Origin of the sequence: Afipia sp. OHSU_II-C1, assembly GCF_000497575.1 — a bacterium.
Lineage (GTDB): Bacteria > Pseudomonadota > Alphaproteobacteria > Rhizobiales > Xanthobacteraceae > Afipia.
Genome location: NZ_APJI01000011.1, coordinates 55745 through 165160, shown reverse-complemented (window position 1 = coordinate 165160; position 109416 = coordinate 55745). Strand labels below are relative to the sequence as shown.

Sequence of the window (109416 nt, the reverse complement as noted above, 5' to 3'; positions counted from 1 at the left end):
GCAGCAGCGCGGCGCGGATCATGGCGTGCTTTATGGCCGCGAGCCGTTCAAGGATGCGGTGAAACGCATCACCGAAGGACGCGGCGTGGACGTGGTGTTCGATCCGGTGGGCGGTGCGATTTTCGAAGACAGCCTGCGCTGCATTGCGTGGGGCGCGCGGCTGCTGGTGATCGGCTTCACCGGCGGCGTCGGCGTCGCGAAAACCAATCTGGTGCTGATCAAGGGTGCGAGCGTGCTCGGCGTGCGCGCGGGCGAGGCGGTGCGCAAGAACCCCGCGCTGAATGTCGCGCGAATGGCAGATCTCACGCGTCTTGCGAACGAGCTCCGCATCAGTCCCAACATTTCGCATCGCCTGCCGCTGGAAGATTACGCGGCGGCGATGCGCTTGCTGATAGACCGCCGCGCGATAGGGCGCGTGGTGCTGACGATGCGGTAGGCTACTTACTTATACTCCCGCTCGGTCCACCACGGGAAATACGACGGCATGTCCTTCGACACCGTCTGCGCGAATTTCGCGGGCCGCTTTTCCAGGAACGACATCACGCCTTCGCGCACGTCCGCGGACTGGCCGCGCGAATAGATGCCGCGGCTGTCGACCTTGTGCGCTTCCATCGGATCGTCCGCGCCCAGCATGCGCCACATCTGCTGGCGGATCAGCGCGATTGACACCGGAGCGGTGTTCTCCACGATCTCGCGCGCGATGGCGCGTGCCGTGGTGATGAGTTCGTCGGCGGGCACGACCTTGCTGACGAGGCGGCCGGCGAGGGCTTCGTCGGCAGGAAACACGCGGCCGGAATAACACCATTCCAGCGCCTGGGAGATGCCGACGATGCGCGGCAGGAACCAGCTCGAGGCCGCTTCCGGCACGATGCCGCGCCGGGCGAACACGAAGCCGAACCGCGCATCGACCGAGGCGATGCGAATGTCCATCGGAAGCTGCATGGTGACACCGATGCCGACCGCCGCGCCGTTGATCGCGCCGATCACCGGCTTCAGGCACTTGAAGATGCGCAGCGTCACACGCCCGCCGCCGTCGCGCACCGCATCGTCGCTCCATTCCACTTCGCCGTTCGGGCGCAGCGGCGCAGTCTTGCGATCGGACCGTGCGGCCCGGTCGAATGTCGCGCCGCCTTCCGACAGATCAGCGCCCGCGCAGAACGCGCGTCCCGCGCCGGTCACGATGATGGCGCGGACGTTGTCGTTGGCGTCGGCGGCATCGAAGGCCGCGATCAGTTCGTCCATCATGACATGCGTAAACGCATTCATCTTGTCCGGACGGTTCAGCGTGATGGTCAGGATATGGTCCTGAACCTCGTATTTGATCTGCTGATAAGCCATCGACGCTTTCTCTCCCGCTGGTTTCTTTTTGTTAATGCCGTTTGAAGGGCCATCCTAGCGCGTCTCCTCAACTGCTGGCAATTTGCGCAGACGGAACGGCACTATGCGATGGACGTTTTAAACAGCGGGGCTTAGCTTTGCTCCGATCGGGATGGAGACCGGAATGCGCGCGGTTCTTGAACATTGCGTCGGAGGGCAGGAAACGTCGCTTCCTGCCGATGCGCTGCTGATCCGGGAAGGAGAGACCACCGGGCGGCTCTATGTTCTGCTGAGCGGCCGGCTCGATGTTCTGAAGGGCGAAACGGTGGTCGCTACCGTCACCCAGCCAGGCGCCATCCTCGGCGAAATGTCGGTGCTGCTGGGCCAGCCGCATACCGCGACGGTGCGCGCCACGGTGGCCTCGACGGTTTATCAGTTCGATGACGCCGCCGCGTTCCTGCGTGCACAACCTGCGGTCGCGCTTCTCGTCGCGCAGCTTCTCGCGCACCGTCTCAATGCGGCGACGACATATCTCGCCGACATCAAGCGCCAGTATGCCGATCACGGGAATCACCTGGCGATGGTCGGCGATGTGCTCGAAAGCCTCGTCAACCTGTCTCCGGGCGCGTCGTCGCCGGGCTCGGATCGCCAGCCTGAGCGGCTGCCGGACTCCCGGCTGTAAGCCAATCCGGAAATGCATTGAGATTCTCCGCAGGCCGCCGCAGCGGCTTGCCGAGATCGATCGATTGTTCGCCTGCCGCCGAAAACCAGTAGGCCCTGTCGTGATCCAGATCGAGCACGATATGCGCGGGCGTCGGCCCGAACTGTTGCCCCATGTTGAAGACCCAGGTGCCGCCGATCTGGTCGAACCATGAGCCGTCCTTGACGAACGGTGACTGGTGCACATGGCCCGACAGAACAATGTCGGGCTTGTAGCTTTCGATCCATTGCACCAGCTCCGCGTCGCCGAACGTGCGCGCGCCGCCCCAACTCGTCGGCGAGTTCGCGGCCGGCGCGTGATGAATCCAGATCCAGCGTCCGCGATGCGCCGCGGCGGCTTCCTCAAGCTGCATGCCGATCTGCTCCTTGACGCGGGGGCCGTCCCACCACGGGCAGATCGTGAAGAAGGTATCGCCGATGGTCAGGCTCTCGCCGTCATGGGCGATCCCGAGGCCGCCGAGATCGCCGATCCAGCGCGAGATTCGCTCGCCCGCTTCGTCGCGCTCGTCGAGATCGTGATTCCCCGAGCACAGGATCACGCGTGTCTTGCTGGCGAGCCGTTCGAGATATTTCCGCACCACGACGATCTGAGCGCGGAAATCGACAATCGATCCGATGTCGAGCGCGTCGCCTGCGATGATCACCACATCGAACCGCGGTGCGATGCCGAGCACCCAGTCGAACTGCGGCAGGGCGTAATGCAGGTCGGCGACCACGAGGCAGCGCATGACGAATCACACCCTTGATTCCAGTTCGCGACAGGCTCTTGAGGGCGCTGTTCGCGACGATCCGTCCGGCCAGCACTTGTACCGTCAAACGCGAGCGGTGCAAATCGGGGACGCACAACCCGGCCGGATTTATCGCCGCATGACATGCGATTGAGGCCTGCTATGCCTATGTTTTTTGCATTCACACGCGCCGGAGCGGCGTTGCGGCGAGCGTTTCGGAGCGCTCGATAACCGATTCCGGGTGCCCGGATTCCGGTGATATTGTCCCCGGCGCGCGCGTTTTACGTCACAAACCGGGCTTTCAGCCGCACCCCGCGCGATGTTACAACCCGCGCGCGCGGACGTGGCGGAATTGGTAGACGCAAGGGACTTAAAATCCCTCGATGGCAACGTCGTGCGGGTTCGATTCCCGCCGTCCGCACCAAGATGAGCGAATACTCGATCGGTCTTTTACTTGGGATGAAATCGTGAGTGGGGAGCTTCCCAATTTCCACCCTGATTATTGCGAGAAGGTCGCCAGGATCGCCGCCGTAGCAAACGTGTTCTTGTTAGTTGTTCAGGTGTTCATTTTGGTGGCAGTGTCGCCTACTCAATGTCTCGGATGGCAAATCCCCAACAAGCTAGGTTCATCCTCGTTGTGGGGGATTGTCGCCATCGCCGCGTTTGGAGTTTTGATCAGCGTTTATAGGGCTCTGACTTGGAAGAAATTCGTTCAAAAGAGTATCTACGGCGAGGGGGAGGAAGAGCCCAGCCGCTTTCCACCTATTGGGCCATGGGAAGCAATTAATAGACTCGTCGGCTTCGACGAAAGCCTTCGCAAGCAAGTCATCACGGACCAATTATTTTTAGCTGTTAATATTGGCTGGACACTGTTTTGTGGCTTTCCATTGTTTCTGATGCTTGGGGTCTGCGTAGGCTGGCCTAAGCCGTGACAGACGAAGTCATAAGCACGGAAGAACGGAAGCGATGGTTCATCGGTTTGTTCGCCGTTCGGGAGCGTTGTGATATTTGTCGGTGGCATTGCAGCCGGCATGCGTCGCTCCTCGTGATGCTCCGCAGGGTGAAGGAACAAGGTCGGGATACGAACGTGTTTTTCAGAACTGCCGTACGCGCATTGCTTGCCTCTGTAGTATTTGCCCCGACTCTTTTTATCCCAATGATCGCCCGCGGTCAGGGAAGTGAATGGCCGGCGGCGCTGGTCTGTCAGGCGAGCGTGCAATCCTATTTCAACCTGCCGCAACCGCCGCGCCAGATCGATGAAAGTTTCGGCTGGCTGATTTTCAGAAGTTCGCTGGGCGGCGTCTATGACTGCAAGGTGTGGGGCAGCTCCGTTTCGCTGAAATGGAAAAGTCACAACGGCACCATGAGCAACAGCAGGACTGAGGTCGATGCGAATGGTCCGGTGCTGACGGTTCGGCCCGGAGGAACGGGACAGTGGCGATTTCGCCGCATTGCTGACGGATATGGTTTGTTAAACGAGGGCAGGCACCGTTAAATGTGCCCGGGGGAATCTATCTGACCTCCTGACCGCCGATCGAAGGACTGACAATGGTGGACAAGCAAGCCCTGCGCGAAGAGACCGAACGGCTGGTGCGCGAGGCGATGGAACGCAAGGCCCTTGTGGTCAAGCAGGGCAACACGCGCTTCGAGGCCACCTGCGGCAAGTGCGGCAAGGCCAACCGCGTTCTGGCCGCGAAAGGCACCAAGCGCGCGGCGTTCGTCTGCAAGGAATGCGGCCACAAGCAGGAAACGCTTTGATTGCGTTGCCGCCGTTTACCGCTCACCACAAATTCAACACGAAGACCCGCAACACGACGCATATGAAAAACGAGTGGATGGTTGAAGGCCTGAACCGCGATTCTGTGCTGCGTCCCGCAGCGGGCGGATGGCGTCCTGTTCTGCGCATCGCGGGTCTTGCCGCGCTAGCAGTCAGCCTCGGTGCCTGCGCCAGCGGCGGGGCCGGCTCGCCTTTCGGGTCGAGTGTTTTCGTCGATCCCGCCAAGTACGAGCTCTACAACTGCGAGCAGCTCGTCTCCACCCGCAGGGATGTGAACAACCGCGTGGTCGAGCTGGAAGGGCTGATGGCGAAAGCGGAGTCCGGGGCAGGCGGAGCGCTGGTCTCGGGTCTGGCGTATCAGACCGACTATCGTGCCCAACGCGCGCAACGCGACGACCTCGATGCGAGAATCGCGCGCGACAATTGCACCACCGAGATTCCCAGGCCCGCAGCTCCGGCGGCGCCGCCCAAGCGCAAGCGCTGATCCAGCCAGCGGCGCATCACGGCATCCGCCAGTCGTAGATCCAGTCCTGCCGCGACAGCAGCCGCGATCCGCCCAGCACCCTGATGACCTGATCGCGCGCGAAGCCGACCGGCCCGCCGAGATGATAGGTCTGGCCGTTCTTGCGCGCCGTGCGCTGCGTCCGGGTCACGCGCGGCGCGCGCAGGCGGGCATATTCGGCGAATGCCGCCGTCGGATTGGCGGGTGAGCTTTCAAGACATTTCGCAATCACCGCAGCGTCCTCGATGGCCATGCCAGCGCCCTGCGCGGCGAATGGCAGCATGGCGTGGGAGGCATCGCCGAGCAGTGCGATCGGCCCCTTGTTCCAGACGCCGCCGTCGCGCACGGCGAACAGCGCCCATTTGCGCCAGCCGTCGACCGCGCCGATCATCATGCGCGCGGCGATCGGCCATCGCGGCGCCGAGAACTGGTTGGCGATCTCGACCACATCGCCGGGCTCGCTCCAGCCCGGCCTGTTCCATTTGCCCGAGATGATCGCCACCACGTTGATGCGCTTGCCGCCCGACATCGGATAGGCGACCAGATGCGCGTTCGTGCCCATCCAGAGCTGCACGCGCTGCGTATTGAATCCGCGCGGCAGTTGCGTGGCGTCCACCGTGCCGCGCCATGCGATGCTGCCCGTGAACTGCGGCTGCGCTTCGGGGAAGATCTGATGCCGCACGCTGGACCAGACGCCGTCGGCGCCGATCAGCGCCAGCGCCTGTTCCTGCTGCCGCGCCGTGATCCGCCGCTGAACCACGGTGACGCCCTTCGGATAGACGGCGACGTCCTCGAACTGTGCGCCGAGCCGCAGGTCGATGTCGGGATGGCCGGTGACGCGGGCCAGAAGCGCCGATTGCAGATCGGCCCGGCGGATGATCCAGTAGGGTGCGCCATAGCGCAGCGCTGCGGCCTCGCCGAGGGGGACCCGCCCGATTTCCTTGCCGGTGCGGGCGGTCATGATGCTGATCGAGTCGGGTACGATCACATGCGGCGCAAGAAGCGGCTCAAGGCCGAGATCGATCAGGATGCGGCTGGCGTTGGGGGACAGTTGCAGCCCGGCGCCGGCCTCTTCAAGTTTCGCGGCGCGCTCAAGAACGATGACGCGAAAACCGCGCTGCGCGAGTGCCAGCGCGGTTGTCAGTCCGCCAATACCCGCACCAGCGACAACGATGGTGCGTGAGTCAGCCACAGGTTTTTAGGCGACTTTGTCTTTCACGACGCATTCGGGAGGACGCGCCTGTCCGGCCTTCAGATCGGCGGCATAGCGGTACAGCGTCGAGCAGTAGGGGCAGATGATCTCGTTGTCATCGCCGAGATCGAGAAAGACATGCGGATGATCGAACGGGGGATTGGCGCCCACGCACATGAACTCCCGAGAGCCGATTTCGATGATGGCCACGCCCGCATCGTTATGAAAGTGAGGGACGACGTGATCCGCCATAACAATTCTACCCCAATCCTGGTCTTGTGCGTCTTTACCCATACCCCAGCACGCGCAGCGACGACGCAGCCGCTGCTTTGCAGCATACCGAGCGATACAGCTTATTCCTAGATTGCGGCATCGGATTCGTCCAATTCGCCGCATGACTTAGCGTGTGAATTCGACACAATCTTGCCGCCTTGGGAAAGCCCTTCTTTCGTTGGGGAGGTTGTGTCCGAAAAACGGCACACCATGTCATCGGCCAGTCATGGGTCTGCCGGACCCATAGGCATGGCAAGGGGTTATCAGTTCGCGATGAAGGCCACCTGAGATGAAAGCCACCTGGCGCATCGGTTTGACCCTCGCGGGTGCGGCTGCTTCGGCGGCGACATTTGCCGCGCTGTGGCCCCATGCGCGCGAGGCCTCGGCCTTGCTGCTGGCCCAGGACAACCCGGCGCGGCTGGCCGATATCCAGGTCAATTCCGCCTTGCGGACGCATGCCGATGCCCTCGGGCAGGGCGCAGCCCAGGCGCTCGATGACAACGACGCGGATCTGGCGAAAAGTTTTACCGATCTGGCACAGGACAGGGGTGTCCCGCTGCCGCCCGGACTGGCCGCGCGTGTCGATGCCGCGGTCGCCGATGAGAACTCCACCACGAGCGTGGCGAGACGCTTTGCCACAGGTCTGGTGATCGGCGAAGCGGATGATGTCGCGAGCCTCGCAGGCACCGTCGCGGGCGATCTGTTCGTGTTCGGCGACATCCGCGACGTGGTGCGCGAGGGCAAGCGGCTTGCGATGGGCGAGAACGCAGATCAGTTGGTGCTCGGGCTTGCGAGTGTCGGCCTTGTGGTGACGGCGGCGACTTACGTTTCGGTCGGCGGTGCGACGCCGGTTCGCGCCGGGCTGTCGATGGTGAAGGATGCGCGCAAGGTCGGCCGGCTCGGCGCGGGCCTCACCGAATGGGCGGGCCGCTCTGCGCGCGGCGTTGTCGATGCGCCGATGCTGCAGCAGGCGGTCGCAAGCGCATCCATCGCGCGCCCTGGCCAGACCATCAGCGCAGTGAAGGCGGCGTTCAAGGCGGAGAAGGCGGGCGCGCTGGTTCGTCTCGCCAAGGATGTCGGACGCGTCAGCGAAAAGGCGGGCACCAAAGGCGCGCTCGATGTGCTGCGCATTGCCGACGGCCCGAAGGACGTCGCGCGCGCCGCAAGGCTCGCGGAATCCAAAGGCAGCCAGACCCGCGCCATCGTGAAGATTCTCGGGCGCGGCGCGCTGCTGCTGACCGCTGGCGCATTCAATCTGGCGTGGTGGGTGTTCGCCGCATTGCTGGCACTGTTCGGGTTTATCACCTCGATCAAGGCAACGACCGAGCGGCTCACGCTGTCATGGATTCAACGTTCCAAACTCAAACGTGCGCGGCGCGCACTTGCCGCGGTCCAGGCGCGGCTCGCAACATGAAATGCGCTGCACCCTCATTGCGAACGAAGCGAAGCAATCCAGAGCAAAAGGTTGGATTGCTTCGTCGCTGTCGCTCATCGCAATGACGACGGGGCGCGCGCTAGTCTTGCGCGTCACATCGGGGTAAAGTGGACCTCCGCCATCCACAAATCGTCTTCAATCAAAGTTATGGACTGTCCGATGCCGAGTTTTCACAACGGCTCCGTCGAAATTGCGTATCTCGATGAAGGCGAGGGAGATCCGATCGTTCTCGTTCACGGGTTTGCATCCAGCAAAAACATGAACTGGATTTATCCGGGGTGGGTTTCGACCCTGACCAAGGCGGGACGGCGGGTCATTGCGCTCGACCATCGCGGCCATGGCGAGTCGACGAAACTTTACGATCCCGAGGATTATCACATCGGCACCATGGCCGGTGATGTGAGCGGGTTGATGGATCATCTGAACATCGAACGAGCGGACATGATGGGCTACTCGATGGGCGGGCGCATCACTGCTTACCTCGCCGAGCGCAGCCCGGAGCGTCTGGGCAAGGCGATCCTTGGCGGCATCGGCATGGGCCTGATCGAGGATATCGGCCGGCCCGGCGAGAATGTTGCAGAGGCCCTGGAAGCGGCCTCGCTCGATGACGTCACCGATCCCGTCGGCCGGACGTTTCGTACGTTTGCAGATCAGACCCGCTCGGATCGCAGGGCGCTCGCGGCCTGTATGCGCGGCTCCCGGCGGCTGATGACGCGCGAGGAAGCAGCCGCGATTACCGTTCCCACACTCATCGCGGTGGGCACGACCGACGACATCGCAGGCTCCGCATCCCGGCTTGCGGACGTCATTCCCGGGTCGCAAGTGCTTGATATTCCAAACCGCGATCACATGCGCGCGGTCGGTGATCGCGTTTACAAGGACGGCGTTCTGGAGTTCCTTGCAATGCGGCCATGACATACACCTGAGAAGCAGGGTTGTAGATAATTATTCTACGAACGCGGGAGATAATTATTCCAACGTCAACCTTGGCAACTGTTGCGGCCTTTCAACTTCCCATTATGTGGTAATATCTCCTCAGCGCTCATCAGCCGGATACTGCACCATGGCCAAGCCTCAACTTGATACAAAGTCGGCCCTCTCGACCGTCGATCCCGTCTGGACCCGCATCCGGGCCGAGGCTGAAGAGATTGTGCAGCGCGAGCCGGAACTCGCGACCTTCATCTATTCAACCGTGCTGCATCACGACCGGCTCGAGGATGCGGTGGTGCATCGTATCGCCGAGCGTCTCGATCATTCGGCGCTGTCCGGCGACCTGATCCGTCAGGCCTACAATGATGCGCTCGAGGCCGAGCCCGATCTCGGCAACGCATTCCGTGCGGATCTCGTTGCGGTGTTCGATCGCGATCCGGCGACATCGCGCTTCATCGATCCGCTGCTCTACTTCAAGGGCTTCCATGCCCTTCAGGCGCATCGTCTCGCGCACTGGCTCTACAACAACAGCCGCAAGGATTTCGCCTACTACATCCAGAGCCGCGCGTCGGCGGAATTCCAGACCGATATCAATCCCGCCGCGAAGATCGGCCGCGGAATCTTCCTTGATCACGCCACCGGTCTGGTGGTCGGCGAGACCGCAGTGATCGAGGACAACGTGTCGATCCTGCACGGTGTCACCCTCGGCGGCACCGGCAAGGAGAACGAGGATCGTCATCCGAAAATCCGCCACGGCGTGATGATCGGTGCGGGCGCGAAGATTCTCGGCAACATCGAGATCGGACATTGCGCGCGCATCGCGGCAGGTTCGGTGGTGGTGAAGCCGGTTCCGAACAACGTCACCGTTGCTGGCGTGCCGGCGAAGATCGTCGGCGAGGCCGGATGCGCCGAGCCGTCGCGCACCATGAACCAGATGCTCAACGCCTTCGGCAACTGACGAAATCCCTGCGCTGATCGTGCAATCCGTTCGCAGGACGGCGGCGCATTTTTAGAAAATGCACGCTGGCGGTCTGCGCCGGATCGTTTTAAAGCTATCGCCAACAATCACTGTTCAGTTGGAGAAGCGCCCGTGGACGTTACGGAAGTCAGAAAGCTCGACGCCTATCTCAAGCGTCTGTTCGGCAATCCCAAAATCCGCGTTGTGCCGCGCCCGAAGAAGGACGACTCGGCCGAGGTCTATATCGGCGAGGAGTTCATCGGCGTGCTGTTCGTCGATGACGAGGACGATGACCGGTCCTACCAGTTCCAGATGGCGATCCTCGAAACCGACATCGAGGAAGAGGTCTGATTCAGTCGCATCGTGAATTGGCTTGAATTAAAGATCATCATGCCCGGCCTTGTGCCGGGCATCCACGTCTTTGGAACAAGCAAGACGTGGATGGCCGGGACGAGCCCGGCCCTGACGGCGTCAAATTTGCTCAGCCGTGCGGCCTGCGCATTCTGATGATGATCTGATCCATCGCGCCCGCGACGTCGCGCCATTTCGACAGCCAGTCGCGCGGAAACCTGAACGTCAAATCCGCCCCCTCGATACGACGCTCGGCAAGGCACATGCCGGGCGTTTTCGCATCGCGCGTGCAGCGCGCGATAATCTGCGGCGTTGAAGCGTAAACCAGATCCTCGTTCGCGTAGGGCGTGTTGTCGCGGAACGGCCGGATGCTCAGGCCGTCCTGAATGCTTCCGGCATTCTGATCGAGATAGCGCGGATAGATCGTCCGCGTCCGATCGTCCGGCGACAGCGCATCGTGATGTGCCGCGATCGACAGGAAGATGCGGTCGATCTCGGGCAGATTGTCCTCGACCGTTTCCGCGCTCACAGGCTGCCGCGCCTCGGGCGCTTCAAGCGACGGATAGGCGAAGTTGAGATCGACGCGTTCCTGCGGGCCGGTCCGCTTCTGCACCTTCACGCGGATCGCCTGGGTCGGCACGTTGAACAGCGTGTTGCCGATGCTGATCGGCAGGCGCGACGGATCGCTGGCCTTCTCGATACCCCAGGTCGGCCACAGCAGATAGGCCACGATGCCGACGGCGCAGGCGCCGATCGCGCCCATGACCAGAAACGGCACAAAGTGTCCGCGCTGGGCGCGCCGCGCGGGAGCCGGTCGGGGCGTTGCCGAAGAATACAGAGCCATAAGCAGAAGACAGACGTTCCAGGAGGTGGCGCGCCATGCGAGCGCCGAATCGCGGCGATTATGCCATGCGCCGGGCGATTTCCTCCCGGGTTCCGTGCGGGCCGACCCTGTCCGAGCCATGCGTCCGGGGCCGAACGCCGCTGCGGTGTTAACCTTTTTTTAAGGATAAAGTGGCGGGCACGGCGGCATTTTGCGAAGCCTAGGGACGAGCCAGCCGGCACTGCGGATCGCATGACACCGGTGTGTGCATCGAATTGTTCTCGTGCGTTGTGAGTCCCGACGGATGTCGCCTGAAGCCCTCAATTCCTTCTTCGCCATTTTCATTGGATTTGCGCTTGCGGGGGCGCTGACCAGCGGCTTTCAGGCTTTCATGGAAAAACCTCCCGGTTTCGGATTGCTGATGCAGGAGGCGAGCGCGAAGGCCTTCGCCGCTGTGCCGTTTCTGGTGTTCGCAGCTCCCTTCATTATCATGCGCAATACCGTGCGCGGCCGCACGATCGAAGGTCGCCGCGTTCAGTTCGTCGCGATGGCCACCGTCATCGCCGGATTCTGGAGCATGATGTCCGGCACATTCGTGCTGATGCTGCTGGAAACCGCCGGCATCATCGCCTGATTTCCAGCCCTTCCCACACTCGCCAGACCCCGTTCGTTCGTGGCATGGTCGCTCCGGATTTTCCGCGCTCGATCTGAAGCGCGTTACTGGAGACGACAAGAGAATGGCGATCTACGAACTCGACGGGCGCGCGCCCGAACTTCCTGCCGACGGACAATACTTCATCGCTGAGACCGCGACGGTGATCGGCAACGTGCGCCTGAAGACCAATGCCAGCGTCTGGTTCGGTTCGGTGCTGCGCGGTGACAACGAGCTGATCGAGATCGGCGAGGGCTCCAACGTGCAGGACAACTGCACCTTCCACACCGATCCCGGATTTCCGCTGACCATCGGCAAGAACTGCACCGTCGGTCACAACGTGATCCTGCACGGCTGCACCATCGAAGACGGCGCGCTGATCGGCATGGGCGCGATCATCATGAACGGCGCGCGCATCGGCAAGGGCTGCATCGTGGGCGCGGGGTCTGTGATCACCGAAGGCAAGACATTCGAGGATCGTGCGCTCGTGATCGGCGCACCGGCACGTGCGATCAAGACGCTGACGCCGGAGCAGGTCACCGCCATGACCTACGGCGCCGCGCACTACGTGCACAACGGCAAGCGCTTCAAGGCAGGCCTGAAGAAGATCGGGTGAGCTGGCGCTGGGCTTTTGCCTTTACGGACGTTTCGTTTTCAGACGGGTGAGCACCGGAAGTGTCCTCGCGCATCAGACCTTTCGCGTCGGCGATCGCCTTGGCCGCCTCACGCCGGCTCGCGCATTTGAGGACGCTTTGCTCCCCCGACTGAACGATAAAATCTCGTCCGTCCTTGATGATCGCGTATCGCACCATGTGGCCGATCCCCGTGTTCACCGTCGCTTGTAGAGAAAAAAGCGCGCGCCGTCGGCAAACATGTGGCGTTATACCCGGCGCCGTGGCCGATGGTTTCCGGGTGATTAAGCCAATCGAACAGCGAGCCTATTCTTGCAATGTTCGGAGCGGTCCACGCCGCCCGGCTCGTTCTGGAACTCCACCCCAGAGGATTGGACTAAAAGCTGAGCAAGACTCGCTGCCTTTCGCGCGCGGAGCGATTATATTGAAGTTGTTGTCAACAACCGAAAGGAGGTGGTCCAGTGTCTATAACCAAGCGCTGTCACCTCGCTGAGGCCGCCCGCTAAGCCATCATGGCTTCGGACAGGGCGGTCTTTCCGCCTGGTTCAGCGAGATTAGGGAAGGGCGCGTCGGGAAAACCCGGCGCGCCCTTCTTGCTATGCGCCTTAGCCCACAAGCAAAAAGATCGCGCCGACCGCGAGCATCGCGAGACCGGGCCATGTCTCCTTCAGGCGGAATCCGGCAGCGGGCTCGGATGGCTCCAGGGTGGGTTCTGGCGTCGCCGCGGGCGTTCGTCTGACAGAACTGAGCCGCGCCCGAAACATCGGCTGCGCCGCCAGGAATATCAGGCCGCCGAACATCAACAGTGCGCCAAACAGAAGGGTCAGCATCCTCGCCTCCGAGGCTTGCCACGGGGAGTCAAACCCGCGCCGGCGACTTGGTTCCTGTGTGGCGCCGCCGCAGGTGGTCTGGAAAAAGTTGCGGCCAGCTCTTGGGGGAGAGCTGGCCGCGCACGGTCCGGTCTGGGACGGGGAGGGGTGGGGATACGACCGGAGCGTGTGTTCCTATGACTTCAAGTATTCAATTTTGAGCATGACGTTTCGGTCATGCTCGAATTCTCAGCGTGAACTTGCGGTAGCAACGGCGGGACGCGAGTCTCCGAGCGACACCCAGGCCAGCGCATCGGTCTGCGACTGACGCTTGACGAAGCGGTAGCCAGTCTCGGTCCACGACACGACGTCCTCGTTCTGGTTGTCGAGGATGAACTCGCCCTTGTCGGACTTCACGGTCAGCACCGCGTGACCTTCGCCCTTCTTGTCGCGCACCACCGTGATCAGCAGCGCTTCGCGCGGCCATCCGGCGTCGATCAGCATCTTGCGCTTGAGCAGGACATAGTCCTCGCAGTCGCCATATCCGTCGGTGGGATACGACCACTTCTCGATGACGCCCCAGTGATCCATGTCGGTCATCGGCTTGATGGTCTCGTTGACCCAGCGATTGACCCGCAGCAGATCCTTCCACGCAGCCTGCGTCATCACGATGTCGCGGGCCTGCGTCGCGCCGCCCCGGCAATCACCGGGATTCTCGGCGCAGAATTCGACCCAGCCGATCGGCGCACGCGTGGTGTCGCCAAGGCTCGCATAAAGCACTCGTTCGCCTGCGGCATGCGCCGCAACTGTCATCCCCAACAGGCTGGCGGCAATCGCCAGACCGACTCCCCGTCCACGAATTGAAAGCATTGTGGCCCCCGTTTTTCTTGTTGGGACCACTTTTCACACAAAGGATTTTCGCCGCGGCTAAGTCGTCAAAGTACAATTGAGACGAATACAAGTAAAAGCTGCGATTAATTCGATCTATACTTGAATAAAATGAGCATAAAATTTGAAATACCTGCGTTTGATTCAAATTTTATCTATTAACACCTAACCCAATGATGTGATTGCGGTTTTCAGGCGAGCGCGAATGCGCCCGGATCGGCCAGCCAGGCGTCCAAAACGCTTCAGGGCGACACCCGGATAAGGGTATCGCCCTGAAAAGCCTCAAAATCAGAGATTTGGTAACCGCAGCGCTTTACTGCGCGCTTACGTTGTCTTCGACAGTCTCCGGAAGCTGCGCGTGAACGAACTCGATCGCGAAGCCTTCTTCGAGGTGGCGGACGACGCGGGCCTGCACACGGCCGAGGGTCACGGGTTCGCCGACCAGCGGCTTGATTTCGGCGGCCAGCGCCGCGCCGGACAGCGAAAGGTCCATGATCCGGCAGGCCATGGCGCGGCCGTCGTCGAACCTGAGGATCGACATCGGATTGCGCGGCACGATGCGGTCGTGGCGGCGGTCTTCCGGCAGGTTGAGAATCTGGCGGTTGGCGAGCCAGGTGAGCTGGGCGGCGAGCTTGTCCCGCTTGCGGGGTGTCGCGCCGACCGTCATCGCGAAGCCGTTGTCGAGGAGGCGGGTGATTTTGCCTTCAACGCGGCCGATGTGGTCGAGATAGGCCACCACGCGCTCACCGACATTGCCGATGCCGGGCGCCAGCATGGCAAGGCCGCCGGGAGACATATTGATCACCTGACACGGAAATTCGCGCCGGTCCGACAGCATGTAGCGGCCGAGCAGGTGAACCTTCACGCGCTGAAAGCGTCGCCGCTCCTGAGCGGACGGACGGATCGATTGTCTTTGCACCAACGCCATCATCACACCGGTCGACCGGTTTTTCGGTATGATGAACCTTACGGTCCGTAGGGTTAATGATGTGTTAGTCCTAATGAACTGCGCTTCTCTCAGCGCATGCCTTCGTACACGGTGAGGCCGCGGATCAGTGACCACTTCCGGAGCGCACGCGGTCCGCGCCGGTCCTGCTTCAAATGACGCCATGAGGTGAGGCTGAAATCTTTCAGGCTGCCATAGGCCTGCAACTCCCCGACGGGACTGAGCGGCGCAAGCAATCCGGTCATGCTGATCGGCGCGTGGGAGCGGGCGCTGAACGGCAACAGCAGCAGTTCGAGATGAATCCGCGTTCCGTCCGGGGCCAGTGAGGTGGCGCCGGCGACGGTGGCCTGGGTTTCGTGGGCCACAATTCCGAGAATGTCCTGCATCTCTCCGCGATCGGCCTCGCGGAACAGGCTGAGGAGGCTTCGCCCCTTCAGATCGGCGCCGAACAGGGCGCACATCCGGGTTCCAGCCACCCGGAACGGGTAGCCAGCCGAGGCATCGCAGGACAGCACGAAGATGTCGCCGAGCAGATGCCGGACCTGGCCGGGTTCCAGATCGCCCCGCTCGGGAGCGGCCGCGCCGGCGCGCTTCCTGTCCCAATAGGCGTAGAATTCCCGGCTTGCTGGATGCTTCATGACCCGATTCCGCCCCGCGGACGACGATGGCGGGACAGATTTGTCCCGCTTTCAGGCGCCGCGAGGCCCCTTTCTGTTGTGCGGGACTTGAGGTGCAGCGTCCATGCCGGAGCGGGGATTTGGCTTTCTCCCAGCCGGATTTGCGTTGTTAAGATTAATTTAACTATGAGCTTCGTGGAAACGCGGAGGGCGGTTAGTGTCCAGTCACTCCAAGTTGCCGGTCTTCTCCAGGGATCGGCGGTTGTGAACTCAAGGTTGAATACAGGCGGCGGAAAACGATCCGGTCATTGTACGGGGAGGGGTGGGGATACCCGGAGCGTGAACAGCGCTCTTACTCGGACAGTCCGTGCAAAAGACCGGCGAGACCAGGGAGGGCCTTAAAGCCCTCCCTTTTCTTTTGCCTGCCGCTTGCACCCCACCGCGAAAGCCGCCTATCTCAGAAGGTAGCCCCTTCGGATGTTGTGTGCCTTGGATTCTCCTCAATCCCCCCGCGAACCGATCCTGACCATTCCGTTCGGGATAACGGCCATTCTTGTTGTCATGGCTGGCATCCACGGCGTGCGCGCGTTGTTGCCGCTCGCCACGGATCAGGAGGTGATCTGGACGTTCGGCTTCGTGCCCGCGCGCTACGACGCATCGGTGCTGGCCGGGCAATTTCCCGGCGGTTTCGGCGCTGAAGTCTGGACATTCCTGACCTACGCTTTCCTGCATGCGGATCTCACCCACATCGCCTTCAACATGCTGTGGATGCTCCCGTTCGGCAGCGCGGTCGCGCGCCGGTTCGGCACTGTGCGGTTCTTTGCATTCTTCGCCGTGACCGCGATTGCAGGCGCGTTTGCGCATCTGGTGACGCATCAGCACGAAGTTGCGCCGATGATCGGCGCATCCGCCGCGGTATCGGGCATGATGGCTGCCGCCATCCGCTTCGCCTTCCAGCATGGAAGCTTCCTGTCGTTCCGGCGCGGCGATGCCGAAGCCGCGGCGCGCGTCCCCGCGCTCTCGCTGGTGCGGTCGCTGCAGAACTCGAGCGTGCTGGGATTCCTCGCCGTCTGGTTCGGCCTCAACATCATCACCGGCCTCGGCGCGATCGCCATCGGCGCATCGGCGCAGAGCATCGCGTGGCAGGCGCATATCGGCGGCTTCATCGCCGGTCTGGTGTTGTTTTCATTGTTCGATCCGGTGCCGCGCGCGATTGTGCAGGACAACAATGCTGGCGTTTTGCCGCCTGCGTCAGACTGACCCGTGCCTGTTGCTTCTGGCTGACCTGCGCAATACCTGCAGTCTTGCGAGCAGGTGGTATTTGCTCCATCATCGCCACGGATGACGCTGGAGGCGCGAGAAACCAATCAGACGATACGTTGTTTGACTCGACAGCAGAATTGAAAGCCGCGCCGCGCACGACTTCAACGCGCAACCCCGCGGCCGGAGTTTCGGGAGGCTACAATGACGGTTCGGGCAATTCTGGGTACCAAAGGCCACCAGGTGATCAGCGTGTCGCCGGAAACCAAGCTTTCGGCGGCGATCAAGATTCTCTCCGAGCGCCGCATCGGCGCCGTGCTGGTGATGAGCGGCCAGAAAATCGACGGCATCCTCTCAGAGCGCGATGTGGTGCGCGTGCTTGGCGAGCGCGGCGCAGGGGCTCTCGAAGAGCCGGTTCGCAGCGTGATGACACCGAAAGTCATCACCTGCCGGGAAACCGACACCGTCGGCGCGATCATGGAAGTGATGACGTCCGGAAAATTCAGGCATCTGCCTGTCGTTGAGAACGACAGGATCGTCGGCCTGATTTCGATCGGCGACGTGGTGAAGTGGCGTGTCGCGGAATTCGAGCGCGAGCAGGAAGCGCTGCACGACTACATCAAGACGGCGTAGGTCATACGCGTTATCAGTCTGGCTGATGGAAGCACTTCGTCATTGCGAGGAGCGAAGCGAAGCAATCCAGCTTTCCTGAAGAATGGATTGCTTCGCTTCGCTTGCAATGACGTCAGGGCTGCGTCGGCTGCGCTGTGCCCGGCGTCTGGTTTGTTGTCGGCGAGAGCAGATTGATCGCTTCCTGAATCGATTCAATGTTGCGTTCGGCGGCGCGGGTGCCGTGAGCGATCACTTCTTCGGCGCGATGAAAGTCGAACCATCCGATCTTGCCGACGCGCGGCGAGATCAGAACATCCGGCGGGTCGCCCGCGAGGCGCGAGCGCGTGATGCGGTCCTGCATGATGTTGAAGGCTTCGACCATGACGGTCGAAATTCCGGGGCGCCCGGCGCTTCCGAAGAATTCGCGCTTCACCGCCTTTTCGGCCGAGAAGAATTTTCCGAAGCCGCGTTTTTCAACGACCGGCTCCGGCGGCTGTTCCGGTTCTGCGATGCGTCGCGGGGAGGAGATAAGGGTACCGTGTCCGAACACGTCGGTCGAGACGTTGCACGCGATGACGATTTCCGCGCCGAGCGCGCGGGCTGCCGAAACCGGCACCGGATTGACCAGCGCGCCATCCACCAGCCAGCGATCATCGACGAGCACGGGCTCGAAAATGCCGGGCAGGGCGTAAGATGCGCGCACGGCCTCGACCAGCTTTCCGTTGGTGATCCAGATTTCGTGTCCCGTGTTCACCTCGGTGGAGACGGCGGCGAACTTCAGTGGCAGTTCGTCGATGTAGATCCCGCCGAACGATGCCTCGAGCTGTGCGGCGAGCTTGCTGCCGCCGATGATTCCTGAGCCGTTGAGGCGGATGTCGAGATAGCTGAAGATATTGCGCGGCTGCAGGCCCCGGGCCCATGTCTCGAGCGTGTCGAGGTGTCCGGCCGCATACGAGCCGCCGACCACGGCTCCGATGGATGTCCCGACAATCACGTCGGGGACGATGCCGTGGGCGAGGAGCGTCCGCAGGATACCGATATGTGCGAAACCACGCGCCGCGCCGCCGCCGAGCGCAAGCCCGATCTTGGGCTTCTTTGTCTGTGCGGCCCCCAGCTCCATCTTGTTCCTTGCGCCGTTGTGACGAAATCCAATCAAACTCTCGAGCAACGCACGTCTCCTGAGGCCTGATGACAGCGAATCGGCCGCTCTGGACCGGTTTTGCTCATCAGAACGCGAAATGGGTGTGATTGTGCCGTGGACACGCGTCTCGCGTAATCAGGAAATGTGACTGTAGCGCGGCCTGTCCGCGCGCAGAAGGCGTTATTCTCCCCAGGTCGGCCCGGGAAGGGCCGTCAAGCACCTTGTCAGGCTTGAATTTGCCTCGTTTTCGGTGAAAAACCTCCGCCATGACAGCCCCCGGACACCGCCGCAGGATAGCCGTGCGTGACTCGCGCACCGGCATGCCTGATGCCTTGCGCCGTCACGCATTGGCATGGACGTGCGCGCTGGCGGGGCTGATTGCCGTCGCGGCGCCGCAGCCCGCGTCTGCCCAGTTCATCGGCGATGCACCGCCGCCAATTCCCCCGGCCAACGTCCCTGTGCCGCCGACGCCTTCTGGCCCGGCGATCAGCCTCGCGCCGCCGTCCGGTCCTGCCGCCACACCGGGTTTGCCTGCAACCCTCACTCAGCCGCCGGTCACCACGGCAACGCCGCCGCAACCGGCAGCGACGCCATCGCAAGGTGTGCTCGCGCTCAATGCCCGGTTCGGCAAGGATCTGCCAGCCGTCAGCAGCGGCGTGATCTGGCGGGTCTATTCAGACAAGCCCGACGCCAGCGGCGCGTTCCAGCTGGTGCGCGAAGACCGCAGCCCGACGCCGAACATCGTTCTGGCGCCCGGCGGCTATGTCGTTCACGCATCGCTCGGTCTTGTCAGCGCGGTTCGTCCGGTCACGCTGCGCAATGATACCGTGCGCGAGCAGTTCGATCTTCCCGCCGGCGGTCTGCGCATCGAAGGCCGCGTCGGCACCACCAAGATCCCGCAGGGACAGATCACGTTCTCGATCTACAAGGGCAGCCAATTCGAAGTCGGCGAGCGTGCTCCGCTCGCGCAGAACGTCGCCGCGGGCGACGTGATGCTGGTGCCGGAAGGCACCTACTACATCATCTCGAACTACGGCGACGCGAACTCGGTGGTGCGCTCCGACATTCGCGTGCAGGCGGGCAAGCTGACCGACGTCACCGTCACCCATCGCGCGGCGGTCATCACGCTGAAGCTCGTGAGCGACAAGGGCGGCGAAGCGCTCGCCAACACCGCGTGGTCGGTCATCACGCCCGCCGGTGACGTGATCAAGGAATACAACGGCGCGTTTCCGAAGGTTATCCTTTCGGAAGGCGAATATCGCGTGATCGCGAAGAACGAAGGCAAGGTGTTCGAGCGGCCCTTCAATGTCAGCAACGGCGTCGACGGCGAGATCGAAGTCGTCGCGCGATAACATCGCTGTAGCAAAAGCGTCATAGTCTCTAAAACGCACTAACCATCAGACGACTTAGAACTTTCACAAATCACACATCCGCTGCATCGGCCCGCATTGTTTACGCAGCATTAAGTGCGCCCGCATTGGATACCGGCCGCTGACACGACAGAAAGCCGTGTCGATGGGGTGGGGTGCGTTGTGGTTGCCATCGCGAAATCGAAGACTTCAAACTCGGAATTGTTCAGCGACGTTTCGGTCTTGCGCCGCAAGTGGCAGGCAGCTCTCAAGCCCGGAAAGGATTTGCCGTTCTTTGAAGACGTGATGCTGGGCAGCCTTGGGCGCCTGGCCGATCATGTCATGCTCATCAAGGACGAGACCGCGCAGTTCAAGGTTTCCCGCGCCGGACGCTATGTCGAGCAATGGCTTGAAACCGAAGTTTGGGATACGGCGCTCGATGCGTTTCCACCCGACTGCGCGATGGTCCTGAGCGAGGCGGTGGCGAATGCACGGCGCAGCCGCAAGCCGCATCTGGCGGCGGCCCATTGCGTCCGCGACGGCCTCGTCCAGATTTACGATATCCTCGCGCTTCCGGTCGCCTCGCGCTGGGGCGGCACCATGACCAGCATCTACGTCAATCAGCGCGGCGCGCAGTACAGTCTGCTCGACGCAGTCTTCTCCGCCGCCGACGACGGTATCCTGTCGCTGGCGACCATCCGCGATGCCGACGGCCAACCCGCGGATTTCCAGATCGTCCATCTCAATCAGGGTACGGCGCGCCTGCTCAAGCTGCCGCCGGACGAATTGCGCTGGCACCGGCTGAGCGCCGGGACGCACGCTTTGTGTTCGCCGCAGGTTTTCCAGCGGCTGTGCGCTGCCGTCAAAGGCGGGGTGAGTGAGCAGTTCGAAGTCAGCGATCACGACAGCACGCTGAAGATCAGCGCAGCGCCGGTCGGCGACTTGCTGTCGCTGTCGCTGACCGACGTCACCGATCTCAAGCGGCGTGAACGCTCATTCCGCCTGCTGTTCGACAGCAACCCGATGCCGATGTGGGTGTTCGATGTCGAAACCCGTCGATTCCGCAACGTGAACGACGCGGCTCTCAGTCACTATGGCTATGACCGCGCGACATTCCTGTCGATGTCATTGCAGGACCTCTGGCCGAGGGACGAATGGGAAGAGCATTCCCGCGCGCTGGTCGGCGTCGGCGAGGTTTACCATTCGGGCCGCAACTGGCGACACCTGAAGGCGGATGGCAGCGAGATCGAGGTGCTGACATTCGGCCGCCGCGTGTCGTTCGAGGGACGCGACAGCTTCCTCGTCTCCGCCGTCGACATTACCGAACGGCGCAAGGCGGAAGCCCGCATCGCCTACATGGCGCACCATGACGGACTGACGAACCTCGCCAACCGCGTCATGTTCCAGGAGCGCCTGCGGCAGGATCTCGAGCGCAACCGTCCGTCGAACAAGCGCGTCGCTGTGCTTTGTATCGATCTCGACCTGTTCAAGAACGTCAACGACTCGTTCGGTCATCACACCGGCGACAAGCTGCTGACGCTGGTGGCCGAACGTCTTGCGGCGGATGCGCGCCAGGACAATCTGGTCGCCAGACTTGGCGGCGACGAATTCGCCATGATCCTCGGCGGCGACCTGTCGCCGAACGACGTCAGCGCGCGTGCAATCGAGATTATCGAGACCCTGAGCGAACCATACGAGATCGACGGCCTTGAAGCCGTGATCGGGGCCAGCATCGGCATCGCGATCGCACCCGGCGACGGTGACACCGGCGAAGAGTTGCTCCGCAATGCCGACATGGCGCTCTACCGCGCGAAGTCGGAAGGCGGCGGCGTGCATCGCTTCTTCGAAAAGGAAATGGACCGTCACGCGCAAATGCGCCGCGACATGGAGATCGACCTGCGCCGCGCGCTGGCGACCGGCGAGTTCCAGCTTCACTATCAGCCGCTGGTCGATCTGGCGCAGGACCGCATCGTCGCGTTCGAGGCGCTGCTGCGCTGGCATCATCCGGTGAAAGGCATGGTCTCGCCCGCCGACTTCATCCCGGTCGCCGAGGATATCGGCCTGATCGTTCCGCTCGGCGAATGGGTGCTGCGCGAAGCCTGCATGCAGGCGGCGGCGTGGCCGTCGGATATCAAGGTCGCCGTCAACCTGTCGCCGGCGCAATTCCGCAGCCGCAGCCTCACCCAGACCGTGTTCAGCGCGCTTGCGCAGTCGGGCCTGTCGCCGCTGCGGCTGGAGCTCGAAATCACCGAGTCGATCTTCCTGGCGGACAGCGAGGCCAATCTCGCGACGCTGCACCAGTTGCGCGATTTCGGCGTCCGCATCTCGATGGACGATTTCGGCACCGGCTATTCCAGCCTGAGCTATCTGCGCAGCTTTCCATTCGACAAGATCAAGATCGATCGCTCCTTCGTGCGCGACCTTGCGGAGCGGCCGGATTGCGCCGCCATCGTCCGCGCGATCTCGAGCCTCGGCCGCAGCCTCAACATTTCGACGACCGCGGAGGGCGTCGAGACGATGGATCAGCTCGACAGATTGCGCGATGAAGGTTGCACGGAGGTGCAGGGCTTCCTGTTCAGCGCCGCGCGTCCGGCGTCGGAGATCGCGGCGCTGCTCGGGAAGTTCGGAGACCGCGCGACAAAGGCGGCGTGAATTAGAACCTCGTCACGATATCGCTGAGAGCTGGGCGGGGCCGGTCGTCGGTGGGCCGCTCGGACTTGCCGATGTGAATGAAGCCCGCGATCTTCTCGTCCTCGTTCAGGCCGAGTGCATTCAGCACATCGCGGTCGAATGCCATCCAGCCGGTGAGCCAGTTCGCGACATAGCCGAGCGCGTGTGCGGCGTGAACGATGTTCATGGCGCTGGCGCCCGCTGACAGTTCCTGCTCCCACGGCGGCACCTTGGGATGCTTCGATGTCTTGCTCACCACGGCGATGACGAGGGGCGCGTGGGTGAACCGCTTTTTTTCGGTCTCCACCTGATCCGGCGTTGCGGTGACATTCTTGGCGCGGAAGACTTTCGCGAAAATCTCGCCGGCCTTCGCGCGCGCGTCGCCTTCAAACACGATGAAGCGCCACGGGACGATCTTGCCGTGATCGGGCACCCGCGCGCCGATGGTGAGAATGGTTTCAAGTTCAACAGGCGAGGGGCCGGGACCGGTCATTTCGATCGGCTTGAGCGAACGGCGGGTTTTCAGAAGGTCGAGGGCATCGGGCATGTTGTATCCGGGCTATGGGTGCATCATGGCGATGCGCGCCGCTGATATCGGAAATCCGGGCCGCGATAACAAGGTTTGCAGTTTATGAGGCCTCTAAAGAAAGGAAGAGGCCTCATAAATGTTGTCAGCCCTGCGCCCGCTTCAGGTCCGGCGGCAGCGCTTCATAGGCCAGCGCCTTGAGCGCTTCGTCGAGCGGCAGCACGGTCTGGCCTTCGCTGCCGAGGCGGCGGATCGAGACCATGCGGCCTTCGGCCTCCTTCTTGCCGACCACGAGCAGGGCAGGAACCTTCGCCAGCGAATGCTCGCGAACCTTGTAGTTGATCTTCTCGTTGCGAAGATCGATCTCGGTGCGCAGTCCGGCCTTGCGGCATGCGGCGAGCACCTCGCGCGCATAGTCGTCGCCATCGGACGTGATCGTGGTGACGACCGCCTGCACCGGTGCGAGCCAGAGCGGGAAGTGACCGGCGAAGTGCTCGATCAGGATGCCGGTGAAGCGCTCCAGCGATCCGCAGATGGCGCGATGGACCATCACCGGCGTCACCTTGTTGGAGTGATCGTCGATATAGAACGCGCCGAACCGGCCCGGCAGGTTGAAGTCAACCTGCGTGGTGCCGCACTGCCATTCGCGGCCGATGGCGTCGCGCAGCACGTATTCGAACTTCGGTCCGTAGAACGCGCCTTCACCCGGATTGATCGAGGTCTTGATGCGGTTATGTCCCTGCGCCGCGATCTGTTCGAGCACTTTCGCCATCACCGCTTCGGCGTGATCCCACGCTTCATCGGAGCCGACGCGCTTTTCCGGCCGGGTCGAGAGTTTCACCGTGAGTTCACCGACGAAGCCGAAGTCTTCATAGGTCGACAGGATCAGGTCGTTGATCTTGAGGCACTCTTCCGCGAGCTGATCCTCGGTGCAGAACACGTGTGCGTCGTCCTGCGTGAAACCGCGCACGCGCATCAGCCCATGCATCGCGCCCGACGGCTCGTAGCGATGCACGGTGCCGAATTCGGCGAGGCGGATCGGCAACTCGCGGTAGCTCTTGAGGCCATGCTTGAAGATCAGCACATGGCCGGGGCAGTTCATCGGCTTGATCGCGAACCAGCGCTTGTCTTCCGCTTCGTCGCCGGCCGATTGCGCCGCGAACATGTTCTCGCGGTACCATTCCCAGTGACCCGAGGTTTCCCACAGCGACTTGTCGAGCATTTGCGGCGCGTTCACTTCCTGATAGTCGCCCGCAAGCCGCCGGCGCATATAGGCGATGATCGCCTGAAACAGCGTCCAGCCCTTCGCGTGCCAGAACACGACGCCCGGACCTTCTTCCTGGAAATGGAACAGGTCCATCTCGCGGCCGAGGCGGCGGTGGTCGCGCTTCTCGGCCTCCTCAAGCTGCTTGAGGTAGGCGTCGAGCTCTTCCTGCTTGGCGAACGCAGTGCCGTAGATGCGCGTCAGCATCGGATTGTTGCTGTCGCCGCGCCAGTACGCACCGGCGACCTTCATCAGCTTGAAGGCGTTGCCGACCTTGCCGGTCGACGTCATGTGCGGGCCGCGGCAGAGATCGAACCATTCGCCCTGCTTGTAGATCTTTAGCGACTGGTCTTCCGGAATGGCGTCGACCAGTTCGATCTTGAAGGTCTCGCCCTTGTCGGCGAACACCTTCTTGGCGCGATCGCGTGACCACTCTTCCTTGGTGAAGGGTGCATCCTTGGCGATGATCTCGCGCATCTTCTTCTCGATGGCAGCGAAGTCTTCAGGCGTGAACGGCTCGTTGCGGAAGAAGTCGTAATAGAAGCCGTTGTCGATCACAGGACCGATGGTCACCTGCGTGCCGGGCCACAGCGTCTGCACGGCTTCCGCCAGCACGTGCGCGGCATCGTGCCGGATCAGTTCCAGCGCACGCGGGTCGTCGCGGTTGATGAATTCGATTTTTGCATCGCGCGTGATCGGGTCGGCGAGATCGGACACACCACCGTCCAGCGCCATCGCGACGGTGCGCTTGGCGAGCGAGGGCGAGATGCCCTTGGCGATGTCGAGGCCGGTGGTGCCTTTGGGGAATTCGCGCTCTGCGCCGTCCGGGAAGGTGACCTTCACTTTGTTGGTCTCGACGGGCTTCAGGTTGGCGAGGCTGTACTTCAATGCAGGCGCGGAAGGGTCTTTGTCGGTCATGTCATTCTCCTGTGGCTCACTCCTGCGAACGGGCGCAGGTAAGCGGTGAGACACGGATATAGCAGGCGGCCGCCCGAGTGCAACAGCGGTTGACATGGCGCACGGGGATCGGACCGGCGTTTACGGTGCCTGACCGCCTTGCTAGGCTGACTGTATTCGCATCCGTTTTTAGTTCGGTCATCGAAATGAAAGCCCGCATCATCGCGCTCGCAATGGGGCTCCTGGTCGTGTCGCACGTCGCGGTCGCGGCGCCGCCGCCGGTTCCGGATATTCCGGGTCATGCGTCGAAGCTCAGTATTTACATTGCAAAGGGCGCGGCAAATTCCTGCGGGCAGGGATGCGATCGCTGGATTGCCGTTGAGGGCAAGGTCGACGTCGGAGCCGCGGCGCGGATTCGCCAGTTTCTGCGCAAGACGAAGAGTGCCGAGTCGCTGCCCTTCTATTTTCATTCGCCCGGCGGTGCGTTCAGGGATGGCCTTGCGATCGGACGGATGCTGCGCGCGCGCAATGCTGTTGCCAGGGTGGCCAAGACGATCGTCGGCGCATGCGCGGCCGGGACCCAGATCGACGAGGCCTGCCTCAAGCTGAAAAACGCGGGCGGGGAGCTTGAAGCCACGCTGATGACACGCGGGGCGATGTGCAATTCCGCCTGCAGCTATCTGTTCCTCGGGGCGACGACGCGCGAGGTCGCGCCCGATGCCGCGCTGGGCGTTCACAGCTCAAGGATCATCCTGCGGTTCACCGGGAATCCGACGCCGCGTCAACAGGCGGAAGTGATGGCAAACCGCCGCAGCCAGTCTAATCAGGAGGCGTCGTCGTTCGTCAAGGCGATGGGCATCAGCCATGAGCTTGTCGAACTGATCAGGACCATTGCCTTTGAGAGCGGACACGTCCTGACGCGGCAGGAGCTTTATCGCTTCGGCATCGACAAGCGGGAATTGGTGGAGACGGGTTGGGCGCTGGAGACGAAGGCGCGGCCTTTCGTGCAGAAGTTTGCATTGCTCAAGAAAGCCAACGACGAGTTTCGCACGCTTGAGTGGCGGCTGTATTGTGAGCCAAAAGACCGCGCGCGGCTGATGTTCATACGCCAGTTCGACAAGGGGGCGGGCGCCAGTTCGATCGCCATGGTTGCCGGTTCCGAAAAACCGTTGACGTTCGGAACGCATCCCGCGCGGGTCGGTGCACACGAGGCGTGGATTGCCGTCATCAAATCCGACGCAGTCAAGGATCTGTTTGCCGAGCCTCGTCTTCAGGTCGGGGAAAGCGCATCGATGCCGGATGGCAAGACCACGAAAGCTATGTTCGAGATCGACACCCAGGGTCTCGATAATGCTTGGACGCAGCTTTCGGCAACGTGCCTCACCAAGGCACCCGCCGCTACGCCGGCCGTGACCGCGCCGGCCGTTCCGGTGCCTGCGGCAAATCGCTGATCGAAGGTCCGTCGTTCGTCCCGTACGGCATGGCTTTCATGCAATTGCATTTAACCGTTCGTGTGCTAACAACGTGGCGTGAAACGTTTCGCCCCCACAGCCCTGATGCTCGGCAATTTCGTCACCGGCGTGAGTATTCTCGCGCCGGCGGGGATGCTGCCGGAGCTGGCGCAGGAATTCGGCGTCTCGATTCATGAAGTGGGATTGCTCATCACCTTCGGCGCGCTGGTGCTTTGCATCGGATCGCCAGTGTCCGCGTGGCTGACCTCTGCTCTCGACCGGCGGATTTTGCTGTCAGTGACCGTGGCGATTATCGCCGCGGCGCAGTTCGCATCCATGGTTGCACCGAACTACGCGACGCTCATGGCGGTGCGGCTGGTGATGCTGGCGGTCGCCGCACTGTTCACGCCGCAGGCCGCGGGCACGGCCGCAATGATGGTGCCGCCGGAGCGGCGCGGCAGCACGATGTCGTACGTGTTTCTCGGCTGGTCGCTGGCGCTCGCGGTGGGGCTGCCGCTGATTGCCTATGTCGCGAGCCATATCGGATGGCGCGTCGCCTATACCGGCATCGGCATTATCGCGTTGCTCAATCTGGCGATGCTGGTCTGGCGGATTCCGGCCGGACTTGTGGGTGCGCCGGTCGATCTCAAGACGTGGAGCGATATTGCGCGAAATCGGCTGATCGTGCTGTTGCTCGTCATCACGGTGCTACAGACATCCGGGCAATTCGTGGTGTTCACCTATCTCGGGCCGCTGTTCGCGAAGCTCGGCGGCAGCGCTCAACTTGCGATCATCGCGTTCAGCATCTACGGCGTGATGGGTTTCATCGGCAATGTGATCGCCAGCCGTGTTGTCGATAGCTGGGGGCCCTATCGCACGTCGCTGACCACGATCGCGCTGCTGCTGTTCGGAATTACAATGTGGGCGCTGGGCGCGGGCATCGTGCCGCTGATGCTGGCGTCGATGATCCCGTGGGGCACAGCGTTCTCATCGGCCAATTCGATGCAGCAGGTCCGGCTCGCCGCGGCGGCGCCGCTGTTCGCCAGCGCCACGGTGTCGCTGAACACCTCGGGGCTTTATATCGGCCAGGCTATCGGTTCGGGGATCGGCGGCTTCCTGTTCGCGCACGAAATGTATTATGCGATCGGCTATGTCGGCGTCGCTTTCCTCGTGCTGGCGCTGATCACGGTGATTATCTCACGGCGGTGAAGTGATTTATTTGTCAGTGCCGTCATTGACGCCGCGCCATCGCGCATAGCGCCACGGCAGATACCAGCGCGCATCGGTGCGGAGTGTGCCCGGCACGTTGTCGATCCCCGAAGTGCCCCATGGCTGACAGCGCAGCAGCCGCGCCAATGTCATCCAGCCGCCGGCCCACAAGCCGAACCGCCCGATGGCTTCGTCGCCGTAAACCGAACACGTCGGAAGATGGCGGCAGTTGAAGCCGACCAGCGGCGAGAGCGTGTGACGATAGATCCAGATCAGGCCGCGGCCTGCGTTGCGCGGCAGATTTTGAATCCCGCCTCCGCAATCGGGACATCGGGCCGAATGTTTCATGTCATTGCCTCGACGGCTAATGTGTCAGCGTTGCGCATGTCTGCCGGGTTCCGTGACGGTTTTCTGAGCGCTTGGCGGAATCGTCGTCACGCAAATGATGAGTTCCCGCGCAGGGAACCGCAACACATTGTCTTTCGCGCCACAGTTCCACAATTATCGCACGATTTTGACTGCGCCGCAGCAAAAGTGGAATAGACGCGAATCCTTTGCGCGGATACGTTTTTTCATAACGCCCGTGTGACAGGATTCGTCCTTGCGGGATGGGGCCGATGCCGTTGTCGATTGGGGCGGGGAAGGAACCACGTTGTTCGTCGTGAGGTCGCTAACATGGAGCGGCTGGGCGCGGCTTTGCGCCACCGCAATCTGTCTTGCCCTGCCTGGCTCCACCACGGTCAGCGGGACTGTTGGCGCGTCCACGACGCTCGAGGAACGCAAACTCCCGATGAGTTTCAGATGGCATGCGGCGCAGCCGGCATGTGCGCAGGATTGCGCCGGCTGGATCGGCGCTGTCGGCGTCATTACGTCGGACACGCCAGCGAAGTTCGAGGAATTTAAGAGCAGCCGCGATCTCAAGGGCAGCACGGTGGTGCTCGATTCCAGCGGCGGGTCGGTGCTGGACGCCATCTCGCTCGGGCGGCGCTGGCGCGATCTCGGTTTGCGCACCACGGTCGGCATCGTGATTGAAAAGGAAATCACCGGCGGCGTCGCACGCGGCATCGTGCCTGATGCTTACTGCGAGTCGATGTGCGTGTTCCTGTTGCTGTCGGGCAAGACCCGTTATGTGCCCGAGAGCGCGCATGTGCGTGTGCATCAGATCTGGATGGGCGATCGCGCCGACGATGCAAAGGCTGCGACCTATTCCGCGGACGATCTGATGATCGTCGAGCGCGATATCGGCCGTCTCGCGAAATACACCTTCGACATGGGCGGCACCGGTGACCTGCTGTCGCTGGCGCTCAGTGTCCCGCCGTGGGAGGCGTTGCATCGCCTGTCGGCGGATGAGTTACGCCTGACCAATCTCGTGACGACGGATGCTGTTGCCGACGTCAAGACGCTGTCCGACGATGTCGTGGGAAGCGTGAGCCCGAAGGCGCAGGACCGCGTTGTCAGCGCGCCGGTGATTGTGAGCGCACCTGCTGTTGTCCCGGTGATCCCCGATGTCTCCGACAAGGGCATGCGGCCGGTGCCCGCGGGGACCAAGACGGCCGAAGCGCATGCGCCGACCGGCGGCGCAGCTCTCGTTACTTCTGACCGGAAATAGCCCGTCAGCCTTGCGCCGGGGCGAGGGTGCCTGCGGCTTTGGCCTCGATCTGGCCAATGGCATCCACCACCGCATCGAACGTCAGCAGGGTCGAGGCGTGGCGCGCCTTGTAGTCGCGCACCGGCTCCAGCATGGCGACATCCGCCCATTTGCCTTGCGGCGGCGCGCCGTTTTCCTTGAGCATCCTGCGCACGGTTTCGCGCAACTCACGCAGCTCGGCGGCGTTGGAGCCGATCACATGGCGCGCCATGATCGAGGAGGAGGCCTGGCCCAATGCGCAGGCCTTCACGTCGTGGGCGAAATCGCTCACCACGCCGTCCTGCATTTTGAGGTCGACCTTCACAGTCGAGCCGCACAGCTTGGAATGGGCTGTCGCGGAGGCGTCCGGGTCGGCAAGCCGCCCGAGGCGCGGGATATTGCCCGCCAGTTCGATGATCTTCTTGTTGTAGATGTCGTTCAGCATGGCGGTCGAATTTCGCTCTTGCATGAGACCCCTGCCGCGCTCCGCCCTTGGCGGTCACGGCCCTGAGCCTATATAATGGCCATAATGCAGGAATAAACCGCCTGCATTTCAGCAATGCACGGAAATATAGACGGTTTTTCCTGCGATTTGCTGCAATCATGCAGGCTAGGCGTCCGGCGGCTGAGTATCGCTGCCGCGGCTGCGGTGACACTCCGGCCCCTCCGTCGAGGTTACAATGGACCCGGGCCGGTCGAACGGAGACGAAATGGACGCGATCATCAAGCCGATCCGCACCGGCAAGCCGGCGGAAAAATCCGAAATTCCTGCTTCCGACTACATGGCGTCTGCCATCGACCCCGGTCTGGTTCGTCCATCCCGCAGCGAGGCCGAGGCGGCTGCAAAGACGCTTCTGGCTTACATCGGCGAGAACACCAGCCGCGAGGGCCTGCTCGATACGCCCCGCCGCATGATCGAAGCCTATGACGAACTGTTTCAGGGGTATGCCCAGTGCCCGGCGGAAATCCTCGACCGCACGTTCGGCGAGACGGCCGGCTACGACGATTTCGTGCTGATGCGCGACATCAACTTCCATTCGCACTGCGAGCATCACGTGATGCCGTTCTACGGCAAGGCGCACATCGCCTACGCTCCGGTGGACCGCGTGGTCGGCCTGTCGAAGCTGGCGCGTCTGGTGGATGCTTTCGCCCATCGTCTTCAGACCCAGGAACATCTCACCGCGCAGGTCGCCGGTGCGATCAACGCCATCCTCAAGCCGCGCGGCGTGGCGGTGGTGATGGAAGCCGAGCACACCTGCATGTCGGTGCGCGGCATCGCCAAGGCGGGGACGAAGACCCTGACGTCGCGCTTCACCGGCGTGTTTCAGGACAATCCTGAAGAACAGGCCCGTTTTCTCAACATGGTCCGTGGCGTATAAGCCTTCGAACGAAGGCGTCCGCGCCTTCCTTTGACAAGGTAACGCCGTGACTTCATCACACACACACTCGCATGACGTCGAGGAAGGGCTGACGTTTCAGCCCAAATTCGACGCGTCCGGCCTCGTGACCTGCGTGGCAACCGACGCCGGCAACGGCGACGTGCTGATGGTCGCGCACATGAACGACGAGGCGCTGCGCAAGACCATCGCGACCGGCGAGGCCTGGTACTACAGCCGTTCGCGCAAGAAGCTCTGGAAGAAGGGCGAAAGCTCCGGCCATGTGCAGCGTGTTGTCGAGATGCGGATGGACTGCGATCAGGACGCCGTGTGGATCAAGGTCGAGCAGGCAGGGGCCGCGTGCCATACCGGCCGGCGCTCATGCTTCTACCGCGCCGTCACCGGTGAGGGTGGCGAGGCGAAGCTGACGTTCGTTGACGCCGACAAGGTGTTCGATCCCGCCAAGGTCTATCGCTAGACCTTAGTCTTTCCTGAGCCGGCGCTTGGCCCGTTGATCCTCGATGCTCCAGAACAGAGCGGTCGACGCGACCAGCAGGCTAGCGATCAGCCCCAGGAAAGCCCATGTCGCGTCGGCTATGCTGAGTGCGTTGATCATGCTCAGGACAATGCAAAGGATGGACCTTCGGTCATGCCGAACCCGCATGGCTGCTGCATGCCGGGCGAAGGACGGCGCGCGCTTCGGGAATTAACGCCCCGTTAACCATAAATGGGGCAGGTTACGGTTGGTTCCTGGGGAGCGGGCACCATCATGGCTGTCGATACTTCAAGCATAACGACCGGGCTTGATTCCGCGCGCGCGAAAATCGCGGGCACGATCAAGAATGCCGCCAGCGCGACCGGCGCCAGCTTCGAATATCTGATCTCGGCGGCGAAGATCGAATCCAATCTCAACCCCAGCGCGCAGGCTTCGACCTCGTCGGCGCGGGGGCTCTATCAGTTCATCGAACAGACCTGGCTCGGCACGGTAAAGGAGGCGGGAGCTACCTTCGGCTTCGGCAAATATGCCGACGCGATCACGAAATCCGACTCGGGCCGTTACTCGGTCGCCGATTCTGCCACGCGCGATGAGATCCTGAAGCTGCGCGACGATCCCGCCGCCAACGCCGCCATGGCGGGTGTGCTGACCCAGTCCAACAGCTTCAAGCTGACCGGCATGATCGGCCGCCGACCGACCGACGGCGAGCTGTACATGGCGCATTTCATGGGGGTGAGCGGCGCATCGCGGCTGATTTCGAGCGCGGAGGGCAATCCATACGCGTCCGGCCCGGCGATGTTTCCGAGCGCCGCCGCCGCCAACCGTTCGATCTTCTACAACCGCGACGGCAGCGCGCGCAGCGTCTCGCAGGTCTATTCGGTGCTGACTTCGCGCTACGATGCAGCGGCGAATTCCCCGACGGCGCGCACCGCCATGGCCGCGGCTGGCGTCACGCCCGGCTCGCGCATGGCGGCGGCGCCTGTCGACAATGCAGCGTATCTCTCGAGCTTTCCGCAAGTTCGCGCGCCTGCCGAGGCGCCGGCCCAGGTCGCGGCGCTGCAAACGCCCGCTCAGCCGGTTTTCCGTTCGCTGTATCAGACGGGCGATCGTCCCGAGCCGGTGTCCAATACGGTGCGCGAACTGTGGGGCAACAACACGTCGATCACGAACCCGCTGCCGGCGGGCGCGGCCACCCGGACGGAGGCCCCGCAGGGGCTTGGGTTGTTCAGCGATTCGACCGGCGTTTTCAGCGGCTAGGCTTCGCGCCAACTCTTCCGGGGAAGATCGCGGTAGGCGACTCGCCGCAGGTTGACATAGCTTCGGCGGTCTCATCGCCGGATCTGCACCTTGATCTATGCCTTCATCCTTATCGTCGGCCTGATTGCCGGTATTCTCGGCGGCATTGTCGGGACCGGCACGTCGATCATGCTGCTGCCGGTGCTGGCCTATTCGTTCGGGCCGAAGCAGGCGGTGCCGATCATGGCCATCGCCGCGATCATGGCGAACATAGCGCGCATCCTCGCATGGTGGCGCGACATCGATTGGCGCGCGGTCGTTGTTTACGCGGTTCCCGGCATACCGGCCGCCGCCCTTGGCGCGGGAACGCTGCTCGCGCTGCCTTCGGGCTTCGTCGACATCGCCATCGGTGCGTTTTTCATTTTGATGATACCGTTCCGCCGCTGGATGCATGCGCGCCAGTTCACGCTGCCGCTGTGGTCGCTTGCGATCATCGGTGCGGCGATGGGCTATCTCACCGGCATTGTGGCATCGACCGGACCGATGACCGTCCCGATCTTCGTATCCTACGGGCTCATCAGAGGGCCGTTGCTGGGAACCGAAGCGGCCGTCTCGCTCGCCGTCTACATCAGCAAGGCGATCACGTTTCAGCGGCTCGATGCTCTGCCGCCCGACATCATCTTCAAGGGACTGATTGCCGGATCATCGCTCTTCGTGGGCGCGTTCATCGCCAAGCGTGTGGTCATGCACATTAACGCGGCGAACTTCCACTATTTGATGGAGGGCCTGATGCTGGTTGCAGGCCTGTCGATGTTCTGGAGTGCGTTTCAGGGTTGAGACCTTGATTCAACTCTGAAACGCAGACCGTTGATGCGACTCACGTTGGCAGTGAATCCTTTGCATAAAGTTCCGCGAATTCCGCGCTGGGCGGGATCGGCTTGATCACATCGATCAGCACACCGTTCGGGTCCGATGTGATGAAGTGACGCTGCCCGAACGCCTCGTCGCGGAGAGGGATCAGGATGGGCAGACCTGCGGCCTTTGCCTTGGCGTACATCTCGTCGGGGTCTTCGACCTCGAAGTTCAGCAGCAGGCCCGACACCCGGCCGCGGCCGGTCTCCGGGATCGTCTCGTGGGTGCCGTCGAGGACCGCGAGGTTGACACTCGGGTCGGCTTTCGAGCGCAGGTGGACGTACCAGTCGCTGCCGAAGGCCTCCTCGAAGCCGAAGTGGGCCTTATAGAAATCGGCCGTGGCGGCCACGTCACCGGTCATGATGACGGGATAGTAGCTGGTGACTTTCATGGTGGTCATCCCTTGCAAATCAACATACAGTCTGTATGTTTCTTGGTAAATAACATACAGGCTGTATGTATGCAACATCGCAAACCGGACGAATTGCCGCGCTCCAATCGTGACCGCACGGAAAAGACCCGGGCCGCCCTGATGCGGGCGGCGAGGACGCTGTTCGTCGAGAAGGGGTATGCGGAAACCTCGACGCCGGAAATCGTCGCCGCGGCGGGCATTACGCGCGGCGCGCTCTACCATCACTTTGAGGACAAACGGGCGCTGTTCCGGGCGATCGTTACCGGGGAGGCGCTCGCGGTCGCGGCGGCCATCGAGCAAAGGGCGCTCGCGGGTTTGTCTCCGATCGATGCGCTGGTCGAAGGAAGTTCGGCCTATCTCGATGCGATGCGCGTGCCCGGCCGGACGCGGTTGCTTCTGATCGAAGGGCCGTCGGTTCTCGGGCAGGCCGAAATGAAAAAGCTGGACGAAGAGAATGCGGAGCGCACGCTGCGCAGCGGGCTCGAAGCAGCGATGGATACGCGAGGCCTGCCGCTTGCGGCGCTGGCCGATCTCCTGTCGGCAGCGTTCGATCGCGCGGCGCTGGCGATCGATGCCGGTGAAGATGCTGCGGACTACCGGGCTGCCATTGTCGCGTTGATCAGGCGCGTGGTGGGACGCTGAGTCCGCGCGTTCAGCGAGGTTAATGAAACCTCAACAAACACAGCCGTTTATGGTGAACGTTTTCTTAAGTGTCATGGTTTACGGTTCGTAACAGTGGCGTCGCGTCGCGGTGCCTTGGCATGTTGCGTAAGCCGGAACACCCATGATCGTTCGGCAGTTTATTAGTTGGGTTCGCACAGCTCCCGCGGGGGAGCGCGCAGAGGCGACGCGGTGTCTGGCCCGCGCCTGGCTCGTTTCCGATTTGTCGGAAGACGATCGCGCCGCCGCTGAAGGCGCGCTGCTGATGCTTCTCGATGATGGCTCGCCGCTGGTCCGGCAGGCGATGGCGGAAGTTTTCGCACACTCACTGGATGCGCCCGCCGCGATCGTGGCGGCGCTTGCTGTCGATCAGGCCTCGGTGGCGGTTCCGATCCTCGAACACTCTCCGTTGCTGCTCGACTCCGATCTCGTGGACATCGTTGCGACCGGAAACGCCAAGACGCAGTGCGCCATCGCGCGCCGTTTCGATCTGCCGCCGTCGGTCTGCGCGGCGATCGCCGAAGTCGGCTGCGCCTCGTCGGTGCTGGAACTGATCGAAAATCGCGCCGCGCAGTTTGCGGATTTCTCGCTGGCGCGCATCGCTGAGCGGTTTGGCCATCTCGCCGCGATCCGCGAGTCGCTGCTGACGATAGATGAATTGCCTGCCGCGATCCGGCTGACGCTGGCGCAGAAACTCTCCGACACGCTGACGCAGTTTGTCACCGCACGCGACTGGCTGAATCCCGATCGTGCCCGGCGCATGGCGGGTGAGGCGATGGAGCGCTCCACGGTCAACATCGCGGCGCAGGCGCGCGGCGCCGATATGACTGCGCTGATCGGCCATCTGCGATCCATCGGCCAGCTCAATACAGGGCTGATCCTGCGCGCGCTCTTGTCGGGCAACATCGAACTGTTCGAGGAATCGCTGGTCGAACTGTCCGGCATGCCGCGCAGCCGCGTGGCCGCGATTGTGCACGATCGCGGCGGCGCCAGCCTGAACGCGCTGCTTGCCAAGGCCGGTTTGCCGGAATCGACTTATCGCGCCTTCCGCTCGGCGCTCGAGGCTTCACATGAAGTCGGCTTCGTCGGCACGGTTGCCGGCGCGACGCGGCTTCGCCGCCGCATGGTCGAGCGTGTGCTCACCCAGTGCGAAACCGCCGAAACGGTCTCCGAACCGCTGCTGATCCTGCTTCGACGCTTTGCAATGGAATCGGCGCGGGAGGAAGCGCGTGTGTTCTGCGACGAACTGGCCGCCGACGATTTTGTCGGGGCGCTCAGCGCGCATGCAGCGGAAGAGGCGGGCGGCTACGATGCCTATCAGGCTGACGACGCCATGAATGCGTATGACGCCGACGATGCTTACGAGACGTCAGAGGACTACGAGATCTACGACGCGGAAGATACTTACGATGTTACTGCGGTCGACCCGCAGTATCGCGACAGTGTCGAGACCACGCGCTATATCGATGACTACGCCAAGGATGAATATATGGTGCAAGACGTCTATGCGGTCGCGAATTCCGATCCGCTGCATTATGACGATATGCGAACCGAAGATGACGCTCGACATAACGACGCGTCAGTCCATGCCTTTGTCGATACTGCCATGGATCGGTATGACGGGTACGATCGCTATGAGCGCGATTATGACTATGACCGGCGCATTGCGGCGTAGTATTTTGAAAATCGCCGAAATCTAGCTTGAGCCGTCATCCTTCGAGGCTCGCCGCAAGCGCGGCTCGCACCTCAGGATGACGCGCTATCGTGCAAGATGAATCCCGGCCTTCGCCGGGATGATGCAGAGGGTGTTGACAGGGCGGGTCGCTCTACGAAGCGGCGAGTTGCCAGAGCACTGATCGCGAGTCGCTCAGGCTTCCGGAACAATGCTCGGCGACATGATCGCTTCGAGATGCTCGGGGCGGTCGCGGTTGACGTGGATCAGGTATTCGTCCGCGACGCCGCGCAGCTTCTTGCTCAGCTCATCCGCCATGCCCACGGCATTGATCTTGGACTGTTCGCGATAGATCGCCTGAATCGCGTTGACATGGTGCTTGATCAATTCGCCCGGCACCTGAGCGAGATCCGGCGCGTGTTCGATAATTCGGCACAGGCTTTCCGCCGCGGCAGCGGCGGTGGGGAAGCCGAACGTCGCAGCGCCGCCCTTGATGTCGTGCGCCGCGCGGAACAGTTCCTCGCGATTTTCGCCGTTCAGTCCGTCGCGCACGATCGCTGCATGGGCATTGCTGAGCCGGTCGCACTCGATCCGCATCCAGTCGTTGAACTCGCCGGACAGGCTGGCGAGCGCCTGTTCGGCGCGAGCGACCGGATCGTCGAACTCCTTCTCTTCTGCGTAGCGAACCATCTTGCGCAGCGGATTGGGCTGCGAGATGACCTGATGGTCCGCGAAGGTATCGACCTTGATCTCGGCTGGCGGTTTGCGGGCCATGGGTGCTCCTAGTTTCCGGAACGCGCTTTGTCGAGCAGCGAGGGCTGCTGCATGACTTCGGCTTTGCCGCCGATGCGCCGTTCGACGCCGATGTAGGCCGCGTTGGGATTGCGCCGGCGGTCCGGACCGAAATAGTTCTTCGTCTTGATGAAGGGCCGGGGATTGGCCACCACATTGAGGATGCGCTGGTAAAGTCCCTTGGCGGAAATCGGCTTCGCCAGGAATTCAGTGACTCCGGCATCGCGCGCCACCATGACGCGGCGCTTCTCCGAATGGCCGGTCAGCATGATGATCGGCGCGTAGGGATTCCCCACGCCTTCGGGCTGGCGGATCATCTGCGCGAGTTCGAGTCCGTCGAAAATCGGCATCGACCAGTCGGTGATAACGATGTCGGGGACGTAGTGGGAATACATCTCGAGCGCGGTCGCGCCGTCTTCCGCTTCATAGACTTCGCGCGCGCCGAACGAATGCAGCAGCGTGCGCAAAATTCGGCGCATATGCGCATTGTCGTCGCATACAAGAAACCGCAGCTTGTTGAAGTCGATGATGAACATGCGCAGCCCGAGGTGGCGCACCCGGAAAACAGGGTACACCTCGCATTAACTATATGCGGCCGCCGTTAACGAATGGTTATCCAAGACGGCCGGGCAGGGGCAGAACGAGCTGGGGGTCAGAACCCGAACTGCTCGCTCAGAATGCGCTCTTCCAGGCTGTGGCCGGGGTCGAACAGCATGCGGATCGAGATGGTCTTGTCGGCGATAATTTCGACCCGCTGCACGTCGCGGGCCTCGTCATGGTCGGCGACGGCGGCGACCGGCCGCTTGTCGGATTCGAGAACCTCGAACACGACGAACGCGGTGTTGGGCAGCAGCGCTCCGCGCCAGCGGCGCGGGCGGAACGGGCTGATCGGGGTGAGCGCGAGCAGGGCGGCATTGATCGGCAGGATCGGCCCCTGCGCCGACAGATTGTAGGCGGTCGAGCCGGCAGGCGTCGCCACCATGATCCCGTCCGAAATAAGCTCGGCCATGCGCTCATGCTCATCGACCAGGATGCGCAGTCGCGCGGCCTGGTGGGTCTGACGGAACAGCGAGACCTCGTTGATGGCGTGATGGATATGCACCTTGCCGTGAACGTCGGTGGCGCGCATCAGCAGCGGATTGATCACGGTGAGCTTTGCGGCTTCCAGCCGTTCGACCAGCGAATGCTGGCTGAACTCGTTCATCAGGAAGCCGACGGTGCCGCGATGCATGCCGTAGATCGGGATGCCGGACCGCATGTGCCGGTGCAGCGTTTGCAGCATCAGGCCGTCACCGCCCAGCGCCACCACCACATCGGCCTTGTCAGAGGGCTGGTTGCCATAGGCCGCGGTGAGCTGGGCGAGGGCCTGCTGGGCCTCATTGCTCGGGCCTGCCACGAAGGCAATCCGCTCATATTTTCTCGGCTTCGTCATATCCGGATCAGCCCCTGGGCGCGCATGTCCTGACGCGCGGGCTTCGTCTATACGAGGTTTTCCGGTGTTGTCGAGGCGCGATCAAGTCGCGCAAAACAGCCCCGCGTGGCCGAAATCCGGCTCGCGGGGCTTGATCTCCCGGTTAACCAGGGCGGCTAACCATATGCCTGGTCAGTAGGACGTCCGGCCGGTGGTCAGCGCCGAGGCCAGCGATTGATATTCGGGGCTGTCGCGGCCTGCGAGGGTTTCGATCCGGGCGAGGTGATGCTTCGCCTGTTCGCGGTTGCCCTGTTCGACCTGCCACAGACCATAATACTGCCAGGTGCGGACGTGGCTCGGATCGGCCTTCAGCGCGCGCTCATACCAAACGCTGGCAAGTTCATAATTGCCGAGCTTGCGATACGAGTATCCGATCAGATTGGCGACATCGGCGCGGTCGTCCTGTCCGAGCGCCTTGAGCTGATCGATCGCGGATGCGTATTCGTTGCGCTCGTAGATCGTTGCATAGGCGGCACGATAGCCCTGGAGGAAGGCAGGATCCTCGATCGACGATTTCTTTTCGCTCTTTTTCTTGTTGTCCTTGGACTGCGACTTGGTGTCGGAGGCGGGAGGGGGCGCGGGCGTATCGGAACCGGCGGCTTGTGCCAGATTAACCGCGGGTGCCGCGACAAATGCCGAAAGAAGAAGCGCCAGAGATATTTGCCTGATGGTCAAGTTGCTCATGCGTAGCCTCCGTTGATCCACAAACACGATCCTATGCTTGTTTGTACGTCTTAAACACCTGCCGGGTTCAAACATTCCTCCGATGGCCCGTCATAATTCCGGCGATTTTCAGCCGATCTGCCGCGCCCGGCGCATAACGAAACTGTCATCCAGATGAACGAAAGCCCATGACGCGCTTCAGATTGAGTTCAGCGCGGCGGTCCTAGCGTTGTTGCGACGATCGGTTACCCGGCCATCCGACCGGCCACCCCCGATCGCATAACGACAGGAGAGACCCATGCTGAAGATCATTTCTGCCGCCCTTGTTGCGGGTTCGATGATTGCCGCCCCTGCAATGGCCGCCACCGTCATGAAGACCGAAACGGCGCCAGCCGCCAAGTCCGAAACCCTGAAACCGTCGGTTGCGAATGCCAACGCGAAGGTGAAGGCGAAGAAGATCAAGCATCAAAAGGCGCACAAGAAGACCGGCACCGTCGTGAGCAAGAAGCATATCTCGTCCGCGGCGCCTGTGAAGCACGTTGCCGTGCAGAAGAAGGGCTGATCCTTCTTCATTGATATTTCCGTGACCGCTATTGCATAGCCCCCGCATCGAAGCGGTTCATGGAAAGAAGAACGGCCTGCACTCATCGCGAGATGGGCGCAGGCCGTGCTGTTTTGCGGCGGTTCTGCTGGAGTCAGAACGTCATGCCGGCTTTCACCAGGAACATGCGGCCGGGAAGCGGGTAGATCGCGTAAGAGCCTGGCGTGAACGCGCTGGCGATGCCGTAGTCGTAATACTGGGCGTCGAACAGGTTGATAACAGCCGCCGACCAGAAGAAGCGGTCGATCTCGCCGCTCAGCTTCAGGTCGATGGTCGCGTTGGCGCCAATCAGACCCTGTGTGTTGGCCTGATCGTTGTCGAGACGGCGGCTGCTCCAGAAGCGTGCGCTGGCATCAAGCACGGCGTACTTCTGCCAGATGTTCCATGTGAATCCGGCGCTTCCTGAAAGCCGTGAAACAAGCGGCACGTCCTTTCCGGCAAACTGGCCTTCCTCGAACACGGCGCGCGTGTAGGCGAAACCACCCCTGAGCCTGAACGCCTCGTTGATCCGCAGCGATGCCTGAGTCTCGGAACCATAGCGATGCGTCGGATCGAGGTTGTAGTTGTAGAACGCGACCGGATTGTAGTGGATCTCGTTCTTCAGATGCATGTCGTAGTAGCTGGTCTGGATATCCAGCGGACCGCCGTGAATGCGAATGCCGCCTTCGACATCGTAGGACGTTTGCGTCTTCAGCTCGAAGTTTTGCGGAATCGGCGGAAATGGGAAGGCCCCTCCGAACGCCGGTCCGGTAACGACGCGCTCATCCACGTTGGGTGTGCGGAAAGCTCGCGCAGCACGGCCGAAGACGGCGAAATTTTCGTTGAAGCGATGTTCGAGCCCGACATGCAGGGCGTGGTTGGTCTCGTCCTTGTCGAGAGGCGTCGCCTGAGCCAGCAAGCTGCCTGCCGGCGCGGTGGGATCGTACTTGTCGCGTGCCTTCAGGCTGAGCTGCTGGATGCGTCCGCCGTAGGAGAAGTCGGTGCTCGGCAACAATCCCAGCGTTTGCTGCCAGTAGCCGGCAATGGTCTGCTGCGAGAGGTTGTAGACGTGATTGGGCGGATCGGAGATCGTGTACTGGCGGTTCGAGCTGTAGCGCGCATCGTAGTAGTCGAGGCCGGTCAGGATGCTCGACGTCACGCTGCCGAACGTGTTCTTCATGCTGAGGCGCGGCGTGATCGACCACGTCGTCAGATCGGAGTTCACATAGGCGTAAGGAAAACGATCGCCCGGAAACGACAGCACATAGTTGGGATCGCCGAAGAAACCCGCCTGCTGCTTCTTGTTGCGGACGCCGCCATCGACGATCAGCTCCGCGCCTGCCCACAAGGATTTTGTGAAACCCGCAGTGGCGTTGACGCCTTGCTTCTTGCCGTAATCGTTCGGCGTGGTCGTGCCGCGCAGATCGAGCAACTGGTTGGTGAAGTTGAAAAAATCGAGAGTGTACATGTTCGCGCGCGTGCCGGGAAAGCCGAGCTGCTGCCGGTCGCCGGACAGATTGAAAAATGCGCTGAACTCAGGCGTGGTGTAGCGGATCTCGCCGACCCCGTTCTGCTGGTCGAGCTTGTTGTTCTTCCGGTATCCGTCCGAATGAACGGCGTTGCCGAACACTGCGGACGACCATGGTCCCGAGTTGGTGCTGAACGAGCCATTGCCTTCGCGCTGCCCGTAAGAGCCCACACCACCCTCGATGCGCCCCGCGATCGGCTTGCCGATGCCCACGCCCGTTTTGGTGATGATGTTGATGACACCGCCGACGGCGTTGTCGCCGTAAAGCACAGCGCCGCTGTTGCCGCGCGTGACTTCGATGCGCGCGATCGATTGAACCGGGATAGTCGAGAGATCGACGCCCTGAAGGTCGGCCTCATTGAGACGGCGGCCGTTGATAAGGAACAATGTGTTGGACGACGCAAAGGCGCCGAACCCGCGAAGATCGACGACGGAGCCGGTACCGTTCACCGCGCCGTACAGATTCGTGAGTTGCACGCCCGGAATGGTCGCGAGCACATCCTGAATCGTCTGGTTGGGTGAACGTGCGATGTCTTCGGCGGTAATGGTTGCTGTCGATGTGCCGACGATGCCGCCATAGAGGCGGCTGGCGTCGACGTTGATCGGCGGCAACGGGCTGCCTGCGTCCTGCGCAAGCGTAGGGCTTACCAGCGCGGTGCCCGCGAGGCATGCCGCTGCGAATGCCGCTTTTGGAAAGAGAGATTTGGAAAATTGTGTCACGTTGAAGCCCCGCCGATGCATGTGATCGCGGAGGCGCGGTAACAACGCGCAGACATGACGGTGCGGCGGCAGGTTGCTGCCGCCATACGTTCCGTCCTGACTGAGGAAACAGGCCATCGGCCGAACCTCCGCAACAGTTACGTCACGTCACCGCTGCGGAAAGCCGCCCCTTCGCACGCCCCGTGCGACGGAAGGATGACCGGTACAGGCAGGTCTCCTGGCTCGCGGATCGTCGCCGTTGCCCGCCTTCCCAAGCCCGGCTGAAAAGCCTTCGCTCAGTGGCCTATTGGACAACGGCTCACCGCTGACAGTTGCGGGGGCAGCTTCGGACTGGCCGTGCAAACTTCACCTTGATGAGGCCGCACGGCGGCACCGAATTCCCTATTCGCCAGCTTGCGCTGGCACCTGTGCCGTGGTTGCAATCAACCGGCGAGGGGTTGCCTTGTCAATGACACAATGTGCAAGAAACCCAAGGGGATGCCTCAGGCCGTGGACTTCATCGGAATGCGTTGCAAATTGGTGACATATGCGAGGAGCACAGCGCTGGCGCTGGTTGCGCTCGGTCTCGCCGGTTGTGCATGGACCGGCGGAAGCGACGGCCTGTCCTACACCGCCGACCGCGGCATCGAGAACCAGCCGTATCCGGCGAACTACCGCCCCGAACTGCTGGCCCTGCTGCGCACCTATCTGAATGACCCGACCGGCATACGCGAGGCCGGGATTTCAGAACCGGCGCAAAAGGAAGTTGGGGGACGCCGCCGCTATGTGGTGTGCGTGCGTTTCAATGCGCGCAGTGCCGGGCGTTACGCCGGCGCGAAAGAGCGCGCGGGCGTATACATCGACGGACGGCTCGATCGCATCATTGAAGAGACCGAGGATCTTTGTAAGGGCGTCAGCTACGCCGCGTTTCCCGAGCTGGAAAAGCTGACGCGGTGAGCGTCTACGGAGGGGTGTCATGACGTCGAAATCAGCCGGGCGGTTAGCCCTCTGCCTGCTGCTGTGTCTCGGCGTCGGGATTCTCGAATCATATGTGACGCGGCCCGAAATCCCGGGGTGGTATGCGGCGCTGGCAAAGCCGTGGTGGACGCCGCCGCCGGTGGTTTTTCCAATCGCGTGGACCATTCTCTACATTCTGATGGCTGTTAGCCTGTGGCGCCTGTGGGATCGCGCGGCGCCGTCGGCTCCGCGGGCCACGGCGATCACCTGGTTTCTGATTCAGCTTGCGCTGAACGCGGCGTGGTCGCCAGTCTTCTTCGGATGGCACGGCACGCGCACCGCGCTCGTTATCATCATCGGCCTGTTGATCGCCATTGTGATGACAATGATCGCGGCTTCGCGCGCCGACAAGTCCGCTGCCTGGCTGCTCGCGCCGTATCTGGCTTGGGTCGCCTACGCGACCACGCTGAATGCCGGCGTGGTCGCGATGAACTAACCGACGTCCTATGAGAAGTGCCGGACGATCGCGTCGAATCCCCGCCGCCACGCGCGGGTCGCCTCGATATCGAGCGGGATCGGCTCGGCTGCGACGCGGACAATCACCAGTTCGCTGATCGGATCGATATAGATGTACTGTCCGTGAATGCCAAGACAGCACAGCGTCCGCCGTTTGCGGTCGATCTGGTAGAACTTGCTGCGATAGGCCGCATCGGGAAACAGTTCGGCGAAATCGCCGCGCGCCCAGGCTGCCGGATCGCCATTGTCGTTGATGTCGTCGATCCACCAGCCGGGAATGACCTGCCTCCCGTGCGCGACACCGCGCTGCCGGATCATTTCGCCAAAACGGGCGAGGTCGCGCGGCGCGGCGCAAATGCCGCCGGCGGCGCGCATCGCGCCTTCCGGATCGAGCGTGATATAGGCGTCGGTTTCCGCGCCGAGCGGCGTCCAGAGATATTCGCCAAGCAGATCGGACAGGGCGCGGCCCGCCGCGCGCTCATAGACCCAGCCGAGCATGTCGGTGTTGGTCGAGACATAGTGGAATGCGTGGCCGTGGGTTTTGCCGTCGGGTTTCTGGGTTCCGAGGTATTCGCGCAGCGCCATGGTGCTCTGGCCGGGCTTGATCACGTCCCATCCGACTGCGCGGCGATAGCGCGCGACATCGCCGTCCGGATCCACATAGTCCTCGGTGAAGGCGATGCCGACCGACATGTCGAGCAGGTGCCGCACCGAGCAGCCGCCATACACTGACGAAGAAACTTCAGGCACGTAGTCCGTCACCGGACGGTTGGGATTGAGAAATCCCTTGTCCACGAGAATCCCGCCGAGCGCGCCGCAGATCGATTTGCTGACCGAGAACACGATATGCGGCGTCGTGGCGTCCATGCCGCCTGCGTACCACTCGGCTGCGATCCGGCCCTTCCGGAGCACAACAAATCCCTTGGTGTTCGTCGTGCGCAATGCCTCGCGGAGCGTGGTCGCACCCTTGCTGCCCTCAAAGGCGATGCCGCCGATTTCGATAGGCGAACTTTCCAGTGGAGCGGGGTGTTTCGACGCCGCGATGTTCGCGGTCGGCAGCAGGCGGCGGACATTGTGAAAGCCCCAGTCGCTGGACGGCTGGGTGCGCCAGTTGGCAAGCGTCACTAGATTGTCCCGCGCAGGCGGGAATTCGGTCATCAGATTTTTTGCGAGACTCTTTGCGGTCGACTTGGCTGACATTCGTTTCTTCTCCAGACACCGATTCAATTGGCTGAATCGTTGATTGTTGTTTTGGGCGCGGCCGGGCGTGTTGATCGCCTTGGCGGGAGACCGCGCGCGCTCATTGTGCGTTTAAATCGGCGCATGACAACACTGCGCCGCACAACCCTCCGCCGGAGATCGGGAGAATCGGACTCGGAACGGGAAAAACGGCAAGGGGGCCAGGAAAAAACAATGTGCGAGACTCTTCGCAGGTCCCGCGTTCAAATCCCGACATGACGCGGACGATTCTCAGACAGCCTTTTTGAGGAGCCCTTAGCCGTGAACACGATACTGGTATTCACCTTGGCCATTGCTGCTTCGCTCAATGCATGGTGCCTCAGCGCCTATCTGTGACGTGCGAGCGAACGGCCGAACCGGATGAACCGATTCGGCCGTCAGGTTGCGGACTGTTTTAGCCCGACCGGTTACTTCGCGTTTTCCGAATACTTAAACGCGGGCATCGCTTTCAGCTGATCCTTGGTGCCGCTCATGACCGCATGGTCGGGGTACCATTCGTTCTTGGCCGGTGTCGCAGCCATGCCGCCGCCCGCAGCGCCTGTCGTTGTCGACGGCCGCGCTGTTGTCGACGTCCCTGACGAGCCTGGCATCTTGTCGGCCGATGCCGAGCGGATCGGTTCGTCGACCCATTTCAGCTTGTCGAGCGAGACCGCGATGTCGTGCTGGCCGACGCCGAGGAAGCCGCCGACGCCGATGATCACGGCGTTGACCTTGCCGCTCTTGTCGAGAAGGATTTCACTGATATAGCCGAGCTTTTCGTTGGCGTCGTTATAAACCGCAAGGCCGATAAGCTTGGAAGCCCGCCAGTTGCCCTTGAGGTTCATCTGCTCGCTTGATGCCGATGCAGCCGGAGCAGGTGAAGGCGCAGCCGGTGTTGTGGTCTGTGCGAACGCTGCGCTACCAGCCAAAGCGGTTCCGAGCAGAGCTGCCGCCACATATTTCTTAATCATCGGATTCTCCTTTCAATGCATCGATTGAAACGGGAGAACCCAAACTGCTTGCTTATGTTCCGGGAACTATCACTGTTCCCCCGCGTCAATTTAGCTGGTTGCGCGGTATCGGTTGCGACCGCAACGGAACCTCACCGGTTTCGATCGCGGCGTGGAGATCGTTGAGCTGTGCCTCGAGAAATTCGTTGGCTGCGAGCAGTGCCATCAGGGCGCCGCGGGTGTCGCCGCCGCACTGAGCGATGACGTCGTCGATGGCATTTTCGTAACGGTCGTCATGTGGCTTCGCAAAGGGCATGATCGTCCTCGTTGGGTTTTGCCTGAATCGCTGTTTACCTGCGTGGGCAACGGTGACGAGACCGTGACGGTTCCAAGGCACACCGGGTTGTCCACGCAATTCACAGGCGTTTTGACGCAGGACGAGGAAATGTTTGGCCTTCGCGAAATTGTTACTTCGCGACCTGGGTCACCGACCAGACGTCGAAAATCCCCAGGTTGTAAAGGAAAGCGAGGGCGGCAATCACGCCGATCGCCGCGATCAGATATTTGTGGTGCGGGCGAAACCCGCCGTTGTGGTCCATACGAATCTCCCGGCACCAATGCCGTGACGCATCATTGGTGACGCAAATCGGACGGCGGCGCAAATCGCACGGGTGTACATTTCAGCCGGTGCTGGTCTGCCCGCCCGACTTGCCGAGCAGTTTACGCGATGCCCAGATGATCAGGCTGGCGATTCCGAAGAACAGCGCCCCGGTCAGCTTCAGGACCGCCGACACGAATTCGAGCACATCGAAGAGTTCGAAGTAGTCGAGCATCTTGAAGATCAGGATCAGTACCAGAAGCGTGCCCAGCAGCCATTCGCTCATTGCCGTTACCTTCACCGCGAACAAAATCTGCCTGTTGGTCGCCGCAGAGACAGCAGGGGTTCATGACGATCGATGGCGAAGTTCCGGGAACATCCGGTGGATGCCTTTGTTAAGGGATCGTCCCGAAATCAACGGAGGAGATGAAGATGCGAAAGCTTATGGCAGGTCTGGCGGCCGCAGCTTTGGTGATGGCGACCGGCTTCGCGTCCGCGCAGACGGCGCAGCAGAAGCCGTCGGATTCCGGAATGACCAACTCGCCTCAGGCAGGCACCAGCGGAACCAATCCGACCGATCAGAAGAGTGTGAAGAAGAAGGCCGCCAAGAAGAGCGGGTCCACGACAGGGATGGGTGGCGGCGCCCTGAAGAAAGATACCGGCAGAATGGGCACCTCAAGTGGTGGTCAGGGCGGTGGTGAAGGTGGAAGCGGGAAATAAAGCGCCGATCAGGGCGTGCTTGAAAGCCGTCGCCAGAAGCGACGGCTTTTTTGTCCGGGCAAGGGGCGGATTTCGCGGTGTCAGGTCCCGTTCGCGGTCTTGTCCCGGCGCTCCGGCGCTGGTAGCTGTTCTCCCGTCGCCGGCGTAGCACAGCGGTAGTGCAGCGGTTTTGTAAACCGAAGGTCGGGAGTTCAATCCTCTCCGCCGGCACCATTCATCTTGAAAGCCTTATTCAGAATTCACCCGATCAGCCACGGGGACGATACCGATTTGGGCATCGTCCGGCTGTCCGTTACATCTCAGTCTTCGTTGGTGCGCGGGATCATCCAGGTCGAAAACGTCTGCCAGACGCCTTCGCCGAGATGGCGCTGATAGGCGATGAAGTCTGCATCGTTGTCGTGCACCAGCTCGTAACGATGTTGTTTGCGCTCTTGGGTCTGCCGGGTCATCGAACTTCTCCTTGTTTGGGCTGCCCTCGAGGTAGTCGCGGCGCGTCGCCGATCAATGGAATGATGATCATCATATAATCACGTTATCGAGAGGCGTTGTTTCACCCGCGGAACCGGGCGAGCGAGCCTGCCAGGCACCCGCCGTTAACCTTCCACTTTCCAAAATCTTATTGAAATCGCTCGCAATTGAGCGACCGGAAATGCTTACGCGTTAGGCTTACCTGACGATTGGGCGGGGCCTTTAACTCCTGGCTTGGCTCGCTGGATTAGGGTGCGGCTTCAACGAAGGTCTCATTCCATGCGTGCGATACTGGCTCTGGCGATCTTGATCGGAACGGCGGCAGCGGCTGCGGCCGATACCGGTCCGCTGATCGTGATTCCCGGCCGCGCCGGCGTTCCCGTCATCATCAATGGCCGCGACGCGTCCTATGCCGTCGTCGAAGGCGAATGGGGCCTCGCAAAACATTTCAAGAATGCGGACCGCGTTTATGGCGGCTGGGATCGCTACATCGGCCCCGAAGTTGGCCACTATTATCCGAGCGCCGGACGCACGCCGGGCTACGGCCGTCTCGAAATTCAGCCACCCGCCAATCGCGCGCTGCCGCAGCCGGCGGAGAGCTATCATCGCTCGTGGTCTGCGCAATCCGCACCGCCTGCGCCGCAGCAGCAGTATGACGTTCCCGAGTATCCGCCGGCGATCATCGAAGCGCCGCGCGATCAAAGCTATCGGCCGAACGGTTTCCGGCCCAGCTACCGGCCGAATGGTTTCCGGCCCGATTTGAAACACTAACGAGACCAAAACAAAAAGCGTTCAACAGGAGAGAGTAATGCGTCAGATCATTGCAGGATTGATTGCCGGAGCGGCCTTCGCCGCGACCGTGGCGACGGCGGCCCCCGCGCAGGCATGTGCGGTGACCGATCCGTGCGGCAGCTACGGCTATTACGCTTACAATTACGGGTGCGGTTATGGTGCGTGCGGCGTGCGCGAGCGTCTGCCGGATCCGGCAGGCCCGCAGTATTACTGGGTGAACCAGGGTCCGACCTATACCGGCCCCGGCAACTTCGCTCCGGTGCCGACCTATCAGGAACGCGCCGTTGTCGGCTCGCGCTACTATGGCCGGCCTTATCGTTACGGCTATGACGGTGGTCCTTACGGCAACGCCACCAGCCATTACTATGACGGCGCACCGAGTGTGCAGGGCCCTGCGGTCTACAGCTATCGCTTCGCCCGCCGCCACTATCACCGCGGCTATCATCGGATGCACTACCGTCCGTATCGCACCGCGCCGAAGTACTATTACACGCATCGCCACCACGGCCATGCCATGGCGCACGGCTCGCGTTACGCAAAGCCGCTTCGCTACAAGTACTGATCTTTCGGCAATTTGAAATTCGGACGCCCGCCTGCATCGCGCAGGCGGGCGTTTTTGATTCAGCCCATCAGGCCGAGGCGGCTTGTGCCGATATAGAGGGCGAGCGCGGCTGCGTTCGAGACGTTGAGGCTCTTGATCGCGCCCGGCATGTCCATGCGCGCAACGACGGAGCAGGTTTCGCGCGTGAGCTGGCGCAGCCCTTTGCCTTCGGCCCCCAGCACCAGCGCTAGCGGCGCGTGCAGCGGCACGACGCTGAGATCGCCCTGGCCCTCGCTGTCGAGACCCACCGTCAGGAAGCCTGCCTCGTTCATCTCGCCAAGGGCGCGATGCAGGTTCGGGACCTCAACGATCGGCACAAGTTCAAGCGCACCGGATGCGGATTTCGCCAGCACGCCGGTTGCCTCGGGGCTGTGCCGCCCGGTGGTGACAATCGCCTTGACGGCAAAGGCCGCGGCCGAGCGCAGGATCGCGCCGACATTGTGCGGATCGGTGATCTGGTCGAGCACCAGCACAATGCCGTCCTGCGGCAGTTCATCCAGATGCAGGCCGGGCAGGGGATCTGCCTCGGCGAGCAGGCCCTGATGCACGGCATCCGGCCCGAGCCGGCGGTCGATATCCCCCGCGTGGACCAGTTCCGGCGGAACGCGGGTGTCGATCTTCTCGTCGGCCAGACGGCGGGCAACGTTTTCGGTGACGAACAGCTTGCGGATGCGCCGCTGGGGATTGGCCAGAGCCATGGTGACCGAGTGCCAGCCATAGAGAATGACCGGGCCTTCGCCCTTCACATGCCCTTTGGCCTCACGGTCGCGCCAGTGAGGGCGCCCCTGAGGCTTTCCCTGATGCTTCCCGGGACGCTCCCCGTGACGCTCCCGATCACGGTCGCCGCCGCGTCCGCCCGGTTTGGGGCCCTTGAAACGTGATTTGCGGTCGCGATCGCTCATGGGGCCTTGTCCCACGGGATTGAAATAATGGCAATTTCCGGCTTTGGACGGCGCGAAAGGAAATGTGACATTTCTCCCGGCGTTGGTTGACTTTACCCCGGTGCTTCGCCCATAAACGCGCCGACCGGGCGCCCGTCTACGGGCACGCTTTTTACCGTCATCCATGGCCGTTCAACCGCCCCGTTCGGGTGGGCGAGGGTGTCGGATGATGTCGAGCGGGGGAGTGTCCCGAGTGGCAAAGGGAGCTGACTGTAAATCAGCCGCCGTATGGCTTCGAAGGTTCGAGTCCTTCTTCCCCCACCATCTTTGAAAATCGCCCGGAAATAGCTTCCGGGCGATTTTTTATTGGGCGCGTCTGTGTCAGGCTGCGGCGGGGAATTTGTCTGTCACGGGGCCGGCACCGATGCGATCACTGGCCTTGGGCCTGAAGCGGCTTTGTCTCGGTTTCTGGCATGGGCTGAGCGATCCTGAGTTTCAGGCGATCATCTTTCTGCTGATAATGTCCGTGCTGGGCGGATCGATTTTCTACCACTGGATCGAGGGCTGGTCGTGGCTCGATTCGGCCTATTTCAGCGTAGTGGCGCTGACCACGGTCGGCGATGCGACGCTCGGCCCGACCAGCGGCGTGTCCAAGATTTTCACGATGATATTTTCGCTGGTCGGAATCGGCCTCGTGCTGGCGTTCCTGTCGCGGCTTTCCTCCTATCGGGATCGCACGCGAGAAGACTGAGACGGCAAACAAAGCCGCCCGTCAGGATAACGGGCGGCCTCTGGTTGCTTTCGATCAGACTGCGATCAATCGTAATAATGACGATGATGGCGGCGAACCTTGCGCGGCTTCACGACGCGCGCGCCGGGGTCTGCATACCGGCCTTGCTCCGCGAAAGCGAAGACCGGATTGACTTGGCAATAGGCGCGCCGTCCCGATGCGCTGGCCATGCACTGGGCGTAGTTATCGTAATAACAGGTGCCCGGACCGGCCGCGAAGCCCTCGACCAGGCAGTAACGATAGTCCCGGGCTTCGGCGGAGCCTGTGCCGAACACGGCCATACCTGCCAGGGCCATGGCGGCCAAAAGTGCTTTGCGCATGAGACATCTCCCGGTTCAAATCGGCTAAAAGCGAAACAGCTTGCCCGGAATATGGTTCCGTTGGTCCCGCAGTGCAAATCAATCGTGGTTGAGGCGGCGGGAATGCCATGCTAGGTCTCGCCGCGCCGCGGGTGTAGCTCAATGGTAGAGCAGCAGCCTTCCAAGCTGAATACGAGGGTTCGATTCCCTTCACCCGCTCCAACGGCTTCCCTGAAATCTCCGCCTGTTCATCGAGAGCCGGGTGATCCTAGCCGCAAGAGGCGCGGAGGATCTTCCGTGTCTTGTCGTCGGTTTCAATCGTGACGCGCTCTGGCCTGTAGTCCATGGTCACACCCTGACCGGGTTTGATCTGGCGAACGATCGTCGCGCCGGTCAAGCGCTTCGCCCTGCGATCCGAAATCCTGTTCTTGCCCGCCAGAGCCGCTGCGGCGGCCGGGTTACAAACGCCGGCTTGATGACTGGCCGCTTTCGTTTCCGAATGGCAGCCAACAACGACAAGAAGCGCAACGGTCAAACCGGCGAAGCGATGTGCGTGGATCATGGATTGGTTTCTTCGGCATTTCGGTTTCTGAAATCCAGAACGGCGCTCAGCTTCTCACGAATCGTCCAGCTTGTTGAGGTCGCGCACCGACTGCATGATCGGCTCGAAGTTCGACCGCGCATCGAGGGCGTCGAACAGCTGCGCCGTATCCGAGAGCAGGGCATGGGAGCGCTGGATCGCGATCCTGACGTCATCCTGCGGCGTATCCGACAGGCGGCCGTGCCCGGACAGCAGGATTTTCGAGTCGAGGCCCTTCAGCCGCTCCAGCGACTGGATGTAATCGCTGATGCTGCCCGATCCGAACACGCCGCCCATGACGCCGCCGGGCATCAGGGTGTCGGCGGCGAACAGCAGCCCCTTGTCCTGATCGAACAGGCTGATGCACGCGGAGGTATGGCCGGGCGTGTACATCACGGTCAGCCGGAAGTTGCCGAGGTCGATCAGGTTGCCTTCCTCGAGCCAGATGTCGATGTCGATCGGCACGCTCGGCTCGTTGAACATCTTGCGCAGCATCGAGAAGTCGTCGCGCAGCATGATCTTGTTCGCGGCGAGGCGGTGCGCGGCGGTGATGGTCCGCCCGTTGAAGTGATAGGCTGCGCCGATATGGTCGAGATGCTCGTGGCTGAGCACGACCATGTCGATGTCGGCAGGCTTGATGCCGAGATGCTGCAGGCATTCCAGCAGATACGGATAGTTCGACGACAGGCCGACATCGATCATGATGGTCCGCTTGCTGCCGCGCACCAGATAGGCATTGGCGGCGCGGTTTTTGAAGCGGATCTGATAGACGTCCTCGGCGGCCTGGATCAGCGAGCACACGTCATTGTTGAGAAGAATGGGAAAGGGCGAGGGTTTCCGGTCGCTCATGGCGCCGCGGTCCTGTAGTTCACGGCATTGGAGGCCCGCAGCCGTTTGCTCAGCGCATCCATGATCATCAGCGCAAAGGCCGGCTGCTGGCTGACGAGATAAACGAACCGGGCGTGATTGATCCGCATCACGCGAGTGCCCGGCGTGGCCGCGACCGCGCTCGCCGACCGCGAGGAGCCGTCGATGACGGCCATCTCTCCGAAGAACTCACCCTTGCCGAGCGTGACAATGACAGTTTTGTCCGCGCCGGAATTCTTGACGATATCGACCTTGCCGTCGAGGACGACGAACAGCTCGCGGCCGGTCGATCCTTCCTCGAAAATGACCTCGGAGGCATCGTATTCGGTGATGCATTTCTCGATCGTCATGGTGCACCCGGCGTGCCAGCAGACGGTTCAGCCGGGATATACTAGGCCGGAATCCGGAGCGCGCAATCGATACGTCCAGGCAGGCTCGCCTTACCGCAGAGCACAAACGCGTGGGCAGGGGCAGCTTTGGCGTCACGCCGGCTTCATGTTCGACATCACCATCGTGGCGACGTCGGTATAGGTATTCACCAGCGGCCCGACGATCTTGTGCATCGCGTTCTTCGAGACCAGCGTGTTGTGCATCACCAGATGATCGATGCCGGTGGTCAGGAAGCAGATCACCGCATCGCGAGGGGTCTCGATGATCGGCTCGCCCTTGACGTTGAATGAGGTGTTGATGAGGACGGGGACGCCGGTGAGGGCGTCGAACTCCTTCAGCAGCCGGTAGAGCGTGGGGTTGGTTTCCTCGCGCACCGTCTGCACCCGCGCCGTGCCATCGACGTGGACAATGGCCGGAATCTTGTCGCGCCATTCGGGCCGGACGTTCTTGGCGATCAGCATGAAGGGCGAGTCTTCCTCGCCCTCGAAGATGTCCTTCGCGCGCTCATAGAGAACGATTGGTGCGAAGGGGCGGAACGGCTGGCGATGCTTCACCCGGCTGTTGAGGATGTCCTTCATCTCGGGCTTGCGCGGATCGGCCAGCAGGCTGCGATTGCCCAGCGCACGCGGGCCGAATTCCGAACGGTCCTGAAACCAGCCGATCACCTTCTGATCGGCGAGCAGTTTTGCGGTATCGCGGGCGATGTTGTCGCTTTTCGTTTGCGTCGTCTGAACGCTGACGAGGAATTTGGCTATCGCGTCGCTCACCTCCTGATCGGAATAGCGGCGGCCGACATAGGAATGATCCATCACAAATGAACGCGGCTGCTTGAGGATTTCCAGCCAGCCGTAATAGGCACAGCCGATGGCGATGCCGTCATCGCCGGCGGCCGGCTGAATCCAGACATTCTCGAAGCCCGACTCGCGGGCAACGCGGCCGTTGGCCACACAGTTCAGCGCCACACCGCCGGCGATGCAGAGGTTTTTCGCACCGGTCGTTTCGCGCAGCCACGCCGCGCGGGCGAGCAGCACCTTCTCGGTATCGTCCTGAACGCGCCAGGCGAGATCCTCCCAGTGCTTCATCAGCGGGCTGGTCTCCCATTTCTCGCTGCTGTCCGCGATGTAGGGCTTGTTCAGTTCGGAGGTCCAGCGCGGAACGGTGAGGACATTATCCTTGATCTGCATCAGCGGCTTGACGTTGCCGTGCCGTCCATAAGGGGCAAGGCCCATCAGCTCGCCGCACTTGTTCCAGTCGCCGAAGATGTAGGTCGATGCGCGGCTGTAGAGCGCGCCGAGGCCCGGCATGTTGTAGAATTCGTCGCTGAGGAAGCCGCGATCCGGCTCCATCCAGACCTTCTTGAGGCACTCCAGCTTCGAGCCGGAAAATTTGTAGTAGCTCTCCGACTCGCGCGCCAAGGGCGTCGCGGTGTCGGTGGCGGGAAAGGGCTCGTTGACGTCGGAGCGATAGCTGCCGACGCCGTCAACGATCATGATCGCTCCTTCCTCGAACGGGGAGACGGCGAACGCGCTGTAGGCGTGCGCGAGGTGGTGCGAGATCGATACGACCTTGTCGGAGCGCGACAGAAAATAAGGATGCTTCTTTGCGTCGGCGCGCTCGTACTCGGGGAGAAAACCCGGCAGATCCTGATACAGCAGCCGGTCTTCCATTTCAGGGACCGGCAGGATGTAACAGTTGCGGACCACCAGATCGACATCGTCGAGGGTGATGCCTTCGGCTTCCAGGCAGTAGTCGATGACTTCCTTGTAGAAGCCGCTGGCGTGCTTCTCGCGGGTGATGCGCTCCTTCGCGATGGCATAGGCGATTTCGCCATCCCGCAGCAGACAGGCGCTCACGTCATGGTCGTAGGTGTTGAGGCCGAGAACGTAAGTATGTTTTTTGGGCATGGACCAACTTTCGGAGCGGCGGGCTTAAACGCTTAGTGACGGACAGTTCGGATGGTTCAAACGTGTCTCGCAATTGCGAAGATATTTCGTTCAGCATGATGAACAACGGTTCAGCAAGAGGTGGGCAATGTCCAGATAGGCATGGAGACATTGTCTTCCTTTGTCGGTTAACGGCAATACGAGGGCACAATGCATTGACCGGCGAGGCAGGTTGACCCTAATCTGCTACCGGATGAATCGTGTAGAGTAGTCTTGTTTTTGACTATCTATTTTCCGAACGTGCCTGAACGGGACGCAGGCTCGCGAGTTGAATACGCGGAAGTGCTCCACGGCGTTTCCGGAAATGGAGGTGCTCTTTATGGCTCAGATCAAGACACGTTCGAACTTTTTGAAGCGTGCCCTGGCGGCGGCGGCGTTGGTGCTGGTCTATTCGATCAGTTTCATCGGCACGTCGTTTGTTGTCGCGACGTCAACGTCGACCTCGGCGGAAGCCCGTGGTCGCGGCGGCGGCCGCGGTGGTGGTCGTGGCGGCGGCTGGGGCCGCGGTCGTGGCGGCGGCTGGGCTCGCGGGCGCGGTCGCGGATACTATCGTGGCCGTGGTTACGGCTATGGCTTCATCGCACCGGGCTGCTACTGGAGCCCGCGCTGGGGCCGGACGATCTGCCCGTACTAGGAACGACGCGCTCGCTGAAGCGAGTTGCATAAAATGCGAGGTGCGCCGGTTTTCCGTCGCACCTCGTTTTCGTTTGGGAACAGGTTCGGCTTTCGCCGGTCGCCGGCGATCAGGATTTGCGCGATCCCGACGCGCGGGCCGTCAGGGGAGTCGGGACCCCGGTTTCCCCCACGAGCGCATCGCGCGCCGTTGACACGATTCGGCGAATGATATCGTCGACGTCATTGAGATCGCACAATCCGCCCGACAGCTTCTTCAAGCGCTCGCTGTCCGTCACAGTCTGCCGGATCATTGCCAGCGCGAAGTGCAGCCCCCAATAGATGTCGACTTCGTCGCGGTGGGGCAGGGCGAGACGCAGCGCGGTCGCAAATCTCTGCAAGTGGCGGAATTCCTTATCCACGATCTTCTTGATCGGCGGTACGGTTTCGACCGAGGCGCGGGTCATGAAGCGGGCGGCAGCGGAGCGTTGCTGATCGGGGCTGAGGCACCAGCGCAGCGGCGGACCAACCAGCGCGCGCAAAATAGCCTCGACACTCGGGCGGCCGCCGCCTTCCAGCTCGGCGGCTTTCAGTTCGGCGAACCGTTCGCGGTTCAGCACCGTGGTGCGGCTGATGAACAGGTCGGCCAGCAGTTCGTCCTTGGAGCCGAAATGATAGTTCACCGCGGCGAGATTGACCCCGGCGGCGGACACGATGTCGCGCATCGTGACTTCGCCGAAGCTGCGTTCGGCCCACAGCATTTCGGCGGCGGTGAGGATGGCGGTTTTCGTCTGATCGCTCGACATTGAAGCCATGCAAAGTGAGAGGTGCCATGCAAAGGCGGAAAAGCTGCTCCGCGCTGCGAAACTTTTATCAAACATTTGTTTGATTGTCACTTGTCATTCAAACAAATGTATGAAATCAACCTAGCAGCAAGAATGCAGCGCGGCAAGAACATCCACGCGACGATCGGACAACGTCAATACTGCTGACGTTGATTGTCGGGTGGACAGCCGGTCGCGAGTGTTGCAAGACCATCGCCAACTAACAACAACAGAGGACCGTCCTATGGATTTCACAATGTCCGCGCGTCAGACCGAATGGCGCAACCGCGTTATTTCGTTCATGGACAAGCATGTTCGCCCGGCCGCTCCGATTTACAAGGAGCAGGATGCGAAGGGTGACCGCTGGAAGGTGATTCCGATCCTCGAAGACCTGAAGAAGAAGGCGAAGGCCGAAGGCCTCTGGAATCTGTTCATGCCGCCGAACGAGCATGAAGACGACGAATTCCACGGCGCGGGTTTGACCAACCTCGAATACGCGCTGCTCGCGGAGCAGATGGGTCACTTCTACTGGGCCTCCGAGGTGTTCAACTGCTCGGCGCCAGATACCGGCAACATGGAAGTGTTCATGCGGTACGGCACCAAGGAGCAGAAGCGCCAGTGGCTGAAGCCGCTGATGAACGGCGAAATCCGCTCGGCGTTCCTGATGACCGAACCTGCCGTCGCTTCGTCCGACGCGACCAACATCGAAACCAGCATCAAACGCGACGGCGATCACTATGTGATCAACGGCCGCAAGTGGTGGTCGTCGGGCGCCGGCGATCCGCGCTGCAAGATCACGATCCTGATGGGCAAGACTGATCCGACCGCCGCCCGCCACCAGCAGCAGTCGCAGATTCTCGTTCCGCTCGACACGCCCGGCATCACCATCGAGAAGATGCTGCCGGTGTTCGGCTTCGACGACGCGCCGCACGGCCATGCGCAGATCCTGCTCGAGAACGTCCGCGTGCCGGCCAGCAACATTCTGCTCGGCGAAGGCCGCGGCTTCGAAATCGCGCAGGGCCGCCTCGGTCCGGGCCGCATCCACCACTGCATGCGCACCATCGGCGCCGCCGAAGAGGCGCTCGAGAAGATGGTCAAGCGTCTGTCGTCGCGCACCGCGTTCGGCAAGAAGATCATCGAGCAGTCGGTGTGGGAGCAGCGCATCGGCGAAGCGCGCACCAACATCGAAATGACACGTCTGCTCTGCCTCAAGGCGGCGGACATGATGGACAAGGTCGGCAACAAGGCTGCGCAGACCGAAATCGCCATGATCAAGGTCGCGGCGCCGAACGTCGCGCTCAAGGTCATCGACGATGCGATCCAGGCATTCGGTGCCGCGGGTGTGTCCGACGAAGCCGGTCTCGCGAAGTCCTATGCTGGCATCCGCACGCTGCGTCTGGCGGACGGACCCGACGAGGTTCACAACCGGGCCATTGCGCGGCTTGAGCTTCGGAAGTATTCCAATCACTAACTGAAATAGAAGAGATTGGGAGACGGTATGGGTCTCGGTGTGAGAAACGACTCTGACTTCTCCGGCACCATGCCGGTTGAAGAACGCCATCGTGTTGATGAGGCCAGCCTCGCCAAGTGGATGGAAGCGCATGTCGAAGGCTATGCGGGACCGCTCAAGGTTTCGCAGTTCAAAGGCGGTCAGTCGAACCCGACATACCGCCTCGACACACCCAAGACCTCCTACGTGATGCGGCGTAAGCCGTTCGGCAAACTTCTGCCGTCGGCTCACGCCGTGGATCGCGAATTCAAGGTGATCGCGGCCCTGCATGCGCAGGGTTTTCCGGTGGCGCGCGCTTACGCGCTCTGCATGGACGACGCGGTGATCGGCGCGGCCTTCTACATCATGTCGATGGAAGAGGGGCGCGTGTTCTGGAATCCCACCCTGCCGAGTTTGGAGCCCAAGGAACGTCACGCGGTCTTCACATCGAAGATCGAGACGCTGGCGAAGCTGCACAGTTACGATCCGGAGAAGATCGGGCTGGGCGACTTCGGCAAGCCGGGAAATTATTTCGCGCGTCAGGTCGATCGCTGGACCAAGCAGTATCGTGCCTCTGAGACTGACGTGATCCCGGAGATGGATCGTCTGATCGAATGGCTGCCGAAGACGGTGCCGGAGCAGAAGCGCGTGTCGATCGTTCATGGCGATTATCGCCTCGACAACATGATCTTCTTCTCGGACAAACCGCAGGTGAAGGCGGTGCTGGACTGGGAATTGTCCACGCTTGGCGATCCGATGGCCGATTTTGCCTATCTGCTGATGCAGTGGACCATGCCGGGACTGGATGGCGCCGACTTCAAGGCGCTCAACATTCCGACCATGGAAGAGGCCGAGGCGATCTACTGCAAGGCGGCCGGCGTTCCCCCGATCGAGAACCTCAACTGGTACTTCTCGTACAATCTGTTCCGGCTCGCCGGCATTGTGCAAGGTATCGCCAAGCGCATCGTCGACGGCACCGCGGCCAACGCGAAGGCGCAGGAATCTGCATCCCGCCGCGTCCCGCTGGCGCAAGCTGCGTGGGCCTACGCGCAGAAGGCTGGCGCACGCTGACGCGCCGACAATCCCGGCGTGACGCGCGGCAGCGCGCGTCCGCTGACTTCAAATCAAAAATTGGGAGAACGTCATGGGTCGCCTCGAGGGCAAGTCCGTCATCATCACCGGCGCGGGCAGCGGCATTGGCCGCGCAGCATCGCTGATGTTCACCAGGGAAGGCGCGAGGCTGATCGCGGTCGACAAGACCGAGGGCGTCAAGGAAACCGTCGAGCAGGTCCGCAAGGCTGGCGGCACTGCGGAGGCCGTGATGGCGGATGCAGGCCTTGAAGATGACGTGAAGGGTTTCATCGCCAAGGCGATCTCGGCCTACGGCAAGCTCGATGTGATCTGGGCCAATGCCGGCATCGGCGGCGGTTTGATCCCCATCGCCGAGCAGACACCGGAGCATTGGCAGGAAGTTCTGCGCGTCAATCTGATCGGGCCGTTCCTCGCGGTGAAGCATTCCATTCCGCATATGGTGAAGCAGGGCCATGGCGCCATCGTCTGCACCGCGTCGGTCGCAGGCCTCAAGGCCAATGCCAGCGGTCATCCCTATGCGGCGAGCAAGGCGGGTGTCATCAGCCTGGTTCAGACCACGGCGTATTCTCTCTCCGGCACCAATGTCCGTATCAACGCAGTGTGCCCCGGATTGATCGAGACCGGCATGACCAAACCGATTTTCGACAATGCGAAGGAGCGCGGCACCGAAGGCAAGATCGGCCAGCTCAATCCGCTCAAGCGTCCGGGCCAGCCGCATGAACTCGCGGCGATGGGGCTTTTCCTCGCCAGCGACGAAGCGTCTTACGTCAACGGCCAGGCGTTCCCGGTCGATGGCGGTCTGACCGCCTCGATGCCTTACGCCGGCAAGCCGATCTGAGGCCATCATGTCCAGCGCTCCCGCCAAACCGTTCGTCGCGCAGCACGCCGTCCCGACAGGCGTCACATCGACGCGCTGGTGGTGGGTGCGCCACGCGCCTGTCCGCGAGGACGGCGGCAATATCTACGGTCAGTCCGACATCGGCTGCGATTGCAGCGACACGGTCGTGTTCGCAGGGGTCGCGAAGTTCCTGCCGAAGGATGCGGTCTGGTTTTCCAGCAACCTGAAGCGCACGCACCAGACCGCTGCCGCGATCTGGGCGGCGGGACTCCCAAAGCCCGATCAGATGCATCAGGACAAGGCATTCGCCGAACAGGATCTTGGCGAGTGGCAGGGCATGAACCGTGCCGCGTTTTTCGCGGCGCGTCCGGCATCGATCGCGAGCTACTGGTTCGCGCCCGCGCACGAACGCGCGCCGGGCGGGGAGAGCTTCAACGATCTGTTCGATCGCACGGTGGCGGGCATCAAGCGCATCAACGCGGAGCATGCGGGCAAGGACATCGTCTGCGTGTCGCACGGCGGGCCGATCAAGGCCGCGATCGCACATGCGCTCGGGCTTGAGGCGGGCGCTGGCTTTGCATTCACCATCGACAACTGCTCGGTGACCCGGCTCGATTTTCTGGCAAGCGACAGCCACAGCGGCTGGCGCGTGCCGATGATCAACCAGCAGCCGTGGATCGCCAGTCATGCGCACGATGCCATGCATCAGCCGGCGGGGCCGGAAGTCACCAACAAGCTCGGATAACAACAAAGCATCGCAGGAGAGAAACGCATGACCTTGTTCGACATGACCGGAAAGACGGCCGTCATCACTGGCTCCACCAAGGGCATCGGCCGCGCCATCGCGGAGCGCATGGTGGAGCACGGCGCTCAGGTCGTGATCTCGTCGCGCAAGCAGGATCAGTGCGATCAGGTGGCGAAGGAGATCAACGACAAGTTCGGCAAGGGGAAGGCGATTGCGGTGGCCGCCAACATCTCCAGCAAGGAGAATCTCCAGAACCTTGTCGATGAAGCCAACAAGGCGTTCGGCAAGATCGACGTGCTGGTCTGCAACGCGGCGTCGAATCCGTATTACGGGCCGCTCGCGGGCATCTCGGACGATCAGTTCAGCAAGATCCTCGGCAACAACATCGTCGCCAACAACTGGCTCATCAGCATGGTGGTGCCGCAGATGATCGCGCGCAAGGACGGCTCGATCATCATCGTGTCGTCGATCGGCGGCCTGAAGGGCTCGACCATCCTCGGCGCCTACGCGATCTCCAAGGCGGCGGACATGCAGCTTGCGCGCAACCTCGCCTGCGAGTACGGCCCGCACAATGTGCGGGTAAACTGCATCGCGCCCGGCCTGATCAAGACCGACTTCGCCAAGGCGCTGTGGGACAATCCGGACAACCTGAAGGCATCGACCGCGCGCTCGCCGCTGCTGCGTATCGGCATTCCGGATGAAATCGCGGGCGCTGCGGTGTTCATGGGATCGGCGGCCGGCAACTTCATGACCGGTCAGACCGTCGTGATCGACGGCGGCGCGACGATCAGCTGATATTGGGGTAGGGCAACGTCCGTCAAATAGCGAGATCGTCATGGCCGGACTTGTTCCGGCCATCCACGTCTTGATGATGCTGATGACGAAAGACGTGGATCACCGGGACAACCCCGGTGATGACGTCGAGTGTGTTGCGAACGCCTGCTTCATTCCACCGCCGCGTAGACGAGGCTGCGGACCAGATTGCGGAAGTATTCGCGCTGGCCGGGCCCCTGGCTCAGGAAGATCGCAAACAGGTCTTCCTTCGGATCGATCCAGAAGAACGTGCCTGCGACACCGCTCCAGAAGAACTGTCCGACAGAGCCGGCATAGGGTGCCATGCCTTCATCGGTGCGCACGGCGAAGCCGAGACCGAAGCCGTGGCCCGGCGGAAGAAGATGCGATTCCACCTTGACGTTCGGAGCGAGATGATTGGATGCCATGAAGGCCAGCGTCTTGCGGCCGATCACGCGGTTGCCATCGAGCACGCCGCCGTTCAGCAGCATCTGGCAGAACCGCGCATAATCCATCGCGGTCGAAACCAGTCCGCCGCCGCCGGATTCCATCTTCGCGATTTCGAGCGGATCGTACAGCGCGACCTTGTCGCCGGTCCATGGATCGGCGGCGAACGGCTGCGCGATGCGTGACTTGTTCTCCTGCGCTGTGTGGAAGCCGGTCTCGTTCATCTGCAGCGGATTGAGAATCTGTTCGCGCAGGAAGGTGCTCAGCGTCTTGCCGGACACCACCTCGATGACGCGGCCCAGAATGTCGGTGGAGCGGCTGTAGTTCCACTCGGTGCCTGGCTGGCACATCAGCGGCATGGAAGCGATCAGCTTCGCATGCTCCTCGTTGGTGATGTCGCGGCGGAAGGTCTTTGCCTTGGCGTACATCCGCTGCACCATTCCGGCGCCGGTGATTTCATAGGAGATGCCGGAGGTGTGGCGCAGCAGGTCCTGAATCGTGATCGGGCGGACCGGCAGCGCGAATTCCAGAGCGCCGTTGCGCTCGATGCCGACCTTCTGATCCGCGAACTCCGGAATGAATTTGGAGAGTGGATCGTTCAGCAGGAAATGGCCGTCCTCGAGCAGCATCATGATGCCGAGTGACACCAGCGGCTTGGTCATCGAGAAGATACGGAAGATGCTGTCCCGCGCCATCGCCGCGCTGCCGGCGGGGTCCTGCTTGCCCTGCGCCTCGAACCAGCCGATCTGGCCGCGCCGCGCGATCATCGACACCACGCCGGGCGTCGTGCCCTTGTCGATCTCGCGCTGGAAGGCCTCGCGCATCCGCTCCAGTCGGAGCGGCGACAGGCCAATGCTCTCCGGTTTGGCGGAGGGAAGAGCAGGGGTCGCTTTTGCGGCGCTTGGCGTGGCGTGGACGTTCATGTTGCCTCCGGTTCTTCTTGTTTGAACTTGCTGTCGAGCTTGGCCCAGAACGTCATCTTTGAACAGACCGCAGCGCAATACAATTATGAGTAGACAATATCATTTCCACTCCTCTATCTCTCGCTTGGGCTGAGTAAGGCAAAAACAGCGGGGGCTGTATGTCGAGGACTTTGGGGACGGCACGGCTTCTTGCCGTGCTTGCCGGCGTGTTTGTGCTCGCTGGCTGCGTGACGGCAAAAAATTCGCTTTCGCAGGACGATATTTCCAGCATGAAGTTGACGGATATTGCCGTCAGTTTTGCTCCCGATGCCACGATGCAATGGGAGGATGGCATCCGGGCCTACGCCACCGCGAAGTCCATTCCGGATGACCAGATCGCCACGGCAACGAATACGCCGGAAGCCAAAGCCTATGCTCAGAACTTGCTGGCGCCGCGGATCAAGGCTGGCGTCGAGAAAGCGATGGCCGGTCAGCTCAACGGCACACGGCCGGTGCGTCTGAACATCGTCATCCGCAGTTTCACCATCTCGCCGGCAATTCAGCGCGTGGTCATTGGCGGCGGTCATGGCATGGTCGCGGATGCAAATCTTGTCGATGCGCGCACGGGCGCCAGCATTCTGGCTCATCCCAAGCTCTCTGCTGTCCTGATCGTCGGGCAGGGCGTTCTCGGAACCGCGGTTCAGGCCGCTATCGATAGTGCCTCGACGCAGAGCACCGTCGACAAGATTGCCGACAGCTATGGCAACAATTATCGCGAATGGCTGTTGAGCAAAACAAGCTGATCTGCGGATTCGCCCGGTGTGGCACAGATAAGAGCCGCTCCACAGGGGCGGCTTTATATTTGTTTTGATGTCAGGCAGGCGACTTTATGACCGATGCAAACGTCAGGAAGCTGGCGAAAGACGGTTGGACCATTGTCGAGGACGACGGGTTTCTCAATCTCGTGGGGCCGCTCTGGCATCGCCCGAACGATGCGACGGGCGAATACGCCATCGTCGCGCAGGCCAAGCACAAGAACCGGCGCGGTTTCGTTCAGGGCGGACTGCTGATGACCCTGGCGGACCGGTCGCTCGGCATGGCTGCGCGTCAGGGCAGCGGCGCCAGCGCAGTTGTCACGATCCAGATGGATACGCATTTCATCGATGCCGCCAGGATCGGGGAAATTCTGATCTCGACGCCGCGCGTGGTCCGCAGCACGCGCACGCTGATTTTCCTCAATACCGAACTGACGGCGGACGACCGCTGTGTCGTGATGGCGAGCGGTGTGTTCAAGATCATGAAGGGCGCGGGCTAGCGCCCAACAAAAAAGCCGCCCCGATGGGGCGGCTTTCGAATTCTTGAACTGCGATCCGGCTTACGCGGCGCGCACCTCGCGCAGGAAGGCATCGACCTGGGCCTTCAGCGTTTCGCCGTTCTGTGAAAGCTCGGCGGCCGACGAGACGACCTGATCCGCAGCAATGCCGGTTTCCCGGGCTGCGTCGCGGACGCCGACAATGTTCGCTGACACCTCGCCGGTGCCTTTCGCAGCCTGCGAGACATTATGTGCGATCTCACGGGTTGCTGCTCCTTGTTCCTCGACGGCGGATGCAATCGCGCTGGCGATCTCGTTGACCTTGCTGATGGTGCGGGTGATGCCGTCGATGGCCTCGACCGAGGTGCGCGTCGCGGACTGGATCGAACCGACCTGCGCCGAAATCTCGTCGGTCGCCTTCGATGTCTGGCTCGCCAGCGCCTTCACCTCGGACGCGACGACAGCAAACCCGCGTCCGGCTTCGCCGGCGCGCGCGGCCTCGATGGTAGCGTTGAGCGCGAGCAGGTTGGTCTGTTCGGCAATCTCGCTGATCAGTTTCACCACATCGCCGATCTTCTGGGCGGCCATGGCCAGCCCCTGAACTTCCGCGTTGGTGTCGTTCGCCTGCTTGGCGGCATGACCGGCCACCTGAGCGGATTCATTGACCTGCTGGGCGATCTCGCTGATCGAGGCGTTAAGCTCCTCTATGGCCGCGGCAACGGCCTGCGCATTGGCCGATGCTTCTTCCGAGGCTTCGGCGACGGTCGCGGTCTGTTGCGTGGCTTCTTCGGCGGTGCGCGCCATGTTCTCGGCCGTGCTGCGCAGCTCCGTCGATGCCGAACCGACGGCATTCACGATGCCGCCGACGCCGGACTCGAAACGTTCGGCGAGGGCGAGCACGGCGTTGCGGCGCTCGGTTTCCGAGGCGATGCGCTGATCTTCCTGTGCCGCGCGCAGGCGGCCGGTTTCGATCAGGTTGTCCTTGAAGACCTCCACAGCGCGCGCCATCGAACCGATCTCGTCGCGGCGATCTGCACCCGGAACCACAATGTCGTGGTTACCGGAAGTGATGGCACGCATCGCGCCCTGAAGCGCCACGATCGGACGCGCCAGACCACGGCCCACCCAGGCAGCAATCAGGATCGCGATCAGGACCGCGGCTGCGGCACCTGCCGCGAGCCACTTGGCGGAGTTGGAGGCGAGTTCTTCGTATTCCTTGGTGTTGCGGATGATCTCGACCACGGCGACAGGCTGACCCGAGAAGTTCTTGAGCGGGCCGAATGTCGTGGCAGTCGGCTGCCCGGCAAGCTCGCCGGTCAGGAAAATGGATTCGCCTGCCAGTGCACGCTTCAGAGTGGCGGGGGAGGCGGTTGCGCCCTTGACCGTCGATGCCAGGGTCTGGATCTTGTCGTCGTTGATCTGATGGATGGCGACATCGACGCCGAAGCGGGATTTCATCGAGTTCACGAAGGTCTCGCCGAACGGCGCGCCGACGTCGACCGTGCCGAGCAGGGTCTCGCCATCCATAATCGGCGTCGCGCCGAAAATGTTCAGAACGTCGCGGCCGGCTTCGACACCGCCGATCGGCTTTTTCGTCGCTAACGACTGAACGATCATCTTGCGGCGGGCAGTGACGTCGTCGCCGAATGCCTTCGGATTGTGAACCCGGGTGAGGGCGATGCCCGGCGGTATCTGGATGGTGATCAATTCGATTCCGAGCGGCTTGATGTCCTTCAGCGTCTTGTCGAGCAGCGCGTTGATGCCCGCGCGATCCTGCGCGCGGATCATAGGCTTCAGTTCGGGCATGTTAGCCACGGTGTTAGCCACCGCCTGCACGGCGCGCGTATCGGACTCCATCGCACCGATCATGTTGGCGTAGTCGGATTGCAGCTCGCGATGGAGCGCGAGATCGACCGCCGTGTTTTGCCGCCAGAGGCCGAACGCAGCCAACCCTGCGCAGGAGGCAGCCGCCACCAGTGAAATCGCGATCATTATCCGGGCGGAAACGGACCAGAGTTTGCGCATCGTATCCCCAAAAAATCCTGAGCCATGACAGAGAATTCTGTTGGAGAGTTTTTACGAATTTTGAATCAACACCGGGTTAAGGGCCGCCGTTTTGCCGTTGTTCGGCAGGCGGATTCCTCATTCGGCCGCGGAAGGTGTCTCGTTCACCTGCTGGCGCGGTTCTTCGATGGGCGCCACCATGCTCAGGTGGAAAACGAGGCCCGAGGGCGGATAGCGGAAATTGCAGTCGCCGCCGAGCTGCCGGCTGAGATTCGCGATCAGCCGAGTGCCGAAACCTTCCTCCTCGGGAGGCTGGATGGGCGGACCACCGCTCTCGCTCCAGATCAGGCTGACGATCGTGCCAGCCGGGTCGGCGCGCGTCATCCAGCCGATGGTGACGCGGCCGCTTTCGTTCGACAGCGCTCCGTATTTGAGCGCGTTGGTGCAGAGTTCGTGCAGGATCATCGCCATCGGCACGGCGGTCGTCGGCGGCAGGTCCACCGCCGGTCCCGAGATCGTAACACGATGCCCGCGCTCCTGATGCAGCGGCGCCATCGCAGCTTCCGCGATTTCCGACAGACTGGCGTGCTGCCAGTTCTTCCGCGTCAGGAGGTCATGACCGCGCACCAGAGCCTGCAGGCGCTCGTGAAACTGACGCAGCGCTTCCGGCCCCTGGCTGTGACGGAAGCTCAATGATGCAATCGACTGCACGGTGGCGAGGGTGTTCTTCACGCGGTGGGCGAGTTCGTGAACCAGAATCTCGCGCCGCTCTTCGGCGGTCGCGCGCTGCTCCTCGCGCATCGCGTTCTCGTCCATCAGCCGGTCGAAGGTCTGGCCCAGCACGCCGATTTCGTCGCTGCGGCCGACGATGCCTGTCCGCGCAGCATCATGACCGCGCCGCCAGGCTTCGGCTGTGGCCACCATGCGCATCAGCGGCCGGCGGATGATGCTCTCGCCGACCAGCCACGCCAGCAGGAACGCAACCGCGCTTCCGAGCGCGAACAGCGCGATGCTGTTACGCACGGCGCGGTCGATCGGCCCGAACGCTTCGCTGCGTGCGATGCCGCTGCTGACGTAGAGGCCGAATGGAGTCACCGACGCCGGAATGAAGCCGATAATGCGCGCGACCCCGTCGATCCCGACAATATCGTCGGTTCCCGGTGCCGACATTGCGATTCTTCCGAGGCTGTCGCTGAGCCTGGTGCCCACGAATTTTTCCGGAGTGGGTTCACGCGAGACGACAATGCCGTTGCGGTCCGCGATCAGGATGGTGCCGCCGCGCGGGACGCCGCGCTCCTTCAACTGCTGTCCGAGCCATTCCAGATTGAGGCCGGCCACCACCGCGCCTTCGACCTTGCCGTCCCGGATGATCGGGACCGCCATCGGAATGATGTTGCGGTCCGAAATCCGGCTGACTGTAAAGGGACCGATTGCGAATTTCTTCTGATCGACGGCCTCGCGGAAGTAGGTGCTGTTCGAAAGATTGGGCGAGGCGAGGCTTGGCTCGCTGAAGCAGCGGATATTGCCGTCCAGACCGACGATCAGAAGAGAGGTCAGCGGCTCGACATGCGGACGGACCCGCACGACATAATCGGTGCATGCGGTGCTGTTGAGCCGGCTGACCTCGTCTGCCTCCGCTACGGCGCGAAGAGAGGCCTGGATGCCGTCGAAAATCTGGCCGACTTCGGAGGCGACGACCTGTGCGTTGCGCAGCGCGTCCCCCCGGACCTCGGCATAGCGCGTATTGCGCAGATCGAACGCGCCGTAGGCGACTGCGGCAAGGCCGGGCAGGGATGCAACAAGGGTAAGCGCCAGCAGCCGGTGGGTGAGCGACATGCGGCGTATGGCGTTGCGAAGCGGCAAACCGTTTTCATCCCCACCGGTTGAGCTTTTAGTTAATGTACGCGGCGCATCCGGCGGCGGCAATCGCTGGAAACCGGGTTCCATCAACGGCTTAATTGCGAAGAAATTGTCCGGGAACACTCCGAGAAATCAGCGAGAAATCGCCCAGAGGGGACGTGACGCCGCAAAGATCGTTCGCTATAGAGGCGGCATACAGGGGTGTAGCTCAGTTGGTAGAGCATCGGTCTCCAAAACCGAGGGTCGCAGGTTCGAGTCCTGCCGCCCCTGCCAGATTTGACCGTATAAATACGTGTTTCTGGCCCTCGGCCCGCTCCCTGAACCTTGACCTGACGCCCGTCCCACAGTAGATAACGGCACCTGCTGCCGGCCCGCTTTGACGGATATCCGGCGCGGCATTGAAATCCCCGGACAATCGAGCCCGCTTGGCGGCTCATCCTTCAAACGAGGGTTGGGCGCAATAAACATTGGCGTGCGAGGGCTGTCCGGATTCCAGAAACAACTGAAATCACGCCAGGATACGACGTTTTCCCGGCATTATGGATGCGGACCTCAGACGATGGCTCTCAGCCCGTTCAAATTTCTGCAGGAAGTACGCTCGGAGACCGCGAAGGTCACCTGGCCGACCCGCCGCGAGACCATGATCACCACCATCATGGTGTTCATTATGGTCGCGGTGTCCTCAGTATTCTTCTTCGTCGCGGATCAGATCATTCGCGTCCTGATTACTTTCCTTTTGGGCATTCAGGCCTGAGCGCGGAACCGAAACAATGAGCATGCGCTGGTACATCGTTCACGCCTATTCGAACTTCGAAAAGAAGGTCTCGGAATCGATTCGCGAGCAGGCCAAGCAGCGCGGACTTGAAGATCTCTTCGAGCAGGTGCTGGTTCCGACCGAGAAGGTCACGGAAGTGCGCCGCGGCCGCAAGATCGACGCCGAGCGCAAGTTCTTCCCGGGCTACGTGCTGGTGAAGATGAACCTCACCGACGAGGCGTTTCATCTCATCAAGAACACGCCGAAGGTGACCGGCTTCCTCGGCGCGGAAAACAAGCCGATGCCGATTTCGGAAGCCGAAGCCATGCGCATCCTGCATCAGGTGCAGGAAGGCGTGGAGCGTCCGAAGGCATCTGTGTCGTTCGAGATCGGCGAGAACGTGCGTGTGGCCGATGGCCCGTTCGCCTCGTTCTCCGGCGTGGTCGAGGAAATCGACGAAGCGCGTTCGCGCGTGAAGGTCGCGGTGTCGATCTTCGGACGTGCGACGCCGGTCGAACTGGAATTCGGTCAGGTCGAAAAGGTCTGATCGTTTCCGTCGCTGCTCCGGCAGGGACGGTGAGAATGCCGTGGGAGGAGACAGCCGGTCGCCAGCCGCCTGTCGAACCGCACCACGGTCCTGCGAAGATCCGGAATGGTCCGGGTCGTTTGAAGGAGTAAAGTATGGCGAAGAAAGTGACCGGATACCTGAAGCTTCAGGTCCCGGCCGGTGCGGCGAACCCGTCGCCACCGATCGGTCCCGCGCTTGGTCAGCGCGGCCTCAACATCATGGAATTCTGCAAGGCGTTCAACGCGCAGACGCAGAAGGAAGAAAAGAACACCCCGATCCCGGTGGTCATCACCATTTATGCGGACCGGTCGTTCACGTTTGAAATGAAGACCCCGCCGATGTCCTACTTCTTGAAGCAGGCGGCGAAGATCCAGTCCGGCTCGAAGGCGCCGGGCCGTGACGTCGCAGGCAAGGTGACCAAAGCGCAGGTGCGCGAGATCGCCGAAAAGAAGATGAAGGATCTCAATTGCGATACCGTCGAAGCGGCCATGAAGATGGTCGAGGGCTCTGCCCGTTCGATGGGTCTCCAGGTGGCGGGGTAACGATCATGGCTGTTGGCAAGAAACTTGCGAAGGCCCGTGAGGGTATCGATCGTGAGCACCTCTATCCGCTCACCGATGCGGTGAAGATGGTCAAGGACCGCGCTTCGGCGAAGTTCGACGAAACCATCGAGATCGCGATCAACCTCGGTGTCGATCCGCGTCACGCCGACCAGATGGTCCGTGGCGTTGTCACCCTGCCGAACGGCACCGGCCGGACGCTGCGCGTCGGCGTGTTCGCGCGCGGCGCCAAGGCTGAGGAAGCCAAGGCTGCGGGCGCGGACGTTGTCGGCGCTGAAGACCTCGTTGAAAAGGTCCAGGGCGGCGCGATCGATTTCGATCGTTGTATCGCAACCCCGGATATGATGCCGCTGGTCGGCCGTCTTGGTAAGGTGCTCGGCCCGCGCGGCATGATGCCGAACCCGAAGATCGGCACCGTGACCATGGACATCGCCAACGCCGTCAAGGGCGCCAAGGGCGGTTCGGTCGAGTTCCGCGTCGAGAAGGCCGGCATCGTGCAGGCTGGCATCGGCAAGGCGTCGTTCCCGGCTGAGAAGCTCATCGAGAACATCAAGGCGCTCGCGGACGCAGTCGTGAAGGCGAAGCCTGCCGGCTCGAAGGGCACCTACGTTCAGCGCGTTGCGGTCTCGTCGACGATGGGTCCGGGCGTGAAAGTCGAGCCGGGCAGCCTCAACTCCTGATCGGCGACGGTTTGAATGATGTGAAGGCGGAGCGGGATAACACCGGCTCCGCCTTTTTTCTTTGTGGTCCAGTGGAAGTGCAGCGATGTCCCATCAAGTCCTGATCTACTCACAATTTCCCAAGGCGCTGATGGTGCGCATCGGCGAGCGTTACGATCTGCTGGACGGCAAGGGCAGGCCGCCGATCGAGACGTTCACGGCGGAGCAGTTGAAGCCGATCCGCGCCCTGATCACGGCGGGCGGGCAGGCGATCCCGCCGGCGGTGCTGGATACGCTGCCGTCGTTAGGGGCGATCATCTGCTACGGCACGGGTTATGACGGAGTGGATTTTGCCGAGACGAAAAAGCGCAACATCGTTGTCGGTCATTCGCCTGCGGCGAACGCAGCCTCCGTCGCAGATCTTGCGATGACCTTGATGCTGGCCGCGACACGGCGGTTGCTTCCTGCGGATGCCTATGTGCGCAGCGGAGGGTGGTCTGGAAAGCAGCCATCGCCGTCGATGCGCCCGCCGCTCGGCATGACCGGCCGCAAGATCGGTGTTTATGGCATGGGCGAGATCGGCGGGAAGATCGCCGCACGCTGCGCGGCATTCGAAACCGAAGTCGCTTACTACAGCCGCAGCAGGCACGACGTGCCTTATGCGTATCATGCGAGCCTGGCATCGCTGGCCGAATGGTCCGACATTCTCATGGTGGCGGTGCGCGCCGGCAAAGATACCCAGCACGCCGTCAACGCGGATATTTTGAAGAAGCTGGGGCCAAACGGCACCGTCGTGAACATTTCACGCGGGTCGGTGATCGATCAGAAGGCGCTTGTGGCAGCGCTTGAAAGCAACGTCATCGCGGGCGCCGGGCTTGATGTTTATGAAAAGGAGCCGCATGCGCCGGATACACTCACGACGCTGCCGAATGTTGTGTTGACCCCGCACATCGGCGGTCACACGGTCGAAGCGCATATCGCCATGCAAGATTGCGCGATCGCTAATCTCGATGCCTTCTTTTCAGGCAAGCAACTGCGTTATCCGGTGACGTGAAGCCGGAAAATAAAACTGTCATCATCAATGTCGTGGATGCTGACATATGTAAGAAGCCGCAACGCAAATTGCGATGCTTCGTTCCTCGCGCATTGAAAAAATTTGTATCGCCGCAGCGCACATTTGTTTGATTGCTGATTAGAACGAGTCGAATGTAGTGTTCGCCTTCGAATTTCCGAAGGAGACCCGCGATGGCGGCATTCGTACTCAAGATCAACGGCGGCGAACATCGTGTGGATGTCGACCCGCAAACACCTCTTCTCTGGGCAATCCGCGACGGCGCGGGCCTGATGGGCACCAAGTACGGCTGCGGTGTCGCGCAATGCGGCGCATGCACGGTGCATCTCGATGGCCAGCCGGTACGCTCGTGTTCAATGCCGGTCTCGGCGGTCGGCGCCAGCGAAATCACCACCATCGAAGGCATCAAGAGCCGCGAAGCACAGGCCGTGCAGAAAGCCTGGGCCGCGCTCGATGTGCCGCAATGCGGTTACTGCCAGTCCGGCCAGGTCATGAGCGCAACGTCGCTGCTCTCGCTCAATCCGAAGCCGACGGACGAGGACATCGACCTCGCAATGAACGGCAACATTTGCCGCTGCGCCACCTATGTCCGGATTCGCGCCGCGATCCACGACGCCGCCAAGTCGCTGGAGGGCTGAGCCATGAACGTTCACATCAAGAACACAGTCACCCGCGCATCCGCTCTCTCGCGCCGCTCGCTTCTGAAGGCGGGAGCGGGACTTGCGATCGGCGTTTATATCGCCAGGAGCGGCAAGGCTTTTGCGCAAGCGCCAGCCGCAGCACAGGTCAACATCACGCCGAATACGTTCCTGATCATCAAGCCCGACGACACGGTCACGGTGCTCTGCAAGCACATCGAGTTCGGGCAGGGACCTTTCACCGGCATGGCGACACTGGTGGCCGAAGAGCTCGACGCAGACTGGTCGCAGATGCGCGCCGATCACGCGCCGTCCAATCCGGTGCTCTACAAGAATCTGCTGTTCGGCGTGCAAGGCACCGGTGGCTCAAGCGCCATCGCCAACTCCTACGAGCAGATGCGCAAGGTCGGCGCGGCTGCGCGCGAAATGCTGGTGGCTGCGGCCGCCAAGGAGTGGAACGTGCCCGCCGCCGAGATCACGGTCGAGAAGGGCGTCATCAAGCATCCGTCGGGCAAGCAAGGCCGGTTCGGCGCGTTTGCCGAGAAGGCGAACCAGATGCCGGTGCCGGCCGATCCGAAACTGAAGGATCCGTCGCAGTTCAAGTTCATCGGCAAGGAAGGCGCGACCAAACGCCTCGACAGCGCCGAGAAGTCGAACGGCACGGCAGTGTTCACGCTCGACATCAACGAGCCGGACATGCTGACGGTGGTGATCGCACGCGCGCCTCGCTTCGGCGCCACGGTTGCGTCATTCGACGCGACGGCGGCGAAAGCCGTGTCCGGCGTCGTCGACGTGAAGCAGGTGCCGACCGGTGTCGCGGTCTATGCCAAGGGCTTCTGGCCGGCGAAGACGGCGCGCGATCTGCTGAAGATCACATGGGACGACAGCAAGGCCGAGAAGCGCAGCACGCAGCAACTGCTGACCGAGTTTCGCGATCTGTCGAAGACGCCGGGCAAGACTGTGAAGACGGAGGGCGATTTCGAAGCCGAAGCCGCCAAGCCGGGCGGGCGCCTGATCGAAGCCGAGTTCGTATTTCCATATCTGGCCCACGCGCCGATGGAGCCGCTGAATGCGTTCATCCACTGGCAGGGCGATACGGTTACGTCGCGCTATGGCAGCCAGTTCCCGACGCCGGATCACGCGACCATCGCGAAGATTCTTGGCGTGCCGATGGAGAAAGTCTCGCTCAAGACCATTCTCGCGGGCGGCAGTTTCGGACGGCGGGCGCAGCAGACGGTGCATGTCGCGGCTGAACTCGCGGAGGTGGCGAAAGCCATCGGCCCCGGCAAGCCGATTAAGCTGGTCTGGACCCGCGAAGACGATATGCGCGGCGGATATTATCGTCCGTTCAGCGTGCATCGCATGCGCGGCGTGGTGCGCGATGGAAAGATCGAGGCATGGAGCGACACCATCGTCGGCCAGTCCATTATGAAGGGATCGCCGTTCGAGGCGATGACCTTCAAGGATGGCCTCGACTCGACGGCCTATGAAGGCTCGAACGAAATCCCGTACGAGGTTGCCAACTTCAAATGCGACATGCATCAGGTCGATGTCGGCGTGCCGGTGCTGTGGTGGCGTTCGGTCGGACACACCCACACAGGCTATGCGGTCGAAGCCTTCGTCGACGAGTTGCTCGAGGCCGCAGGAAAGGACCCCGTCGAGGGACGGCTCGAGCTGATGAGCAAGAAGCCGCGCCATGCCGGCGTGCTTCGTGCGGTCGCGGAACTGGCTGACTGGAAGAATGCGAAGCTTGAGCCCGGTCGCGCACGCGGCGTCGCGGTGGTCGAGAGCTTCAATACCTTTGTCGCGCAGATCGTCGAACTGTCGATGGAGGCGGAAGGTCCGAAGGTCCACAAGGTCTGGTGTGCGGTGGATTGCGGCGTCGCCGTCAATCCGGACATCATCCGCGCGCAGATGGAGGGCGGCATCGGATTCGGCCTTGGTCACATTCTTTATGCCGAGGTGCAGATGGAAGAGGGCCGCGTTGTTCCGGGCAACTTCGATGCCTATCGCTCGCTCCGCATCAACGAGATGCCGGCGATCGAGGTCACCATCGTCAAGTCGAGCGAAAAGCCGAGCGGGGTCGGTGAACCCGGTGTGCCGCCGATCGGTCCTGCGGTCGCGAATGCTATGGCAAAGCTCGGTCAGGTGCGTCCGCGGCAACTGCCAATCGTACCGGGAGCATCGGCATGAGGTTGCTCAGGCAAGGAGTAATGGCGCTCGGAGCGGGCGCCTTCGCCGCGACGTTGCTGGCTTTCGCCGGCCCGGCATTTCGCGGTGAGGCGGATGCGGCGATGGAACCACCGGTCAATCCGGTGAAGCTGAAGCCGGTGTCCGCTTTTGCTGACATCAAGAATCCGAATGAGCGCGCGGTCGCGCTGTTCGAGGAAGCCGGCAAGGTGTTGATGTCGCCGCGCTGCATGAACTGTCACCCTGCGACGGAGCGTCCGACGCAGACCAACAAGATGACCCCGCATCAGCCGCTGGTGGTGCGCGGTGAGGGCGGCATGGGGGCGGCCGGCGGTCTCGCCTGTAACACTTGTCACCACGAGACCAACTTCGATCCCGCCGGTGTGCCGGGTCACCCGCAGTGGCATCTCGCCCCGGCGGAGATGGCATGGCAGGGCAAATCGCTCGGCCAGATCTGCGAGCAGATCAAGGACCCGAAGCGCAACGACGGCAAGGACATGGCGGCGCTTGTGAAGCATATGGCCGAAGACAGCCTGGTTGGCTGGGCCTGGGCACCGGGCGCCAACCGGACCCCGGCGCCGGGAAGCCAGAAAGAGTTCGGCGATCTCATCAAGGCGTGGGCTGCGGCTGGAGCCGCGTGTCCGAAAATTGTAGCGAACACAAGAGGTTGAGCTTCGGAGCCCGGTTCGCTATGCTTCGGACAGCTTAGCCGCGCGGCCTGACCGCGCGGCTTCTGGCCCGAAAAATGCTTATGGAACTCAGAATCCCCTTGGCAAGGCGGACCTGACCCGTTAAACATTCCTTTCCGGGCGTGCTGGCTATCGCTGGCGCGTCCGTGTTCGTTTTCCGAAAATCAAACCAATAGGAGTCCATTCCTCGTCGATCATTCCGCATGGATTGCTCACAAGGAACGGAAAGCCTTTGTTTTGACAGAAGAAAACGGGCAGGGGGCTGGTTCCGGCGAAAGCCGGATGAAAGCTTCCATCCTGTCCAAGACTGCAGGTGCCTTGCCTGATCCCGCGTGGAAACGGCTTCGCTTAATCTCCTGCACAGACGGGTGAAAACCGGATTTCGTGATCCACCCCGATTCGGCGGTGGCTGCGGATTTGGTTCGAACCTCGACACCTCGTTTCGGCGAGCCGCAAGGCAGACCAGAGCGAGAGGGCAGGCTTCCGAAAATGTCGTCGTGCCCGACGTGTTGAGAGATGAATGTCTCGAGGCCAGCGGGCAGGACGATCGGTGCAACCCGGCGGTTCTGTCTCAAGCGGACCGCCAACCGGAAAGAGCTTGCTGTGGAACGAGCGGCAAAAAAAGAGGCGGTCGAAACGCTGAACGAGGTCTTCAAGACCACGGGCGTTGCGGTCGTTGCTCATTATTCCGGCCTGACCGTTGCCCAGATGCAGACTCTGCGGACGCAGATGAAGCAGGCTGGCGCCTCGGTGAAGGTCTCGAAGAACCGTCTCGCCAAAATTGCTCTGGAAGGCACGGATGTTGTTTCCATCGGCTCCCTGTTGAAGGGGCCGACCGTGATCGCGACTTCAAACGATCCGGTAGCAGCACCGAAAGTTGCCATCGAATTCGCCAAGGCGAACGAGAAGTTCGTCATCCTTGGCGGCGCGATGGGAACCACCGTCCTGAATCCCGACGCTGTGAAGGCGCTTGCCTCGCTGCCGTCGCTTGATGAACTGCGCGCGAAGATCCTCGGCCTCCTTGTGGCGCCGGCGACCAAGATCGCTCAGCTCTCCACCGCGCCTGCTGCGAAGCTGGCCCGCGTGGTTCAGGCCTATGCCTCAAAGGGTGAAGCGGCGTGACGCCATTCTCCATCTCAACTGGTTCGAACTGATACGCTGAAGGAAAGTTAAAATGGCTGATTTGCAAAAGATCGTGGACGACCTCTCGAGCCTCACGGTTCTCGAGGCTGCTGAACTCGCGAAGCTTCTTGAAGAGAAGTGGGGCGTTTCGGCTGCTGCCGCTGTTGCGGTTGCTGCTCCTGCCGCTGGCGGTGGTGGTGCTGCTGCCGCTGAAGAGAAGACCGAGTTCTCGGTTGTTCTCGCTTCGGCTGGCGACAAGAAGATCGAAGTCATCAAGGAAGTCCGCGCCATCACCGGCCTGGGCCTCAAGGAAGCCAAGGACCTCGTCGAAGGCGCACCGAAGCCCGTCAAGGACGGCGTTGCCAAGGACGAAGCCGAGAAGATCAAGGCTCAGCTCGAGAAGGCTGGCGCCAAGGTCGAACTCAAGTAAGTCGTTATGTTTCCCGGCCGGTCCTTCGGGACCGGCCGGACACTTTAATGTGTGACGGTTCGATGATTGACCCCCTCGAATCGCCGCGATGACCGCCTACATAGGCGGAGGCACGAAAGGACGGATCGCCCTTTGAAACCCGGATCGATTTCAAGGCGGGACGTTGGGAGACGAGATATTTCGGGCTTTAACAGGCCGTAGGGATTGTTTTGACGGGCAGAGCGCCACTAACGCTCCGCGCGTCATTTTGCGTCTTGAGATTCGGAACGGGAAAGCCCGCCGCCTGAAGCTCGGATGCCGCGAGGCCGGGACGGTTGTCCGGGCGATTTGAAATTCAACCCGGATGCGGTGCCCATCGCACTCCGGAAGCGGCCGCCAGTCAAGGGCGGCAAAAATGAGAGGCCACGATGGCGCAGCAGACGTTCACCGGTCGCAAGCGAGTTCGCAAGTTTTTCGGACACATCAAGGAAGTTGCCGAGATGCCGAACCTCATCGAGGTTCAGAAGGCGTCTTACGACCAGTTCCTGATGGTGGACGAGCCTCAGGGCGGACGGCTTGATGAAGGCTTGCAGGCGGTTTTCCGCTCGGTGTTCCCGATCAACGACTTCTCGGGAACCTCGCAGCTTGAGTTCGTTCGTTATGAATTCGAGCAGCCGAAGTATGACGTCGACGAGTGCCGCCAGCGCGGCATGACGTTCGCTGCGCCGCTCAAGGTGACGCTGCGCCTCATCGTGTTCGATATCGACGAAGAAACCGGCGCCAAGTCCGTCAAGGACATCAAGGAGCAGGACGTCTACATGGGCGACATTCCGCTCATGACGATGAACGGCACCTTCGTGGTCAACGGCACCGAGCGCGTTATCGTCTCGCAGATGCACCGTTCGCCGGGCGTGTTCTTCGATCACGACAAGGGCAAGACCCATTCGTCGGGCAAGCTGCTGTTTGCCGCGCGCGTGATTCCGTACCGCGGTTCGTGGCTCGACATCGAGTTCGATGCCAAGGACATCGTGTTCGCGCGTATCGACCGCCGCCGCAAGATTCCGGTGACGTCGCTGATGTTCGCCCTCGGTCTCGACGGCGAAGAAATCCTGTCGACCTTCTACAAGAAGATTCAATACAAGCGGATCAAGGAAGGCTGGCGCGTGCCGTTCGTCGCCGACCGCTTCCGCGGCTACTCGACGATCAACGACCTGATCGATGCCGATAGCGGCAAGGTCGTGCTCGAAGCCGGCAAGAAGCTGACCGTCCGTACGGCGCGCCAGCTCCAGGAAAAGGGCCTCAAGGCGCTGCGCCTGTCCGACGATGAACTCGTCGGCATGTACCTCGCCGAGGATCTGGTGAACCCGAAGACCGGCGAAATCCACGCCGAAGCCGGCGAGGAAATCACCGAAAAGCTGCTGAAGGCGCTGAACGAGCAGGGCTACAAGGAGCTGCCGCTGCTCGACATCGACCACGTCAACATCGGCCCCTACATCCGCAACACGCTCTCCGCCGACAAGAACATGACGCGTGAAGACGCGCTGTTCGACATCTACCGCGTGATGCGTCCGGGTGAGCCGCCGACGCTCGATTCCGCACAGGCCATGTTCCAGTCGCTGTTCTTCGACGCGGAGCGCTACGACCTGTCGGCCGTCGGCCGCGTGAAGATGAACATGCGTCTCGAACTCGATGCGCCGGACACCATGCGTACGCTGCGCAAGGAAGACATCCTGGCCGTCATCAAGACGCTGGTCGACCTGCGCGACGGCAAGGGCGAAATCGACGACATCGACCACCTCGGCAACCGCCGTGTGCGCTCGGTCGGCGAGTTGATGGAGAACCAGTACCGCATCGGTCTGCTGCGTATGGAGCGCGCGATCAAGGAGCGCATGTCGTCGGTCGATATCGACACCGTCATGCCGCAGGATCTGATCAACGCGAAGCCTGCCGCTGCCGCTGTGCGCGAGTTCTTCGGCTCGTCGCAGCTCTCGCAGTTCATGGACCAGACCAACCCGCTGTCGGAAATCACCCACAAGCGCCGTCTCTCGGCGCTTGGACCGGGCGGTCTGACGCGCGAACGCGCGGGCTTCGAAGTCCGCGACGTGCATCCGACGCACTACGGCCGTATCTGTCCGATTGAGACGCCGGAAGGCCCGAACATCGGTCTGATCAACTCGCTCGCGACCTTCGCGCGCGTGAATAAGTACGGCTTCGTGGAAACGCCTTACCGCAAGGTCAAGGACGGCCGCGTGACCGACGATGTGGTTTATCTCTCCGCGATGGAAGAGGGCCGCTACCGCGTCGCTCAGGCGAACGTGCCGCTCGACAACAAGGGCCGCTTCACCGATGACCTGGTGATCTGCCGTCATGCGGGCGAAGTTCTGCAGCTGCCGCCGGACCGCGTCGACTACATGGACGTGTCGCCGAAGCAGCTCGTTTCGGTCGCTGCGGCGCTGATCCCGTTCCTTGAGAACGACGACGCCAACCGCGCGCTGATGGGCTCGAACATGCAGCGTCAGGCCGTGCCTCTGGTGCGCGCCGAAGCGCCGTTCGTCGGCACCGGCATGGAAGGCGTCGTGGCCCGTGACTCGGGCGCTGCGATCGCTGCCCGCCGCACCGGCGTGATCGACCAGATCGACGCGACCCGTATCGTTATCCGCGCGACGGAAGATCTCGATCCGACCAAGTCGGGCGTCGATATCTACCGCCTGATGAAGTACCAGCGCTCGAACCAGTCGACCTGCATCAACCAGCGTCCGCTGGTGAAGGTGGGCGATCAGGTCAAGAAGGGCGATATCATTGCTGACGGTCCGTCGACCGATCTCGGCGAACTCGCGCTCGGCCGAAACGTGCTCGTCGCGTTCATGCCGTGGAACGGCTACAACTTCGAAGACTCGATCCTGCTCTCCGAGCGGATCGTGAAGGACGACGTCTTCACCTCGATCCACATCGAGGAATTCGAAGTCATGGCCCGTGACACCAAGCTCGGACCTGAGGAAATCACCCGCGACATTCCGAACGTTTCGGAAGAAGCGCTGAAGAACCTCGACGAAGCCGGCATCGTGTACATCGGCGCGGAAGTCCGCGCCGGCGACATCCTCTGCGGCAAGATCACCCCGAAGGGCGAAAGCCCGATGACGCCGGAAGAAAAGCTTCTGCGCGCCATCTTCGGTGAAAAGGCCTCCGACGTTCGCGACACCTCGCTGCGCGTGCCTCCGGGCGTGCAGGGCACGATCGTGGAAGTCCGTGTGTTCAACCGCCACGGCGTCGACAAGGACGAGCGTGCGCTGGCGATCGAGCGGGAAGAGATCGAGCGTCTTGCCAAGGACCGCGACGACGAACAGGCGATTCTCGACCGTAACGTTTACGGCCGTCTTGCTGACCTGCTCGAAAACCGCCAGGGCATTGCTGGCCCGAAGGGCTTCAAGAAGGACACCAAGATCACCCGTGCGGTGCTCGAGGAGTATCCGAAGTCGCAGTGGTGGCAGTTCGCATCGCCGAACGACAAGCTGATGGCTGAAATCGAAGCCATGCGGAAGCAGTACGACGAATCGAAGAAGGGCCTTGAACAGCGCTTCCTCGACAAGGTCGAGAAGCTGCAGCGCGGTGACGAGTTGCCGCCCGGCGTGATGAAGATGGTCAAGGTCTTCGTCGCAGTGAAGCGCAAGATCCAGCCTGGCGACAAGATGGCCGGACGTCACGGCAACAAGGGCGTGGTGTCGAAGATCGTGCCGATCGAAGACATGCCGTTCCTCGAAGACGGAACGCATGCGGACATCGTGCTCAATCCGCTCGGCGTGCCGTCGCGCATGAACGTCGGCCAGATTCTCGAAACGCACCTCGGCTGGGCCTGTGCGGGCCTCGGCAAGCGGATCGGGCAGGCTGCGGAAGCCTACTGGTCGAAGCAGGACCTCAAGCCGCTCAAGGAGACCTTGAAGAAGGTCTACGGCGACGACGAGACCATCAAGACGCTGAACGACCAGGAGCTGCTCGAGCTGGCGCGCAACCTCAAGCCCGGCGTGCCGATCGCAACGCCGGTGTTCGACGGCGCCAAGGAGAAGGACATCGAGGATATGCTCGACCTCGCCGGCATGAACAAGTCCGGCCAGTCGGTTGTCTACGATGGACGCACCGGCGACCAGTTCGATCGCAACGTGACGGTGGGCTACATCTATATGCTCAAGCTGCACCATCTCGTGGACGACAAGATCCACGCGCGTTCGATCGGTCCTTACTCGCTCGTGACCCAGCAGCCGCTGGGCGGCAAGGCGCAGTTCGGCGGACAGCGTTTCGGCGAAATGGAAGTGTGGGCGCTCGAGGCTTACGGCGCGGCGTACACGCTCCAGGAAATGCTGACCGTGAAGTCGGACGACGTGGCCGGCCGTACCAAGGTGTACGAGGCCATCGTGCGCGGCGACGACACGTTCGAAGCGGGTATCCCGGAGTCGTTCAACGTGCTGGTCAAGGAAATGCGCTCGCTCGGCCTCAACGTCGACCTGCACAATTCCAAGCTGGGTCCGACGCCGACGTCCGAAGCGGCCGAGTAATCAAGATTTCATGCCCGGCCCGAGCGGCCGGGCATCCGCGCCTTGTCTGAACGTCGGGCAGGGCGCGAGACAACTGACAAGTTTCGAATTTGCTGCCGGTGACGATCGGCACGCGAGGAGAAGACGATGAACCAAGAAATTATGAATCTCTTCAATCCGACGACTCCGGCCCAGGTCTTCGACCAGATCCGGATTTCGATCGCATCGCCTGAGAAGATTCTGTCGTGGTCCTACGGCGAGATCAAGAAGCCGGAAACCATCAACTACCGCACGTTCAAGCCGGAGCGTGACGGCCTGTTCTGCGCGCGCATCTTCGGGCCGATCAAGGACTACGAATGTCTTTGCGGCAAGTACAAGCGCATGAAGTACAAGGGCATCATCTGCGAGAAGTGCTCGGTCGAAGTGACTCTGTCGCGCGTCCGGCGCGAGCGCATGGGCCACATCGAGCTGGCCGCGCCGGTTGCGCACATCTGGTTTCTGAAGTCGCTGCCGTCGCGCATCGGCCTTCTGCTCGACATGACGCTGAAGGATCTCGAGCGGATTCTCTATTTCGAATACTACGTTGTTCTCGAGCCGGGTCTGACCGCGCTCAAGGACCGTCAGCTGCTGTCGGAAGAAGAGTATCTCCGCGCGCAGGACGAATACGGCCAGGACAGCTTCACCGCCATGATCGGCGCGGAAGCGATCCGCGAACTGCTGAAGGGTCTCGAGCTTGAGAAGCTCGAAGGCCAGCTTCGTGCCGAGATGGGCGAGACCGAGTCCGACATCAAGCACAAGAAGCTCGCCAAGCGCCTGAAGATCGTCGAAGCCTTCCGCGTGTCCGGCAACAAGCCGGAGTGGATGATCATGACCGTGGTGCCGGTGATTCCGCCGGATCTGCGTCCGCTGGTGCCGCTCGACGGCGGCCGCTTCGCGACCTCCGATCTGAACGACCTGTACCGCCGCGTCATCAACCGCAACAACCGCCTGAAGCGGCTGATGGAGCTGCGCGCGCCGGACATCATCATCCGCAACGAAAAGCGCATGTTGCAGGAGGCCGTCGACGCACTGTTCGACAACGGCCGCCGCGGCCGCGTCATCACCGGCGCCAACAAGCGCCCGCTGAAGTCGCTCGCCGACATGCTCAAGGGCAAGCAGGGCCGCTTCCGTCAGAACCTGCTCGGCAAGCGCGTCGACTACTCCGGCCGTTCGGTCATCGTGGTCGGTCCGGAGCTGCGCCTGCATCAGTGCGGCCTGCCGAAGAAGATGGCGCTCGAACTGTTCAAGCCGTTCATCTACTCGCGGCTCGACGCCAAGGGCCTGTCCACCACCGTCAAGCAGGCGAAGAAGCTCGTTGAAAAAGAGCGTCCCGAGGTCTGGGACATCCTCGACGAGGTCATTCGCGAGCATCCGGTGCTGTTGAACCGCGCGCCGACGCTGCATCGTCTCGGCATTCAGGCGTTCGAGCCTGTGCTGATCGAGGGCAAGGCGATCCAGCTTCACCCGCTGGTCTGCGCCGCGTTCAACGCCGACTTCGACGGCGACCAGATGGCCGTGCACGTTCCGCTGTCGCTCGAAGCGCAGCTGGAAGCGCGCGTGCTGATGATGTCGACCAACAACATCCTGCATCCGGCGAACGGTCAGCCGATCATCGTGCCGTCGCAGGACATCGTGCTCGGCCTGTATTACCTCTCGATCATGCGTGAGGGTCTGCAGGGCGAGGGCAAGGTCTACCGCGACATGGCGGAGATCGAGCACGCGCTGTTCTCGAAGGTCATCCACCTGCACACCAAGATCAAGTACCGGTGGACCGGCGTCGACGAGGAAGGCAAGACGATCTCGAAGATCTACGACACCACCGCCGGCCGCGTCATGCTCGGCCAGGTTCTGCCGAAGCACGGCAAGGTGCCGTTCGACACCATCAACAAGCTGATGACGAAGCGCGAAATCTCGGGCGTGATCGATCAGGTGTACCGTCACTGCGGTCAGAAGGAGACTGTGATCTTCTGCGACCGCATCATGGCGCTCGGCTTCTACAACGCCTTCAAGGCGGGCATTTCGTTCGGCAAGGACGACATGGTCGTGCCGAACGGCAAGTGGAAGATCGTCGATGACACCCGCACGATGGCGAAGGACTTCGAGCAGCAGTACAACGACGGCCTGATCACTCAGGGCGAGAAGTACAACAAGGTGGTCGATGCCTGGGCGAAAGCCTCGGAGAAGATCGCCGAGCAGATGATGAAGGAAATTTCGTCCGTCAAGAAGAACGCGAAGGGCGAAGATTCCCAGATCAACTCGATCTACATGATGGCTCACTCGGGCGCGCGTGGTTCGCCGGCCCAGATGCGTCAGCTCGCCGGCATGCGCGGCCTGATGGCCAAGCCGGACGGCTCGATCATCGAAACGCCGATCGTGTCGAACTTCAAGGAAGGCCTGACGGTTATGGAGTACTTCAACTCCACCCACGGCGCCCGTAAGGGCCTCGCGGATACGGCGTTGAAGACCGCGAACTCGGGCTATCTTACCCGCCGTCTGGTGGACGTGGCGCAGGACTGCATCATCACGCAGGACGATTGCGGCACCAAGCTCGGCATCAAGATGCGCGCCATCATCGACGCAGGCACGGTCGTTGCTTCGCTGGCGTCGCGTATTCTCGGCCGCACCGCGGGCGAGGACCTGCGCGATCCGGCGACCAACAAGGTCGTCGTCAAGCGCGGCACGCTGATGGAGGAGACTCACGTCGACGCCATCCAGCAGGCCGGCATCCAGGAAGTGAAGATCCGCTCGGCGCTGACCTGCGAACTGGTCAACGGCATCTGCGGCAAGTGCTACGGGCGCGATCTCGCCCGCGGTACGCCCGTCAATCACGGCGAAGCTGTCGGCGTCATCGCCGCGCAGTCGATCGGCGAGCCGGGCACGCAGCTCACCATGCGCACGTTCCACATCGGCGGTGCGGCGCAGATCAACGAGCAGTCGTTCATCGAGTCGAACTTCGAGGGTAAGGTCGTCATCAAGAACAAGGCGATCGCAACCAACAGCGAAGGCTTCAATGTTGCAATGGTCCGCAATATGGTCGTCGCGGTTGTCGATGCCGACGGCACCGAGCGTGCGACGCATCGCATTCAGTACGGCGCGCGCATGCGCGTCGAGGAAGGCGATATGATCAAGCGCGGCCAGCGCATCGCGGAGTGGGATCCGTATACCCGTCCCATTCTCACCGAAGTCGAAGGCACGATCGGTTTCGAGGATCTGGTCGAAGGCCAGTCGATCTCGGAAACGCTCGACGAATCGACGGGCATCGCCAAGCGCGTGGTTATCGACTGGCGTACGACCGGCCGTGGCGCGGACCTGCGTCCTGCCATCGTCGTGAAGGGCAAGGACGGCAAGGTGCTGAAGCTGCCGCGCGGCGGTGACGCCCGCTACATGCTGTCGGTGGACGCCATTCTGTCGGTGGACGTGAACGCCAAGGTGAAGGCGGGTGACATCCTCGCGCGTATCTCGACGGAGAGCGCGAAGACCCGCGACATCACCGGCGGTCTGCCGCGCGTCGCGGAACTGTTCGAAGCCCGCAAGCCGAAGGATGCCGCGATCATCGCGGAAATCGCCGGCACGATCCGCTTCGGCCGCGACTACAAGAACAAGCGCCGCATTTCGATCGAGCCTGTCGACAAGAACGAGGAGACTCGCGAGTACCTCATTCCGAAGGGCAAGCACATCCATCTGCAGGACGGCGACATCGTCGAAAAGGGCGATTTCATCGTCGAAGGCAATCCGGCGCCGCACGACATCCTGGCGATCAAGGGCATCGAGGAACTCGCCGCCTATCTGGTCAACGAAATCCAGGAAGTTTACCGGCTCCAGGGCGTGCTCATCAACGACAAGCACATCGAAGTGATTGTCCGTCAGATGCTGCAGAAGGTCGAGATCACCGATCAGGGCGAGACCGACATGATCTCGGGCGAGCAGGTCGACAAGATCGAGTTCGACCAGCTCAACGCCAAGGCGAAGGACGAGGGCAAGAAGCCCGCGACCGGAACTCCGGTGCTGCTCGGCATCACCAAGGCGAGCCTCCAGACGCGGTCGTTCTTCTCGGCAGCGTCGTTCCAGGAGACCACTCGCGTGCTCACCGAAGCTGCCGTCAACGGCAAGGTGGACCCGCTGGAAGGCCTCAAGGAGAACGTCATTGTCGGCCGCCTGATTCCGGCCGGTACCGGTGCTTCGATGGCGAAGATCCGCGAAGTCGCGACCAAGCGCGACAAGCTGATCCTCGACGAGCGCGAGAAGCAGGCGGCGATTACACCTGCGGCTCCGGAAGCGGAACCGCTGGCCCTGCCGCCCGCGGAATAATCTTCTCGCGCGGGGTCGCGTCAGCCATGACTAAAAAAGGCCGCCCTCAGGGCGGCCTTTTTGTTAGGGTGGCGGACTTTTCAGCGGCCCCACGTGTTTACGCTTATGTGATCCTCCTCACGCAGGCGGCCGGAACACCATGCTATTTTTATAGTTCTTGATCTGATGCCATTGCGAGGCCTGTTTTGCAGCAGCATGACCGCCTGATTGCGGCGATTGAAGCCATCTATGCCGCAGCGTCCGATCCCTCTCGCTGGCCCTCGACCCTCGAGATCGTCACGGAATGCTTCGACGATTTCGGGGCAATCCTTATTTATGGCCGCGATGACGGTAGTTTCGGCGTCATCGAATCTCCTTCACTGAGGGAAGTGAGCGCCGAATACGCCCAGAATTGGAGCGATCGCGATATCCGGGCAATCCGGGCGCGGGAGCGCGGCTATTTCTTCAAGCGGGATATCATTACGGATCGCGATCTTCTGACGCCTGAGGAAATGGAGACCGATCCGTTCTACAGCGACTTTCTGCGGCGGTATGGCTTGAAATATTTCGCCGCCGCGACCGTCTCTCCGGACCCTCATATTGAGGTCGCGTTGAGTGTGCAGCGCGCGATCGGCCGCCCTGAATACTCGGAAGACGAGTTGCACATACTGGAGCGGCTTGCCCCGCACGTGGAAACATCGCTGCGATTGAGCATTCATCTGATGGACTCCCAGGCCGTCAATGCCGGCATGGGTACTGCGATGGCCCGGATCGGAATCGGCGTGTTTGCGCTGGACGCGATGGGCCGCGTGGTGTCATCGAATGCGGCCTCTCAGGCGCTGCTCGGCGACGGATTGAATATCGTGAACGACCGCCTAGTGCTGGCAAATCCAGCCGCGAGCGGGGAGGCCGTGACCGCGATCCGGAATGCCCTCGACGGGAACCGGATTATCCTGTCGCAGGAAACCAAACCGATCCTGGTCCATCGGCAGCACGCCAGCCGGCCGCTGGCGCTGTATGTGCTGCCGATCCCGGCGAAGAATGTCGGCAACGGTTTTCTCACCCGTGCGCGGGCGATTGTGCTCTTGATGAATCCGACCGCCGACGGCATTCCCGATCCATCGCTGATCCGCGATGTTCTCGGTGTAACGCTGGGCGAGGCTCGCATTGCCGCACTGGTGGGTTCCGGATTATCGCCAAAAGACGCTGCGGAGCGGCTTGGAATTGCCGAAGAAACCGCGCGATCGGTCCTGAAGCGAGTTTTTTCCAAGGTGGGCGTGTCGCGCCAGAGCGAGCTTGCCGCCATGATGGCGCGGCTCGTCATCAAATAGCGCAGGCGGGTGCTTCGGGACCTGATGTTCGTCCTGAGCAATACCTCTTACGGCTTTGACCCATTTGGGGGATGTATCGCCCGGCGGCCGTATTACTGTGTGGCTATTCTGTGACCAACTCACACGCGCACACGATTGGGCAGGGCGATTAGAAACGGGCGATTAGTTTGAAGCCATAGGACATGATCGCCTCGCGGTGATTATTTTGGTGTTCGTGGCTCGGAATACTGAGGAACACCTCCATGGGCCGGCGCCAGCCGGCCTATTTCTTTTCCGGCATGCGGTCCCCCGCCACCTGAGCCGCCCTCCCGGGCGGGTGCTGCCGGTGTTGCGATGCCGGCGCTCTGATTGCCCTCGCTCCCGGCAAGGCCAAGCCGGAACAGCAAAAAACGCTGTTCTTTTAGGCACCGCAGGCCTTTTTCGTGTCGGATCGCGCTTTGTTCATCTTCCCTTCAGATGAAAAACGCATTTGTTTAAGCTGAGTTAGACCGGCTTAAAACCCGAACGGGCACCCGGCGAGGGGCGAAGGACGACATGCTCGATCTTGCGATTGTAGGCGGTGGCCCGGGTGGCCTGATGAGCGCCTGGTACCTCAAGAAGAAACTTGGGGCGCTTTGCCGCGTCACGATCTACGAGGCGTCCGATCGCGTCGGTGGGAAAATCCTGACCAAGAAATTCGATACCGCGCCGGCGATGTACGAAGCGGGCGTGGCCGAGATCTATGACTACTCGATGACGGGTCCTGATCCGCTGCGGGAGCTGATCCAGCATTTCGGCTTGCAGACCATCCCGATGGACGCCGAGCAGGTGCAGCTTGACGGAGAACTGCTGGACGATGTGCCCGGCATGCGGCGCAAGTACGGACCGCAGACCGCCAAGGCGATCGAGGATTTCCGCAAGCTCTGCACCAAAATGGTGTCACCGACGGAGTACTATGAGGGCGTCGGCGCCCACGACAACGAACATCCATGGGCCTACATCAGCGCCGAGGAACTGCTGGACCGTGAAGTCGCCGATCCGGTCGCCAAGCGCTTCCTGAAAGTGATGGCGCGGTCGGACATCGCCACCGAGCCGCACAACACCAACGGGCTCAATGCGCTGAAGAACTTCGTGATGGATGTGGACGGCTACATTGGCCTCTACTCGATCCAGAACGGCAACGAGCAACTCATCCACAGCCTGCGAAGTGAAATCGAGGCCGACATTCAGTTGAACCATCGAGTTCTCAAAGTCGGCAAGGCGGATTCCGGCCGCTACGCCATCAACATGATGAACGGCAAGGGGCCGATCACCAAGGAGCACGACCTCGTCGTGATGTGCCTGCCGCATTCGTGGCTGACCACCATGAACTGGGATGGCGAACTGCTGCGCCATTCGATGATCAAGCACATCGCTTACTTCGATCGTCCTGCGCACTACCTGCGCGTCTCGATCCTGTTCGATGAGCCGTTCTGGGGTGACAAGGTTCCGGGCGCGTGGTGGATGTCCGAGGCGTTCGGCGGCTGCTGCGTTTATGTCGAAGGCGCACGGCATGATGTCGGCCGACACGGCGTGCTGAACTGGCTGATTCCGGGCTCGGACGCGCTGGCGTTCGCCAATCTCAGCGACAAGGAACTGATCGACGCGGCGATCAAGTCGTTGCCGAAGTCGTTTGGCAATGCCCGCGCGCATTTCCTCGAAGGCAAGACCCACCGCTGGCTGTCGTCGGTGAACTGCATTCCGGGCGGATTGCCTGCGCGCGACGTGATGACCAACCATCACCCTGAGCCGACAGATCATCCCGGCTTTGTTGTGGTGGGTGATTATCTGTTCGACTCCACGCTGAATGGCCTGCTGGACTCGTCGGATGCGGCGACCGACATCATCCTCACGCAGATGATCAAGCTGCGTTATGAGCGCGGCGAGAGCGGCAACGTGCCGTCCGACAAGATCGATCGCGCCTATTTCGACAACTATCGCAACACCGGCCCTTACGGGGAGGTGTGGAACAAGTTCACCGATCCGGACTATCTGATGAACCTCATCAAGATCGTCTGGAACCGGGCCAAGGGCTACAAGCTGCTGGTCGCCGGTTCGGCGAGCGGTGAGCTGGTCGGTGCGCTGCGCGAACGCGGCATCGATGCCTGGGGTGTCGAGAACAACCGGTACATCCACGGCAAGACGCCGAAGGCGCTGCGCAAGTACAACAAGCTCGGCTCGCTCACCAAACTGCCGTTCAAGGCCGAAGAGTTCGATTTCGTTTTCGAGACCAGCCTCTGCCACGTCTCGCCGAAGCAGGTGACCCGTGCCGTCCGCGAACTCAATCGCGTGGTGAAGACTGGTTTCGTGTTCGGATCGATCACCAGCGACATGGCGCCGGCCCTGATCGACCGCTACGACCTGCTGCGCGGTGTCAAAAAACTGGGCACCTGGTGGGAATGGTCCGAACTATTCTTCGGCAACGGTTTCGACCTGTCCATGCATCGCCGCGATACCACCGACGCGGTTTGGGACGCGACGCTCGCGGCGAACAAGGGGCCGGGCGACTGGTACGCCGACGCCGACAGCCTGCGTTATTCGTTCTTTGACAAGATTGCCGACGACGACTAATCGCTTAAGGCGCACCGGTCGTCCGGCCGTTGCGGCGAGTGATTGCGGCCGTTTGGCCGCGCAGCGACGGTTTTAGATGGCAACGAGGCCGCCCACCCCGGATACCGAGGAGCCAGCGTCGGGCAAGCCGCTCGACGATGAAGCTGTGCGCCTTGCTGCGGCACAAGCCGATATTCCTGCGCCTCCCGAGCCGGACGATATCGACGACGATGATGACGACGACGATGAGGATCTCGTCGCCTATACCGCGAGCGAGGCCGCGGGCGCGTTCGCGACCCTGTGGCGATTCACCTGGCCGCACCTTCGCAATTACAAGACCTGGCTCAGCTTCGTCGCGATCGGCCTGTTTATCGAGACGTTGTTCAACGTCATCATGCCGCTCAGCCTGAAATTCCTGATCGACGACGCGCTCGGCGAGGAGGATTTCCAGGCGCTCTACACCATTCTGGGTGTGCTGGCTGCCGCGGGCATCATTACATCCATTGTCGCGGTCTGGTATGAGCGCTGGGATGCGCGGCTGGCGGCGGCGGTTATCTCCGACGTCCGCTCCCGGCTGTTCGAGCACGTCCAGAACCTGCCGGCGGCATTCTTCGGGCGCACCAAGCGCGGCGAGATCCTGTCGCGTTTTTCCGTCGACATGGCGGGCTATGAATCATCGGTCAAGCATTTCGCCAACAGCGCGATGCTGCCGTTCCTCGAGCTGATCGCCGGCATCGGCCTGATGATCTGGCTGAACTGGCAGCTTGCGGCGGTCGCGCTGCTGATCTTTCCGATCACGCTGATCGGCCCGCGCATCCTGACACCCAAGGCCGTTCAGGCGAACTACGAGCAGAAGGTCAACGAGTCGGCGATCCTCGGCGTGGTGCAGGAGAATGTCGCCGCGCAGATGGTGGTGAAGGCGTTCGGCCTGCAGCGCAAGGCGTTCGGCTGGTTCTCCTTCCGCAACAACGCGGCACGCCGCTCGATGGCGGATGCGACCTTTCTTTCGACCATGGTGGAACGCACCGTCACCGTGTCGGTGCTGCTGCTGCATCTGATCGTGCTGGCGATCGGCGCCTATCTCGCCACCATCGGCAAGATTTCCATCGGCACGTTCGTCACCTTCGAAAGCGCGTTCTGGGAAATTTCCTACAACATCGCGCATCTGATGCACTTCATTCCCGTCGCGATCCAGGCCGCCGCTGCTGTGCGCCACATGGAAGAATTGCTTGACGAGCCGACGCGCGGCGCCGACCGGCCCGGCGCGCCGGATCTGCCGCGCATTACCGACAACATCGCCTTCGATCGGGTGGTCTTCAAATACGAAGGCAGCGACAACGCGGTTCTGGACGGTCTCTCGCTAAAGCTCGGGGCAGGAAAGAACATCGCCATCGTCGGACCGAGCGGCTCGGGCAAGAGCACGCTGCTCAATCTGATCCTGCGCCTTTACGAGCCGAACGAGGGCAAGGTCACCATCGACGGCGTCGATGTCCGCAGGGTGACGCGCGACTCGCTGCGGAGGAGCATGGCGGTGGTGTTCCAAGAGAACATGCTGTTCAACATGTCGCTCCGCGAGAACATCCGTCTCGGCAAGGACGGCGCGACGGATGCCGAGGTCGTGGATGCGGCGAAGAAGGCCGAGATTCACCAATACATCATGACGCTGCCGCAGAAGTACGACACGGTGGTCGGCGAGCGTGGCGATACGCTGTCCGGCGGCCAGCGCCAGCGCATCGCGATTGCGCGCGCCATTGTCCGCAATCCGTCGGTGCTGCTGCTGGATGAGGCGACCTCGGCACTGGACCAGACCACGGAAGCGGCGATCAACCGCACGCTGCTCAAGGTCGCCAAGGGCCGCACCATGATCTTCTCGACCCATCGGCTGACGTCGGTGGTCGACATGGACGAAATCATTGTCATCAGCAACGGCAAGGCCATCGAACGCGGCCCGCACGCCGAGCTGCTCAAGGCTGACGGCATGTACCGGAAGCTCTGGGACGACCAGCTTCATCAGTCGCATCATCCGGCCGAGGATGACGACGACGATGATGATGATGATGATGATGACGAGTGATCGCGCGTTTTGCGGCTGATTGAAACATCGCGGCGCCCGCGATCTGCTCACTCACCCCGTTGGGGAGAGGGGTGGAGTGAGGGGCCCTCAGTCTATCGAGAGATTCTACGCCCTCACCCGACTTCGCTGTCGCGAAGTCGACCTCTCCCCACGGGAGAGGTGGGTTGAACGATAGGCAGGCTCATTCAATCTCAATTGAAATGTGAGATAAGTGTTACGGCTGCGCCGTCCGACGGACAGACAGCGTTTCGCGCGCATGACGCAATGCGCCGAGGCCTGCGCGATGCAGGAAGCGGACCCAGCGGCGGACATGCCACGGCAGTCCGGTATCGATGGAAATCGAACGCAGGTCGTACGCCTGGCGCTGTGACGAGGCGTCGTTCGCGCACTTTTCCGGATCGTTGTAGAATTGTGAAATCTTCGCCGCGCCCATGCCCTCGCTGGCAAGCCACGCCGGAATGTAGGCGTTGCACAGCCGCTGCACGTCCATGAATACTTTGCCGGTGCCGGTGCCGGCAGCAGGACAGGACGTACAGAAAGCGTCGCCGACGAGGACGATGCCGGCCTGCCGGTGTCCCTTGGTGATGTAGAGATCGGCGGGACGAATCTTGATGATGCCGTCGACCTTGAACTCGCCGGAGAGGGCGCGAAGGTTCGGCATCAGTTCGTGGATGGCCTGTTCCGGTGTCTGGCGCATGCGCCGCAGCCAGGGATCGTCCATGCCGCGATAGACCATGAGGTTGGCCCGCATGGCGGAGCCGATCGGGAACAGCGTCAGATAGGACATCTGCGCCGCCGAACTCTCGGTGAAATAGGTCAGTGCGGGAAATTCAAACGCGTCGCGGCCGACGGGTACGACGTTGAAGCCTACGGTGATGGAGTGGCACGGGCTGATGACCTCGCGCTCGATGCCGAGGGTGTGACGCAGGCCGATGTTCAGGCCGTTTGCCAGCACGATCAGCCGCGCGGAAATCTCTTCGCCGTTCGACAGCGTCAGCGTCTGCCGATCGGCGCTGGTTGCAACGGCGGTGACCTTGGCCTCGATGAAATCCACGCTGCCGGGAATCTGGCGGCGGACGGTGTTCACCAGGTCGTCGTAGATGATGCCGTGCTGATCGCTCGGCTTCTTGTCGAGCAGGCGTCCCAGCCGGGCGGTCCATGCGCTATGATCGAGCGTTGTAGCGGCAAGCACTGCATCCGCGATGCCAGTCTTGCGCAGCAGGTCGAGCTGATAGCCGCCGAGCTTTTCGCAGCGGAAGTCGGGTGGATAAATCTTGTGAGGATCGATCAGGATCGTGGAGATCCTGGCGCGGCCGAGCATCGCGGCTGCGGTCGATCCCGCGAGTCCGCCGCCAACGATGGCGATGTCCGTGTGCCGCATGTTTCGCCTCTTGTTCGAGCTACTTAGCACTACGGCTGCAAACTCGACTAAAGCTTGAACGAAACGTGGTGAACATCCGGTGAGGTTAATGCTGCGAAAACGCGAGTATTAACGATTAAAATGGTTGCGGCTTGCCTGCGGCGGGCCGCCGCAGCATTAATGGAACCGGGGGGTGGCTTTAGTTCTTGGATTGCAGTCGTGCACCCGCAATTTGGCACCGCGAGAATGCGGCCTGGACGCGCTTCGACGCAGGTTTGGCCTTCATGATTTCAATTACCGTCGCAAAGCCGGGCCAGAATATCAGCGCGCAGTGGGATGATCTTATCCGGCGTGCGCCCGGCAACGCATTCATGAATCCCGTCGCGTTGAAGGCGGCCTTCGACACCATGTTCGCTGCCGTCTATGTGCTGCTGGCCTGGGAGGAGGGCGTCGAGTCCGCGCGGCTCGTGGGTCTGTGGGCCCTGCAGCAGCGCAGCGTCATGATGTTCTGGCCGGCGATGCTCGAAGCCCGTCCTTACAACTATGCGTTCCTGTCGACGCCGGTGGTCGATCCTGCCTTTGCGGGCGAGGTGATCCCGGCGTTCTTTGCCGCAATCCGCAACCATCCCGCGCTGCCCAATGTGGTCAGCCTGAAGGAGATGGATGCCGACTCGCAGGCCTATGCGGCGATCCAGAAAACGATAGCGGAGGAACATCACGCGCATCTGACCTTGACCCGCACCTTGCGGCCGTCGGTGACGCGTGAGAAGGGCGTGAAGAATTCGGGCTCGACCCGCAAGAAGCTGCGGCAGGACTGGAACAGGCTCTCGGCTCTCGGCACGCTTGAAGTGGCCAATGAGCGCAACGTGGACGCGGCGAAAGCGGCCTACGAGCAGTTCCTCGGCCTGGAAAAGCGAAGCTGGAAGGGCGCCGAAGGCACCGCGATTCTTTGCAGCGAGCGGGACACGGCGTTTACCCGGCGGCTGATCGGGGACCTCGCGGCGGAGGGAAATGCTTCGGTGGCGCTGCTGCGGCTCGACGGCCGGGTCATTGCCGCCCAAGTGGTCATGTATTGCGGGCCAACGGCCTACACCTGGAAAATCGCGTTCGACGCGGAGTTTGCGAAGTATTCGCCGGGCGCGGTGCTGATCGACAAGCTGACCGAGCAGCTCTTCACCACGACGGACGTGCAGGCCATCGATTCGTGCTCGGCGGAGGGCAGCTTCATGGCCCAGCTCTGGACCGGCCGAAAAACCATGGTCGATATGGTGGTCGATGTCGGCTCGACTCGCTCGCTGGTGTTCGCCCTAGAGGCCGCCCGGCAGTACGGCTATGAGCGCCTGCGGGATCTGCGGGACTGGTTGCGGGCAACGTCCCTGATTCCGGCGAAGCGGCGGCTGGCTCCGACTCCATGAACCACGATGTCCGTAATTCCTTGTAAGCTATTGAAATAAAACTATATTAGACATCGGCAAGGGTGGGTCGTTGCCCATTCTGCCGGGCCGCGCCGGGCGTTTGCGATCTGCGCAGGTCTCCGGCGCAGCCGCGGAGGGAGGGTCCCACGGCGCAGAATCGGCCGGATTTCATGCGGCGGGGGATTCGCGCAAAGCGTCACAGTCGGCGGCCTCGGGGCGTCGCACGGTGCGCAAGAAGTGGCTCTGGCGCTTGCTCTTTTCGCATGTCGTTTGGTCTTGACTTGAGTGTGCATGGCTTATAAAACCCGCCCACTTCACGACAGGCGGTGAGCTTCCCTGCGTCGGAACGGATCACCTTTTCAGCCCCGCGCTTTATCCGGGATGAAACGGCACCAACCTCGACGAATGTCGCTCAAACGCTGTCGGCACTAGCCAGGCAATGCCAGGACATACTTGATCTCTCGGGCCACCGCGCTTTCGCGCACGCCTTAAAAGGTCAGTCTCGGATGCATGACCACAGTTTCGATTGTGGTCCTCTGTGGCGTTCAAGCGCTTTCCATTCGGACCCGAATGGATGGCGCCGTTTCGTTTTGCGCATGCTGAGTGCGCGGTGCGGATCGATGAACCCCGGTGTGGTGCCGGCGTGAAGCGGGTGGGGCAGTTGCTCCGAATGAATTTGCGAGGCCGATAAGGCTTCGCGCGAACAAGGGTGAAGGCGAACGATGCCGACGATCAACCAGCTGATCGCGAATCCACGCGAAGCGCAGAAGTCGCGCAAGAAGGTGCCAGCGCTGCAGCAGTCGCCGCAGAAGCGTGGCGTTTGCACGCGCGTCTATACGACGACTCCGAAGAAGCCGAACTCCGCGCTTCGTAAGGTCGCAAAGGTGCGCCTGACCAACGGCTTCGAGGTCATCGGCTACATTCCGGGTGAAGGCCACAACCTTCAGGAGCACTCGGTGGTCATGATCCGCGGCGGCCGCGTGAAGGACCTTCCCGGCGTGCGCTACCACATTCTCCGCGGCGTCCTCGATACGCAGGGCGTCAAGAACCGCAAGCAGCGCCGTTCGAAGTACGGCGCGAAGCGTCCGAAGTAAGCGGGAGCATTTTCGATGTCGCGTCGCCATTCGGCTGAAAAGCGTGAAGTGAACCCGGATCCGAAGTTCGGGAACATCATTGTCACCAAGTTCATGAATTCGATCATGTACGACGGCAAGAAGTCTGCCGCCGAAAACATCGTTTACGGTGCTTTCGACCTGATCGAGCAGAAGACCAAGCAGGGCCCGCTCACCGTGTTCGAGCAGGCGCTGGAAAACGTCATGCCGACCATCGAAGTGCGTTCGCGCCGCGTCGGTGGTGCGACCTACCAGGTGCCGGTCGAAGTGCGTTCGACCCGCCGTCAGGCGCTCGGCATCCGCTGGCTCATCACGGCTGCCCGTGGCCGCAACGAAAAGACGATGACTGAGCGGCTCTCCGCTGAGCTGCTCGATGCGTCGAACAATCGTGGCAACGCAGTCAAGAAGCGTGAAGACGTGCACAAGATGGCGGAAGCCAACCGTGCCTTCTCGCACTATCGCTGGTAACGGCGAAACGAACGGAAATTAAGGACAGCCGCTATGCCCCGCCAACATGCCATCGAGGACTACCGTAATTTCGGTATCATGGCGCACATCGACGCCGGTAAAACGACGACGACCGAGCGCATCCTCTATTATACCGGCAAGAGCCACAAGATCGGCGAAGTGCACGAAGGTGCCGCGACGATGGACTGGATGGAGCAGGAGCAGGAGCGTGGCATCACGATCACCTCGGCTGCGACCACCGCGTTCTGGAACGGCAAGCGCCTGAACATCATCGACACCCCCGGCCACGTCGACTTCACCATTGAAGTCGAGCGTTCGCTGCGCGTGCTCGACGGCGCCGTTTGCGTTCTCGACTCCAACCAGGGCGTCGAGCCGCAGACCGAAACCGTCTGGCGCCAGGGCGACAAGTACAAGGTTCCGCGCATCGTCTTCGCCAACAAGATGGATAAGACCGGCGCGGACTTCTACAAGTGCCTGCAGGACATCATCGATCGTCTCGGCGCGAAGCCGGTTGCGATCCAGCTTCCGATCGGCTCCGAAAACAATTTCGTGGGCATGGTCGATCTCGTGATCATGAAGGCCTACGTCTGGAACAACGAAGCGCTCGGCGCGAAGTTCGACGTTGTCGACGTTCCGGCCGATCTCGTCGACAAGGCGAAGGAATACCGCGAGAAGCTCGTCGAAGCCGCTGTTGAGCTCGATGACGACGCCATGGCTGCCTACCTCGACGGCAACGAGCCGGACGAGGCGACGCTGAAGAAGCTCATCCGCAAGGCGGTGCTGACCGGTGCGTTCTATCCGGTGCTGTGCGGTTCGGCCTTCAAGAACAAGGGCGTTCAGCCGCTGCTCGACGCCGTCGTTGAGTACCTCCCGTCGCCGGTCGACGTGCCTGCGATCAAGGGCACCGACGAGGACGGCAATGAGGTTCTCCGCAAGGCCGACGACAAGGAGCCGCTGGCTCTGCTCGCGTTCAAGATCATGGACGACCCGTTCGTCGGCACGATCACCTTCTGCCGCATCTATTCGGGCATCCTGATGAGCGGCACCGGCGTCGTGAACTCGACCCGCGAGAAGAAAGAGCGTATCGGCCGCATGCTCCTGATGCATGCGAACAACCGCGAAGACATCAAGGAAGCCTATGCCGGCGACATCGTCGCCCTGGCAGGCCTCAAGGAAGCTCGCACCGGCGACACGCTGTGCGACCCGGATCATCCGGTCATCCTTGAAAAGATGGAATTCCCGGAGCCGGTCATCGAAATCGCGATCGAGCCGAAGTCGAAGGCCGACCAGGAAAAGCTGGGCGTTGCGCTGGCGAAGCTCGCTGCGGAAGATCCGTCTTTCCGCGTGTCGACCGATCACGAGTCCGGCCAGACCATTCTGAAGGGCATGGGCGAACTCCATCTCGACATCAAGGTCGACATTCTCCGCCGCACCTACAAGGTCGACGCCAATATCGGCGCGCCGCAGGTTGCGTTCCGCGAGAAGATCACCAAGCCGGCCGAGGTCAAGTACACCCACAAGAAGCAGACCGGCGGTACGGGTCAGTTCGCCGAAGTGTCGCTTGTGGTCGAGCCGAACGAGCCGGGTGCCGGTTTCGTATTCGAATCGAAGATCGTCGGCGGCGCGGTGCCGAAGGAATACATCCCCGGCGTCGAAAAGGGCCTCAACAGCGTGATGGGGTCGGGCGTTGTCGCCGGCTTCCCGGTGGTTGACGTCAAGGTCCAGCTCGTGGACGGCAAGTACCACGATGTCGACTCGTCGGCTCTCGCCTTCGAAATCGCGTCGCGTGCTGCATTCCGCGAAGCGCTGCAGAAGGGCAAGTCGGTCCTCCTCGAGCCAATCATGAAGGTCGAGGTTGTGACCCCTGAGGATTACACGGGTTCGGTGATCGGCGATCTCAACTCTCGCCGTGGCCAGATCCAGGGTCAGGACATGCGCGGCAACGCCAACGTCATCAACGCGATGGTGCCGCTCATGAACATGTTCGGTTACGTGAACAACCTGCGCTCGATGAGCCAGGGTCGCGCGACCTTCACGATGCAATTCGATCACTACGCTGAAGCGCCGGCGAACGTGTCGGCAGAAGTCCAGAAAAAGTTTGCTTGATTTCTTTGACGCGAGTCAAAGTTGAACGGAGAACGTCATGGCTAAAGAGAAATTCGAACGTAAGAAACCCCACTGCAACATCGGCACCATCGGTCACGTCGACCATGGCAAGACGTCGCTGACCGCGGCGATTACGAAGGTTTTGGCCGAAGCAGGCGGCGCGACGTTCACCGCTTACGACCAGATCGACAAGGCGCCCGAAGAAAAGGCTCGCGGCATCACCATCTCGACCGCTCACGTCGAGTATGAGACCCCGAACCGCCACTACGCGCACGTCGACTGCCCCGGCCACGCCGACTACGTGAAGAACATGATCACCGGCGCTGCCCAGATGGACGGCGCGATCCTGGTCGTGTCCGCTGCCGACGGCCCGATGCCGCAGACCCGCGAGCACATCCTGCTCGCCCGCCAGGTCGGCGTTCCTGCGCTCGTCGTGTTCCTCAACAAGTGCGACATGGTCGACGATCCGGAGCTCCTCGAGCTCGTGGAAATGGAAGTCCGTGAACTGCTCTCGAAGTACAACTTCCCGGGCGATGACATTCCGATCGTTCGCGGTTCGGCGCTCGCCGCTCTCGAGAACAAGGATCCGAAGCTCGGCCACGACGCCGTTCTCGAGCTGATGAAGGCCGTTGACGCCTACATCCCGCAGCCGGAGCGTCCGATCGACCAGCCGTTCCTGATGCCGGTCGAAGACGTGTTCTCGATCTCTGGCCGCGGCACCGTCGTCACCGGCCGTGTCGAGCGCGGCATCGTCAAGGTCGGCGAGGAAATCGAAATCGTCGGTCTGAAGGCCACCCAGAAGACCACCGTCACCGGCGTCGAAATGTTCCGCAAGCTGCTCGATCAGGGCCAGGCTGGCGACAACATCGGTGCGCTGCTCCGCGGCACCAAGCGCGAAGAAGTCGAGCGCGGCCAGGTTCTCTGCAAGCCGGGTTCGGTCAAGCCGCATACCAAGTTCAAGGCTGAGGCTTACATCCTCACCAAGGAAGAGGGCGGACGTCACACCCCGTTCTTCACCAACTACCGTCCGCAGTTCTACTTCCGCACGACCGACGTGACGGGCGTGGTTCACCTGCCGGAAGGTACCGAAATGGTGATGCCGGGCGACAACATTGCGATGGAAGTGCACCTGATCGTGCCGATCGCGATGGAAGAAAAGCTTCGCTTCGCTATCCGCGAAGGCGGCCGCACCGTCGGTGCAGGCGTCGTCGCAAGCATCATCGAGTAAAGACGCGAATAGAGGGTAGCGAGTGGGAAACCGCTCGCTACTCACCACTCACTACTCGCTCTTAGAGAAAGACAAACGGCAATGAACGGCCAGAATATTCGCATTCGTCTCAAGGCGTTCGACCATCGGATTCTCGATACGTCGACCCGCGAGATCGTGAACACGGCAAAACGTACCGGTGCTCAGGTTCGCGGACCCATTCCGCTGCCGACGCGCATCGAGAAGTTCACCGTCAACCGTTCGCCGCACGTCGACAAGAAGAGCCGCGAGCAGTTCGAGATGCGCACTCACAAGCGTCTTCTCGATATCGTCGATCCGACCCCGCAGACCGTGGACGCGCTGATGAAGCTCGACCTGGCCGCCGGTGTCGACGTCGAGATCAAGCTGTAAGATTTTTGTTAAGTCCGCAGGTCGCGGACAGAAAGAACAGGAAGCACGCCGATGCGCTCCGGAGTGATCGCACAAAAGGTCGGGATGACGCGGGTCTTTACGGAGACCGGTGAACATATCCCTGTGACCGTGCTGAAGTTGGGCAATTGCCAGGTTGTTGGCCATCGCACCACTGACAAGAACGGTTATGTCGCTTTGCAGCTCGGTTCGGGCTCGCGCAAAAGCGTCTATCTGCCGAAGGCTGAGCGCGGCCAGTTCGCCGTCGCCAAGGTCGAGCCGAAGCGCAAGGTCGCGGAATTCCGCGTCTCGGAAGATTCGCTGATCCCGGTCGGCGCTGAAATCCAGGCGGACCATTTCGTCGTCGGCCAGTTCGTCGACGTGACGGGCACCTCGGTCGGTAAGGGCTTCGCGGGCGGCATGAAGCGCTGGAATTTCGGCGGCTTGCGCGCAACCCACGGCGTCTCGGTCTCGCACCGTTCGATCGGTTCGACCGGCGGCCGTCAGGATCCCGGCAAGACCTTCAAGAACAAGAAGATGCCCGGCCACATGGGCGTCGATCGCATCACCACGCTGAACCTGCGCGTTGTCCAGACGGACGTTGCGCGCGGTCTGATCCTCGTCGAAGGCGCCGTTCCCGGCTCCAAGGGCGGATGGATCACGATGCGCGATGCGGTGAAGAAGCCGCTTCCGAAGGAAGCTGCGAAGCCCGGCAAGTTCAAGCTGGCTGGCGGAACCGATGCTGCTCCCGAAGCGGCTCCGGCTGAGGAGGGCGCGTGATGGAATTGAAGGTCACAACCCTTGAAGGTAAAGCCGCTGGTTCGGTGCAGCTGTCGGACGCGATCTTCGGCCTTGAGCCGCGCAAGGATCTGATCCAGCGCGTCGTCAACTGGCAGCTCGCCAAGCGTCAGGCCGGCACGCACAAGGCCAAGGGCCGTGCGGAAGTCTGGCGCACCGGCAAGAAGATGTACAAGCAGAAGGGCACCGGCGGTGCTCGTCACGGTTCGGCTCGCGTTCCGCAGTTCCGCGGCGGTGGGCGTGCATTCGGTCCGGTCGTTCGCTCCCATGCGCACGATCTGCCGAAGAAGGTTCGCGCGCTCGGCCTGAAGCACGCCCTGTCGGCGAAGGCTCAGGACGGCGGTCTGATCGTGATCGAGAATGCCGATCTGAAGGACGCCAAGACCAAGGCGCTGCTCGGACACTTCTCGGGCCTGGAGATCACCAATGCGCTGATCATCGACGGCGCGGAAGTGAACACCGGTTTCGCGCAGGCTGCGCGCAACATTCCGCACATCGACGTGCTGCCGATCCAGGGCATCAACGTCTATGACATTCTGCGCCGTCAGAAGCTCGTTCTGACCAAGGCCGCTCTCGATGCGTTGGAGGCGCGCTTCAAATGAAGACTCAGGATGCGCGTCATTACGACATCATCGTTGCGCCGGTCGTGACCGAAAAGGCGACCGTGGCCTCCGAGCACAACAAGGTTGTGTTCAAGGTCGCGTCGAAGGCGACCAAGCCGCAGATCAAGGACGCGATTGAGAAGCTGTTCGACGTCAAGGTGAAGAGCGTCAACACGCTGGTTCGCAAGGGCAAGACGAAGGTCTTCCGCGGCCAGTTCGGTTCTCAGTCGGATACCAAGCGCGCTGTTGTGACCCTCGAAGAAGGTCACCGCATCGACGTGACCACCGGGCTGTAAGGCGAACGACGATGGCATTGAAAACATTCAACCCCACGACGCCAGGCCAGCGCCAGCTGGTGATGGTCGATCGTTCGGCGCTCTACAAGGGCAAGCCCGTCAAGGCTTTGACCGAAGGCAAGCACTCGTCCGGCGGACGCGGCAATACCGGCCGTATCACCGTGCGTTTCCGCGGCGGCGGCCACAAGCAGGCTTATCGCATCGTCGACTTCAAGCGTAAGAAGGTCGACGTGCCGGCCAAGGTCGAGCGCCTCGAGTACGATCCGAACCGCACCGCGTTCATCGCGCTGATCAAGTACGCCGATGGCGAGCAGGCTTATATCCTGGCGCCGCAGCGTCTGGCCGTTGGCGACACCGTCATCGCCGGCAGCTATGTCGACGTGAAGCCGGGCAACGTCATGCCGCTCGGCAACATGCCGGTCGGCACCATCGTGCACAACGTCGAGCTGAAGATCGGGAAGGGCGGCCAGATCGCCCGTTCCGCGGGCACCTACGCCCAGATCGTCGGCCGCGACCATGACTTCGTGATCCTGCGTCTGAACTCGGGCGAACAGCGCCTGGTTCATGGCCGCTGCATCGCCACCATCGGTGCTGTGTCGAACCCGGATCACATGAATATCTCGATCGGCAAGGCCGGTCGTACCCGCTGGATGGGCCGTCGTCCGCATAACCGCGGCGTCGTCATGAACCCCGTCGACCATCCGCACGGCGGCGGTGAAGGCCGCACTTCGGGCGGCCGTCACCCGGTTACTCCGTGGGGCAAGCCGACCAAGGGTAAGAAGACGCGTTCAAACAAGTCGACCAACAAGTTCATTCTCATCAGCCGCCACAAGCGGAAGAAGAAGTAAGGATCGCCGGACATGGTTCGTTCAGTCTGGAAAGGCCCGTTCGTTGAAGGCTCTCTGCTCAAGAAGGCAGATGCCGCGCGTTCGTCCGGCCGTCACGACGTTATCAAGATCTGGAGCCGCCGCTCGACGATCCTCCCGCAGTTCGTGGGACTCACCTTCGGCGTCTACAACGGTCAGAAGCATGTTCCGGTCGCAGTGAACGAGGAAATGGTCGGTCACAAGTTCGGCGAGTTCTCGCCGACGCGGACCTTCCACGGCCATTCGGGCGACAAGAAAGCCAAGAAGTAAGGGCTTGAGGACTTAGTCATGAGCAAACCAAAGCGCGAACGGGTTCTCCCGGACAACGAGGCAAAGGCGGTAGCCCGCATGCTTCGCGTCAGCCCGCAGAAGCTGAACCTTGTTGCGCAGCTGATCCGCGGCAAGAAGGCATCCTCTGCGCTCGCCGACCTGCAGTTCTCGCGCAAGCGGATCGCCGGCGACGTCAAGAAGTGCCTGGAGTCCGCGATTGCGAACGCCGAGAACAACCATGACCTCGATGTCGACGCTCTGGTCGTCGCAGAGGCGCATGTTGGCAACGGCATCGTGATGAAGCGTTTCGCACCGCGCGGCCGTGGCCGTTCGGGTCGTGTTTTTAAGCCGTTCTCGCAGCTGACGATCGTCGTTCGTCAGGTCGAGGCCGAGGCGAGCGCCTAAGGGCGGGAGAGAACGATGGGTCAGAAGATTAATCCAATCGGGCTGCGTCTGGGCATCAACCGGACCTGGGATTCCCGTTGGTTCGCCGGCAAGAACGAGTATGCGAAGCTCCTCCACGAGGACATCCGCATCCGTGAAATGCTGATGAAGGAACTGAAGCAGGCTGCCGTCGCGCGCATCGTGATCGAGCGTCCGCACAAGAAGTGCCGCGTGTCGATCCACTCGGCGCGTCCGGGCGTCGTGATCGGCAAGAAGGGCGCCGACATCGACAAGCTGAAGAAGAAGGTCGCCGAGATCACCGACTCCGACGTCGTGATCAACATCATCGAAATCCGCAAGCCGGAACTCGATGCGACCCTGGTCGCCGAATCGATCGCTCAGCAGCTTGAGCGCCGTGTTGCGTTCCGCCGCGCCATGAAGCGCGCCGTTCAGTCGGCGATGCGTCTGGGCGCCGAAGGCATCCGCATCAACTGCTCGGGCCGTCTCGGCGGCGCCGAAATCGCGCGCATGGAATGGTATCGTGAAGGCCGCGTGCCGCTGCACACGCTGCGCGCCGATGTGGACTACGGTGTTGCCACCGCGTTCACGACGTTCGGCACCTGCGGCGTGAAGGTCTGGATCTTCAAGGGCGAAATCCTTGAGCACGATCCGATGGCCCAGGACAAGAAGATGGCCGAAGGCGACAGCGGACGTCCGTCACGTCGCGATGCAGCCTGATTGAAATTCGAAGAAGGTTTGAGGGCGTAAAGCCATGATGCAACCAAAGAAGACGAAGTTCCGGAAGGCGCATAAGGGCCGTATCCACGGCGTCGCCTCGTCGGGCGCGACGTTGGCCTTTGGCCAGTTCGGCCTGAAGGCGATGGCGCCAGAGCGCATCACGGCGCGTCAGATCGAAGCCGCGCGCCGCGCGCTGACCCGTCACATGAAGCGTGCCGGCCGCGTCTGGATCCGCGTGTTCCCGGATCTGCCGGTGTCGAAGAAGCCCGCCGAAGTGCGAATGGGCTCGGGCAAGGGTACGCCTGAGTTGTGGGTTGCCCGCGTCAAGCCCGGCCGTCTCATTTTCGAGATCGACGGCGTGACCCAGCAGACCGCGAAGGAAGCGCTGTCGCTCGCCGCCGCCAAACTGCCGATCAAGACGCGCTTCGTTGCGCGCATCGCGGAGTAAGGAACCATGGCCGAACTCAAAGTCGAAGATATCCGCGCGATGAGCCCCGATCAGATGGACGAAGCCGTCCTCAATCTGAAGAAGGAGCGGTTCAACCTGCGCTTCCAGCGCGCCACCGGGCAGCTCGAGAACACCTCGCGCCTGCGTGAAGCTCGCCGCGATATCGCACGCATCAAGACCATCGCCGCGCAGAAGCGCGACGGCAAGAAGTAAGGGGCGAAAGATGCCGAAGCGTACTCTCCAGGGCGTCGTCGTCAGCGACAAGCAGGACAAGACCATTGTCGTGCGTGTCGACCGCCGCTTCACCCACCCGATCTACAAGAAGACCATTCGCCGGTCCAAGAACTACCATGCGCATGACGAGAACAACCAGTTCAAGGCAGGCGACACGGTCTGGATCGAAGAAAGCAAACCACTCTCGAAATTGAAGCGCTGGACGGTTGTTCAGAGCGACAAGAAAACAGCTTAAGCGCAACTTCGCGCATCAGAAAGAGGACGAGGTGCATCAATGATTCAGATGCAGACCAACCTCGACGTGGCCGATAATTCCGGCGCGCGCCGTGTCATGTGCATCAAGGTTCTTGGAGGCTCCAAGCGCCGCTATGCAACGGTGGGCGACATCATTGTCGTCTCGATCAAGGAAGCCATTCCGCGTGGAAAGGTGAAGAAGGGCGACGTGATGAAGGCCGTCGTCGTTCGCGTTGCGAAGGATATTCGCCGCGCTGACGGCTCCGTCATCCGTTTCGACCGCAACGCGGCTGTGTTGATCAACAACCAGTCCGAGCCGGTCGGCACCCGTATCTTCGGGCCGGTGCCGCGCGAGCTGCGCGCCAAGAACCACATGAAGATCATCTCGCTTGCGCCGGAGGTGCTGTAATGGCTGCCAAGATCCGCAAGGGTGACAAGGTCATCGTTCTGAACGGCCGCGACAAGGGCCGGACCGGCGAAGTGTTCGAGGTGCGTCCGTCGGACAACGTCGCGCTGGTGCGCGGCGTGAACCTGGTGAAGCGTCACCAGAAGCAGACGCAGGCACAGGAAGGCGGCATTATCTCGAAGGAAGCCCCGATCCACCTGTCGAACATTGCGCTCGTCGGCAAGGACGGCAAGCCGACCCGCGTCGGCTTCAAGATCCAGAAGGACGGCACCAAGGTGCGCATCGAGAAGCGCTCGGGAGCAGAGATCAATGGCTGAGACCGCATACGTTCCGCGCCTGCGCGCGCAATTCGACAAGGAAATCCGCGGCAAGCTGGTTGAGCAGTTCGGTTACACGAACGCTCTGCAGGTGCCGGTGCTCGAGAAGGTCGTGCTCAACATGGGCATCGGCGAAGCCGTCAATGACCGCAAGAAGGTCGAGCTGGCTGCTGCCGATCTCGCGCTGATCGCCGGCCAGAAGCCGGTCGTCACGCATTCGCGCAAGGCGATCGCGACCTTCAAGCTGCGTGAAGGCCAGGCCATCGGCGCCAAGGTGACGCTGCGCAAGTCCAAGATGTACGACTTCGTCGACCGTCTTGTGAATATCGCGCTGCCTCGCGTCCGCGACTTCCGCGGCCTCAATCCGAAGAGCTTCGACGGCATGGGCAATTACTCGCTCGGCCTCAAGGAGCATCTGGTGTTCCCGGAAATCGACTACGACAAGTCGGGCGAGACCTGGGGCATGGACATTACGATCTGCACCACCGCGACCACGGATGACGAGGCGCGCGCGTTGCTGATCGCATTCAATTTTCCGTTCCGGCAGTGAGACACTGAACTAGTCAGCGTCTCAAACGCGGAAAGGTATGGAGACTACTCGTATGGCGAAGAAAAGTTCAGTCGAGAAGAATAACCGGCGTCAGAAGATGACGAAGAACGCTGCTGCCAAGCGCGCTCGCTTGAAGGCGATCATCGCCGACAAGAACAAGCCGATGGAAGAGCGTTTCGCGGCGACGATCAAGCTTGCCGAGATGCCGCGCAATTCGTCGGCGACCCGCGTTCATAACCGCTGCGAAATCAGCGGCCGGCCTCACGCGGTCTATCGCAAGACCAAGATGAGCCGCATCGCGATCCGTGATTATGGCTCGAAGGGCCTGATCCCGGGCCTCGTGAAGTCAAGCTGGTAAGGGGAGGGTCGGACATGTCTACGCACGATCCCATCAGCGATCTCATCACCCGCATCCGCAACGCGCAGATGCGCAACAAGTCCAAGGTTTCGACCCCGGGCTCGAAGATGCGCGCCAACGTTCTCGAAGTGCTGAAGACCGAGGGTTACATCCGCGGCTACGCAGCGGTCGAGCATGCCGGCGGCCACAACGAGCTGGAAATCGAACTGAAGTATTTCGACGGCGAGCCGGTCATCAAGGAGATCGAGCGCGTGTCGAAGCCGGGTCGCCGGGTCTACGCGTCGGTGAAGAACCTGCCGCGCGTTCGCAACGGCCTTGGCATCTCGGTTCTGTCGACGCCGAAGGGAATCATGGCTGACCACGACGCGCGTGACGCGAACGTGGGCGGCGAAGTTCTCTTCACGGTGTTCTAAGGAAGGAAGATCAATGTCACGCGTAGGCAAAAAGCCCGTCGCGATCGCCTCCGGCGTCACCGCGAACATCGAAGGCCAGACCGTCAAGATGAAGGGCCCGAAGGGCGCGCTTCAGTTTGTCGTGCATGACGACGTTTCGGTCGAGATGAAGGACGGCGCGATCACCGTTGCGCCGCGCTTCGAGACCAAGCGCGCGCGTTCGCTGTACGGCACCGCTCGCGCCCAGATCGCGAATCTGGTCGAAGGCGTCACCAAGGGCTTCGAGAAGAAGCTGGAAATCACCGGCGTCGGTTACCGCGCCGCGTTGCAGGGCAAGAACCTGCAGCTCGCGCTCGGCTACAGCCACGACGTGATCTATCCGATCCCGGAAGGGATCACGATCACCGTGCCGAAGCCGACCGAAATCACCATCGTCGGCAACGACAGCCAGCGCGTCGGCCAGGTCGCCGCCGAGATCCGCAGCTATCGTCCGCCGGAGCCCTACAAGGGCAAGGGCGTGAAGTACGCCAACGAATTTATCTTCCGCAAGGAAGGCAAGAAGAAGTAACGGAGCCGGTCATGTCGAAACTCAAGGTCACGAATGCCCGGCGCAAGCAGCGCGTACGTCTTGCGCTGCGCCGGACGGCGAACGGGCGTCCGCGCCTGTCGGTGTTCCGCTCGTCGAAGCACATCTACGCTCAGGTCATCGACGACCTGAAGGGCGAGACGCTGGCTTCGGCCTCGTCGCTGGAAAAGACGATGCGCGATGCCGGCAAGACCGGCGCGAACATCGATGCAGCGAAGGCCGTCGGCAAGCTGCTTGCCGAGCGCGCCGTGAAGAATGGCGTCAAGGAAGTGGTTTTCGACCGTGGTGGCTATCTCTACCACGGCCGCGTCAAGGCGCTCGGCGAAGCCGCGCGCGAGAGCGGTTTGAGCTTCTAAGCTCAACCTTTGAAATTGGTTTGAACGGACACAAGGTCAGAGGCGAGAGCCTCACAAGGATTGGAAAACACCATGGCAGGTGAACGCGAACGCGGTGGACGCGAGCGGGGCGGTCGGGATCGGGAAGAGCGCGACAGCGAGTTCGTCGACAAGCTCGTCCACATCAATCGTGTGGCGAAGGTCGTCAAGGGTGGCAAGCGCTTCGGTTTCGCGGCTCTGGTCGTCATCGGCGATCAGAAGGGCCGGGTCGGGTTCGGCCACGGCAAGGCGCGCGAAGTGCCTGAAGCGATCCGCAAGGCTACCGAGTCCGCCAAGCGCAACCTGACGCGCGTCGCTCTGCGCGAAGGCCGCACCCTGCATCACGATATTGCTGGCCGTCACGGCGCCGGCCGCGTCTATCTGCGCGCCGCTCCTGCCGGTACCGGCATCATCGCAGGCGGCCCGATGCGCGCCGTGTTCGAGACGCTCGGCATCCAGGACGTGGTGGCGAAGTCGATCGGCTCATCGAACCCCTACAACATGGTTCGCGCGACGTTCGATGCGCTCAAGCACCAGGATTCGCCGCGCTCGGTTGCAAACCGCCGCAACATCAAGGTTTCCACGTTGCAGTCCCGCCGCGTCGGCGGCGACGCGGAAGCTGTCGCGGAATAACTAGGGCATGATCCGGAAAAGTGGTCTTCCGGTTTTCCGATAAGATCATGCCAGTCTGAAAAGACGTTTTGGAGTTAGGACAATGGCCAAGGCCGCAACGAAAACCATCAAGGTCGAGCAGACGGGTAGCCCGATCCGCCGTCAGGCCGCGCAGCGTGCGACGCTGATCGGTCTGCGTCTCAACAAGATCGGCCGTGTCGCTGAGTTGCAGGACTCGCCTGCGGTTCGCGGCATGATCGACCGGGTCAAGCACCTCGTTCGCGTCGTCGACGAGAAGTAAGGAAGCAAGCGATGAAGCTCAATGAGATCGCCGACAACAGCGGCTCGCGCAAGAAGCGCATGCGCGTTGGCCGTGGCATTGGCTCCGGCAAGGGTAAGCAGGCAGGCCGCGGCGGCAAGGGCCAGACCGCGCGTTCGGGCGTGCGCATCAAGGGCTTCGAGGGCGGCCAGATGCCGCTGCATCGTCGCCTGCCGAAGCGCGGCTTCAACAACATCTTCCGGCTCGACCTGACCGAGGTCAATCTCGACCGTCTTCAGGAAGCCATCGATGCCAAGAAGCTCGATGCGAGCGCAACCGTCAATGCGGAGGCGCTGGTGAAGTCCGGACTGCTGCGCCGTTCGAAGGACGGCGTGCGGCTGCTCGGCCGGGGCGAACTGAAGGCCAAGCTCAACGTCGAAGTGCACGGCGCGACCAAGTCCGCGATCGAGGCAGTCGAGAAGGCCGGCGGTACGGTGAAGATCCTGGCGCCGGCGAAGGACGCAGCCGCGCAGAAGGCTGCTGCCAAGAAGCCGAACAGGAAGGCTTCGTAAGGTTCGGCCGATCCCGCCTTTGTGACCGGCACCTGCGGCAAGGCTTCCTATATGGTCTTGCGAAGTCTTTAAAATCGCAGGTGGCGGGTCCATTAAGGCTCGGTACTGACGAATAGAAGGATCGGAGCCTCGGATGGCCTCTGCAGCGGAACAACTGGCGGCAAACCTCAACTTCTCGGCATTCGCCAAGGCTGACGAACTCAAGAAGCGCATCTGGTTCACACTGGGTGCGCTGCTTGTTTATCGGCTGGGCACTTACATTCCGCTGCCGGGCATCGATCCCAACATATGGGAGCAGGTGTTCAAGTCGCAGGCCGGCGGCATTCTCGGCATGTTCAACATGTTCGCCGGCGGCGGCATCCACCGTATGGCGATCTTCGCGCTGAACATCATGCCGTACATCTCGGCATCGATCATTCTTCAGCTGCTGACCACGGTGTCGCCTCAGCTCGAAGCCCTCAAGAAAGAGGGCGAGTCGGGCCGCAAGATCATCAATCAGTACACCCGCTATCTGACCGTCGTGCTCGCGACGTTCCAGGCCTACGGCATCGCCGTCGGACTTGAGGGAGCGGGCAACGTCGTTTCCGATCCCGGCATGTTCTTCCGCATCTCGACGGTGATCACGCTGACCGGCGGCACCATGTTCCTTATGTGGATCGGCGAGCAGATCACCTCGCGCGGCATCGGCAACGGCATCTCGCTGATCATCATGGCCGGCATCGTCGCCGAACTGCCGTCGGCAATCGCCGGCACCCTCGAGCTTGGCCGTCAGGGTGCGCTGTCCACGTTCCTGATTCTTGCAATCATCATCATGGCCGTCGCGGTCATCATGCTGATCGTGTTCGTCGAGCGTGCGCAGCGCCGCCTGCTGATCCAGTATCCGAAGCGCCAGGTCGGCAACAAGATGTTCGAGGGCCAGTCCTCGCATCTGCCGCTCAAGCTCAACACCGCGGGCGTGATTCCGCCGATCTTCGCGTCGTCGCTGCTGTTGCTGCCGACCACGATCGCGAGCTTCAAC

The 109416-nt window shown here is 61.8% G+C and carries 121 protein-coding genes, 5 tRNA genes and 1 riboswitch (2 of these 127 only partly in view); of the genes, 87 read left to right on the top strand and 39 right to left on the bottom strand.

Annotated elements, in window-relative coordinates; genetic code table 11:
- Window positions 1-436: the 3' end of an NADPH:quinone oxidoreductase family protein gene (locus tag I554_RS0112700; RefSeq protein WP_024574915.1), read on the top strand. 539 nt of this gene lie to the left of the window's left edge; only the last 436 of its 975 coding nucleotides appear in the window; the start codon falls outside the window, past its left edge; the stop codon is at window positions 434-436.
- A gap of 5 nt (window positions 437-441) precedes the next feature.
- Here I554_RS0112700 and I554_RS0112695 read toward each other — a convergent pair whose 3' ends face one another.
- On the bottom strand, window positions 442-1338 hold the full coding sequence (locus I554_RS0112695) for a crotonase/enoyl-CoA hydratase family protein (RefSeq protein WP_024574916.1): 897 nt from the start codon (window positions 1336-1338) through the stop codon (window positions 442-444).
- Window positions 1339-1501: 163 nt separating this feature from the next.
- Between I554_RS0112695 and I554_RS0112690 the strand changes: the two genes are divergently transcribed.
- Window positions 1502-1999, top strand: a complete 498-nt coding sequence (locus I554_RS0112690; RefSeq protein ID WP_029659375.1) for a cyclic nucleotide-binding domain-containing protein — start codon at window positions 1502-1504, stop codon at window positions 1997-1999.
- Here I554_RS0112690 and I554_RS0112685 read toward each other — a convergent pair.
- Window positions 1926-2765: a metallophosphoesterase gene (locus tag I554_RS0112685; RefSeq protein ID WP_024574918.1), complete on the bottom strand. Its 840-nt coding sequence runs from the start codon at window positions 2763-2765 to the stop codon at window positions 1926-1928. The genes I554_RS0112690 and I554_RS0112685 overlap by 74 nt on opposite strands.
- 337 nt (window positions 2766-3102) lie before the next feature.
- Here I554_RS0112685 and I554_RS0112680 point away from each other — a divergent pair.
- From I554_RS0112680 to I554_RS25560, 5 genes are all read left to right on the top strand, one after another.
- A tRNA-Leu gene (locus I554_RS0112680) sits at window positions 3103-3189 on the top strand.
- Window positions 3149-3697 carry a hypothetical protein gene (locus tag I554_RS26365; protein WP_081710772.1) on the top strand — a complete coding sequence of 183 codons (549 nt, stop codon included), beginning with the start codon at window positions 3149-3151 and terminating at the stop codon, window positions 3695-3697. Before I554_RS0112680 ends, I554_RS26365 begins: the two co-directional genes overlap by 41 nt.
- Entirely contained in the window at window positions 3694-4260 is a 567-nt protein-coding gene (locus tag I554_RS0112670; protein ID WP_244432745.1) for a hypothetical protein, read from the top strand. The genes I554_RS26365 and I554_RS0112670 overlap by 4 nt, the downstream gene beginning before the upstream one ends.
- 53 nt (window positions 4261-4313) lie before the next feature.
- Window positions 4314-4523 (top strand): hypothetical protein, encoded by a 210-nt coding sequence (locus tag I554_RS0112665; RefSeq protein WP_081710771.1) that lies wholly within the window; start codon window positions 4314-4316, stop codon window positions 4521-4523.
- The gene (locus I554_RS25560; protein WP_024574922.1) at window positions 4520-5026 is read left to right on the top strand and encodes a hypothetical protein; all 507 of its coding nucleotides are present in this window, start codon (window positions 4520-4522) and stop codon (window positions 5024-5026) included. Before I554_RS0112665 ends, I554_RS25560 begins: the two co-directional genes overlap by 4 nt.
- A 16-nt stretch (window positions 5027-5042) precedes the next feature.
- Here the strand turns inward: I554_RS25560 and I554_RS0112655 are convergent, their stop codons facing one another.
- Together I554_RS0112655 and I554_RS0112650 are read right to left on the bottom strand one after the other, a co-directional pair.
- On the bottom strand, window positions 5043-6236 hold the full coding sequence (locus tag I554_RS0112655) for an FAD-dependent oxidoreductase (protein ID WP_024574923.1): 1194 nt from the start codon (window positions 6234-6236) through the stop codon (window positions 5043-5045).
- Between the two features lie 6 nt (window positions 6237-6242).
- Window positions 6243-6488 (bottom strand): zinc-finger domain-containing protein, encoded by a 246-nt coding sequence (locus I554_RS0112650; protein ID WP_024574924.1) that lies wholly within the window; start codon window positions 6486-6488, stop codon window positions 6243-6245.
- Between the two features lie 310 nt (window positions 6489-6798).
- Between I554_RS0112650 and I554_RS0112645 the strand changes: the two genes are divergently transcribed.
- The 4 genes from I554_RS0112645 (at window position 6799) to I554_RS0112630 (ending at window position 10183) form a co-directional block, all read left to right on the top strand.
- On the top strand, window positions 6799-7923 hold the full coding sequence (locus tag I554_RS0112645) for a hypothetical protein (RefSeq protein ID WP_024574925.1): 1125 nt from the start codon (window positions 6799-6801) through the stop codon (window positions 7921-7923).
- A 180-nt stretch (window positions 7924-8103) separates the two neighbouring features.
- Window positions 8104-8859 (top strand): alpha/beta hydrolase, encoded by a 756-nt coding sequence (locus I554_RS0112640; protein ID WP_024574926.1) that lies wholly within the window; start codon window positions 8104-8106, stop codon window positions 8857-8859.
- 148 nt (window positions 8860-9007) lie between these two features.
- A complete protein-coding gene (cysE, locus tag I554_RS0112635; protein ID WP_006021248.1) occupies window positions 9008-9832 on the top strand; it encodes a serine O-acetyltransferase in 825 nt (274 codons plus the stop codon).
- Between the two features lie 132 nt (window positions 9833-9964).
- Entirely contained in the window at window positions 9965-10183 is a 219-nt protein-coding gene (locus I554_RS0112630) for a DUF3126 family protein (RefSeq protein ID WP_024574927.1), read from the top strand.
- A 130-nt stretch (window positions 10184-10313) separates the two neighbouring features.
- On the opposite strand, the gene I554_RS0112625 is transcribed toward I554_RS0112630, so the two are convergent.
- Window positions 10314-11027 carry a hypothetical protein gene (locus tag I554_RS0112625; RefSeq protein ID WP_024574928.1) on the bottom strand — a complete coding sequence of 238 codons (714 nt, stop codon included), beginning with the start codon at window positions 11025-11027 and terminating at the stop codon, window positions 10314-10316.
- Window positions 11028-11310: 283 nt separating this feature from the next.
- On the opposite strand from I554_RS0112625, the gene I554_RS0112620 reads away from it, so the two are divergent.
- Together I554_RS0112620 and I554_RS0112615 are read left to right on the top strand one after the other, a co-directional pair.
- Entirely contained in the window at window positions 11311-11640 is a 330-nt protein-coding gene (locus tag I554_RS0112620) for a hypothetical protein (RefSeq protein WP_006021245.1), read from the top strand.
- 103 nt (window positions 11641-11743) lie between these two features.
- The gene (locus tag I554_RS0112615; protein ID WP_024574929.1) at window positions 11744-12274 is read left to right on the top strand and encodes a gamma carbonic anhydrase family protein; all 531 of its coding nucleotides are present in this window, start codon (window positions 11744-11746) and stop codon (window positions 12272-12274) included.
- Here I554_RS0112615 and I554_RS0112610 read toward each other — a convergent pair.
- The 5 genes from I554_RS0112610 to I554_RS0112590 all read right to left on the bottom strand — a co-directional run bounded on the left by I554_RS0112610 (window position 12246) and on the right by I554_RS0112590 (window position 15571).
- Window positions 12246-12470 carry a hypothetical protein gene (locus I554_RS0112610; protein WP_024578174.1) on the bottom strand — a complete coding sequence of 75 codons (225 nt, stop codon included), beginning with the start codon at window positions 12468-12470 and terminating at the stop codon, window positions 12246-12248. The genes I554_RS0112615 and I554_RS0112610 overlap by 29 nt on opposite strands.
- A 425-nt stretch (window positions 12471-12895) precedes the next feature.
- Window positions 12896-13120: a hypothetical protein gene (locus I554_RS0112605; RefSeq protein ID WP_024574930.1), complete on the bottom strand. Its 225-nt coding sequence runs from the start codon at window positions 13118-13120 to the stop codon at window positions 12896-12898.
- A 228-nt stretch (window positions 13121-13348) separates the two neighbouring features.
- Complete coding sequence (locus I554_RS0112600) at window positions 13349-13969, bottom strand: transglutaminase-like cysteine peptidase (RefSeq protein WP_024574931.1); 621 nt, start codon at window positions 13967-13969, stop codon at window positions 13349-13351.
- A 331-nt stretch (window positions 13970-14300) separates the two neighbouring features.
- Complete coding sequence (locus I554_RS0112595) at window positions 14301-14915, bottom strand: PilZ domain-containing protein (protein WP_024574932.1); 615 nt, start codon at window positions 14913-14915, stop codon at window positions 14301-14303.
- An 89-nt stretch (window positions 14916-15004) separates the two neighbouring features.
- Entirely contained in the window at window positions 15005-15571 is a 567-nt protein-coding gene (locus I554_RS0112590) for a PAS domain-containing protein (RefSeq protein WP_024574933.1), read from the bottom strand.
- 519 nt (window positions 15572-16090) lie between these two features.
- Between I554_RS0112590 and I554_RS0112585 the strand changes: the two genes are divergently transcribed.
- Together I554_RS0112585 and I554_RS0112580 are read left to right on the top strand one after the other, a co-directional pair.
- A complete protein-coding gene (locus tag I554_RS0112585; RefSeq protein WP_024574934.1) occupies window positions 16091-16810 on the top strand; it encodes a rhomboid family intramembrane serine protease in 720 nt (239 codons plus the stop codon).
- A 204-nt stretch (window positions 16811-17014) separates the two neighbouring features.
- Window positions 17015-17443 carry a CBS domain-containing protein gene (locus I554_RS0112580; RefSeq protein WP_024574935.1) on the top strand — a complete coding sequence of 143 codons (429 nt, stop codon included), beginning with the start codon at window positions 17015-17017 and terminating at the stop codon, window positions 17441-17443.
- A 112-nt stretch (window positions 17444-17555) separates the two neighbouring features.
- Here I554_RS0112580 and I554_RS0112575 read toward each other — a convergent pair whose 3' ends face one another.
- The gene (locus I554_RS0112575) at window positions 17556-18590 is read right to left on the bottom strand and encodes a patatin-like phospholipase family protein (protein WP_024574936.1); all 1035 of its coding nucleotides are present in this window, start codon (window positions 18588-18590) and stop codon (window positions 17556-17558) included.
- Window positions 18591-18883: 293 nt separating this feature from the next.
- On the opposite strand from I554_RS0112575, the gene I554_RS0112570 reads away from it, so the two are divergent.
- Together I554_RS0112570 and I554_RS0112565 are read left to right on the top strand one after the other, a co-directional pair.
- Window positions 18884-19915, top strand: coding sequence for a hypothetical protein (locus I554_RS0112570; protein WP_029659377.1), 1032 nt, complete (start codon window positions 18884-18886; stop codon window positions 19913-19915).
- A 180-nt stretch (window positions 19916-20095) separates the two neighbouring features.
- Window positions 20096-22564: an EAL domain-containing protein gene (locus I554_RS0112565; RefSeq protein ID WP_024574938.1), complete on the top strand. Its 2469-nt coding sequence runs from the start codon at window positions 20096-20098 to the stop codon at window positions 22562-22564.
- Window position 22565: 1 nt separating this feature from the next.
- On the opposite strand, the gene I554_RS0112560 is transcribed toward I554_RS0112565, so the two are convergent.
- A complete protein-coding gene (locus I554_RS0112560; protein WP_024574939.1) occupies window positions 22566-23129 on the bottom strand; it encodes a nitroreductase in 564 nt (187 codons plus the stop codon).
- A gap of 124 nt (window positions 23130-23253) precedes the next feature.
- Entirely contained in the window at window positions 23254-25290 is a 2037-nt protein-coding gene (thrS, locus tag I554_RS0112555; RefSeq protein ID WP_024574940.1) for a threonine--tRNA ligase, read from the bottom strand.
- A gap of 185 nt (window positions 25291-25475) precedes the next feature.
- Between thrS and I554_RS0112550 the strand changes: the two genes are divergently transcribed.
- Both I554_RS0112550 and I554_RS0112545 read left to right on the top strand, forming a co-directional pair.
- Window positions 25476-26720 carry a hypothetical protein gene (locus I554_RS0112550; RefSeq protein WP_024574941.1) on the top strand — a complete coding sequence of 415 codons (1245 nt, stop codon included), beginning with the start codon at window positions 25476-25478 and terminating at the stop codon, window positions 26718-26720.
- Window positions 26721-26825: 105 nt separating this feature from the next.
- Window positions 26826-27929 (top strand): MFS transporter, encoded by a 1104-nt coding sequence (locus I554_RS0112545; protein ID WP_024574942.1) that lies wholly within the window; start codon window positions 26826-26828, stop codon window positions 27927-27929.
- Window positions 27930-27935: 6 nt separating this feature from the next.
- On the opposite strand, the gene yidD is transcribed toward I554_RS0112545, so the two are convergent.
- On the bottom strand, window positions 27936-28277 hold the full coding sequence (gene yidD, locus I554_RS0112540) for a membrane protein insertion efficiency factor YidD (RefSeq protein WP_024574943.1): 342 nt from the start codon (window positions 28275-28277) through the stop codon (window positions 27936-27938).
- Between the two features lie 304 nt (window positions 28278-28581).
- Between yidD and I554_RS0112535 the strand changes: the two genes are divergently transcribed.
- The gene (locus tag I554_RS0112535) at window positions 28582-29538 is read left to right on the top strand and encodes a hypothetical protein (protein WP_024574944.1); all 957 of its coding nucleotides are present in this window, start codon (window positions 28582-28584) and stop codon (window positions 29536-29538) included.
- 4 nt (window positions 29539-29542) lie between these two features.
- Here I554_RS0112535 and I554_RS0112530 read toward each other — a convergent pair whose 3' ends face one another.
- Window positions 29543-30001, bottom strand: coding sequence for an iron-sulfur cluster assembly scaffold protein (locus tag I554_RS0112530; protein ID WP_024574945.1), 459 nt, complete (start codon window positions 29999-30001; stop codon window positions 29543-29545).
- A 265-nt stretch (window positions 30002-30266) separates the two neighbouring features.
- Here I554_RS0112530 and folE point away from each other — a divergent pair, with 265 nt between their 5' ends.
- Together folE and hisI are read left to right on the top strand one after the other, a co-directional pair.
- On the top strand, window positions 30267-30935 hold the full coding sequence (gene folE, locus I554_RS0112525) for a GTP cyclohydrolase I FolE (RefSeq protein ID WP_024574946.1): 669 nt from the start codon (window positions 30267-30269) through the stop codon (window positions 30933-30935).
- Window positions 30936-30981: 46 nt separating this feature from the next.
- Window positions 30982-31410: a phosphoribosyl-AMP cyclohydrolase gene (gene hisI, locus I554_RS0112520; RefSeq protein WP_024574947.1), complete on the top strand. Its 429-nt coding sequence runs from the start codon at window positions 30982-30984 to the stop codon at window positions 31408-31410.
- A gap of 3 nt (window positions 31411-31413) precedes the next feature.
- Here hisI and I554_RS27730 read toward each other — a convergent pair whose 3' ends face one another.
- Window positions 31414-31548 (bottom strand): hypothetical protein, encoded by a 135-nt coding sequence (locus tag I554_RS27730; RefSeq protein ID WP_275450896.1) that lies wholly within the window; start codon window positions 31546-31548, stop codon window positions 31414-31416.
- A gap of 153 nt (window positions 31549-31701) precedes the next feature.
- On the opposite strand from I554_RS27730, the gene I554_RS0112510 reads away from it, so the two are divergent.
- Both I554_RS0112510 and I554_RS0112505 read left to right on the top strand, forming a co-directional pair.
- The gene (locus I554_RS0112510; RefSeq protein ID WP_024574948.1) at window positions 31702-32685 is read left to right on the top strand and encodes a transglycosylase; all 984 of its coding nucleotides are present in this window, start codon (window positions 31702-31704) and stop codon (window positions 32683-32685) included.
- Window positions 32686-32775: 90 nt separating this feature from the next.
- Window positions 32776-33501, top strand: a complete 726-nt coding sequence (locus tag I554_RS0112505) for a sulfite exporter TauE/SafE family protein (RefSeq protein WP_024574949.1) — start codon at window positions 32776-32778, stop codon at window positions 33499-33501.
- A 40-nt stretch (window positions 33502-33541) separates the two neighbouring features.
- Here I554_RS0112505 and I554_RS0112500 read toward each other — a convergent pair whose 3' ends face one another.
- Complete coding sequence (locus I554_RS0112500; protein ID WP_024574950.1) at window positions 33542-33967, bottom strand: VOC family protein; 426 nt, start codon at window positions 33965-33967, stop codon at window positions 33542-33544.
- Window positions 33968-34036: 69 nt separating this feature from the next.
- Here I554_RS0112500 and I554_RS0112495 point away from each other — a divergent pair, with 69 nt between their 5' ends.
- Complete coding sequence (locus tag I554_RS0112495) at window positions 34037-34630, top strand: TetR/AcrR family transcriptional regulator (protein WP_024574951.1); 594 nt, start codon at window positions 34037-34039, stop codon at window positions 34628-34630.
- 142 nt (window positions 34631-34772) lie between these two features.
- Window positions 34773-36323, top strand: coding sequence for a DUF2336 domain-containing protein (locus I554_RS0112490; protein WP_024574952.1), 1551 nt, complete (start codon window positions 34773-34775; stop codon window positions 36321-36323).
- 192 nt (window positions 36324-36515) lie between these two features.
- On the opposite strand, the gene I554_RS0112485 is transcribed toward I554_RS0112490, so the two are convergent.
- From I554_RS0112485 to I554_RS0112470, 4 genes are all read right to left on the bottom strand, one after another.
- Window positions 36516-37094, bottom strand: coding sequence for an Hpt domain-containing protein (locus I554_RS0112485; RefSeq protein ID WP_024574953.1), 579 nt, complete (start codon window positions 37092-37094; stop codon window positions 36516-36518).
- An 8-nt stretch (window positions 37095-37102) separates the two neighbouring features.
- A complete protein-coding gene (locus tag I554_RS0112480) occupies window positions 37103-37648 on the bottom strand; it encodes a response regulator (RefSeq protein WP_024574954.1) in 546 nt (181 codons plus the stop codon).
- Between the two features lie 116 nt (window positions 37649-37764).
- Complete coding sequence (locus tag I554_RS0112475; protein WP_024574955.1) at window positions 37765-38544, bottom strand: NAD kinase; 780 nt, start codon at window positions 38542-38544, stop codon at window positions 37765-37767.
- 171 nt (window positions 38545-38715) lie between these two features.
- On the bottom strand, window positions 38716-39267 hold the full coding sequence (locus I554_RS0112470) for a tetratricopeptide repeat protein (protein ID WP_024574956.1): 552 nt from the start codon (window positions 39265-39267) through the stop codon (window positions 38716-38718).
- A 277-nt stretch (window positions 39268-39544) separates the two neighbouring features.
- Between I554_RS0112470 and I554_RS0112465 the strand changes: the two genes are divergently transcribed.
- Window positions 39545-39808, top strand: coding sequence for a hypothetical protein (locus tag I554_RS0112465; RefSeq protein ID WP_024574957.1), 264 nt, complete (start codon window positions 39545-39547; stop codon window positions 39806-39808).
- Between the two features lie 133 nt (window positions 39809-39941).
- Here the strand turns inward: I554_RS0112465 and I554_RS0112460 are convergent, their stop codons facing one another.
- The gene (locus tag I554_RS0112460; protein WP_244432744.1) at window positions 39942-42191 is read right to left on the bottom strand and encodes a TonB-dependent receptor; all 2250 of its coding nucleotides are present in this window, start codon (window positions 42189-42191) and stop codon (window positions 39942-39944) included.
- A 72-nt stretch (window positions 42192-42263) separates the two neighbouring features.
- Window positions 42264-42498: riboswitch (cobalamin riboswitch) on the bottom strand.
- A gap of 80 nt (window positions 42499-42578) precedes the next feature.
- Between I554_RS0112460 and I554_RS0112455 the strand changes: the two genes are divergently transcribed.
- Window positions 42579-43010, top strand: coding sequence for a hypothetical protein (locus I554_RS0112455; protein ID WP_244432743.1), 432 nt, complete (start codon window positions 42579-42581; stop codon window positions 43008-43010).
- A gap of 19 nt (window positions 43011-43029) precedes the next feature.
- The gene (locus tag I554_RS0112450; protein ID WP_024574960.1) at window positions 43030-43506 is read left to right on the top strand and encodes a TspO/MBR family protein; all 477 of its coding nucleotides are present in this window, start codon (window positions 43030-43032) and stop codon (window positions 43504-43506) included.
- 8 nt (window positions 43507-43514) lie between these two features.
- Here the strand turns inward: I554_RS0112450 and I554_RS0112445 are convergent, their stop codons facing one another.
- From I554_RS0112445 to I554_RS0112425, 5 genes are all read right to left on the bottom strand, one after another.
- Window positions 43515-44726, bottom strand: coding sequence for a serine hydrolase (locus tag I554_RS0112445; protein ID WP_024574961.1), 1212 nt, complete (start codon window positions 44724-44726; stop codon window positions 43515-43517).
- Between the two features lie 446 nt (window positions 44727-45172).
- The gene (locus tag I554_RS0112440) at window positions 45173-45715 is read right to left on the bottom strand and encodes a PRC-barrel domain-containing protein (RefSeq protein WP_024574962.1); all 543 of its coding nucleotides are present in this window, start codon (window positions 45713-45715) and stop codon (window positions 45173-45175) included.
- Between the two features lie 85 nt (window positions 45716-45800).
- Entirely contained in the window at window positions 45801-46010 is a 210-nt protein-coding gene (locus I554_RS0112435; protein ID WP_024574963.1) for a hypothetical protein, read from the bottom strand.
- Between the two features lie 151 nt (window positions 46011-46161).
- Window positions 46162-46293: a hypothetical protein gene (locus I554_RS27725; protein ID WP_275450897.1), complete on the bottom strand. Its 132-nt coding sequence runs from the start codon at window positions 46291-46293 to the stop codon at window positions 46162-46164.
- An 81-nt stretch (window positions 46294-46374) separates the two neighbouring features.
- Complete coding sequence (locus tag I554_RS0112425) at window positions 46375-46578, bottom strand: hypothetical protein (protein WP_024574964.1); 204 nt, start codon at window positions 46576-46578, stop codon at window positions 46375-46377.
- A 146-nt stretch (window positions 46579-46724) separates the two neighbouring features.
- Between I554_RS0112425 and I554_RS0112420 the strand changes: the two genes are divergently transcribed.
- Window positions 46725-47012, top strand: coding sequence for a hypothetical protein (locus I554_RS0112420; RefSeq protein WP_152527616.1), 288 nt, complete (start codon window positions 46725-46727; stop codon window positions 47010-47012).
- A gap of 138 nt (window positions 47013-47150) precedes the next feature.
- Window positions 47151-47225 (top strand) — tRNA-Thr (locus I554_RS0112415).
- A gap of 86 nt (window positions 47226-47311) precedes the next feature.
- Here the strand turns inward: I554_RS0112415 and I554_RS27285 are convergent.
- Window positions 47312-47461: a hypothetical protein gene (locus I554_RS27285; protein WP_192817778.1), complete on the bottom strand. Its 150-nt coding sequence runs from the start codon at window positions 47459-47461 to the stop codon at window positions 47312-47314.
- A 298-nt stretch (window positions 47462-47759) separates the two neighbouring features.
- Here I554_RS27285 and I554_RS0112405 point away from each other — a divergent pair, with 298 nt between their 5' ends.
- Both I554_RS0112405 and I554_RS0112400 read left to right on the top strand, forming a co-directional pair.
- Window positions 47760-48251, top strand: a complete 492-nt coding sequence (locus I554_RS0112405; protein ID WP_024574966.1) for a hypothetical protein — start codon at window positions 47760-47762, stop codon at window positions 48249-48251.
- Window positions 48252-48288: 37 nt separating this feature from the next.
- Complete coding sequence (locus tag I554_RS0112400; protein WP_024574967.1) at window positions 48289-48834, top strand: hypothetical protein; 546 nt, start codon at window positions 48289-48291, stop codon at window positions 48832-48834.
- A gap of 59 nt (window positions 48835-48893) precedes the next feature.
- Here the strand turns inward: I554_RS0112400 and I554_RS0112395 are convergent, their stop codons facing one another.
- Window positions 48894-49775, bottom strand: coding sequence for an RNA methyltransferase (locus tag I554_RS0112395; protein WP_024574968.1), 882 nt, complete (start codon window positions 49773-49775; stop codon window positions 48894-48896).
- Between the two features lie 217 nt (window positions 49776-49992).
- On the opposite strand from I554_RS0112395, the gene I554_RS0112390 reads away from it, so the two are divergent.
- Window positions 49993-50078, top strand: a tRNA-Tyr gene (locus I554_RS0112390).
- Window positions 50079-50178: 100 nt separating this feature from the next.
- Window positions 50179-50505, top strand: coding sequence for a potassium channel family protein (locus tag I554_RS0112385; protein ID WP_024574969.1), 327 nt, complete (start codon window positions 50179-50181; stop codon window positions 50503-50505).
- Between the two features lie 65 nt (window positions 50506-50570).
- Here the strand turns inward: I554_RS0112385 and I554_RS0112380 are convergent, their stop codons facing one another.
- Window positions 50571-50864: a DUF3551 domain-containing protein gene (locus I554_RS0112380; protein WP_024574970.1), complete on the bottom strand. Its 294-nt coding sequence runs from the start codon at window positions 50862-50864 to the stop codon at window positions 50571-50573.
- Between the two features lie 127 nt (window positions 50865-50991).
- Between I554_RS0112380 and I554_RS0112375 the strand changes: the two genes are divergently transcribed.
- Window positions 50992-51065: transfer RNA gene (locus I554_RS0112375), tRNA-Gly, on the top strand.
- Window positions 51066-51111: 46 nt separating this feature from the next.
- Here the strand turns inward: I554_RS0112375 and I554_RS0112370 are convergent.
- The 4 genes from I554_RS0112370 to I554_RS0112355 all read right to left on the bottom strand — a co-directional run bounded on the left by I554_RS0112370 (window position 51112) and on the right by I554_RS0112355 (window position 54584).
- Window positions 51112-51405: an I78 family peptidase inhibitor gene (locus tag I554_RS0112370; protein WP_024574971.1), complete on the bottom strand. Its 294-nt coding sequence runs from the start codon at window positions 51403-51405 to the stop codon at window positions 51112-51114.
- Between the two features lie 54 nt (window positions 51406-51459).
- Window positions 51460-52272: an MBL fold metallo-hydrolase gene (locus I554_RS0112365; RefSeq protein ID WP_024574972.1), complete on the bottom strand. Its 813-nt coding sequence runs from the start codon at window positions 52270-52272 to the stop codon at window positions 51460-51462.
- Window positions 52269-52640 carry a Crp/Fnr family transcriptional regulator gene (locus I554_RS0112360; RefSeq protein WP_024574973.1) on the bottom strand — a complete coding sequence of 124 codons (372 nt, stop codon included), beginning with the start codon at window positions 52638-52640 and terminating at the stop codon, window positions 52269-52271. The genes I554_RS0112365 and I554_RS0112360 overlap by 4 nt, the downstream gene beginning before the upstream one ends.
- 132 nt (window positions 52641-52772) lie before the next feature.
- Entirely contained in the window at window positions 52773-54584 is a 1812-nt protein-coding gene (locus I554_RS0112355) for a carbamoyltransferase C-terminal domain-containing protein (protein ID WP_024574974.1), read from the bottom strand.
- 358 nt (window positions 54585-54942) lie between these two features.
- On the opposite strand from I554_RS0112355, the gene I554_RS0112350 reads away from it, so the two are divergent.
- Window positions 54943-55257, top strand: a complete 315-nt coding sequence (locus I554_RS0112350) for a hypothetical protein (protein WP_024574975.1) — start codon at window positions 54943-54945, stop codon at window positions 55255-55257.
- Between the two features lie 109 nt (window positions 55258-55366).
- Here the strand turns inward: I554_RS0112350 and I554_RS0112345 are convergent, their stop codons facing one another.
- Complete coding sequence (locus tag I554_RS0112345; protein ID WP_024574976.1) at window positions 55367-56041, bottom strand: TetR/AcrR family transcriptional regulator; 675 nt, start codon at window positions 56039-56041, stop codon at window positions 55367-55369.
- A gap of 262 nt (window positions 56042-56303) precedes the next feature.
- Between I554_RS0112345 and I554_RS0112340 the strand changes: the two genes are divergently transcribed.
- The 5 genes from I554_RS0112340 (at window position 56304) to I554_RS0112320 (ending at window position 61018) form a co-directional block, all read left to right on the top strand.
- On the top strand, window positions 56304-57530 hold the full coding sequence (locus I554_RS0112340) for an acyl-CoA dehydrogenase family protein (RefSeq protein WP_024574977.1): 1227 nt from the start codon (window positions 56304-56306) through the stop codon (window positions 57528-57530).
- A gap of 27 nt (window positions 57531-57557) precedes the next feature.
- Complete coding sequence (locus tag I554_RS0112335; protein ID WP_024574978.1) at window positions 57558-58619, top strand: phosphotransferase family protein; 1062 nt, start codon at window positions 57558-57560, stop codon at window positions 58617-58619.
- 73 nt (window positions 58620-58692) lie between these two features.
- A complete protein-coding gene (locus tag I554_RS0112330; protein WP_024574979.1) occupies window positions 58693-59478 on the top strand; it encodes an SDR family oxidoreductase in 786 nt (261 codons plus the stop codon).
- A 7-nt stretch (window positions 59479-59485) separates the two neighbouring features.
- The gene (locus I554_RS0112325) at window positions 59486-60223 is read left to right on the top strand and encodes a histidine phosphatase family protein (protein WP_024574980.1); all 738 of its coding nucleotides are present in this window, start codon (window positions 59486-59488) and stop codon (window positions 60221-60223) included.
- Between the two features lie 27 nt (window positions 60224-60250).
- Complete coding sequence (locus I554_RS0112320) at window positions 60251-61018, top strand: SDR family oxidoreductase (RefSeq protein WP_024574981.1); 768 nt, start codon at window positions 60251-60253, stop codon at window positions 61016-61018.
- A 149-nt stretch (window positions 61019-61167) separates the two neighbouring features.
- On the opposite strand, the gene I554_RS0112315 is transcribed toward I554_RS0112320, so the two are convergent.
- Entirely contained in the window at window positions 61168-62385 is a 1218-nt protein-coding gene (locus tag I554_RS0112315) for a serine hydrolase domain-containing protein (RefSeq protein ID WP_024574982.1), read from the bottom strand.
- Window positions 62386-62543: 158 nt separating this feature from the next.
- Between I554_RS0112315 and I554_RS0112310 the strand changes: the two genes are divergently transcribed.
- Window positions 62544-63167 (top strand): hypothetical protein, encoded by a 624-nt coding sequence (locus tag I554_RS0112310; RefSeq protein WP_024574983.1) that lies wholly within the window; start codon window positions 62544-62546, stop codon window positions 63165-63167.
- Between the two features lie 86 nt (window positions 63168-63253).
- A complete protein-coding gene (locus I554_RS0112305; protein WP_024574984.1) occupies window positions 63254-63679 on the top strand; it encodes a PaaI family thioesterase in 426 nt (141 codons plus the stop codon).
- Window positions 63680-63739: 60 nt separating this feature from the next.
- On the opposite strand, the gene I554_RS0112300 is transcribed toward I554_RS0112305, so the two are convergent.
- Entirely contained in the window at window positions 63740-65701 is a 1962-nt protein-coding gene (locus tag I554_RS0112300; RefSeq protein ID WP_024574985.1) for a methyl-accepting chemotaxis protein, read from the bottom strand.
- 117 nt (window positions 65702-65818) lie between these two features.
- Window positions 65819-67516 (bottom strand): HWE histidine kinase domain-containing protein, encoded by a 1698-nt coding sequence (locus I554_RS0112295; protein ID WP_029659382.1) that lies wholly within the window; start codon window positions 67514-67516, stop codon window positions 65819-65821.
- Window positions 67517-67737: 221 nt separating this feature from the next.
- On the opposite strand from I554_RS0112295, the gene I554_RS0112290 reads away from it, so the two are divergent.
- The 16 genes from I554_RS0112290 (at window position 67738) to I554_RS0112215 (ending at window position 91026) form a co-directional block, all read left to right on the top strand.
- A tRNA-Trp gene (locus tag I554_RS0112290) sits at window positions 67738-67813 on the top strand.
- A gap of 286 nt (window positions 67814-68099) precedes the next feature.
- A complete protein-coding gene (gene secE, locus I554_RS0112285; protein ID WP_024574987.1) occupies window positions 68100-68294 on the top strand; it encodes a preprotein translocase subunit SecE in 195 nt (64 codons plus the stop codon).
- A 16-nt stretch (window positions 68295-68310) separates the two neighbouring features.
- Complete coding sequence (gene nusG / locus I554_RS0112280; RefSeq protein WP_006021087.1) at window positions 68311-68841, top strand: transcription termination/antitermination protein NusG; 531 nt, start codon at window positions 68311-68313, stop codon at window positions 68839-68841.
- Window positions 68842-68975: 134 nt separating this feature from the next.
- Window positions 68976-69404 carry a 50S ribosomal protein L11 gene (gene rplK / locus I554_RS0112275; RefSeq protein WP_002712322.1) on the top strand — a complete coding sequence of 143 codons (429 nt, stop codon included), beginning with the start codon at window positions 68976-68978 and terminating at the stop codon, window positions 69402-69404.
- Between the two features lie 5 nt (window positions 69405-69409).
- Window positions 69410-70102 carry a 50S ribosomal protein L1 gene (gene rplA / locus I554_RS0112270; RefSeq protein ID WP_029659383.1) on the top strand — a complete coding sequence of 231 codons (693 nt, stop codon included), beginning with the start codon at window positions 69410-69412 and terminating at the stop codon, window positions 70100-70102.
- Window positions 70103-70187: 85 nt separating this feature from the next.
- Window positions 70188-71135 carry a 2-hydroxyacid dehydrogenase gene (locus I554_RS0112265; RefSeq protein ID WP_024574989.1) on the top strand — a complete coding sequence of 316 codons (948 nt, stop codon included), beginning with the start codon at window positions 70188-70190 and terminating at the stop codon, window positions 71133-71135.
- Between the two features lie 191 nt (window positions 71136-71326).
- A complete protein-coding gene (locus tag I554_RS0112260; RefSeq protein WP_024574990.1) occupies window positions 71327-71791 on the top strand; it encodes a (2Fe-2S)-binding protein in 465 nt (154 codons plus the stop codon).
- 3 nt (window positions 71792-71794) lie between these two features.
- A complete protein-coding gene (locus I554_RS0112255; RefSeq protein ID WP_024574991.1) occupies window positions 71795-73984 on the top strand; it encodes a xanthine dehydrogenase family protein molybdopterin-binding subunit in 2190 nt (729 codons plus the stop codon).
- The gene (locus I554_RS0112250; RefSeq protein ID WP_024574992.1) at window positions 73981-74652 is read left to right on the top strand and encodes a hypothetical protein; all 672 of its coding nucleotides are present in this window, start codon (window positions 73981-73983) and stop codon (window positions 74650-74652) included. The genes I554_RS0112255 and I554_RS0112250 overlap by 4 nt, the downstream gene beginning before the upstream one ends.
- 621 nt (window positions 74653-75273) lie before the next feature.
- Entirely contained in the window at window positions 75274-75792 is a 519-nt protein-coding gene (gene rplJ / locus I554_RS0112245; protein ID WP_006021081.1) for a 50S ribosomal protein L10, read from the top strand.
- A gap of 52 nt (window positions 75793-75844) precedes the next feature.
- Window positions 75845-76222 (top strand): 50S ribosomal protein L7/L12, encoded by a 378-nt coding sequence (gene rplL / locus I554_RS0112240; protein ID WP_006021080.1) that lies wholly within the window; start codon window positions 75845-75847, stop codon window positions 76220-76222.
- 407 nt (window positions 76223-76629) lie between these two features.
- Window positions 76630-80748, top strand: a complete 4119-nt coding sequence (gene rpoB / locus I554_RS0112235; protein ID WP_024574993.1) for a DNA-directed RNA polymerase subunit beta — start codon at window positions 76630-76632, stop codon at window positions 80746-80748.
- A 126-nt stretch (window positions 80749-80874) separates the two neighbouring features.
- A complete protein-coding gene (rpoC, locus tag I554_RS0112230; RefSeq protein ID WP_024574994.1) occupies window positions 80875-85074 on the top strand; it encodes a DNA-directed RNA polymerase subunit beta' in 4200 nt (1399 codons plus the stop codon).
- A 185-nt stretch (window positions 85075-85259) separates the two neighbouring features.
- Window positions 85260-86384: a helix-turn-helix transcriptional regulator gene (locus I554_RS0112225; RefSeq protein WP_024574995.1), complete on the top strand. Its 1125-nt coding sequence runs from the start codon at window positions 85260-85262 to the stop codon at window positions 86382-86384.
- 534 nt (window positions 86385-86918) lie between these two features.
- Complete coding sequence (locus I554_RS0112220; protein WP_024574996.1) at window positions 86919-88973, top strand: FAD-dependent oxidoreductase; 2055 nt, start codon at window positions 86919-86921, stop codon at window positions 88971-88973.
- A gap of 76 nt (window positions 88974-89049) precedes the next feature.
- On the top strand, window positions 89050-91026 hold the full coding sequence (locus I554_RS0112215) for an ABC transporter ATP-binding protein (protein WP_024574997.1): 1977 nt from the start codon (window positions 89050-89052) through the stop codon (window positions 91024-91026).
- Window positions 91027-91240: 214 nt separating this feature from the next.
- Here I554_RS0112215 and I554_RS0112210 read toward each other — a convergent pair whose 3' ends face one another.
- Complete coding sequence (locus I554_RS0112210; protein WP_024574998.1) at window positions 91241-92407, bottom strand: NAD(P)/FAD-dependent oxidoreductase; 1167 nt, start codon at window positions 92405-92407, stop codon at window positions 91241-91243.
- A 263-nt stretch (window positions 92408-92670) separates the two neighbouring features.
- On the opposite strand from I554_RS0112210, the gene I554_RS0112205 reads away from it, so the two are divergent.
- The 27 genes from I554_RS0112205 to secY all read left to right on the top strand — a co-directional run.
- Window positions 92671-93801: a GNAT family N-acetyltransferase gene (locus tag I554_RS0112205; RefSeq protein ID WP_024574999.1), complete on the top strand. Its 1131-nt coding sequence runs from the start codon at window positions 92671-92673 to the stop codon at window positions 93799-93801.
- A 722-nt stretch (window positions 93802-94523) separates the two neighbouring features.
- Window positions 94524-94895, top strand: a complete 372-nt coding sequence (gene rpsL / locus I554_RS0112200) for a 30S ribosomal protein S12 (RefSeq protein ID WP_002712306.1) — start codon at window positions 94524-94526, stop codon at window positions 94893-94895.
- A 15-nt stretch (window positions 94896-94910) separates the two neighbouring features.
- Window positions 94911-95381 carry a 30S ribosomal protein S7 gene (gene rpsG, locus I554_RS0112195; protein ID WP_002712305.1) on the top strand — a complete coding sequence of 157 codons (471 nt, stop codon included), beginning with the start codon at window positions 94911-94913 and terminating at the stop codon, window positions 95379-95381.
- Between the two features lie 33 nt (window positions 95382-95414).
- Window positions 95415-97487, top strand: coding sequence for an elongation factor G (fusA, locus tag I554_RS0112190; protein ID WP_024575000.1), 2073 nt, complete (start codon window positions 95415-95417; stop codon window positions 97485-97487).
- 37 nt (window positions 97488-97524) lie between these two features.
- Window positions 97525-98715, top strand: a complete 1191-nt coding sequence (gene tuf, locus I554_RS0112185) for an elongation factor Tu (RefSeq protein WP_006021070.1) — start codon at window positions 97525-97527, stop codon at window positions 98713-98715.
- Between the two features lie 81 nt (window positions 98716-98796).
- Entirely contained in the window at window positions 98797-99105 is a 309-nt protein-coding gene (gene rpsJ / locus I554_RS0112180) for a 30S ribosomal protein S10 (RefSeq protein WP_002712302.1), read from the top strand.
- Window positions 99106-99156: 51 nt separating this feature from the next.
- On the top strand, window positions 99157-99882 hold the full coding sequence (rplC, locus tag I554_RS0112175; RefSeq protein ID WP_024575001.1) for a 50S ribosomal protein L3: 726 nt from the start codon (window positions 99157-99159) through the stop codon (window positions 99880-99882).
- On the top strand, window positions 99882-100502 hold the full coding sequence (gene rplD, locus I554_RS0112170; protein WP_024575002.1) for a 50S ribosomal protein L4: 621 nt from the start codon (window positions 99882-99884) through the stop codon (window positions 100500-100502). Before rplC ends, rplD begins: the two co-directional genes overlap by 1 nt.
- Window positions 100499-100798 carry a 50S ribosomal protein L23 gene (locus I554_RS0112165; protein WP_006021067.1) on the top strand — a complete coding sequence of 100 codons (300 nt, stop codon included), beginning with the start codon at window positions 100499-100501 and terminating at the stop codon, window positions 100796-100798. Before rplD ends, I554_RS0112165 begins: the two co-directional genes overlap by 4 nt.
- A gap of 11 nt (window positions 100799-100809) precedes the next feature.
- Window positions 100810-101646 (top strand): 50S ribosomal protein L2, encoded by an 837-nt coding sequence (rplB, locus tag I554_RS0112160; RefSeq protein ID WP_024575003.1) that lies wholly within the window; start codon window positions 100810-100812, stop codon window positions 101644-101646.
- 12 nt (window positions 101647-101658) lie between these two features.
- On the top strand, window positions 101659-101934 hold the full coding sequence (gene rpsS / locus I554_RS0112155) for a 30S ribosomal protein S19 (protein WP_002712297.1): 276 nt from the start codon (window positions 101659-101661) through the stop codon (window positions 101932-101934).
- Between the two features lie 18 nt (window positions 101935-101952).
- A complete protein-coding gene (gene rplV, locus I554_RS0112150; RefSeq protein WP_006021065.1) occupies window positions 101953-102339 on the top strand; it encodes a 50S ribosomal protein L22 in 387 nt (128 codons plus the stop codon).
- Between the two features lie 15 nt (window positions 102340-102354).
- Window positions 102355-103056, top strand: coding sequence for a 30S ribosomal protein S3 (gene rpsC / locus I554_RS0112145; protein ID WP_006021064.1), 702 nt, complete (start codon window positions 102355-102357; stop codon window positions 103054-103056).
- Between the two features lie 34 nt (window positions 103057-103090).
- Complete coding sequence (rplP, locus tag I554_RS0112140) at window positions 103091-103504, top strand: 50S ribosomal protein L16 (RefSeq protein ID WP_024575004.1); 414 nt, start codon at window positions 103091-103093, stop codon at window positions 103502-103504.
- Between the two features lie 6 nt (window positions 103505-103510).
- A complete protein-coding gene (gene rpmC / locus I554_RS0112135; RefSeq protein ID WP_002712293.1) occupies window positions 103511-103717 on the top strand; it encodes a 50S ribosomal protein L29 in 207 nt (68 codons plus the stop codon).
- A gap of 10 nt (window positions 103718-103727) precedes the next feature.
- Window positions 103728-103973 (top strand): 30S ribosomal protein S17, encoded by a 246-nt coding sequence (gene rpsQ / locus I554_RS0112130; RefSeq protein WP_006021061.1) that lies wholly within the window; start codon window positions 103728-103730, stop codon window positions 103971-103973.
- Between the two features lie 39 nt (window positions 103974-104012).
- Complete coding sequence (gene rplN / locus I554_RS0112125; RefSeq protein ID WP_002712291.1) at window positions 104013-104381, top strand: 50S ribosomal protein L14; 369 nt, start codon at window positions 104013-104015, stop codon at window positions 104379-104381.
- Window positions 104381-104695: a 50S ribosomal protein L24 gene (gene rplX / locus I554_RS0112120; protein WP_024575005.1), complete on the top strand. Its 315-nt coding sequence runs from the start codon at window positions 104381-104383 to the stop codon at window positions 104693-104695. The genes rplN and rplX overlap by 1 nt, the downstream gene beginning before the upstream one ends.
- Entirely contained in the window at window positions 104688-105245 is a 558-nt protein-coding gene (rplE, locus tag I554_RS0112115; RefSeq protein ID WP_024575006.1) for a 50S ribosomal protein L5, read from the top strand. The genes rplX and rplE overlap by 8 nt, the downstream gene beginning before the upstream one ends.
- A 52-nt stretch (window positions 105246-105297) precedes the next feature.
- Window positions 105298-105603, top strand: a complete 306-nt coding sequence (gene rpsN, locus I554_RS0112110) for a 30S ribosomal protein S14 (protein WP_006021058.1) — start codon at window positions 105298-105300, stop codon at window positions 105601-105603.
- Between the two features lie 14 nt (window positions 105604-105617).
- A complete protein-coding gene (rpsH, locus tag I554_RS0112105; RefSeq protein ID WP_006021057.1) occupies window positions 105618-106016 on the top strand; it encodes a 30S ribosomal protein S8 in 399 nt (132 codons plus the stop codon).
- Window positions 106017-106029: 13 nt separating this feature from the next.
- Window positions 106030-106563 carry a 50S ribosomal protein L6 gene (gene rplF, locus I554_RS0112100; protein ID WP_024575007.1) on the top strand — a complete coding sequence of 178 codons (534 nt, stop codon included), beginning with the start codon at window positions 106030-106032 and terminating at the stop codon, window positions 106561-106563.
- A gap of 11 nt (window positions 106564-106574) precedes the next feature.
- On the top strand, window positions 106575-106937 hold the full coding sequence (gene rplR / locus I554_RS0112095; RefSeq protein ID WP_006021055.1) for a 50S ribosomal protein L18: 363 nt from the start codon (window positions 106575-106577) through the stop codon (window positions 106935-106937).
- A gap of 72 nt (window positions 106938-107009) precedes the next feature.
- Complete coding sequence (gene rpsE / locus I554_RS0112090) at window positions 107010-107588, top strand: 30S ribosomal protein S5 (RefSeq protein ID WP_006021054.1); 579 nt, start codon at window positions 107010-107012, stop codon at window positions 107586-107588.
- Window positions 107589-107670: 82 nt separating this feature from the next.
- Complete coding sequence (rpmD, locus tag I554_RS0112085) at window positions 107671-107868, top strand: 50S ribosomal protein L30 (protein ID WP_024575008.1); 198 nt, start codon at window positions 107671-107673, stop codon at window positions 107866-107868.
- 11 nt (window positions 107869-107879) lie between these two features.
- A complete protein-coding gene (gene rplO / locus I554_RS0112080; protein ID WP_024575009.1) occupies window positions 107880-108398 on the top strand; it encodes a 50S ribosomal protein L15 in 519 nt (172 codons plus the stop codon).
- 133 nt (window positions 108399-108531) lie between these two features.
- Window positions 108532-109416 carry the 5' portion of a preprotein translocase subunit SecY gene (gene secY / locus I554_RS0112075; RefSeq protein ID WP_024575010.1) on the top strand. Its footprint extends 447 nt past the window's final position, so 885 of the gene's 1332 nt are visible here — the first part of the coding sequence; it begins with the start codon at window positions 108532-108534; the stop codon falls past the right edge of the window.

Bases quoted from the DNA above. Each gene is read 5' to 3' on its own strand.
- I554_RS0112360 (WP_024574973.1), bottom strand. From the start codon at position 52,640: ATGACGATCGAGAAATGCATCACCGAATACGATGCCTCCGAGGTCATT.
- I554_RS0112305 (WP_024574984.1), top strand. From the start codon at position 63,254: ATGACCGATGCAAACGTCAGGAAGCTGGCGAAAGACGGTTGGACCATT.
- thrS (WP_024574940.1), bottom strand. From the start codon at position 25,290: ATGACCGACAAAGACCCTTCCGCGCCTGCATTGAAGTACAGCCTCGCC.
- rpsG (WP_002712305.1), top strand. From the start codon at position 94,911: ATGTCGCGTCGCCATTCGGCTGAAAAGCGTGAAGTGAACCCGGATCCG.
- rplA (WP_029659383.1), top strand. From the start codon at position 69,410: ATGGCTGTTGGCAAGAAACTTGCGAAGGCCCGTGAGGGTATCGATCGT.
- rpsN (WP_006021058.1), top strand. From the start codon at position 105,298: ATGGCGAAGAAAAGTTCAGTCGAGAAGAATAACCGGCGTCAGAAGATG.
- I554_RS0112260 (WP_024574990.1), top strand. From the start codon at position 71,327: ATGGCGGCATTCGTACTCAAGATCAACGGCGGCGAACATCGTGTGGAT.
- I554_RS0112580 (WP_024574935.1), top strand. From the start codon at position 17,015: ATGACGGTTCGGGCAATTCTGGGTACCAAAGGCCACCAGGTGATCAGC.
- I554_RS0112465 (WP_024574957.1), top strand. From the start codon at position 39,545: ATGCTGAAGATCATTTCTGCCGCCCTTGTTGCGGGTTCGATGATTGCC.
- I554_RS0112665 (WP_081710771.1), top strand. From the start codon at position 4,314: ATGGTGGACAAGCAAGCCCTGCGCGAAGAGACCGAACGGCTGGTGCGC.
- I554_RS0112425 (WP_024574964.1), bottom strand. From the start codon at position 46,578: ATGAGCGAATGGCTGCTGGGCACGCTTCTGGTACTGATCCTGATCTTC.
- I554_RS0112325 (WP_024574980.1), top strand. From the start codon at position 59,486: ATGTCCAGCGCTCCCGCCAAACCGTTCGTCGCGCAGCACGCCGTCCCG.
- I554_RS0112295 (WP_029659382.1), bottom strand. From the start codon at position 67,516: ATGTCGCTCACCCACCGGCTGCTGGCGCTTACCCTTGTTGCATCCCTG.
- rpsH (WP_006021057.1), top strand. From the start codon at position 105,618: ATGTCTACGCACGATCCCATCAGCGATCTCATCACCCGCATCCGCAAC.
- I554_RS0112400 (WP_024574967.1), top strand. From the start codon at position 48,289: ATGCGTCAGATCATTGCAGGATTGATTGCCGGAGCGGCCTTCGCCGCG.
- I554_RS0112625 (WP_024574928.1), bottom strand. From the start codon at position 11,027: ATGGCTCTGTATTCTTCGGCAACGCCCCGACCGGCTCCCGCGCGGCGC.
- rpmD (WP_024575008.1), top strand. From the start codon at position 107,671: ATGGCCAAGGCCGCAACGAAAACCATCAAGGTCGAGCAGACGGGTAGC.
- I554_RS0112165 (WP_006021067.1), top strand. From the start codon at position 100,499: ATGAAGACTCAGGATGCGCGTCATTACGACATCATCGTTGCGCCGGTC.
- I554_RS0112470 (WP_024574956.1), bottom strand. From the start codon at position 39,267: ATGAGCAACTTGACCATCAGGCAAATATCTCTGGCGCTTCTTCTTTCG.
- rpsC (WP_006021064.1), top strand. From the start codon at position 102,355: ATGGGTCAGAAGATTAATCCAATCGGGCTGCGTCTGGGCATCAACCGG.
- I554_RS0112690 (WP_029659375.1), top strand. From the start codon at position 1,502: ATGCGCGCGGTTCTTGAACATTGCGTCGGAGGGCAGGAAACGTCGCTT.
- I554_RS0112605 (WP_024574930.1), bottom strand. From the start codon at position 13,120: ATGCTGACCCTTCTGTTTGGCGCACTGTTGATGTTCGGCGGCCTGATA.
- I554_RS0112445 (WP_024574961.1), bottom strand. From the start codon at position 44,726: ATGTCAGCCAAGTCGACCGCAAAGAGTCTCGCAAAAAATCTGATGACC.
- I554_RS0112640 (WP_024574926.1), top strand. From the start codon at position 8,104: ATGCCGAGTTTTCACAACGGCTCCGTCGAAATTGCGTATCTCGATGAA.
- I554_RS0112205 (WP_024574999.1), top strand. From the start codon at position 92,671: ATGATTTCAATTACCGTCGCAAAGCCGGGCCAGAATATCAGCGCGCAG.
- rplK (WP_002712322.1), top strand. From the start codon at position 68,976: ATGGCGAAGAAAGTGACCGGATACCTGAAGCTTCAGGTCCCGGCCGGT.
- yidD (WP_024574943.1), bottom strand. From the start codon at position 28,277: ATGAAACATTCGGCCCGATGTCCCGATTGCGGAGGCGGGATTCAAAAT.
- rpsE (WP_006021054.1), top strand. From the start codon at position 107,010: ATGGCAGGTGAACGCGAACGCGGTGGACGCGAGCGGGGCGGTCGGGAT.
- I554_RS0112355 (WP_024574974.1), bottom strand. From the start codon at position 54,584: ATGCCCAAAAAACATACTTACGTTCTCGGCCTCAACACCTACGACCAT.
- I554_RS0112330 (WP_024574979.1), top strand. From the start codon at position 58,693: ATGGGTCGCCTCGAGGGCAAGTCCGTCATCATCACCGGCGCGGGCAGC.
- I554_RS0112215 (WP_024574997.1), top strand. From the start codon at position 89,050: ATGGCAACGAGGCCGCCCACCCCGGATACCGAGGAGCCAGCGTCGGGC.
- I554_RS0112600 (WP_024574931.1), bottom strand. From the start codon at position 13,969: ATGCTTTCAATTCGTGGACGGGGAGTCGGTCTGGCGATTGCCGCCAGC.
- rpsS (WP_002712297.1), top strand. From the start codon at position 101,659: ATGGTTCGTTCAGTCTGGAAAGGCCCGTTCGTTGAAGGCTCTCTGCTC.
- I554_RS0112530 (WP_024574945.1), bottom strand. From the start codon at position 30,001: ATGCTGAACGACATCTACAACAAGAAGATCATCGAACTGGCGGGCAAT.
- I554_RS0112510 (WP_024574948.1), top strand. From the start codon at position 31,702: ATGGCTGTCGATACTTCAAGCATAACGACCGGGCTTGATTCCGCGCGC.
- I554_RS0112210 (WP_024574998.1), bottom strand. From the start codon at position 92,407: ATGCGGCACACGGACATCGCCATCGTTGGCGGCGGACTCGCGGGATCG.
- I554_RS27285 (WP_192817778.1), bottom strand. From the start codon at position 47,461: ATGACCCGGCAGACCCAAGAGCGCAAACAACATCGTTACGAGCTGGTG.
- I554_RS0112380 (WP_024574970.1), bottom strand. From the start codon at position 50,864: ATGCGCAAAGCACTTTTGGCCGCCATGGCCCTGGCAGGTATGGCCGTG.
- I554_RS0112440 (WP_024574962.1), bottom strand. From the start codon at position 45,715: ATGATTAAGAAATATGTGGCGGCAGCTCTGCTCGGAACCGCTTTGGCT.
- I554_RS0112620 (WP_006021245.1), top strand. From the start codon at position 11,311: ATGTCGCCTGAAGCCCTCAATTCCTTCTTCGCCATTTTCATTGGATTT.
- I554_RS0112490 (WP_024574952.1), top strand. From the start codon at position 34,773: ATGATCGTTCGGCAGTTTATTAGTTGGGTTCGCACAGCTCCCGCGGGG.
- I554_RS0112615 (WP_024574929.1), top strand. From the start codon at position 11,744: ATGGCGATCTACGAACTCGACGGGCGCGCGCCCGAACTTCCTGCCGAC.
- rpsJ (WP_002712302.1), top strand. From the start codon at position 98,797: ATGAACGGCCAGAATATTCGCATTCGTCTCAAGGCGTTCGACCATCGG.
- I554_RS0112695 (WP_024574916.1), bottom strand. From the start codon at position 1,338: ATGGCTTATCAGCAGATCAAATACGAGGTTCAGGACCATATCCTGACC.
- I554_RS0112395 (WP_024574968.1), bottom strand. From the start codon at position 49,775: ATGAGCGATCGCGACCGCAAATCACGTTTCAAGGGCCCCAAACCGGGC.
- rplP (WP_024575004.1), top strand. From the start codon at position 103,091: ATGATGCAACCAAAGAAGACGAAGTTCCGGAAGGCGCATAAGGGCCGT.
- nusG (WP_006021087.1), top strand. From the start codon at position 68,311: ATGAGCATGCGCTGGTACATCGTTCACGCCTATTCGAACTTCGAAAAG.
- I554_RS0112645 (WP_024574925.1), top strand. From the start codon at position 6,799: ATGAAAGCCACCTGGCGCATCGGTTTGACCCTCGCGGGTGCGGCTGCT.
- I554_RS0112345 (WP_024574976.1), bottom strand. From the start codon at position 56,041: ATGTCGAGCGATCAGACGAAAACCGCCATCCTCACCGCCGCCGAAATG.
- I554_RS0112610 (WP_024578174.1), bottom strand. From the start codon at position 12,470: ATGGTGCGATACGCGATCATCAAGGACGGACGAGATTTTATCGTTCAG.
- cysE (WP_006021248.1), top strand. From the start codon at position 9,008: ATGGCCAAGCCTCAACTTGATACAAAGTCGGCCCTCTCGACCGTCGAT.
- I554_RS0112320 (WP_024574981.1), top strand. From the start codon at position 60,251: ATGACCTTGTTCGACATGACCGGAAAGACGGCCGTCATCACTGGCTCC.
- I554_RS0112590 (WP_024574933.1), bottom strand. From the start codon at position 15,571: ATGAAGCATCCAGCAAGCCGGGAATTCTACGCCTATTGGGACAGGAAG.
- I554_RS0112405 (WP_024574966.1), top strand. From the start codon at position 47,760: ATGCGTGCGATACTGGCTCTGGCGATCTTGATCGGAACGGCGGCAGCG.
- I554_RS0112480 (WP_024574954.1), bottom strand. From the start codon at position 37,648: ATGTTCATCATCGACTTCAACAAGCTGCGGTTTCTTGTATGCGACGAC.
- rpoC (WP_024574994.1), top strand. From the start codon at position 80,875: ATGAACCAAGAAATTATGAATCTCTTCAATCCGACGACTCCGGCCCAG.
- I554_RS0112545 (WP_024574942.1), top strand. From the start codon at position 26,826: ATGCTCGGCAATTTCGTCACCGGCGTGAGTATTCTCGCGCCGGCGGGG.
- I554_RS0112365 (WP_024574972.1), bottom strand. From the start codon at position 52,272: ATGAGCGACCGGAAACCCTCGCCCTTTCCCATTCTTCTCAACAATGAC.
- I554_RS0112570 (WP_029659377.1), top strand. From the start codon at position 18,884: ATGCCTGATGCCTTGCGCCGTCACGCATTGGCATGGACGTGCGCGCTG.
- I554_RS0112335 (WP_024574978.1), top strand. From the start codon at position 57,558: ATGGGTCTCGGTGTGAGAAACGACTCTGACTTCTCCGGCACCATGCCG.
- rpsL (WP_002712306.1), top strand. From the start codon at position 94,524: ATGCCGACGATCAACCAGCTGATCGCGAATCCACGCGAAGCGCAGAAG.
- I554_RS0112250 (WP_024574992.1), top strand. From the start codon at position 73,981: ATGAGGTTGCTCAGGCAAGGAGTAATGGCGCTCGGAGCGGGCGCCTTC.
- rplV (WP_006021065.1), top strand. From the start codon at position 101,953: ATGAGCAAACCAAAGCGCGAACGGGTTCTCCCGGACAACGAGGCAAAG.
- folE (WP_024574946.1), top strand. From the start codon at position 30,267: ATGGACGCGATCATCAAGCCGATCCGCACCGGCAAGCCGGCGGAAAAA.
- rplE (WP_024575006.1), top strand. From the start codon at position 104,688: ATGGCTGAGACCGCATACGTTCCGCGCCTGCGCGCGCAATTCGACAAG.
- I554_RS0112350 (WP_024574975.1), top strand. From the start codon at position 54,943: ATGGCTCAGATCAAGACACGTTCGAACTTTTTGAAGCGTGCCCTGGCG.
- I554_RS0112495 (WP_024574951.1), top strand. From the start codon at position 34,037: ATGCAACATCGCAAACCGGACGAATTGCCGCGCTCCAATCGTGACCGC.
- rpoB (WP_024574993.1), top strand. From the start codon at position 76,630: ATGGCGCAGCAGACGTTCACCGGTCGCAAGCGAGTTCGCAAGTTTTTC.
- I554_RS0112475 (WP_024574955.1), bottom strand. From the start codon at position 38,544: ATGACGAAGCCGAGAAAATATGAGCGGATTGCCTTCGTGGCAGGCCCG.
- I554_RS0112560 (WP_024574939.1), bottom strand. From the start codon at position 23,129: ATGCCCGATGCCCTCGACCTTCTGAAAACCCGCCGTTCGCTCAAGCCG.
- rplL (WP_006021080.1), top strand. From the start codon at position 75,845: ATGGCTGATTTGCAAAAGATCGTGGACGACCTCTCGAGCCTCACGGTT.
- I554_RS0112455 (WP_244432743.1), top strand. From the start codon at position 42,579: ATGCGTTGCAAATTGGTGACATATGCGAGGAGCACAGCGCTGGCGCTG.
- rplC (WP_024575001.1), top strand. From the start codon at position 99,157: ATGCGCTCCGGAGTGATCGCACAAAAGGTCGGGATGACGCGGGTCTTT.
- rplD (WP_024575002.1), top strand. From the start codon at position 99,882: ATGGAATTGAAGGTCACAACCCTTGAAGGTAAAGCCGCTGGTTCGGTG.
- I554_RS26365 (WP_081710772.1), top strand. From the start codon at position 3,149: ATGGCAACGTCGTGCGGGTTCGATTCCCGCCGTCCGCACCAAGATGAG.
- I554_RS0112685 (WP_024574918.1), bottom strand. From the start codon at position 2,765: ATGCGCTGCCTCGTGGTCGCCGACCTGCATTACGCCCTGCCGCAGTTC.
- I554_RS27725 (WP_275450897.1), bottom strand. From the start codon at position 46,293: ATGGACCACAACGGCGGGTTTCGCCCGCACCACAAATATCTGATCGCG.
- I554_RS0112255 (WP_024574991.1), top strand. From the start codon at position 71,795: ATGAACGTTCACATCAAGAACACAGTCACCCGCGCATCCGCTCTCTCG.
- I554_RS0112460 (WP_244432744.1), bottom strand. From the start codon at position 42,191: ATGGCCTGTTTCCTCAGTCAGGACGGAACGTATGGCGGCAGCAACCTG.
- I554_RS0112650 (WP_024574924.1), bottom strand. From the start codon at position 6,488: ATGGCGGATCACGTCGTCCCTCACTTTCATAACGATGCGGGCGTGGCC.
- I554_RS0112315 (WP_024574982.1), bottom strand. From the start codon at position 62,385: ATGAACGTCCACGCCACGCCAAGCGCCGCAAAAGCGACCCCTGCTCTT.
- fusA (WP_024575000.1), top strand. From the start codon at position 95,415: ATGCCCCGCCAACATGCCATCGAGGACTACCGTAATTTCGGTATCATG.
- I554_RS0112435 (WP_024574963.1), bottom strand. From the start codon at position 46,010: ATGCCCTTTGCGAAGCCACATGACGACCGTTACGAAAATGCCATCGAC.
- rplF (WP_024575007.1), top strand. From the start codon at position 106,030: ATGTCACGCGTAGGCAAAAAGCCCGTCGCGATCGCCTCCGGCGTCACC.
- I554_RS0112340 (WP_024574977.1), top strand. From the start codon at position 56,304: ATGGATTTCACAATGTCCGCGCGTCAGACCGAATGGCGCAACCGCGTT.
- I554_RS0112385 (WP_024574969.1), top strand. From the start codon at position 50,179: ATGCGATCACTGGCCTTGGGCCTGAAGCGGCTTTGTCTCGGTTTCTGG.
- I554_RS0112500 (WP_024574950.1), bottom strand. From the start codon at position 33,967: ATGAAAGTCACCAGCTACTATCCCGTCATCATGACCGGTGACGTGGCC.
- I554_RS0112550 (WP_024574941.1), top strand. From the start codon at position 25,476: ATGAAAGCCCGCATCATCGCGCTCGCAATGGGGCTCCTGGTCGTGTCG.
- I554_RS0112220 (WP_024574996.1), top strand. From the start codon at position 86,919: ATGCTCGATCTTGCGATTGTAGGCGGTGGCCCGGGTGGCCTGATGAGC.
- rplO (WP_024575009.1), top strand. From the start codon at position 107,880: ATGAAGCTCAATGAGATCGCCGACAACAGCGGCTCGCGCAAGAAGCGC.
- I554_RS27730 (WP_275450896.1), bottom strand. From the start codon at position 31,548: ATGATCAACGCACTCAGCATAGCCGACGCGACATGGGCTTTCCTGGGG.
- secE (WP_024574987.1), top strand. From the start codon at position 68,100: ATGGCTCTCAGCCCGTTCAAATTTCTGCAGGAAGTACGCTCGGAGACC.
- rplB (WP_024575003.1), top strand. From the start codon at position 100,810: ATGGCATTGAAAACATTCAACCCCACGACGCCAGGCCAGCGCCAGCTG.
- I554_RS0112450 (WP_024574960.1), top strand. From the start codon at position 43,030: ATGACGTCGAAATCAGCCGGGCGGTTAGCCCTCTGCCTGCTGCTGTGT.
- I554_RS0112300 (WP_024574985.1), bottom strand. From the start codon at position 65,701: ATGCGCAAACTCTGGTCCGTTTCCGCCCGGATAATGATCGCGATTTCA.
- I554_RS0112265 (WP_024574989.1), top strand. From the start codon at position 70,188: ATGTCCCATCAAGTCCTGATCTACTCACAATTTCCCAAGGCGCTGATG.
- rplX (WP_024575005.1), top strand. From the start codon at position 104,381: ATGGCTGCCAAGATCCGCAAGGGTGACAAGGTCATCGTTCTGAACGGC.
- I554_RS0112595 (WP_024574932.1), bottom strand. From the start codon at position 14,915: ATGGCGTTGGTGCAAAGACAATCGATCCGTCCGTCCGCTCAGGAGCGG.
- I554_RS0112485 (WP_024574953.1), bottom strand. From the start codon at position 37,094: ATGGCCCGCAAACCGCCAGCCGAGATCAAGGTCGATACCTTCGCGGAC.
- rplN (WP_002712291.1), top strand. From the start codon at position 104,013: ATGATTCAGATGCAGACCAACCTCGACGTGGCCGATAATTCCGGCGCG.
- rpmC (WP_002712293.1), top strand. From the start codon at position 103,511: ATGGCCGAACTCAAAGTCGAAGATATCCGCGCGATGAGCCCCGATCAG.
- I554_RS0112370 (WP_024574971.1), bottom strand. From the start codon at position 51,405: ATGATCCACGCACATCGCTTCGCCGGTTTGACCGTTGCGCTTCTTGTC.
- I554_RS0112420 (WP_152527616.1), top strand. From the start codon at position 46,725: ATGCGAAAGCTTATGGCAGGTCTGGCGGCCGCAGCTTTGGTGATGGCG.
- rplR (WP_006021055.1), top strand. From the start codon at position 106,575: ATGTCGAAACTCAAGGTCACGAATGCCCGGCGCAAGCAGCGCGTACGT.
- tuf (WP_006021070.1), top strand. From the start codon at position 97,525: ATGGCTAAAGAGAAATTCGAACGTAAGAAACCCCACTGCAACATCGGC.
- rpsQ (WP_006021061.1), top strand. From the start codon at position 103,728: ATGCCGAAGCGTACTCTCCAGGGCGTCGTCGTCAGCGACAAGCAGGAC.
- I554_RS0112310 (WP_024574983.1), top strand. From the start codon at position 62,544: ATGTCGAGGACTTTGGGGACGGCACGGCTTCTTGCCGTGCTTGCCGGC.